Here is a 115,343-nt window from a genome sequence, read left to right on the forward strand (position 1 = left end):
CCTGGAAAAAGCGATCCCCACCGGCCATAGACCCTACGGCGTCATCTTCGATGCCAGGCGGCAGTGGTTCTGGGTCACGCTGTTCGAAGCAGGCCGCCTGCAGGCTTATGACACCACGGGCAAGCTGCAGCTGGATGCAGAAACCGCCGAGACACCCCGCGGGCTGGCCCTGACCGACGACGATCGCCTGCTGCTCACCCACGCCATGACCGGCCAGCTCGCCATCTATGATCTCGCCAAGCTTGAGAAGGACGCTAAGGGGGCTACTCTGCCCAAGCCCAAGCTCATCACCCTGGCCGAGACCCACAGCGACACCCCAAGCGACTCCCAGGGCTTGCCGCGCCTGCTGGACGGCATCGCCCTCTCACCCGATGGCAGCGAAGCCTGGCTGCCCCACGTGCTGTGGAGCTTCGATCACCCCTTCCAGTTTCAGAGCACCGTCTTCCCGGCAGTCTCCATCATCGATCTCGATGAAGAGAAAGAGCGGGTCGATGAAAGAAAGCAGCTCTTCTTGCAGATCAACCTGCCCAGCGTCGGCAACCGCAGCCAGATCGTCTCCAACCCATTCGCGGCGCGCTTCGCCGCCGATGGCAAGCGGGTCTACCTGACCCTGGCGGGCTCGGAGGACCTGCTGGTGTTCGACCTGTCGCGCAGCGGCAAGCAGAACAGCAACCGCCACAGACGCAAGAAGTTTCAGGGCGGCGCCAAGGCGACCCAGCTCCTTCGCCACCTGCCGGGCCAGAATCCGCGCGATCTTTTGATCGACGGTGACCATATCCTGGTACACAACGTCATGGGGCAGGATCTCACCCGCCTCAACACCGGCGGCAGCGGCCCGTTTGCCCGGGTCACGGTGGATGTCCCCCACTTCGCCAAGCTGGTCGAGACGGATCCTCGCCCCGAAGCGCTTCAACGCGGCGAGCGGCTGTTCCATCTTGGTAACACGCTCGGCAACAACGGCGCCAACAGCCGCTTCCCCATGGCGGGGGACAACTGGATGAGCTGCAACTCCTGCCATCTGGACGGGTTCAACTTCACCAACCGCTATCTGATGGCGGCCCACCGCCAGCAGAGCGGCGACAACGCCATCAACGGCCACGCCAACCTCGTCAACATGGTGGCGGGTGACTTTATCGGCGAATACCTGCGCATGACCCAGCAGACCCAGGGCGGCATGGGCCATGATACCCGCGATGGCGCCGAAGCGGTCGACCCCGCCAGGCCCCAGCCGGAAGTGAAAGCGATGATGGAGGATCTGCACGCCTTCGTGACCAGTGATGGCAACCTCCCCTATCTTGCCAACTGGCTCAGGCTCGATGCCCCGCGCACGGATCCCGCCAAGGCGCCGACCACTCACCCGAAAGAGTGGCTCAACTCCGCCTCCTGCCAGAACTGCCACCAACAGGCGTTCCAGGACTGGAGCGAGAGCAACCACAGGCTGATGGGCAACTCCCACCCCTACTACAAGGTGGTGCAGGCGCTGGCCCGCGAAACCGAAGGGGAAGCCTTCGGTCAGTGGTGCCAGGGCTGCCACATGCCTCAGCAGGTGTTGAACGGCCAGCAGGATCTGCCCAAGGGTTCGAATATGTTCGAGCAGGGCGGCGCCTCGCTCATTGCCGCCCACCAGAAAGGCGAACCCGTGGTGGAGGAAGGCACCGGCTGTGTGCTCTGCCATCGCATCACCAAAGTGGAAGATGCCGGCGGCAACAGCGCCTTTACCGTAAATCTGAAAGACCGCGAGAGCTATGTGTTCGAGGATGCCCCGGGCGGCAGCCTCAAGCACTGGCTGGCCGAGCGGCAGATCAACGCCCGCCCCGCCATGCACAAGGCCTCCTACCAGAAGGATTTCTACCGCGACGCGGCCCTGTGCAAGTCCTGCCACAACGAGTTTGCCCCCGGCACCGGCGCCAACATCGTCAACACCTGGGACGAGTGGGAAAGCTCCAGCTTCGCCAAGGCGGAGGATCCCGCCAAGCGGCGCACCTGCATCGACTGCCACATGAACCCAACTCCGGGTAATGGTGGAGATGCGGTGGCGGGCCAGTCCACCGAAAACGGCACAGTGAAAGAACGGCTCTATCGCCACAACTTTACCGGCGCCCAGCACCAGCTGGTGGGGCTGCGCAATCCCGCGCTCGAGCAGGAGAGCCTGGCGCTGCTGCGCTCAAGCGCCACCCTCTCTGCCCGCATTGAAAACCAGAGCGGCCAGCCCGAGCTGGTGGTGCGGGTCGCCAATACCGGCGCCGGCCACGCCCTGCCCACCGGGGTCGCCGATTTCCGCGAACTCTGGCTGGAGCTGACCGTCACCGACGCCAGCGGCAAGCTGCTGCTTGCCAGCGGTCAGCCGGCGGATGGCGCCGTCCCTGAAGATGCGCGACTGTTCAGAAAAGTGTTCGGCGATGCCGAGGGCAAGCCGGTGGGGCTCAAGTTCTGGCGCTACGCCAAGCTCCTTGAAGATACCCGCATTCCGGCCGATGGCTGGCGCGATGAAGCCTGGCCGCTGCCAGCGGATGCCCAAGGGCCCTTCAAGGCCGATATCAAACTCAATTTCCGCACCTACCCCAAGTGGGTCAATGATGCGGTGCGCGCCGCCGAGCCGAGCTTGCCGGAGCCACCCATAGTGCTACTCAATCGGCTGCAACTCACCCTGCGGCCTCTCCCCGTCACGCCCGCTACGGAGCCTCACACCTGATGTTTGCAAGTTTTCTCATTACCCTGCGCGAGGGGCTGGAAGCCTTCCTGCTGGTCGGCATCTGCCTCTCCTACCTCGCCAAGCTGGGAGCGAGCCGCTACAACAAGTTCGTCTATCTGGGGGTGAGGCTCGGCCTGCTTGCCTCTCTCGTGGTCGCCTTCCTGTTCCAGGTGGTGGTGAGCCAGTTCGAGAGCGAGCGCTACAACCATTTGCTGATGGCGGGGATCCTGATTTTTGCCACCCTGGTGCTCACCTACATGGCGGTCTGGATGCAGAAGCAGGCCAAATCCCAGGTGGGGGCCATGACGGCGCGCATTGATGCCGCCATCGACGGCGGCAACCTGTTCGGTCTGGTGCTGCTCGCCTTCCTGGCGGTGATGCGCGAGGGCTTTGAAACCGTGCTCTTCTTCTCGGCCCTGGTCTACTCCGGGCAAGGGGTGGATCTGCACGAGGGGCTGATGGGGGCGCTGGGCGGCCTGCTGCTGTCGGTGGTGCTGGTGTGGGGGCTGCTGCGCTCCACCCGCAAGGTGGCGCTGGCCCCCTTCTTCCGCTGGACCGGTCTGCTTATCATCATCATCGCCGCCGGCCTGCTGTCGTCCGCCGTCAACATGTTGCAGGCGGCCGGGCTCATCACCTTCTGGACGACGCCTGTCTTCAACATCAGTCACATTCTCGACGATCAGGGGGTATTTGGTACCTTCCTGCGCGCCCTGTTTGGCTACAATGCCTCACCGGCCGGCCTGCAGTTGCTGACTTGGGCCAGCTACTTGGTGATCTTCGTCACCGTCTGGCATCGCAACTATCGTCCCCAGCGCTGATCGCCCAGCGCGGCGCAGCAGCGGATGACAAGGCGGCTCAGCGGGGCCGCCTTTTCCACTTCTTAATCTTTTGGTCAGCGTTTCGGATAAAGAGTCATGAGCGACAACAACACACAACACATCGCGGTACTGGGTGCCGGCCCTGCCGGTCTGATGGCCGCCTGGCGCCTGCGCCAGGCCGGTTTTGCGGTCACCCTGTTCGAGCAGGAGAGCGTGGTGGGCGGCATGTGCGCCACCCAGACCTTCAAGGGGCGCGACGGTGAGTATCGCTTCGACTACGGCGGCCACCGCTTCATCACCAAGAACCCCGAGCTGCTCGCCTTTATCGACGAATTGATGGGGGACGATCTGCTCCACGCGATGCGCAAGAGCGTGATCCGCTTTGGCGGGCGCACCTATGACTACCCCTTGAACCTGCCCAACCTCCTCAAGACGGCGCCGCTGGCCCTCATGGCCGGGGCGATGAAAGACTTGCTGCTGTTGCCCTTTGCCAGGAAGCCCACCGATTTTGCCAAGGCGAGCTTTGCCGAGTGGATCCAGAGCCACTTCGGTCGCACCCTCTATCGCCAGTTCTTCGAGGGCTACACCGGCAAGCTGTGGGGCATCAACCCGGACCAGCTCTCCGCCGACTGGGCCGGCCAGCGCATCAGCCTGATCGATCTCAAAGACGTGGCGCGCCGCCTGCTGCCAAGACGCAACGGCAGCATCTCGGTGCGCACCTATGCCCGCAAGTACCGCTACCCCAAATATGGCTTCGGCCAGATCTTCACCACCCTGGGGGAGCGGCTGGTAGCCGAAGGGGTTGAGCTGAAAACCGGCGCCACCATCACCCGCCTTGAGCAGGCTGATGGCCGTATCGAACGGGTCTATTGGCAACAGGAGGGGATTGAGCAGAGCGAGCGATTTGATCAGGTCATCTCCACCCTGCCGCTGCCGCTCACTTGCCAGCATCTGGGCTTGCCGTGCGATCTCCACTACCGGTCGCTGCGCTTCGTCAATATGCCGCTCAAACAGGAGAACCTGTCGGACAACACCTGGCAGTACCTCTCCGACCCCCATATTCTAGCCACCCGCTTGCAGGAGCCGCGCCGGCGCAGCCCCTTTATGGCGCCCCAGGGCCAGACCTCGGTGATGCTGGAGATCCCCTGCAATCCGGGCGATGCCACCTGGCGGGCACCGCTCTCTGATCTGCGTGGCCGGGTCACCGCCGATCTCGCGAGCCTCGGCGTCGATACAGCCAAGCTTGGCGATGAGACCTTCGAAGCCCGCAGCGAGTACGCCTATCCGCTGATGGACCTCGGTTATCAGGCCCGCCGCAACGAGGCCATCAAGGCGCTGATGCCCATCACCAACCTCATCATGACCGGCCGTCAGGGGACATTTCGCTACATCTTCACCGACACCGCCATGGAGATGGGGATGATGGCCGCTGACATGGTGATCGACGGGGTAGACAGACGTCACGCCATCTTCAACCATCGCAATGAAAATACCGTGATCGAGACCCAGAGCGTGGCCTAAGAGCGATGGCAGGTGCTTAACCGGCAAACAGACGCCGCAACACCTTCAACCATCGCAACGAAAATACCGTGATTGAGACCCAGAGCGTGGCCTGAGTGCCGCGCCATGGGCATAACCTCTTGGCAAATGTAAGGAGAACAGGATGACCATACGCCCGGGTTTACTTGCCCTCACCCTGCTGCTGACCCTGAGCGGGCAGGCGCAGGCTTACTCCTACGCCGCCGCCGGCAAGGAGCCGCTGATCGATGCCCGCGAGGCGCTGCTGGGCGCCGCCACTGACGGCAAGGATGCCAGCACCACCTTGAGCGAGATCGCCGAGGAGCTGACCTATCTGGAACAGCACCACAAGGTCGAGCTGCAAGCACCGCTCGCAGCCGCCATCAAGGCCAAAGACGCCGCCGCTACCGCGGCCCTGCTCAACCGGGCCTACAAGGCGGAGATCGAGCGCCGCCTCGAGGGGGCCAGCCAGAACCTTGGCGACTACCAGACCGCCAAGGTGCTGGTGGTCAAGAGCAAGCGCTTCCTCGATTTGATCCTCCCCTCCCTCAGTGAAGGGGATCGCAAGGCCGCCGAGCAGGCGCTGGCCAAGGTACTGGATGCCATCGGTAACCCGGGGGTGTTCGGGGTGGGCGCCAAGCCCGCCGATGCAGCCGCCTTTAGCGATGCAGAAAAAGCGCTGATGGCCGTGTTGGCACCGCTCTGATGGCTACCTGCCCATCACTGCGCCACCTCGCTGTGACAAGCGGTGGGTTTCGCTGCGCGCTACCCACCCTACGCACTTTGATGACCTCTCATTGATGACGACGGCCCCCCTCATCCCCGACCCTTCTCCCGCAAGGGGAGAAGGGGGGCGTCACCACGGCCGATTACGCTTCGCCAATCGACCCTACTTGCTGATCCTTCTACAACTGGTCTGGCTTGGCTGGCTGCTGGCCTTCCCGGTGGCCCTCGATTCCGACGATGCCCTCAACTTTGCCCACGGGGTGGTGCGTTTCAGCGTGCTGGAGTTTTCCCCCCACTTTCCGGGCTACCCCGCCTTTATCTGGCTGGCGCGGCTGATCAATCTGGCGGTGGACGAACCGGCCCGCGCGGTGCAGTGGGCAAGCCTGTTGGGGAGCAGTTTGCTGGCGCCGCTCGCCACCTCGCTGGCGGTCAAGTTGTGGCAACGGCCCAGCCTGCTGGCGCCGCTCTGGCTGCTGGTGCTGGCCCTGCCGCTCACCCCGACTCTGGCGCTCTCCGGCCTCTCTGACGGGCCGGCGCTGGCCGCCTGGCTCGGAGCTCTCCTGGCCTTGCAACAGCGCAAAATCGCGCTGGCGGGTCTGCTGCTGGGCCTGATGCTGGCGCTGCGCCCCTCCTACTTCGTGCTGGCCCTGCTGCCCCTTTGGCTCGGGATGGCGCAAAAGGGAACGCGCATCAGGTTTCTTCTCCCCATCACGCTGGTGGGGCTAGCCTGCCTGCTGTTTGTCTGGCAGGCCGATGGCTGGACCTATTTCAGCGAGGGGCGGCGCTTTACCGACGGTCACTTTACCCTGTGGGGCAACACGGCGGCGGCTCACGGCGATCGGCTGATGAGCTGGGCGAATACCTTCAACGAGCAGCTCACCCCGCTCTGGCCCTTGGCTGTCGGGGGACTGCTGGCGCAGCCGCTGTGGCAACGATGCAAGGGCCATGGCACCGCCCTCTCCCCCTGCTGGTCCCTCTACTGGCTTGCCCTGCTGCTCTGGACCCTGTTTGGTCAGAACCCGGACAATCCCCGCCATCTGGCCCCCATCACCCTGCTTGGCATCATCTTGCTGGCGGGCTGGTTGCCACGCCGGGGCGAGCTGGCGGCCATGCTGGGAGCCCTCGTGCTGCTGCTCTGCACCCTCACCCCGCCGGCGGCGCCAGCCATGACCCGGGCAGCCAGGCTGGCCGAGCAAGCGTGCCCGGCGCTGGTGACCCAGTGGGGTGTGAGGCTGCTGCGCGAAACCACGGCCCTGCCCGTCACCGACGGCTGGTATCAGGGGGATGCCCGCCTTGCATTGTCGCAAGGGGCCTGCCGGCTCAGCCGGCGCCCCCTCGGCCTGGAGGATCTGCCCGCCGGCGGCCGGCGAGTCTGGTTTGCCCCCCGCTTTCACGCCGAGCCCGGCCTCTGGCTCGGCATACAGGATCACCCCCGTCACCAAAACTGGTAGACTGGATGTTTGTCACTCCCTGACTTCGCACTCATCAAGACTGGATAGCCTATGCCCCACGCCCCCCTCTCCCCCCGTTTCCTGTTCATCCTGCTCGGCGCCCTGGCAGGCCTGACGCCGCTCGCGGTCGACATGTACCTGCCCGCCATTCCGGCCATCGCCCGGGATCTGGCTACCAGCATCGATGGCGCCCAGCTCACCATCAGCGCCTTCCTCGGCGGCTTTGCCATCGGCCAGCTGTTCTATGGCCCGCTCGCCGACAGCTATGGCCGCAAACCGGTGATCCTGGCGGGGCTGGTGATGTTTGCCATCGCCTCGGTGGGCTGCTCCATGGCGGATTCCCTGCCGGAGCTGCTGGCATACCGGATGTTGCAGGCAGCCGGCGGGGCGGCCGGCTCTGTGGTGGTCAATGCGCTGCTGCGCGACCTGTTCGAGAAGGAGGCCTTCTCCCGCGCCATGTCGTTCGTGATCCTGGTGATGACGCTCGCGCCGCTGGTGGCCCCCGTGGTGGGTGGCTACATCAGTGCCCACAGCGACTGGCGAGTGATCTTCTGGCTGCTGATGGGCATCAGCCTGCTCATCTGCCTGGTGATGCAGTGGAAAATTCAGGAAACCCTGAAGCCTGAGCACAAGCAGCCCCTCAACCTCGGCCAGGTGCTGCGCAACTACTGGGGCGTGCTATCCCATCGCGGCGCCATGGGTTACGTGCTGTGCGGCGCCCTGTCGAGCTCGGGCATGTTCGCCTTTATCAGCGCCTCCCCCTATGTCTACATCGAGTACTTCAAGGTGCCGACCGAGCACTACGGCTGGCTGTTCGGCCTCAACATCCTGCTGATGATGGTGGTCACCTTCGTCAACAGCCGCCTGGTGAAGGGAGTGGGCGCCGAGCGCATGCTGCAATACGGCCTGCTGGTGCTGCCGCTGGCCGGGGCCCTGCTCATCTACAACGCCTGGAGCCAGACCGGCGGCCTGTGGGGCATCGTCATTCCGGTGGTGCTGTTCGTCGGCCACATCAGCCTGGTGGGGGCCAACGCCATGACCGGCCTGATGGGCCACTTCCCACAGTCCGCAGGCACCGCCTCGGCGCTGGCGGGCACCTTGCGCTTTGGCATCGGCGCCCTGGTGGGGGTGCTGGTCAACCTCAATCCCCCCGAATCGCCGCTGCCCATGGCCATCGCCATCGCCGGCTGCGGGTTCGGCTCGGCGCTCTGCTACTGGCTGCTGACCGGCAAGCGCGCCTGAGGGCCCCAAGAATGACCAAGCCCTGTCCATGGACAGGGCTTTTTTGTGTTCGCTTGCGTGTACGTGGCTCCTCAGGGGTCCGGCGAGAGTCCGCTTCGCACCAGGATCTCGCTCTCCAGCCCATCCAGGCTCAGCTGATTCTTCTTGCGCCAGTAGGCTTCAATCCCCTCCCGGCCCTGACGCTCGGACCAGTTGGCAAGATCTTCCCTGTCCCCCTGGTACTCATACAGAGGCACCGACATGCCGCAGGAGGCCTGGACGCGCGCTATGTCCAGCAGGAAGATCTGGCGGGCCGCGACGCTTTGGGGGAAACGTGCCAGGAACGACGACCACTCAGGATCACTCCGGTGCAGCACCCGCGCCCGGCCATAGGCCCGCAGGATCAGCGGCGCCCCTTCGAAGGCGCAGAACATCACCGTCATGCGCGGGTGTTGCAGCACATGGGCCGCCGACTCGTTGCCACTGCCGGTCAGGTTGAGCCAGGCCAGGGTGTGGGCATCGATGACCCTCAGCGAGTCCCCACCCTTGGGGGAGAGATTGACCGTCCCCTCTGCGGCCGCCGTGCCGACGAAGAAGATCTTCTGTGCCTCGATGAAGGCCACATGGCGCGGCGAGAGCGCCTCGAACAGTTGTCCCATCTTGTCTGTCTCTCCATGATCACGCTCAAAACAGGGCGCTGTTGAGCCACAGGTGCGCCCCTATGCCGACCATATAGCCAAGCAAAATGGCGGGCAACCACTTGAGGTGGCCTACGAAGGTATACATGCCCCTCGCCTGCCCCATCAGGGCCACCCCTGCCGCCGAGCCGATGGAGAGCAAACTGCCCCCCACGCCGGTGGTCAGGGTCACCAGCAGCCACTGCCCCGCGCTCATCTGCGGCTCCATGGAGAGGACCCCATACATCACGGGGATGTTGTCGATAAGGGCGGAGAGCAGGCCGATGGCCACGTTGGCCAGGGTCGGATCCCCCTGGTAGAGCAGTTGGGAGGCGAGCGCCAGATAGCCCATGAAGCCGAGCCCGCCGACACACATCACCACTCCGTAGAAGAAGAGCAGGGTGTCCCACTCCGCCTTGGCTATCTTGTTGAACACATCGAACGGCACCATGGAGCCCAGGCGCAGCAACCGGGCCTCGTCGCCGGTGCGCGCGTACAGCGCCCGCTCACGAGCCAGGGTGACGGGCTGCGTCTTGCGCAGGTAAAAGCCGAAGAACTGCAAATAGCCGAGCCCCATCATCATGCCGAGCACGGGGGGCAGCGCCAGGAAGTGATGGCAGGCGACCGCGGTCACTATGGTGAGCAGGAAGAGCAGCACTATGGTGAAGGCCCCGCGTCTGAGCACCACCCGCTCGTGGCTCATGGTGGGGGCATGGCGCGGCACCATCAGGCTCATCAGGGTGGCCGGCACCAGGAAGTTGAGCAGGGCCGGCACGAACAGCAGCAGAAACTGCTCGAAGGGCACCTGGCCCGCCTGCCACACCATCAGGGTGGTGATGTCGCCAAAGGGGCTGAAGGCGCCGCCCGCATTGGCCGCCACCACTATGTTGATGCAGGCCAGGTTGATGAAGCGGCGCTCCCCGTTGGCCACATGGAGCACGACGGTGCACATCAAGAGCGCCGTGGTGAGGTTGTCCACCACCGGGGAGATGAAGAAGGCGAGGATCCCCGTCAGCCAGAACAGGGATCGCAGGCTGAGCCTGGTGCGTACCAGGCGGGCACGCAGGGCATCGAACAGCAGCCGGTCCTCCATGGCGTTGACATAGGTCATGGCCACCAGCAGGAAGAGCATCAGCTCGGCGTACTCCAGCAGCGTCTGGCGAAATCCCGCCACCGCCAGCGGGCTCTGCCCCTGCCCGGCATAGACGATGCCGATGACGATCCAGATGATGCCGGCCGCCACCAGCACGGGCTTGGACTTGCGCAGCTTCAGGTACTCCTCCGCCATCACCAGGACATAGGCCAGGGCGAAGATGGCCAGAGCAAAGAGGCCGGCGCCGGTGTGCGTCATGGGCAGTGGGCCGCCGTCGGCGAGCGCGGGGGCGCAGAAGAGGCCGAGGATGGCCGAAGAAAACAGACGTGCAGATCCAGACATGGGGCCCCTCTCTTGGAAACCGTCTGGTTTTAAGGCTGACAGTGGACAGGGACGCCCCCCTGCCTTCTCCCTGCTCGCGCCAGGCCCGGGTGGGCGAACGCTTGCATCAGGGGCGCGAGATCAGGCGGCGCTCCTTGCCCCTGCCATCAGGGTTATTTCTTGCCAAACCCCGAGCGTTTGAGGGTGTAGCCGGCACTGTTTTGCCAGGCGTCCAGCCCGCTTCGGTTGTTGCCCGCCACCAGGCTGGCGGCCAGGCTCGGGCTGTTGAACAGCTGATCGGCGGTAAAGACGAAACCCCCTTCGCTGCGCGGGGCCAGGATCCCCTTGCCCAACAGCTCCTGGCGCAGTTCGATCACCGCCTCGCGCAGGGAAGCCGCATCCTCGCCGTTGGCGGTGGAACCCGCCAGCACCATGAAGCCGGGGTTCTGCCGCTTGCCCACCGGATAACCGTGCGCCTCGGCCCCCTTGCCGTTGAAGTGGTAGAGCTCGCGCTCGCCCGGCTTGTTGTCGGAGAGCGCCTTTTGCAGGGTCATCAGCTCGTTGTAAATCTCGATGGGGACCACGGCAGCCTGCTTGGCGCCCTTGCTGTCGACGATAAAACTGACTTGCTTGTGTAACATCCTTGCGCATCCTGTGACCCATGGAGGCCCCTATTCTAACCACCACAGGCGAGCGGGATCCAGCCAGGATCCTCACCTCTTTTGCAGCCTTGATCACTAACTGGCATAGTGGCACTCATCCTGAGGCGAGCCGAGGGCACGTAATGAAAGCCATTGGCCATCAACCGGTTATCCCATGCTGAATCTGCGCAATCTCGGCAAGAGCTTCGATAACGGCAGCGAACGGCTGCCGCTGTTTCACCACCTTGATCTGACCCTGGCGGCCGGCGAGATCACCCTGCTGCTGGGGCAGAGCGGCTGCGGCAAGTCGACCCTGCTGAACCTCATCGCCGGCCTGCTCCCCCCGGATGAGGGGGAGATCTGGCTGGGGGAGACCCGCCTCGACAACCAGTCGCCGGACGAGCAGGCCCGCCTGCGCGGCCGCCATTTCGGCATCGTCTATCAGGATTTCAACCTGCTGCCGACGTTGACTGTGGCCGAGAACCTCGCCCTGCCCCTTGCCATCAACCAGCTTGCCCGCGATGAGACACGCATTGACGGTCTGCTGGAGCGCCTCGATCTGGCCCACAAACGCCATGCCTGGCCGGAGCAGCTCTCCGGCGGCCAGCGCCAACGGGTGGCGCTGGCCCGCGCCCTCATTCACCAGCCGAAGTGGCTGCTCGCCGACGAGCCCACCGGCAGCCTCGATGAACACAACGCCGAGCAGGTGATGGCGCTGATGATGACGGCGGTGCGGGGCACCGGCGCCGGCCTCTTGCTGGTGAGCCACAACCCCGCCTATGGCGCCCTGGCGGATCGGGTGCTGCGCCTTGAAGGGGGCCAGCTGGTCGAGCTCAAGGGGCGCCGCCATGACTGACGCCCACCACGGAGGGCTGTGATGTTGCCGCTGCCGCTCAAGGCGCTGCTGCGCCTCTATCGCGCTCATCCCTGGCTGCTGTTGATGAGCCTGGTCGGGCTCACCCTGGGGGTCTCTTTGGTGGTGGCCATCGAGCTCTTGAACCACAGCGCCCGCACCAACTTCGTCGCCGCCCGCAGCCAGCTGGCGGGGGAAGCGAACTACCGGCTGGCGCCGGACGGCGGGCTGGACGAGCAGCTCTATGTGATGCTGGTGCGAAGCCAGCCGAACCTCGACGCCATGCCCCAGCTGCACGGCTGGCTGCAAGATGAACAGGGGCGCAGTTTTCAGCTGCTGGGGATGGATCTGTTCAACCCCGGCCCCTTGCACCGGCTGTTTGGCGCCGCGCCGGACAATAAGCCCACCTTCTCCCTCACCCGCGCCGACAGCGTCTGGCTGGCTGCCCCCGAGGCCAAGCGCCTTGGCTGGCAAACGGGCCAGAGCCGGCGCTTCGTGCTGGGTGGCGCTGAAGGGGCACCGCCCCGCCCGCTGACCCTCACCCTGGCCGGCACCTTCGAGCCTGGCGCCGTGCCCATGGAGCGGCTGTTGGTGACCGACATCGGCCTCGCCCAGCCCCTGCTTGGCAAGGAAGGGCGGCTCGATCGCATCGTCTTCAAGCTCAGCGAGGGCGAGGCCAATACCTTGCAAAGAGCCTTGCAGGCGGCCCTGCAATCCAATGCCCCTCATCAACCCCTCTGGCTTGAGCCCATCAGCCCGGCCCTCGATGCCAGCCAGCTCGGCGATGCGCTGGCTCTGAACCTCACTGCGCTCTCCCTGCTCGCCATGGCGGTGGGATTGTTTTTGGTGTTCAACGCCCAGCGCTTCGTGCAGAGCGTGCGCCGCCCCCAACTGGCCCAGCTCATTATCCTCGGCATGCCACCGCGCCGGCTGCTGCGCTGGCTGACCCTGGAGATCCTGATCCTCGCCAGCATCGGCACCCTGCTCGGGCTGCTGCTGGGAAGCCTCCTGGCCCTCGCCCTGATGGGGCAGCTCACCCATGCGCTGGCCGATCTCTATGGCCCCAACCCCATCGATCTGCTGCGCCTCTCCCCCGCCAGTCTTGGCAAGGCGCTGGTCATTGGCCTTCTGGGGATGCTGGCCGCCAACCTGCCCGGCTGGTGGCAACTGCTGCGCCAATCCCCCCTAGAGCTGCGAGAAGGCAACAGCCGCCCGCCGGCTCACCCCTGGCAACGTCGGGGGCTCGCCATCGCCATCTTGCTGCTCTGCGCCCTGTGTCTGTGGCGGCCAGAAACCGGGCTGGGCGGCGCCCTCTTCGTGGCCGGCGGCTGGCTGCTAGCCATGGCGCTCGCCCTGCCCGATGTGCTGCGCGCCGTGCTGGGCCGGCTGCGCCGACGCGAGTGCGGCTCCCTCAGCGCCCGACTCGGGGTGGCTGAAACCCTCTATCACCTGGATCGCACCGCCATCGCGGTGATGGCGCTGCAACTGGCCATCGCGGCGGCCATCGGCATCGGGGTCATGGTGTCGAGCTTTCGCTCGAGCGTAGAGATCTGGCTTGGCCAGCGCCTGGCCGCCGATCTCTACGTCACCGCCCCCAGGGGGGTGGCCGGCAGCAAGGGCGCCCTGAGCGAGCAGACCCTCACCACCATCCTCGCCGCGCCGGACGTGCGCGCCGCCTCGCGCCGCTCGGTGCACCCGGCCCGCTGGCAGGGGCAGCCCATCGAGTGGGCGCAGATGGACTTCATTCCCGAGCTCAAAGCCGCCTATCCGCTGCTGGCCGGACGCTGGCCCGCCACCCCCGCCGAGGTGCTGGCGAGCGAACCGCTGACGGTGCGCCTCGGGGTCAGGGTGGGGCAGACACTCGAAGTCACCGGCGAGCAGGGCCCAAGGACACTCACCGTCACCGGCGTCTATCAGGATTACGGCAGCGACAAGGGGCAGATACTGCACGCCTTCGAAGGGGGCAAGGTGCAATCCCTGGCTCTCTTCAGCCAGCACGTTGATCGCCTCGCCGATCGCCTGCGGGCCCAGTTTGGCGAGCGGGTGAACCTGTTGCCCGCCCCCGCCATCCACGCCGCCGCCCTCAGGGTGTTCGACCAGACCTTCGTGGTGACCGAGCTATTGAAGTTGCTCATTCTGGGGATCGCCTTCATCGGCATCGGCTCGGCCTTTATGGTGCTGGGGCTGGCCCGGCGCAGCGAGTTGCAGACCCTGCAGAGCCTTGGCTTGAGCCCGCGCCACTGCCGCCGGTTGCTGGTGTGGCAGGGGGCGGGTCTCGGGCTGCTCACCGCGCTGCTGGCCCTGCCGGTGGGCTATGGCCTTGCCTGGGTGCTGATTGAGGTGGTCAACCCCCGCGCCTTCGGCTGGCGGCTGGCCTTCGAGGCCGCCCCCCTGCACGCCGTCACGGCGCTCCTGCTCGCCCCCGTCTGTGGTGCGCTCGCCTCCTGGTACGCCGTAAGGAGAGTGGTATGAAATATTGGTTAGCGCACTGGCTCAGCCATGACTTGACGTTCCCATTGACCAGATCCCTGTCACCGCCCCTGATTCAACGCAGAGAAGCGCACAGAGCTGCCGCGAACCATCCCCTCCCCCTTCGGGAGAGGGCCAGGGTGAGGGGAATCTTGTCCTCTTTACGGACCCTGTGGCTTGCAGCCCGCTTGATCCCGCTTGTTGCCATAAGCGGCCACGCGCAGGCCAGCGATCTGGGGAGCATCCTTGGCGGCGGCAACGATCACTTCAAAAGAGCCCTGCCGGGCCACTCCATCAACCTGCCCATGGATCACGCTGCCCACCCCGACTACCGCTCCGAGTGGTGGTATCTCACCGGCAACCTGAAAGACGAACAGGGGCGCGGCTACGGCATGCAGTGGACCCTGTTTCGCCAAGGCATTGAACAGGAGATCAAATCGGAGAACCCCTGGCTCACCCCCCAGCTCTGGCTGGCCCAGTTCGCCATCACAGATGTGAGCAAAGGCAGCCATCAGCAGGACGAGCGCACCAGCCGCCAGGGGCCCGGGCTCGCCGGTGCCAGCGGCGGTCAGTATTGGCTGAAAGAGTGGGTGCTGGCCTCTCAGGGAGAAGCGCTCTTTCCCGCCACCCTCAAGGTGCAAAGCAAGGCGGGGGATCTTGATGTGAAGGTGAGTGCCGCCAAGCCAGCGGTGCTGCAGGGCAAACAGGGTTACAGCGAGAAGAGCCCGGGCAACGCCTCCTTCTACTACTCCTACCCGCGCCTGACCATCAGCGGCACCTTGACCCTGGATGGCGAGACCCGCAACGTCAGCGGTGAGGGCTGGTTTGATCACGAGTGGAGCAGCTCGGTATTGGCCGAGTGGCAATCGGGCTGGGACTGGTTTTCGCTCCAGTTTGAAGATGGCCGCGAGCTGATGCTGTTTCGCCTGCGCACCAAGGCAGGACGATCTGAGCCGGAGAACCGCTACGGCATCTTGATCGAACGGGACGGCAGCAGCCGGGTGCTGAGCCCTGAGCAGATCCGCCTCACCCCCGGCAAGACCTGGCGCGGCCCCAAGGGGCAGCCCTACCCCGTCGAGTGGCAGCTGGAAGCCGGCGATATGAGGCTCACCATCCGAGCCCGCCAGCCCAATCAGGCCATGACGGGACGCTTTGACTACTGGGAAGGGGCAGTATCCATCTCGGGAGGCGCAAAAGGCGTTGGCTATCTGGAGATGACGGGGTATTGAGCTGTTCAGATATTCGGAAATGAGTTTGTTCACCTGATTTCTGAATGGCTTTCTCTTACCATATTCAATAGATTGAAAATAAAGGGTTTTTATTCTCAGACAAAATAGCAGAGATCCACAACATGCAAAGTGTCAGATCTTGCAGTTGATACTTATATAGAGAGTGTTGAATATCTATCGGCAATCAGAAAAGTCTTCATCACTTTAATTTCATCAGTGTCCTTGATGGCAAGTTAAGTCGTCCATCCGGCCTCTTCGAAATTAAAATCAGAATCATTACTACAAATTATAGGATGATAATATGGGAAGTTTAACCATAGTGAATGCTCTGGGTGTTGATGTAGAGATTATCGAAGCAAGCCCTTACCAATTCATGGCGCTGACCATCAAAAATGGCCAGTCAGCAGTGGCAAAGGTTTCAAGCGATTTTGAACAATTCAAATTAAAAATAGGAGTGCTGAAAAATGTATACTCCTATGACCTTAATAAAGGTCATTGGTATGGTGGTGATGGTAATGAACACTACCCTAATCCAAACAGTAAAGTGAATATCATTTTGACTGGCGATCGTGGCAGTTATATTGAGACCAGCTATAACTATGCCCCTGATAATACCGACACCATGTGCAAGTATGCGTCAGATACCAAAGCATTGGATAAAGTCTAAATCCTCCCCTGACGTATTTTAAGATTGTGCCAATCAGACCCTAGGCAACCCCAGGGTCTGATTGATAACACAAGATGGTCAGTATTTCTCGCCCACCATCATCAGACCATGCTGTTCGGGGAAGCCCACCACCAGGGTCGTCTTGCGGGTGTCCGGCATCTCGAATGCGGCGACGTAGGCCGTTGCCCCCTCTTTGGCCTTGGCCAGACCCAGCATCCACTTGTTCTCAAGCGGGCTGAGATCGCTTGACGCCTTGAAGCTGCACTTGCCAAACCCGCTCAGGTTAAGCTTGCTGAGCCCCTTGCCAGACTCTGCATTGCCCTTGCCGGTCAGGGTACAGCCCGCCTTGGGAAATTCGATCTCCAGGGTCAGGGAGCCGCCATTGTTGGTGCTGCGGATCAGCCCCACCATGGCATCGCCAAAACCGGCGTCCTCTGCCACCCGCCAGCTGTCGCTGGTGATCGTCCGGGTGGCGAGCTTGCTCACGGCAAGGTGGCCGCTCCAGTCGCGATAAAGGGCGGTGCTCTGATCCGGATCCCGGAACTGGGTGCCGGTACGGCTGAAGTCAAAGGTCCAGCGCTTGACCTCCTTGCCAGCCAGATCGGTTACCGCTTTGTCTTGAAAACTGATGAGGTTGTGGTCGTTGCTCTGGGCATCGAGCCGCTTGCCCCGCACCGAAGTGCGCTCCAGCAGCACCGGATAGATACCATCCTTGTTCTCCTTCTGGGCCGCCAGCCCCATCCATTGCGAAGAGGTAATCGACTTGCCGTCGTTCTCGACCCAGACGCCCCAGCGCTGCTCGCCATCCCCCTTGGGGTAGACCAGTGCCAACCCTTCCAGCCCCTTGATCATCTTCAGCGGCCCCTGATCGCCATCGCGGCTGAGCAGGTTCGCCTCATAGACGCCGGCATCGGGCAAGGGCAGCGGCGCGCGCTTGGCGATGCTGTTGGCCGCCTTCTCGCTGTCACAGGCGGACAGGGCGGCGGTGCAGGCGATGGCCAGCATGGCTTTGTGGTGCATTCTCATGACTCTTGTTCCTTGCAATTGCTTTGTTATGTGAGGTGCATTCAATCGCCGCTGAATTTACTGGAGGAAGGGTTCGCCGGTCGACGCAAGATCTGTAACCAGCTGTTACAAGGCATTGATGAGCAAGAGATAACACATGACTTGGTTGGCCGGGCGGTGCAGCAACAAGAAGAGAAGCCATCTCCCCTCTCCCCATTTCTCTCGACCTTTCCGCGTCAAAATCTGACCACCATCAAGATTTCATTTAAATCTCTTGGATTGGCCGTGCTTTTACTCAACTAAAGAAACCCGTGTTTGATAGGCTACTCATCCGGCCCTCAGAGCCACAAAGGCAACCCAGGAGTGGTGATGGCTCAATCTTCTTCAACTTGGTTAAAAAGAGCACTCGGAGAGCTGTAACCCCGTGCGGTAGCCATCTTTTTACTGATCAGAAGTCTAAGAAGAAAATATCTGTGCAGCTCATTACCAGGTAGCTAGAAAACTCACCTACATCTACAAATTTTGCCGCGTAGAATAGAGTAAATGATTTATATGTTAGTGATACACTAAATAAGTCTAAAACTTTATCTGGCCAGTAATTTTTAGACACTAAATTTTAAAGGAGTCGATATGTTCGAAGGTATAGACAGTTCAATTTTTGACGATCCTGAATTTAAAGAAGACTCTGTCAGGGAGATTATTATATCTCCAATAATTAAAAGATTAGGCTATCTACCTAGTGGTAATCATCGAATTACAAGAAGTAAATCTCTAAAAAACCCATTTATACGTGTAGGAACACGAAACCATCCAGTAACTACGATTCCAGACTACACATTTTATATAGATGAACGTCCAGTTTTTATACTTGACGCAAAAGGGCCATCCGAAAGTGTTTTGGATGACAATCACATTCAGCAAGCATATAGCTATGCAATTCACCCTGAGATTCGCTGTGATGAGTTTGGGCTTTGCAATGGTAGAGAACTGGTCATTTTTAGTTCTGCCAAGATAGAACCACTGCTTCATATTGATTTTGATAACTTTGAGTCTAACTGGAGTGAAATCGAACGGCAATTAGCACCAAAGTATCTTTCCTCTCCTATTCTGAGAAAATTTGCACCTGATTTTGGAATGGCTTTATTACGAATGGGATTAGATAAAGAGACAGAGTTTCACATGTTCCAAACTAGGCTTAATTTGTTTGCCAAAATTGATGACTCGCTAATGACAGCATCAGCAAATTGTAATTTCGGATCTGGTGACTTTTGTGTAAGCTTCGATTTTCATCCAGATCTCTTGCCTACCATTATCGCAGGACTTCCCAAGCAGTTAGGGGATCGGTTCACTTATGCATTAATGCGAGCACCATTTCAAGCAGCCGCTGGCTTAGCAATAGAACTCGATATCAGGGCAAATCTTGGTCAGATAACTCAGGCGCAGTCGGAAACATTCGTACCTCTAATAATAAAAGAAGTTTATGAATCTAGGTTTACTCCATCTGAAATTCCAAATGGTCAAAATGATATACCTCCGAACATATTCAAACTTAGAGATCACTTTGTTATTAGAACTGGGCGTGATTGCTTATAAAACAACCAAGAAATTCGAAATACACCCACCACTAGAAGTAGTATATAATGATAGAAAACGTGGGGTTAGCTTCTGTTATGGATTATTTATCACACACATGTACGTCAATGAAAACTCAAAATTAAGGAAAGTACAGTTTGATAACTCGAGTACCAAACGAGCTTAAAGGAAAAATATGGCATAGCACTAGCAAAGAACTTGCTTTAGAGATATACAGCCACGGTTACATTATTTCTGATCCAAGCATTGATGAATCAAAACGCTGGGGAGGAAAATCAAAATCAACACATCCATTTGTTAGGAGCATCGGGGGAATAAGCTTATTTGATTTTAGACTACCAAGCTCGCACGTCAGTGAAATATTATATAGTTTTATTCCATGTAGAACTGGCTGGCCACAAACAGTTTGGCTCGAAATAAATCATTTCTATTTAGGCGATATGTTTTCCTCTGCTGAAGAAACTAGAATACGCTGGATAGAGGCCGGCATGAATCGTCAATACATGCCTAAATTGGAGGCTGCCAGTTTACGTCCCATACCGATAGAATATGTAAAATCCATTTACATTAGCAATAAAAAAGGCATCTTCAAACCGGTTAATATCAGTGACCTTATAAAAACTCCAAAAAAATCCGCACTATTATCTAGATATAAATAACAAGTGAAAATGTGAGGTTCCAACTGATTTAACCAACTAATAGCCCCGTCAGAACTTGTTCTGCCGGGGGTTATTTATCTCGCCGCCTGATCCACCAGATAGAGGATGCTGTGATAGGGAATGCCGGCGTGCTGGCTCAGTCCCATCTCGCAGGTACGGCTGTTGCTGAAACCCTGGCGGCAACCGGCGGGCACCTGGGCAGGCAGGCTGGCAAGCGCCGCGGCGTTGAGCTCCGGGGTCATCAGCCCCTTGTCGCCAGCAAAGCCGCAGCACTGGATATGCTCAGGCACGATCACCTCCCGGGCGCAGGCGCGGGCCACCGCCAGCATCTTATCCCCCAGCCCCATGCGCCGGCTGCTGCAGGTGATATGGAGCATGACGGTCTCATCGATGGGGGTCAGCTCAAGGTGGGGCAGCAGGTGTTCCAGCACAAAGGTAGCGGGTTCAAACACCCGAAGGTCCATGCCAAGCGCCCCCGAGAGCAGTCGCTGCACGCAGGGGCTGGTGTCGAGCAGCACGGGCCAGCGCCCCTGCTCGCTTGCCTGCCACAATGCCTCGGCCAGCTCCGTACGCTTGGCGGCAGCCACCTCGATCATCCCCTTGCTGTCATAGGGCATGCCGCAGCAGAGCCCCTCAACCCCAGTCGGCACTATGACCCGGCAGCCCGCCTTCTTGAGCAGGGATTGCACCACCTGTGGCAGTGACGGGGCCTCCTCCTGCTGGCCGAACACCCGGCTGGCGCAGGACGGCAGGTAGACCACGGCGCGATCCTCTCCAATGCCCTCGCTGGATCCGCCATGGCTCCCCTCCCCTTGCGGCCACCGGTAGCGGCTCGGCCCCGGCAGGGTGGGCAGCCAGGCGGGTGTGCGCTGGCCGCTCAGATGGCGAACCCCGTTCACCAACCCTGCCAGCGCCTTGTCTCCCAACACCTTGCCGGCAACGGCTTTGAGGCCCAGCGCACTGCGGGCGGTGCGGGTAACGCCAGCGAAGTGATCGGCGCTCCAGCGGGCGATGGGCACGAAGCGCCGGTACTTGTCAGTGCGCAGCTTCTTGATCAGGCTGCCGGTGTTGATGCCCACCGGGCAGCGATCGGCGCACAGCCCGGTGGCGGCGCAGGTGTCGATGCCCTGATAGTCAAACAGCCGGGCCAGCTGGTTGGAGGGCTCATCGGCACGATTGCGGCGGGCCAGTTCGCGGTAGAGCACGATGCGCTGGCGCGGCGAGAGCGACAGGGTGCGCGAGGGGCAGACCGCCTCGCAAAAGCCGCACTCGATGCACGGTTCGACGATGGCATCGCTCGCCGGCATGGGCTTGAGGTGGGCCAGGTGGGCGTTGGGATCATCGTTGATGATGACGCCGGGATTGAGCAGGCCAGCTGGGTCCAGCAGCGCCTTGATGCGCCGCATCAGCGCCATCCCCTCCGGCCCCCATTCCAGCTCCACATAGGGGGCCATGTTGCGGCCGGTGCCGTGTTCGGCCTTGAGCGACCCGCCAAAGCGCACCGCGACGAGTTCGGCCACCGCATCCATAAAGGCTCCGTAGCGGGCCACCTGCGCCGGAGCATCGAACCCCTGGGTAAAGACAAAGTGCAGGTTCCCCTCCAGCGCGTGGCCGAAGATGATGGCTTCACCGTACTCGAAGCGATCGAATAAGGCTTGCAGCCCTGCCACCCCTTCGGCCAGACGCTCGATGGGAAAGGCGACATCCTCGATGATGACGGTGGTGCCGGTAGTGCGCACCGCCCCCACCGCCGGGAAGAGCCCCTTGCGAATGGCCCACAGGCCAGCGCTGTCGTCGGTAAAGGGCACAGAGGCGACCTGGGCGAACTCGGCCGCCATGGCCGTCACCTGCTCGCAGCGATCCACCAGCTCCTCCTTCGACTCCCCATGCACCTCGACAAGCAGGGCGCAGGCAGCCAGATCCAGCGTCTTGATAAAGGCCGGCAGGCCGGGCTTGCCCGCGACCGAGCGAAGGGATCGTCCATCCATCAGCTCTACCGCCGCCACAGGCGCAGCTTTGAGCCGCGAGGTGGCCAGACAGGCCTGCTCGGCGTCCCGGAACACCAGCAGGGCCGAGGCCTTGTGGGGGTATTCGGGCACGGTGTCGAGCACCACCTCGGCGATAAAGCCGAGGGTCCCCTCCGAGCCAATCATCAGGTGGGTGAGAATATCGATGGGGTCCTCATGGTCGAGCAGGGCATTGATGGCGTAGCCGGTGGTGTTCTTGAGCCGGTACTTGTGGCGGATCTTGGCGGCAAGCTCGGCGTTTGCCAGCACCTCAGCGCGCAGGGCCGCGAGCCCCGTGAGCAGCTCCGGGCGCCTGGCCGCAAAGGCGGTGCGGCTGTGGGGATCGCCGCTGTCCAGCACGGTGCCATCGGCCAGCAACAAGGTCATGGCGTGCAGGGTGTGATAGCTGTTGTGGGCGGTGCCGCAGCACATGCCGCTCGCGTTGTTGGCGGCGATGCCGCCGAGCTTGCAGGCGTTGATGGAGGCGGGATCCGGCCCAATCTTGCGCCCCAGAGGCGCCAGATAGCGGTTGGCATCGGCGCCGATCACCCCGGGTTGCAGGGCAATGCGCGCGCCCTCGTCCAGAATGCGGTGGCCGCGCCAGCTGTCGGTCAGGGTGATGAGCACAGAATCGCTCAGGGCCTGGCCCGAGAGGCTGGTGCCGGCGGCGCGAAAGGTGCACGGCAGACCCAATTCGCGGCACACCCCGAGCACAAAGCGCACTTCATCGAGGGAGTCGAGGCGCACGATGCGCTCGGGCACCAGCCGGTAGAAGCTGGCGTCCGTGCCGTGGGCGAGGCGCAAGTCCGGGTCGCTCACCAGCCGCTCCGGCGGGATGCGCGAGAGCACGGCGGCATCAAACTGGTTCCAGCGCATCAGCAATCCTCCACCAGCACCACCAAGAGGCGACTCGGGCCGTGGGCGCCGTAGGCCAGGGTCTGCTGGATGTCGGCGGTCTTGGAGGGGCCGGAGACCAGCAGCAAATTGGTGGGCATGGCCTGCTGCCAGCGCCCGGCGTCCACCAGCCCCGCCAGGTTGTCGGCGATGGTGGAGGCCGCCAGCAGCGCGATATGACAGGGGGGCACCAGGGATAGGGTGCGCGGCTCGCCGCTATCGGGTAGCAACACCAGGGTGCCGGTGTCGGCGATGGCCCCCGCGCAGTGGGTGATGCCAACCTGACAAACGTCAAACAGCTCGTCTTTCCAGCTGGCAAACTCCCCCGCCGGGGTCAACACAGAGCGCCCGGCGCAGGCGGCCGCGACGTCGACTTGCCAGCGGCCCCCCTGGCCACAGGCCAGATGCGTCACGCCTTCCCCATCCAGCCAAGTGGCCAGATCCCGGGCAAGATTTGCCTCCTTGACGGTGAGGATCTCGGCGTGGCTGGCGCTGATCCCGGCAACAAAACGCTCGCGCCGCGCGCCGTCATCAGCCCCGCGCCAAGGCTGCCAGCCATGGGGGGCGTGGGCAATGGGGGTGGTGGCGCCGCGCAGGCGGTTCAAGATAGCCTCTTTGCTCGACATCTCAGGACTCCTTCTTCTTCTGGCGCAGCAGGGCGTGCAGGCTCTGGGGGGCGGGTTTGGGGGCTTCGCGGCACTGGGTCCAGGGGCCCAGGTGTTTGGGCATCAAGCCCCGCAGGCGACCGGCCACCCCGGTTGCGGCGTGGTAGAGGCGCGGGTGGGTGGCGGCAAAGGCAAAGCCCTGCATGGCGAGGGTCTCGAGCCGGCTTTTGGCCGCCCCCTGCCCCGCCAGCGGTTCGTGACCGGGCTGTGCGTCGTGCTTGGCCTCCCGGCGCAGGCGCTGCAACATGTCGGGAATGGGGATGCGCACCGGGCACACCTCGCCGCAGGCACCGCACAGGCTGGATGCGGTCACCAGATCGCTCGTGCTTTCCAGCCCCAGCAGGTGGGGGGAGATGATTTTGCCGATGGGGCCCGGGTAGATGGTGCCGTAGGCGTGGCCGCCGATGCGGGTGTAGACCGGGCAGTGGTTCATGCAGGCGCCGCAGCGGATGCACTGCAAGGTCTTGCGCAGCTCTTCGTCCCGGTAAGCCTGGCTGCGGCCGTTGTCCAGCAGCACCAGGTGCACCTCGTCCGGGCCGTCCAGCTCCCCTGCCCGGCGCGGGCCGCTGATGACGTTGAAGTAGGTGGTGATGGCCTGGCCGGTGGCCGAGCGGGTCAGGGCGCTGTAGAGGGGCGGCACATCGGATAAGCACTCCACCACCTTCTCGATGCCGGTGATGGCCACGTGGACCTTGGGCACAGTGGTGCACATGCGCCCGTTGCCCTCGTTCTCGACGAGGCACAGGCTGCCGGTCTCGGCCACCGCGAAGTTGACCCCCGAGAGCCCCATGCCGGCGCGGCGAAACTCTTCGCGAAGGGCCCGCCGCCCGGTCTGGATCAGGGCGTCCACGTCGGTGGTGGGGGTGAAGCCTTCCAGGTTATGGGCGAAGGTGTCGCTCACCTCCTGCTTGTTCTTGTGGATGGCGGGCATGATGATGTGGGACGGAGTATCGCCGTCGAGCTGGACGATAAACTCCCCCATGTCGCTCTCAAGACAGCGGATGCCGTGGCGCGCCATCTCGTGGTTGAAGCCCACCTCCTCGCTCACCATGGACTTGCCCTTGACGATGCTACTCACCCCGTGCTTTTGGGCGATGCCGAGAATGATGGCGTTGGCCTCGGCCGGCGTCTGGGCCCAGTGCACCCGGATGCCGTTGCGCTCGCAGTTGGTTTCGAGCTGCTCCAGCAGTTCCGGCAGGCGCGAGAGGCAGCGCTGGCGGATCTGCTCCGCCGCATCACGCACCGCCGCTTCTTCCTGCGGGTCGGCGAAGGCATCGCGACGCTTGCCGCGCAGGTAATCCATGGCGCCGCGAAAATTCTGGCGCAACACGGGGTCGGCCAGGGCCGCCTCGGCCTGGGGGTGGAAGCGGCGCGGCGAATACTTGGCGTGATCACTCATGATGGGCCTCCTGATTCTGCAGGGCATGAGCCCCTTGCTTGTCTGATACCGGCTCGCTATGGGCGAGCAGGAAGCTCGCCAGATGGGTGGCAGGCAAGATCCTGCCCTGATACGCCAGGGATCCCTTGATGTTCAAGAGGCACCCCCAGTCCGCGCTCACCAGGGTGTCGGCGCCGGTGGCAAGCAGGTGGCGGGTCTTGTCCTCCACCATGGCTTGGCTGATGTGGGGGTGGCGCACCGAGAAGGTGCCGCCAAAGCCGCAGCACTCGCTCTCGTAAGCCTGTTCGTTCAGGGTGACACCATCGAGCTGCCCCAGCAGGCTGCGGGCCGTGGTGTGCACCTGCATCTCGCGCCGGGCCGAGCAGGAGGTGTGCATGACGATGCTTGCCCTCCCCACCCCGTGCCAGCGCACCCGGCAGATCCGGACCAGAAACTCGGTGAGCTCGAACACCCGCTCGCAAAACGCCGCCACCTCGGGGCGCTCCGGGAAGAGGCGCGCATAGTGGTGGTGCATCATGCCGCCGCAGGAGCCAGACAGCACCACCACAGGCCAGGGCTCGGGGAAGAGCGCCATCTGGCTTTGCGCCACCTGGCGCGCCTCCTCCTCGTGACCCGAGGTGTAGGCCGGCTGGCCGCAGCAGGTCTGCTTCTCGACAAAGTGCACCCTTATCCCCTCCCGCTCGATCAGGGCGATGGCATCAAGCCCCGCCACCGGGTCGAACAGGTCCACCAGACAGGTGGCGTAGAGATAGACATCGGCCGGCTTGGCCGGATAGACCCGCATTACCTTCATCACTTGCTCTCCTTTACTTCAACAGCAGCAGTGCGTCCGAGACGTGGAAGCTGTACATGAGCGCCAACCCGATAAGGCCGGTGGCCAGCAGGTAGTAGAGGGTCGGCAACGCGGTCTTGCGCAGCGTCGCCCCCTCGCGGCCCAAGAGGCCCACGGTGGCCGAGGCCGCCACCACGTTGTGGATGGCAATCATGTTGCCGGCGGCCGCGCCCACGGCCTGCAGCGCCAGCATGGCGGCGGTAGAGACGCCGAGGGTCTGGGCCACCTCAAACTGGAACTGGCTGAACATCATGTTCGACACCGTGTTGGAGCCGGCGATAAAGGCCCCCAGCGCGCCTATGGTGGCGCTGAGCGCCGGGAAGAACTCCCCCACCAGCCCTGCAGCAAAATTGGCGGTGGTCACCGGCATGCTGGCGAGATCCGCCCCGTTGACGCCGGAATTGATGAAGATGCGCACCATGGGCACGGTGAAGATCAGCACGAAGCCGGCGCCGATCAGGGTGCGGCTCGACTCGCTCACGGCGCGGCCGAGGGGGGCCAGGGCGCGGGCCTGAATGAGGGTGGCGAGCAGGGCGCAGAACACCAGCAGGCCCCCCGGCAGGTAGAGCGGCTCAATGGAGGCGCTGACCCCCTTCTCCCCCAAGAGGTCTGTGAAAGCGAGGCTCACCGACAACAGGCTTGCCTTGAACTCCGGGCTCACCCGACTCGCCACCAGCAGGAGCGCCAGCGCCACATAGGGGAGCCAGGCCAGCAGCAGGGACATGGGGCGGCCGGCGGCCTCTTTGAGATCGAGCTTGAGGGATCCCAGCCACTCGGCGGGCCACTCTTTCTCCGGAGCGAAATCCCAGGAGTTCTTGGGCACCAGGAAACCGCGTCGCGCCGCCGTTACCACCAGGGCCAGTCCCACCAGGCCGCCGATAAGGGACGGGAACTCGGGGCCGAGCAGCATGCCGGTGAGGGCATAGGGCACGGTGAAGGCGAGCCCGGCGAAAATCGCAAACGGCAGGATGGAGAGCCCCTCGGTCCAGCTGCGGTTGCGGCCGAAGAAGCGGGTCAGCATCATCACCATCAGCACCGGCATCAGGGTGCCGACGGTGGCGTGAATGAGGGCCACGTTGGTGGTCACCTGCTGCAGGTAGATGTCCCAGCTGCTGCCACCGGCGCTCAGGGTGTGGCCGATGGCCTGGTTATCCAGCCCCTTGTTGATGCCCACCAGGATGGGGGTGCCCACCGCGCCGAACGAGACCGGGGTGGACTGGATCATCATGCCGAGCAGCACGGCGGCGAGCGCCGGGAAGCCGATGGCCACCAGCAGCGGGGCGGCGATGGCGGCCGGGGTGCCAAACCCTGAGGCTCCCTCGATAAAGGCGCCGAAGCACCAGGCGATGATGATGGCCTGGATGCGCCGGTCCGGCGAGATGTTGGTGAAACCGCCGCGAATGGCGGTGATGGCACCTGTGTGTTTGAGGGTGTTGAGCATCAGGATGGCGCCGAACACGATCCAGAGCACGGTCACCGTGATGATGAGCCCCTGCAGGCTGGAGGCGAGCACCCGGGTCGGGCTCATCTGCCAGCCCCACAGGGCGATGAATACGGTCAGGATAAAGGCGATGGGCATGGCGCGCTTGGCGGGCCAATTAAGGCCGACCAGCAGCACGGCGGCCACCACGATCGGCGAGAAGGCCACCAGGGCCAACAGGGTGTCTGTCATCATTGCGTCCTTGTCCGAGCGGTGCAGAGGCGCACCTTGTTGTTGTTTTGTTAAGCGGACGTGACCTTACCCTGTTCTTTTTTCGCGATATATGGAAATAATGAACAACATTCGTTCCAAAAATCGATAAATATGGCCAGTACCGACGACCTCATTCTCTTCGCCCAGGTGGTGGAGGCCGGCTCCTTCAGCAAGGTGGCCGAGCAAAATTCCCTGACAAATTCAGTGGTTAGCAAGCGGATCGGGCGCCTGGAGGAAGAGCTCGGGGTGCAGCTGCTCTACCGCACCACCCGCCGGCTCACCTTGAGCGAGGCGGGCAAGGAGCTCTATCAGGGTGCCAAAAATGTGAAGGCCGCCGCACTGGATGCCTTCGATGCGGTGGCGGGGTTTGGTGAAAAGGTGAGCGGTCATGTGCGGATGTCGGTGCCCACCATCTCCGGCGAGCTGCTGCTCGCCGATGCGGTGGCCGATTTTTGCCAGCAACACCCCGGGCTCACGGTGGAAATGTCGCTCGACAACCGCTTCGTCAACCTGGTGGAAGAGGGGTTCGACCTGGTCATTCGCACCGGCTATCTGGATGATTCGAGCCTGATTGCCCGCCACATTCTCGACTCCCAGTGGGTGATCTGCGCTGCCCCCGCCTACGTGCGCCGCTTCGGGGCGCCGCGCGAGCCGTCGGCTTTGCTCACCCACAACTGCCTGCGCTACGCCTATCAGAGCACGGGGGCCTCGGAGTGGGCCTTCAAGGGGGAAGAGGGCAACTATCTGCTGTCGGTGTCGGGCAGTTTTTGCACCGACAACGCGGGGGCCCTGCGCAAGGCGGCGCTGGGGGGGCGCGGCATCGTCTATGTGCCGCGCTGCCTGGTCTATCACGATCTGATGAATGGCGAGCTGGTGGATTTGTTTCCGGATCAGGTGGGCAAGAAGCTCGGGATCTACGCCGTCTACCCCTTCACCCGCCAGCCGCCGCGCAAGATAAGGCTGCTGATCGAGCACATCCGCCAGCGCTACCTCGATATCGCTCACTACTTCGGCTGACGGGGGATGGCGGTCATCCCGTGTCTACGGGGGGCTTTTTTGACCCGGGCGGCAGCGTTACCTAACATGGCCCTCCCCTTCAGCGCGCTGGCTCAAGCCACCAGGGTCGCCTCAAGCAGGCGGTTGGCGCCGGCTCAGCCGGGTTGGGCAGTGAGGAAGGCCAGCGACTGGCGGTTGAAGTGCTCGGGCCGCTCCACATTGCAGACATGGCCGCAGCCGTCGATGATCTCGAGCCGGCTGTAAGGGTCGCGCGCCACCTGCTCGCGCACCGGCGCCAGGAACATGTGATCCTCCTCCCCCATCACATAGAGGGTGGGAATGGGCAGGGCCCGCTCACGGAAGTAGCGCATCAGGGGATTCACCTCGGTGGCGAGGCGAAACCAGCGCTTGAACTCTTGTTGGCACAATTTGCGCGCCTCGCGCACGAACAGGTTGCGTGACTCCTGATGGTGCTGGCGCGGCATGATGATGAAGGCAAACAGCCGGTAGAGCCACATGTAGGGCAGGATGTGCTGACCGAGGCGACCAAGCTGCACCAGCACCCGCGAGCGGATGTCGAGCCGCAAAATGGCGCCGCCCAGCACCATGCTCTTGACCCGCTCAGGACAAAGCTCCGCCAGATGGCGAATGAGGATGGTGCCAAGGGAGATGCCGACGAAGTGGGCGCGGCGAATGTTGAGGTGATCGAGCAGTTGCAGGATATCCTCGGTCACCGCCCGAAAGCTGTAGTGGCCCTTGATCACCTGCTGCAGCTTGTGGGACTGGCCGTGGCCGCGTAAGTCCAGCAGCAGCACGTTGAAGTGTTCGCGATAGGCGCGCAGCTGCTTGAACCAGATGGAGGAGCTGCCGCCTGCCCCGTGTACGAAGACTACCCAATCCCGCTCGGGACCCAGCTCGAAGGTCTTGTGATACAGCATCTTGCGACTCCCTCATCAACGGCATTGGGGTATAGTAGGCGCGCATCTTAGCAGATTTTTTCACCCGACTAATACGTTTGCACCGCAAGCGGCCAGGAGCATGACCATGGAGTTGACCCGTTTGAGATCCTTTCTGCTGACCCTGCCGGGCGCCCAGGAGGATACCCCCTTCGGCCCTGAGATCCTGGTCTATCGCATCGCCGGCAAGATGTTTGCCCTGCTGGACTGGCAGGCCGAGCCGCTGCGGCTGAACCTCAAGTGCGAACCCGAGCTGGCCCTGCTGCTGCGCGAACTGCACCCCGAGGTCAAACCGGGCTGGCACATGAACAAGCAACACTGGAACACGGTCACCTTCAGCGACGACCTGGCCGACGATCTCTGGCAGGGCTGGGTGCATCACTCCTATGAGCGGGTGGTGGCCGGTCTGCCCAAGGCCAAGCGCCCGCAGGCACCCCAGCGATGAGCCCCGCCATGGCGGCAGAGCCCAGGCTCGTCCAGCTGAACGAGCAGCACATCCCCGCCCTTTGCACCCTGTTCGAGCAGTCGGTGCGAAGGATAGGCCCGCAGCACTACAGCCCGGAGCAGGTGGAGCAGTGGGCCCTCGGCGCCCGTCATCCCGGCTTTGTCGGCCAGCTGCGCGAGCACCACGGCTGGGTGCTGGAGCAAAACGGTGAGCCGCTCGGTTTCGTCACCCTGAGCCAGGATGGTCACCTCAGCCTGCTCTATGTGAGCGCCGATCACCCGCGCCTTGGCTATGGCGGCCTGCTGCTGGCCGCAGCCCTCGCCGAGGCGCAACGACTCGGACTCAAACAGCTGACGACAGAGGCCAGCGCCTTCAGCTATGGGCTATTTTTACGGTATGGCTTTGAGCTGACCGGATTGGAGAGCGTGGAGCGCGGCGGCGTCGGTTTTATCCGCTATCGCCTGCACTGTCGCTTGCCAAGCTAGGTCCAGCCACTAAAATACGCACAGTTTTTCCGTATTGTTGAGGATTGAGGCCGCCATGGTTGTAGAAAGCGAAGGCTATATCGCCCTGATTGAGTATCTGGTGGAGAGTCTGGGACTGTTTGAAACCCAGCAACAGAGCAGTGGTGAACAGACCATCGAAGATCTGGTGAGCAGCCGGGTGGCCGGCAACCTGATGGCCATCTGCGAGCAGAATCCGCAGCTCGATCCCAAGTTGCGCTTCGTGATCATGCAGGAAGCCGATGCGGTGGTGGCCGATCTGGAAGAGGTGCTCTCCGCCGTCTGGCTGCGCGCCCCGACCCCGGAGCAGAAAGCCTTCCTCGAAGAGTTCATCGATCTCATCAAGAACCTGTTTGACGGCGCCATCAGCTGAGCGCCGTGGCGAACGCCGGCGTCGTCACTCCCCCACCATTTTTCGCACCGCAGAAATGAAAAGGGCCGCCTTCATTGGCAGCCCTGCTTGCTAGCATTTCAACTCATCAAGTTTTTCAATGACTTTTATGAATTTCGAGGCAAGAAATGTGTCTGGTCTTGGCCGCCGTCCATGGTGGCTACCAAGTTGGGCAAGCCTGGTTCGAATAAGTTCCTATCCATGACACATTTTTTTATGATTTTTTTCACTCTCCTGACAAAGCCCGATAAAAAGACCGCAAAAGCGGCCTTTTTCTTTTCACCATCAATGACGAGTCACAGATACCCGTCATCTTGCCCTAACGGTTGAGGCTCGGCGGCAGGCAGACGCCGATGCCACCCAGGCCGCAATACCCGTCCGGATTCTTCTCCAGATATTGCTGATGGTAATCCTCGGCGTAATAGAAGGGCGCCAGCGGCAGAATGCGGGTGGTGATGGGGCGGCCGTCGCCGCTGGCCAGCATCGCCTGCTGATAGGCGGCCAGACTCTGCTGGGCAATCGCCTCCTGGGTGTCATCCCCGAAGAAGATGACGGAGCGGTACTGGGTGCCTATGTCGCCGCCCTGGCGCATCCCCTGGGCCGGATCGTGCTGCTCCCAGAACAGCTTGAGCAGATCGCCATAGCTGATCACCTTGGGATCGAACACCACCTGCACCGTCTCGGCATGACCGGTCAATCCGCTGCACACCTCCTTGTAGGTGGGATTCTGGGTCACCCCCCCCTGATAGCCAGCGGCGGTGGAGTAGACCCCTGGCTGCTGCCAGAACAGGCGCTCCACACCCCAGAAGCAGCCCATGCCAAACCAGGCCACCGCCATCCCTTCAGGCCAGGGGCCCTGAGTCGGGTGACCATTGACCGCATGCTGCTGGCCAATCACCATCGCCTCGCGGCGTCCCGGCAGCGCATCTGCCGGCGAAATAATCTGTTCCATGCACCCTGTCCTTGTATAAAAACCTGTGCGATCGCACAGCTGACGAAAAGGAATATCGAAGATAACAGTTTATGGGCCGGGATCAACCTGGGGCGCACCGCCACACCGCTGACGCCCCTGCCCTGCCTGGTATCACCACCGTTCGACCTGCCTGACCATCACGATGACAAAATCACGCCAAATCAATATTTAATCTTGATTTGTGCATTTATTTTCATATATTGAGCCCATTGCTGTTTTTTTATGGAAGAAGCCTCAAGTGCGTGAACGCGAACCCAGCCTGGTCTATGCCTTTCGGCAGTCAACCCCCTACGTCAATGTGCACAGAGGTGCAACCTTCGTGCTGATGATGGGGGGGGAAGCCCTCTGCCACTCCAATTTTGCCAACATCGTCAGCGATATCGCCCTGCTGCAGACCTTGGGAATTCGCCTGGTACTGGTTTTCGGCTCCCGCCCGCAAAACGACGAGGCGCTGGCCCGCGCCGGCATCGAGGCCCAGTACCACAAGCGGATCCGGGTCACCGATGACGCGAGCTTCGCCATCATCAAGCAGGTGTGCGGCGGCTTGCAGTACGACATCACGGCCCAGCTCTCCATGGGGCTCGCCAACACCCCCATGCAGGGGGCCCGCATCAGCGTGGTGAGCGGCAACTTCGTCACCGCCCAGCCGCTCGGGGTGGATGACGGCATCGATTTTTGCCACAGCGGCCGGGTGCGCCGCATCGACGTGGAGGGGATCACCCGTCAGCTCGATCAGAAGAGCCTGGTGCTCATCTCCCCCATCGGCTGCTCGGTCACCGGCGAGAGCTTCAACCTGAGCTCGGAAGAGGTGGCCCGCCGGGTGGCGGTGGATTTGAAAGCGGACAAGCTCATCTGTTTCAGCAGCACCCAGGGGGTGATGGACCGCCACGGCGAAGCCATCTCCGAGCTCTTCCCCGAACAGGCCGAAGAGTTGCTGGTGGAGCTGGAGCAGGCGGGGGAAGAGATGTCCGGCACCGCCCGCTACCTGCGCGCGGCCATCGCCTCCTGCCGCGGCGGCGTGCCCCGCTCCCACCTGGTGAGTTATCAGGATGACGGCGCCATGCTGCAGGAGCTGTTCAGCCGTGACGGCCTCGGCACCCAGATCGTGCGGGAAAGCGCCGAGCAGGCGCGCGCCGCCACCATCGAGGACATCGGCGGCATCCTGGATCTCATCCGCCCGCTGGAGGAGGAAGGGATCCTGGTGCGCCGCTCCCGCGAGCAGTTGGAGATGGAAATAGACAAGTTCACCATCATAGAGCGCGACGGCCTCATCATCGGCTGCGCGGCGCTCTACTGCTTCATGGAAGAGGCGATGGCGGAGATGGCCTGCGTCGCCATCCACCCCGACTACCGCAACTCCAACCGGGGGGATCAGCTGGTGGCCAAGGTGGCCGAGCGGGCCAAACGGCTCGGCATCCGTCGCCTGTTCGTGCTCACCACCCGCTCCATCCACTGGTTCCGGGAGCGGGGCTTCGATCCGCTGGAGGTGGAAGATCTGCCGGTTGAACGCCAGCGCCTCTACAACTGGCAGCGTCGCTCCAAGGTTTTGTCAAAGACCATTGTGTAACTCATTGATTCTGTGTTGAGTTGGCTGACTTTTTGAACTTTTTCACAAACTCGATTGACAGTGCAATCCAACGCAAGGTATTTCTAAATGCACTCCACCGCCCTGGTGGAGCCAGAAGAGGAGCGCTGCCCAGGCAGCCCGAGGGAGGACACCAGTGTCCGGTGAACTTGGGTCAGGGGGAGCAGCGCCGAGACATCTGAGGCAACTGGATACCTCAGTGTCGGCTGCGGGGGCTGAATCCCCCGGGTTGTCATCGGTAGTGGTCATCCCCCACCGTGCCCCGTCAGGGGCGGGTACGGGATGGGCTCTGCGGGTGGAGTGCTTCTGGCCGGGATAGCTTCGATCATTCCTGCCATTTTCAGCCTCCTCCTCTCTTTTTGCCCGATGGAACCGGATTTTCATATTAAGACAGGAGTAAGCAATGAGCCCGATCAATGTCGCCAAGTTTGGCGGAACCAGCGTCGCCAACGCGGCAGCCATGAACAACTGTGCCGATGTGGTGCTGGCCAACCCGGCCACCCGGGTGGTGGTGCTGAGCGCCAGCGCCGGCGTCACCAACCTGCTGGTGGCACTGGCCCAGGGCGATCTGGACGAGGCGGGCCAGGAGGCGCAGCTGACCAGACTGGCCGAGATCCAGCAGGCCATTCTGGCCGACCTTGGCCACCCGGGCGACGTGAGTGCCCAGATCCACGACCAGCTCGACGAGATCCGCACCATGGCGCGCCAGGCCCATCTGCGTCCCGATGCCGAGCTGGCCGACAGGCTCATCGCCTGCGGCGAGCTGATGTCTACCCGCCTCTTTACCGAGCTGCTGCGCCAGCGCGGCGTCAAGGCCCGCTGGCAAGATGTGCGCCAGCTGCTGCGCACCGACAGCCGCTTTGGCAAGGCCAGCGTGGATCTGGCCGCCACCCGTGACCTCTGCCAGCAGACGCTGGGCCCCCAGCTTGGCGACAGCCTCATCATCACCCAGGGCTTTATCGGTGCCGACGGCGATGGCCGCACCACCACCCTGGGCCGCGGCGGCTCCGACTACAGCGCAGCCCTCTTGGCTGAGGCGCTCGATGCCGGCTCCATCGAGATCTGGACCGACGTGCCCGGCATCTACACCACGGATCCGCGCCTGGTCACCCGCGCCCGCCCCATCCCCGAAATCAGCTTCGTCGAGGCGGCCGAGATGGCCACCTTCGGCGCCAAGGTGCTGCACCCGGCCACCTTGCAGCCGGCGGTACGCCGCGACATTCCGGTGTTTGTCGGCTCCGCCAAGGATCCGGCCGCCGGCGGCACCTGGATCCGCGCCAGCACCCGCACCAATCCGCTGTTTCGCGCCGTGGCCCTACGCCGCAACCAGGTGCTGGTGACCCTGCACAGCCTCAACATGTTCCACGCCTACGGTTTCCTGGCCGAGGTGTTCGGCATCCTGGCCCGCCACCGCATCTCGGTGGATCTCATCACCACCTCCGAGGTGAGCGTGTCGCTGACCCTGGATCACACCGGCAGCCAGAGCAACGGCGAACCCATCCTCAATGACAAGGTGCTGGCGGAGCTCGGCCAGCTGTGCAAGGTGCAGGTGGAGACAGGGCTGGCGCTGGTGGCGCTTATCGGCAACCGGATGAGCGAGGCGGTCGGGGTGGGCAGTCAGGTCTTTGACGCCATTCGCGAGCACAACATTCGCATGATCTGTTACGGCGCCAGCGCCCACAACCTCTGCTTTTTGGTCAAGGAAGACGAGGCGGGCCACATCGTCAACCGCCTCCATCAGGAGCTGCTCGACTAAGGGGCCGTCAGCTCGCCAGCATCAACAGAGGGGCCGCCGGGCCCCTCTTTCTATATAGGGTGATTTTGAGATGAGAGAGTCGAGCGCCCCTAGCCCGCCGTAGTCAGCGCCGGCAGCAGGTTGGCCCGGATCTCCTCGCGCAGCCCTTCCAGCCGGCGCAGCAGCGCCCCCTGATCCAGTCCCGCCTCGTCGGGGCCCAGGTTGTCCGTCAGCTCGGCGTAATGTTCGGTCACCGCCTGCTCCAGCCAGTCGAGCCGGCGCAGGGTGAGCGGGCCACAGCTCTTGCCGCTGAGATCGTCGGCAATGTCGAGCCGGTGGCTGCGATACATGTCGCGCCACCAGTTGGCGGCGAGCGCCTCTTCGCTGGCCAGCGCCGATCGCCACTCGCCCAAGAGCCCTTGCAAACGGGCCAGCACCGGCGCACTCGCCCCTTCCCGGGTCAAGTGCTGCAGCTCCCGCTGCGCCCAATTGACGCACAGGCCGCGCCAGTAGCGAAACTGCGGCAGCGGATCCGGCTCGTCTAGCCAGAGGCCCGAGAGGGTGCGGGTCTCCAACCGTTCCGGTACGTGAAAACCGGGATCGGTGAGGCCGTTGGAGTTGAATTCATGGCGGGGATCGAAGGGCCACATGTAGCCAAAGTCGAACACGCTGATCTGCTGACCGTCGTCCAGCAGGTTGCCGGGGCTCGGATCCCAGTCGAACCAGCCCCAGTGGGCCAGCTCCGCCTGCACTGCCAGCATCTGCGCCAGGTTGCGCTCGTTGAGCTCATGCACCGGCACGCCTCGCAGCCAGGGGGAGACCAGCACCCCGGCCCGGGCCGAGCCAAAGCTGGTGCAGACCACGTTGGCCAGGATGGTGGGGTGCAACTCCCGCAGGGCCTCTATCTCCCGGCGGCGCTCCAGCTCGGTCAGGAAGGCGGTTCTGCCGTCCACGTTGGCCACCAGGGAGTCGTGCCGGCGCCGCTTCAGGCACCAGTGATGTCCCTCCACCTTGAGGTGGAACACCTCGGCGGTGAGGCCGTGACGGTAGACCTTGAGCACGGCCGGATGATCCTCCTTGAGACGCACCAGCTGGGCCACCGAGAGGGGACAGTCCTGCTCGCGCCCGATCCGGATCTCCTCCTTGCTCTTCAGCATGCGGAGCAACCTTGCCTGACGTGCCGCTACTTTGGGATTCATACATGTACCTCCATCCATATTGAGAGACTAAGCAGCAAGGCTGGAGCAGACCAGCGGCAAAGCGTCATGATGACGCTTTCATCACAGAATGAGTGTGCCCCCCGGATCGGGATCACAGTTTGCATGGATCCACTGTCACGCAACCTTCATTGTTTGGTCATTAAATTGACAACAAGGAACAAGCCCATCACCATCGGGTCAAATTAAATGCAGCAGCCATGCATCACCGTCACTCGCTCAAAGGATGAGCCCATATGAAAGCCCCCACTTCAGCGCGCTTGCCAGCCAGGATCTCCGGTCTCCCCGCCCTGCTGCTGGGCATGCTGGCCGCGCTGCTGCTGCTGACCCTGTTGCTGCCGCAGATCAATCCCGCCAGTTGGCTCGGCCGGGCCCAGCCGCTGGTGCTGGGGCCGGCGGACAACCCCATCGCCACCCTCACCCGCCATGCCCTGCTCTACAAGAGCGACAGCCGCGGTCTCTATCTGGTGGTTCGCAGCCAGTGGCAGCTGCGGGGGCCGCTGCAGGAGGGGGACAAGGTCAGGGTGGAGCTGCTCAACGACAGGGGTGAGCGCATCGATCAGCTGAGCCAGCCGGTGGACAAGCGCCAACAGTGCCGCAAGGGACGCTGCACCCTGGATCTCAACAGCACCCTGCGCGCCCCCGACGACGCCCTGGCCAGCCGCTATCAGCTGCGGATCGGCCTGCTGCTCAAGGAGAGGCCGGATAGCGGCGAGTTCAGCCAGATCCTGCAGACCCTGCCGGAGCGAGGCTTCAACCTCACCTATCTCTGTACCAGTCTGCTGCTGGTGCTGGCCCTGAGCGCCGCCGTGCTGAAGGTGGTGCTGCCCACCCTCAGGCGCAATCTGCGCTGGCGCATCGCCGGCAGTCTGCTGCTCGGCAACCTCACCTTCGTGCTGCTGCACGGCTTCGTGGTGTTCAAGCTGGGGGAGTTTCTGCTCTGGTCAGGCTTTCGTCCCGAGCACTACTACCTCGCCTGGGGCAGCATGGTGCTGGGCTGGAGCCTCTGTGCGCTGGCGGGGTTCAACCTCTATATGGGGCTGGTGTTTACCGCCCTCTCCGGCATCGGTCTGTTGGCGAATTTCATGAAGATCGCCATCTACGGGGTACCGCTCGGGGGGGACGATCTCGGCAACCTGATGGCGCTGCTGCGCATCCTGCTGGAGCAGCACCCTGTGCTGCCGCTGCTGGGCGGTGCGATCGCCCTCTTTCTCTGCTGGCGCTTCGCCCTGTCGCGCTGGGTGCTGCGTACCGCCGCCGCCACCGCCGCCTTCTTTGCGCTGTGCGTGTTTGCCACCCAGACCGGCAACAAGCTGCTGGGGCCCAACATTCGCTACGTGGACAGAGCGGTCAACTACCACAGGGACATCATCCGCTCGGGGCCCGGTCTCTATCTGTTCAACCTGGTGGACGAGATGCTGCAAAGCGGCAGCGTGTTTCGCTATCCCTTGCAGATCAACGAGTTCACCCCCCAGCTCAGCCACGTCAGCCTGAACCAGCCGCCCCGTTTCGATCTGGTGATCGTGCTGCAATATGAATCCCTCTGGCTCGGCTGGCAGGGCAAGATCTGCGCGCCGCCCCCTACCCTGAGCCTGCCGGCCAGCGTGCAGCAGTGGCACAAGACCATCCACTCCCCCACCACCGGCGGCATGACGGTGCTGGCGGAGTTCGAGATGAACACCGGCCTGCCGGTGGGGCTGCTCAAGCAGGGGGTGGTGCCCTACTACTACCTCTCGGAGCAGGTGCCGGGTCTGGCGCAGAGTGCCAAACAAAGTGGCTACCGGACCCTGTTTGCCCACCCCTATGTGGAGAAGTTCTGGGGCCGCGCCAAGGCGATCCCGGCCCTTGGCTATGAGGAGCGCTGGTTCGACAACCGTTTCACCACGCTCGAACACAAGGGGCTCTATATCTCGGATGATGCGTTGATCGACCACCTGCTCAAGCGCAGCGAACAGGATGAGCAGCCGCTGTTTGCCTACGCGGTCACCATGCAGGGGCACGGTCCCTTCGACGGGGATCGCTACCAGGCCCAGCAGCTCGACAAGGCCTGCCCCGATCAGAGCGAGGCCGACCGCCAGCTGCTCAACACCTACTACACCGGCGTGGTGGATGCCATGGCGTCGCTGGAGCACCTGCTGACCAGCCTGGATCGCTCAGGCAAACGCTACCTGGTGGTGGCTTTTGGCGATCACCAGCCGTTCCTGATGTCGGCCGGCAAGGGCATCCACGGTGACAAGCCGCCCCGCGATGCCAGCTACCAGATCCCCATGATGGCCTTTGCCCGCGCCGATGACGCCCTCAATCTGGCGACCCAGTTCGACCCGGTGCGCCAGCTCTATCAGATGGGCCAGGCCACCCGTCAGCTGCTGGCGGGTGACATGACCCCTCTCCCGGATCAGGCCCTGCTTCATCCCGTGCTGGGAGAGGAGAAGGGATTCGACGTCTCACCCCTGGTGCCGCAGATCCGCGCCAGCTTCCGGCCCGACGCCCTGCCTTGAGCCCCGTAGCAATGGGATAGATGACAAAGAGGTCGCCCAGGCGACCTCTTTGTCTATGTGCCGATGCGACTATGGCAGCCGGTGCGAACTCACTCGCCCAGCCAGGACTCGCACAGGGTGAGACGCTGGGCCTCGAGATCCAGTTCGGCCTCGATGCCAAGGGGCAGCGTCAGCATGGGGTGGGTGTGGGCGCAGTCATACTCCGCCAGAATGGGGAAGGTCGGCTCCCCCACCACCTCCAGCAGGATGTCGAGCGGCCGCCGGCCGCTGCCCTGACTGTCGAACAGCTCGTGTTTGCCGAGCACCAGGGCGCCGATGCGATCAAACACCCCGCACAGCTTGAGGTGGGCAAACGAGCGCTCCACCGTCTCTGCCAGATGAAGGCTGTCTTCCAGCAGCAGAATGTCCCCCCGCTCGATGGCCGGCATATAGGGGGAGCCCCAGATCCCCGCCAGGGTGTTGAGGTTGCCGCCAATGAGCCGGCCCCGCACCCGACCAGTGCCCACCGAGATCAGCCGGTTTGGCCGGCACTGCTTGGCCCGGCTCTGCTGCTCCCAGTCAAGCCGCTCCTCGGTCCATTGCGCCGGGGTCGGCACTCTGTGGGGCACGGCGGCGCCACCGGCCTGGCAGATCTGGCGAAAGCCCGCCAGGGTCTCGTCCACCAGCGGCGAGAGCTCGCCAAAAGAGGCCACCAGCGCCGGTCCGTAGAAGGTGACGAGGCCGGTGCGGGCATGAATGCCGAGCAGCAGGGCCGTCACGTCGGAGTAGCCAATGATGATTTTGGGGTCGCGCATGAGCGCATCAAAATCGAGATAGGGCAGCAGGGAGTTGGAGTTGCTGCCGCCAATCACCGACATGATGCAGCGCACCTCTGGATCGCGAATGAGGGCATTGAGTTCGGCAGCCCGGGCGGCGATGGAGCCGGAGCGCCAGTGATCGCGCTGGCCGGTGAGGCTGCCCGCCTTGAGTCTGAAGCCCTGCCCTTCCAGAAACGCCCCGGCACGGGCAAAGCGGTTTGGCGCCCAGGCGGTGGCCGCACTGGAGGGGGAGAAAAAGCCGATGGTATCGCCGGGCTTGAGCCCCGGCGGCTTGAGTATTGTCATCGCAAACGGTCCTGTTCCAGATCTGGCCATCCAGGGCATGGCAGCCACAAGAAAGGACTCATAATAGCCATTAGATGGCTATCAAGGCACCAAGAAAAGATGGCAGATCAGGTAGTAACCGACGCCACCCGGCTGGTGAGCACGAAGTCGAGACCCGCATGGGAGATAGCGCGGCTCACTTTCCCGCCGGCTGAACCCAGAAGCGACGCCCCCATGCCTGGCTTATCTCGTCAAAGGAGCCATCGCGGTGCATCTGCTCCAGCGCCGCCTGCAGGCCTTCGATAATGGCGGCATCCGTATTGCGGCTGAAGGCAAAATAGAACGACTTGGTCTCCTGAAACTCAAACATGGGGACAAACTCCGAGTAGTGATGGCCCAAGGTCTCTATGTGGTAGGCGGCCCCCATCTGCATGGCTGGCGCGACGTCGGCCCTGCCGTGCAGCAGCATGCGAAACTTGTCGTCCTCGTCGTGCACCAGCACCAGATTGAGCCCTTTCTCCGCCAGCTCGATGGCCAGCGCCGAGTCGCGTACCACCGCGATCCGCCAGGGGGCCAGATCAGCCAGCTGATGGCCCACCACATCGTCGCGTTTTGCCAGGCGATACACCCAGGTGACGCGAGGCCCGATAGGGCCGACCCAATGAAAGAGCGCCTCGCGCTCGGGCAGCCTTATCATGCTGAAGATGACGGTATTGGGGTCATATTGCGCCATCTGATAGGCCCGCGCCCAGGGTAGGAGCTGGATGCCCTTGCGGTCGAGCTCGATGCCGCTGACCTCCAGCATTCGCTTGAGCAGATCCACCGACAGCCCCGTCACCTGGCCGTCCTTGTCCCGATAGTTGTATGGGGGGAGCTCCTCCGTCACCGCCTGAATGGTGGCCCCCATGGCGCTCCCCAGCCAGCACCACAACAATACCCAGCGCAGAATATGGAGCATGATTGCACCCTCGAGCTGACTCTCTTGTCATGAGTATGATGGACGCGAGCAACACAATACAGGCAGGCGGACAGGTGCATGTCAGGGCGCTGGCATCCCCCATCCGCTGGGAAGAGCGCAATAAAAAACCGGCAGCAGGTTGCCGGTTTTTTCATGGCATCAAGGCGTCAGACCAACACGGCGGTCCCGCTGATGCTGACCATCAGCATGCTGCCGCTTTGCCCCACCACCTCGTAGTCGATGTCGATGCCGACCACCGCATTGGCCCCCAGTGCCGCGGCACGCTCCTTGAGCTCGTCGAAGGCGATTTCCCGGGCCCGGGCCAGCTCTTTTTCATAGGCGCCGGAGCGGCCGCCGATGATGTCGCGGATGCCGGCGAACAGATCCTTGAACACGTTGGCGCCGAGAATGGCTTCGCCCACGACGATGCCGCGGTACTCGCGAATGGTCTTGCCTTCCAGGGTGGGGGTAGTTGAGAGGATCATCTGGGTTTCCTTGTGGATTGAACTGGGGGACAGCCTAAAGCAGCGAAGGGGGCGCAGGCAAGCAGGGAGACCCGGTTTGCCCCTGGCGGAGCATGGCGGCGCGGGCCTGCCAGCACGGATCCCGTGCGCGTCGACGACGTGGCACCTGTCCATATTCAACGACGAAAGGCGACATCGAGCCGTCGCATGGCCTGCTCCGACAGCCCCTTTCATTAGCCGATCCGGCTCAAACATCAAGTGATAAAAGTGTCAGTTGTGGCCCATTTTGCCTTTCCCTAGGGTGAGTCTGTCCCGGCCATGGACCGGAGACAGACCCACTTCTCACGAGGAGAGCAGCATGATGCAGCAGGATACCCGACTACCTCACCCCACCCTCGCACCGGGGGTATGTTCCCCCGCCAGCCCGCTCGCCGACACCGCCATGGAGACCATGTCATGACCACGATCGCCACCCTGGATCTGGGGGATCAGGGTCTGCTGGCAGCCTACCTGTCGGCGACCTCGCCCGCCCTGCTCAACCAGACCTATGCGAACTTGTTGTTGATGCAGCAGTCATTGGCCAACAGCGAGATCGACTCCACCCTCGCGGTCAAAATCGAGGCCTACCAGGCCCAGATGATGAGTCAGGCACGCTACTACCAGCAGACCAACCTGTCCGGCCTCATCCACCTGCTGAGCAACGGCTCCAACTTCTACGCCCTGGTCGCCGCGTTCAATCGCCTGCTTGGCCAGGAAGAAGACGCCGCCGTGCTCGCGGGTCGCGCCCGGCTGGCCGAGCAGCTGACGTCCCTCGCCGATCAGGCCCTGAGCTATCGGCTCAATGCCCAGGCGCTCAATACCCGCGTGCAGGTGGCCTGGGGATCCCTGCGCCCCCTGATGGAGCAGTTCAATGGCGTCATCACCCAGCTCGAGCAGGATCTGATGGCCGACGCCAAGCGCCAGACCGAGATCATTGATGCCCTCAACCAGGCGATTGCCGCCAATATCCAGGCGATCGTCGATGAGGGTGGCAAGGCCGGTGAAGGGGTCAACCAGCTGGGGCGGGCCATCGTCACCTCGCTGACGCTGGAACAGAAACCGGCCGACAAGGAGGCCAAACCCGCCACTTCGCAGGAGATAGCCAAACAGACAGACCAGCAGACCCAGTACATGGTCTCCGGTCTCAAGGCGATCTCATCGGGCATTGCCGGCTCCAGCCTGGCGGCCCGCGAGCTCAAGACCAACACCGACAAACTGGCCGAGGCCTACCAGGCGCTGGCCGCCACCAACACCCTGCTGACCGTGGCCAAGTCGGTGCAGGCGCAAAACCAGCTGTTTGTCGACACCTACAGCCGGGTTGCCGATGCCGTCACCCAGCTGCCTGCTGGCTGGCAGAAGGTGGCCGATGCCTACCAAGGGGCGGTGCCCGTGGTCTCCGACCTCAACAGCCCCGACGACGTACGCCAGCTGCGACGCACCGTGGCGCTCAACACCCAGTCCTGGCTGCTGCTCGCGGGCCAGGTTGACGACATCAAGGCAGCCTACGCCGGCAACGGCATCCTGCCCGACGCTTAATCCCACCACGCAAGGACACGCAAAATGACCAACGCAACAACCATCACCATGGACCAGGGTATGGCCAACCAGGCTTCCCAGGCCCTGCAAATCCAGACCTACTGCAACAGCGTCAAGCAGCAGGTGCCGGTGGACTTCAGCCAGTTCCCGAACCTCAAGGACAACCAGACCCAGATCAACCAGGGGCTCGATCTGGCGAAGGGGCACGCCGACCTCTATCTCAATACCGTCCAGCCGCAGATCATCACCAACATCAGCAACATCTCCAACTACTTTGCCCTGCAAAACGCCATTCCGGCCGTGCTGCCGCCCGGCTCCACCAAGGCGCAATGGCTCAGGCAGCTGAGCGTCATCAAGGAGCAAGCCACCGAGTATCAACGGCTCTCCGCCGACACCCGGCTGGTGATCGTCAATCTCAACAACAACCTCATCACCGACTCCAGCAACTTCCAGGGCATAGTGGTGAACCTCAACAGCAAGGTGCAGGGGGACAACGGGGTACTCGCCCAGCTCAACGGTGACATCGACAAGGTGAACGCGGCCATCGACGGCGCCATCGCCGGCATCGTCGCCGGGGGGCTGCTGGTGATTGGCGGCGCCTTCGTCACCGCCATCGGCGCCGTGGCGGACTTCGTCACCGCCGGCACCTCGACCCCGGTGGTCATCGGCGGGGTCGCCATGATGGTGGCCGGGGCCGGCGGCATCACGGCTGGCGCCATCGTGCTGCACAACTCCCTCGGTACCCGCCAGGACCTGTACCAGAAACGCAGCAACCTCAACAGCGAGGTACTGATCGCCACCCAGATCGGCAACGGCTACAAGGGGCTGCAGGTGCAGGCGCAAAACGCCGTCACCGCGGCCACCCAGATGAGCAATGCCTGGGACGCCCTCACCTCCGATCTGGGCAGCCTGATCACCGATCTGGACAAGGGGATCACCAGCGGCGACGACATCCGCCAGCTCTGGCTGACCGCCGCCGACACCACGGTCAAGACGGTGCTCACCGACGTGACCACCATCAAGGCCCAGATGGCCGGCGTGAGCCCGCTGCAAGTGCCGCAGACCGACACCATCGCCAACTTCGTCGCGCGCTTGGCCGCCTAACCCACGGGAGGGCGGCCTGGCCGCCCTCTTTCATAAGGAGACCCCATGAGCAACGGCATTCTTTCCCAATCCATTGCCAACATGCAGCAGGCCGAAGCGACCATTCAGTCCTTCAGCGGGTTGCCACAAAACGCCGTCAACATCCAGCAGAACGTCGGTGAGGTGGTCGCGGCCCTGCTGCCCCAGGTGCAAACCATGCAGCAGCAGGTGCTGGCATTTGCTGCCCGCCTGGAAACGCAACTGACCCAGCAGCTGGCCAATAGCGGCCCCTTCAACCCAGACGCCCTCAAGGCATTTGTCGATCAGGTCCAGCAGGAGATAACCCCCATCCAGACCCTGACCGCCCAGACCCTGGCTGCCAGCCAGGCGGCCAACGATCGCATCACGCAGGACAACATAGCGTTGCAGCGGATCGGCGTGGAGCTGCAGGCCACCATCGCCGGGCTGCAGTCCAACCTGGCCGGCGCCCGGCAGGAGCTGGACTCCCTCAACAAGAAGAAGCTCTACCTGCTGGGGCTGGGACTGCTGGGGCTGCCTGGCCTCATCGCCCTGGCCGTCACCCTGACGCAGACCCAGAACAAGGTGAGCAGCCTGGAGGGACAGGTGAACCAGATTGAGGGGCAGATCCAGCGTCAGCAAGGCTTCCTCGGCCAGACGACGGCGTTTTCCCAGCAATTTGGCTCTCTCATCGATCGAGTGAGCAAGGTGGGCAACACCATCACCCTGCTCGGCGGCGACATTGCCAACGTCGCCCGCGATGCCGGGCAAGGGGATCCGGAACTGGCGCGGCTCTTCTTCACCGCCGCCCTCACCGAGGTGCGCACCCTGCAGGTGGACGCCTCCTGATACGACCGCAATAAAAAAGGAGAGGCCAAGGCCTCTCCTTTTTCATGGTGCGCGGGACCGTTGTCGCCCCGCCACGTTTGCCCCAGGCTGCTTAGTGCAGCTTCAGGGTCGGGCGCAGCACCCGGTTGATGCGGCCCACCAGCATGATGAGGCCGGTCTTGATGTAGCCGTGCAGGGCGATCTGGTGCATCCGGTAGAGCGAGATGTAGACCAGACGGGCGATATAGCCCTCTACCATCATGGAACCGCGCATCAGGTTGCCCATCAGGCTGCCCACGGTGGAGAAGCGGCTCAAGGATACCAGCGAACCGTGATCGTGGTAGAGGTAGGGCTTGAGCTCGCCACCGTTCATCTTGGCCAGGATGTTCTTGAACGCCTGGGTCGCCATCTGGTGGGCGGACTGGGCGCGCGGCGGCACGAACTTGCCATCCGGCTGCGGGCAGGCGGCGCAGTCACCGATGACAAAGATGTTCTCGTCGCGGGTGGTCTGCAGGGTCTCTTTCACCACCAGCTGGTTGATGCGGTTGGTCTCAAGACCGGCGATATCCTTCATGAAGTCCGGCGCCTTGATACCGGCCGCCCACACCATCAGGTCCGCTTCAATCAGCTCGCCATCCTTGGTGTGCAGACCATCGGCGGTCGCTTCGGTGATCATGGTGGCGGTACGCACGTCCACGCCGAGCTTGACCAGCTCCTGATGGGCGGCGCCGCTGATGCGCTCCGGCAGAGCCGGCAGGATGCGGGGGCCCGCTTCCACCAGGGTCACCTTCAGGCTGTCGGTGGTGAGGTTCTTGAAGCCGTAGGCGTAGAGCTGCTCCACCGCGTTGTAGAGCTCGGCAGAGAGCTCGACGCCAGTGGCGCCACCGCCGACGATGGCAATCTTCACCTTGTCACCCGGCTGGTATTCGGTGGCGAACTGCAGGAAGCGGTTCATCATGCTGTTGTGGAAGCGGTGCGCCTGGGAGGGGCTGTCCAGGAAGATGCAGTGATCCTTGATGCCCTTGGTGTTGAAGTCGTTGGAGACGGAACCGATGGCCATCACCAGGTAGTCGTAGGGCAGCTCGCGCTCGTTGACCACGATGTCGCCGTTCTCGTCGACGATCTTCGCCAGCACGATGCGTTTCTCGTCGCGCTTGATGTCGGTGAGGGTACCCAGCTGGAAGTCGAAACCGTGGTTCTTGGCGTGGGACTGGTAGCTCAGGGCGTCGATGCCCGCGTCCATGGAGCCGGTGGCCACTTCATGCAACAGGGGTTTCCACAGGTGGGTACGGTTGCGATCAACCAGGGTGATCTTGGCCTTGTTCTTCTTGCCCAGCTTGCGGCCCAGGCTGGTAGCCAGCTCCAGACCGCCGGCACCGCCGCCGACGACAACAATATTGGTCATGGTTAATTACCTCGGTTCCATTAAAGCGAAGGGAGCCATCGGCTCCCTTGATAGTTGAATCCATGACGTGACGATCAATCAGGCCTCTTTGAAAGCCTTCATCTGCTGCAGGTGATGAGAGATGTTCTTGAACTTGTGCGTCTCTCGTTCATCCCACACGATGTTGTAATAATTCTTCAATTCACGCTCAGTTTCGCCATTATCGCGCACTTCATCCTGAACGGAAAGGATGCAGAGGCAATTTCCTGAATTTTTACTACGAAACTCAGACACACATTTGGTGCCGATATCTTCGTACTCTTCCGGCCGGTCGATCTTACCCTGCATGTTGATCTCGGGGTGCAGGTTGGGGTTGAAGATCACCTGCTTGATGCCGCACAGAAAGCCGATGCGCTCGCTCCAGTAGCCACCCAGTCCCACCCCGCAGATGAGAGGCTTGGGATCGGTACTCATGTCGAGCTGCTTCTTCACTTCCTTGAGCAGATGGCTCATGTCATGACGGGGGTGAACCGTGCTGTAGTGCACAAAACGTACATCATCATCGATAAACTGCAACTGCAGCACTTTCTCGTGATTGCCGGGGCTGGTGGCATCGAAGCCATGCAGATAGATGATCATGGATAAGACCTCAGGATCTGTGTCGGTTTTATCGAAACTACCCCAGCGGCAGGGCCCTGCGCCACCAAAACATCCAACTTTCTTGCTTTGGATCACGCCCTCTGTTGCGGATGAAACCAGAGCGGTGGGGCCGGCACCGCGCCGACTATCAATCTGAGAGCCAGACCGACCGAAATGATAACCGGGCTACCAATCTGACAGCCCTCCCCTGCCGGCAGGAAAACGATTGGCAGCCATCAATGCTGTCAAGCGTGATCCCGCCTGCAAAAATACGCCCAGGCAGGGCCAACAGGCCCCATGCATGCCAACCGAGCACGGTTCCTGCACTCCCCCTGTGATGCAGCACGAAGGCGACCTTCGTCTGCGTGGCCGGATCCTGGGCGACCCGGTCCCCATCCATGAACGGGACAGCCAGCCTGCCCCATCTTGCCCGGCCCTTGCCGCCGGGTCGCAAGGAGTGATCTGTTCATGCACCAGACCCAGCCCCCTGGGGCGGCCAAGGGCCGCGCCATCGACGAAGTGGAGCGCCTGCTCCCCCCCGGCCAGCTCTTTACCCTCGGCCTGCAGCATGTGCTGGTGATGTATGCCGGCGCCGTGGCGGTGCCGCTGGTCATCGGCGGCAGCCTGGGGCTGCCCAAGGATCAAATATCGTATCTCATCAGTTCGGATCTCTTCTGCTGTGGCATCGTCACCCTGCTGCAGTGTCTTGGCATCGGCCGCTTCGCCGGGATCCGCCTGCCGGTCATCATGTCGGTCACCTTCGCCGCCGTCATGCCCATGCTGGCCATCGGCGCCAACCCGGCGCTGGGGCTCACCGGCATCTTTGGCGCCACCATCGCCGCCGGCATCCTCTCCACCCTGCTGGTGCCGCTCATCGGCCGCTTGATGCCGCTCTTTCCCACAGTGGTGACCGGGGTGGTGATCACCTCCATCGGCATCAGCATCATGCAGGTGGGCATCGACTGGATGGCGGGGGGCAAGGGCAACCCCGAGTACGGCAGCCTGCGCTACATCGGCACCAGTTTTCTGGTGCTGGCCTTTATCCTGCTGGTGACCCGCTTCACCAAGGGCTTTTTCAGCAACATCTCTGTGCTGCTCGGCATCCTGTTCGGCTTCGGGGTGGCCATCACCATGGGGGAAGTGAGTCTGGACGGGCTTGGCGAGGCGGCCTGGTTCGCCCCCATAGTGCCGTTCGCCTTCGGCTGGCCCACCTTCGATCCCATCTCCATCGCCACCCTCACCGTCATCATGCTGATCACCTTCATCGAGTCGATGGGGATGTTTCTGGCGCTCGGCGACATCGTCGGCCACCCGGCCAGCCGGGGCGACATAGTACGCGGCCTGCGGGTGGATGGCATCGGCACCATCATCGGCGGCATCTTCAACAGCTTCCCCCACACCTCCTTCTCCCAGAACATCGGGCTGGTGAGCGTGACCGGGGTGTCGAGCCGCTGGGTCTGCGTCATGTCGGGGGGGATCCTGCTCGCCTTCGGCCTGGTGCCCAAGATGTCGGTGCTGGTCGCCTCCATCCCCCCCTTCGTGCTGGGGGGCGCCGGCATAGTCATGTTCGGCATGGTGCTGGCCACCGGCATCCGCATCCTGGCCAGGGCCGACTACAACAGCAATCGCCACAACCTCTACATCGTCGCCATCAGCTTAGGCATCGGCATGATCCCCACCGTCTCCGGCGCCTTCTTCCAGCACTTTCCCGCCGCCCTGCAGCCGCTGTTTCACAGCGGCATCCTCTTGGCCACCCTCAGCTCGGTGCTGCTCAACCTCTTTTTCAACGGCTATCAGCCGGACCTGCGCCACCAGCCGAGGCCCCTGCTGGTGGGGCCGGAGCGCCCGCCCGCTCAGCCGCAGCCAGGCAAACCCGCCCCATAAAAAACCGCCGGGCAGCGTGGCTGCCCGGCGGTTTCATTCAGCAAGCCTGCGCTAGCCGCGAGTCTGGGCGAAGCGCTCCACCGCCGCTTCCACCAGCGCCAGGCTCCCCTGCCAGAAGGCGCTCTGGCGAATGTCCTCCCCCAGGTGCTTGGCCACCAGATCTTCTACGCTCATGCGGCCGGTATCGCGCAGCAGGTCGCGGTAGGCCTGGGCCACATTCTGTTCTCCCGCCTTCTGGCGATGCATCAGCTGCTGATAGACGCCGAGGCTGAACAGATAACCGAACAGATAGGGGTAGTTGTAAAAGCCAAACCCGGCGATGGAGAAATGCGCCTTGGCCGCCCAGAACAGGGGGTGATAGCGGCACAGACTCTGCTCGTACCAGCGACCCCAGGCCTCGTCAGTCAGCACCTTGAGCCGGGCCGGCGAGACATAGCCCGACGCCCGCTCCGCCACCAGGGCGCGCTCGAAATCGAAACGAGCCGGGATATTGACCAGGAAGGTGGCGGCGCCGTCGGCTTCCGCCCAGGCGATGGCCTGCTGCTCTTCGGGAGTCTGCGCCTGCTCGAACAGGGCGCTGCGCACCAGGGTCTCGGCGAAGATGGAGGCGGTCTCCGCCAGCGTCATGGGGTAACGACGCTGGCTCATGGGCAGATCGCGAATGAGCCAGTTGTGCCAGGCGTGGCCCAGCTCGTGGGCGAGCGTGATGACGTTGTCCATGGTGCCGGCATAGGTGATGAAGACCCGCGGCTCCACCGGCTCGGCAAACTTGGTGCAGTAGGCCCCGGTGCGCCGGTTGGGGGTGGGCGCAGCATCGATCCACCCCTTTTCGGCCATCATGCGGGCAAACTCGCCCATCTCGGGATCAAAACGAGAGAACGCCTCGGCGATGATCTCGATCGCCTCCTCGAACGGGATCTCGCGGCTCACCGCGGCCGGCGGCGGGGCAAACAAATCCTCCGGCCCCAGCTCCTCGATGCCGAGGCGCTCGGCCATCAGCCCCAGCGCCCGCTGACCCAGCCCCCGTGCGCGCCAGGTCTCCTGCATCAGGGTATCCAGGGTCGCCCGCTCGATGTGGCTCTGGTGACAGGAGAGATCGAGCGCATCGAGCTGGCGGCTGCGGCCGCGTTGGCGCGCGAGCTCAAGCCGCCAGCCGTTGAGGGCGTTCAAGATGGCGGCCACCGTCTCCTGCTCCCCCTCCCAGCCGGCGCTGATGGCATCGAACGCTTCCCGGCGCAGGGCACGCAGCGGACTGGAGAGCAGGTTGCTCGCCTCGGCCAGCCCCATCTCGCGGCCATCGATCACCAGCCGGATCTTGCCCACCAGATCGTTATAGAGATTGCCCCAGGCGTGCAGGCCGTCGGTACCAAGGCCGATCACCAGCTGCTCAGCCTCCACCGGCAGGCGCTGATCCTGCAAGAGGCGCTCGTGGCGCAGCCTGTACGCCTCCTCCCCCAGCAGGGAGTCAGCCATCAGCTGTTCAAATTCGGGTTCCGGCAGGGCCAGCATCAGATCCTCGACCGGGGCCAGGGTCTTGAACAGATCGGCATTGAGGGCGCGGGCACGGGAGGCCAGCTGCTTGGCCAGCTCGTCGCGGGCATCCTGACTGCCACGGCAGGCCGCCAGCACGGCCAGGTTCCAGCCAATGTTGTGAATGTCCCGAGTCCGCAGCCGCACCTCGCGCAGGAAATCCTGCAGCGCCTGCGCATTAGCCCGGGCGGCGCCAAGCCCCTCGATAAACTGGCCGAGCTCGTCCAGACTGGCGCGCGCCAGGGCGAGATCCGCGCTAACCTGCGGGCAGTCGAGGGCGGGATAGATATGCTGGTTTTGCCACTGTTGTGGATAGATTCGTTGCTGCATCAAACACTCGTCATCAGGTTGCGGGGCCGGGCCCCGTTGAATGCGCGTGGCGAGCCACAGGGCCCGCCACCAGGATAAAAACGGCCGGGCTACCTACACCAGCCGCTCGAGGCGGGCGACCGCCTCTTCCACATAATCGAGGCTCTCCTGCCAGAAGGCGGGCTCACGAATGTCGACCCCCAGGTGCTTCTCCACCAGCTCTTCTGCGCTCATGCGACCGGTGTCGCGCAGCAGCTCCCGATAGGCGTGGACGAACTCGCGGCCCGCCCGCGCCTGCTGGGCATAGAGCCCCAGGCTGAACAGGTAGCCAAACAGATAGGGGTAGTTGTAGAACCCGAGCTCGGCGATGGAGAAGTGGCCTTTGCTGGCCCAGAACAGCTCGTCATATTGACTCAGGGTGTCACCATACCACTGCTGCTGCGCCGATTTCATCATCTGCCGCAGCTGCCCTGCCCCCACGTAACCCTCCTCCCGCGCCGCCACCAGGGCCCGCTCGAAGGTAAAACGGGCCGGCACGTCGAGCAGCAGGCTGGCGGCCCGCTCCCCGTCCAGCCAGGCGATAGCCCGGCGCTGCTCCATGTTGTCGGTGGCCGCCAGCAGGGCATCGCGCACCAGCGCCTCGGCAAACAGGGAAGCTGTCTCCGCCAGCGTCTTGGGGTAGTCACGCTGCTCCAGCGGCAACTCCCGCATCAGCCAGCTGTGCCAGGCGTGCCCCAACTCATGAGCGAGCGTGATGACGTTGTCCAGGGTCCCCTCGAAGGTGAGAAACACCCTTGGCTCGGGCGGCTCGGCATACTCGGTGCTGTAGGCGCCGCTGCGCCTCTGTTCGCTCGGGGCGGCGTCGATCCAGCCATTGGCCGCCATCATGCGGGCAAAGGCCCCCATCTCGGGATCAAACCCGGCGAAGGCATCGGCCACCAGGGTCAGCGCCTGCTCGAAGCTGATGAGGCTGCTCGCCCCGACAGGCGCCGGGGCATAGAGATCCCAGGGGGCGAAGTCGTTGATCTGCTGGGCGCAGGCCATGGCACGCAGGGCGCGCCGCCCCAGCTCCTTGTGCTCGCCGGCCGCCGTCATCAGGGTCTCCAGGGTGGCCCGCTCCAGGTGCCCCTGATGGCAGGAGAGATCGAGCGCGTCCCACTTGCGTTCCTTGCCGCGCTGGCGAGCCAGCTCGTTGCGCCAGCCGTTGATGGCGTTGAGGATGGCGGCCACCGTCTCCTGCTCCGCCCCCCAGGCCGCCTGGATGGCGTGCCAGGCCGCGGCGCGCCGAGACCGCTGCGGGTGGGCCAGCAGGTTGTCCGCCTGGGCCAGCCCCATGGGCTGCCCCTCCACCACCGGCCTGAGCCTTCCGACCAGGCTACCGTAGAGATCCCCCCACCCCTGCAGGCCATCCACGCTCAGCCCCGCGATCAACTGCTCGCTCTCGAGCGACAACCACTGATCTCGCTGGCGCCGGTCGTGGCGAATGGCGTAGGCGAGCTCGAACAGCTCGGGATCCTGCAGCAGGGCGCGCACCTGCTCCTCGGGGGCTCGCACCCAGAACAGGGCCACCGGTTTGCAGAGCTGGGCCAGGCTTGCCTGCAACTGCTGGCCGCGGGAAAGCAGCAGCCGGGCCGCCTCGTCGCGCCCGTCCCGGCTGAGCCGGTTGTAGCCGTAGGTCTGCCAGTTCCACTCCAACAGGCGTACCTCGCGCCAGCAGGCACGGATGGCCCGCAGCAGATGGCGCAAAGCATTGGTGTCGTTGGTCTTGGGGAGTTCATCCAACAGGGGTTGCAGGCGCTTCATGGCCTCACGGGCACGCTGGAAGTCGGCGTCGATCGCCGGGCAGTCAGGGGCGGCATAGATGTGATCATCCTGCCAAACGGGTGGTTTCATGACGTTCCTTGTCTGTTTGCATCCATGTGGGTTGACCCCGCCTCTGTGAGCGGGTGTCAACCGGATAGTACGAAAGGAGGCCGGCCCTTGCCTAGCCCCCATCCGAGGCAACAGACGAGACAGAATCTGACGGGATGACCCGCTATCGCGGAAATGCCTACCGACAGTCAGGTCACTGGCACTATTTGGCGGGCTTGAGCTTGCTCACCAGGGTCATGGCCAGCACCAGCACCAGCCCGGCCACCACGCCGGCCACGGCGTTGAGCAGGGTCGGCGTCACCAGTGCGAGAGCGGCGCCGACCGCAGGCAGGGTGGCCACGGCAGCGGCAGCCCCTTCAATCAGGTGGTGCACAAAAGGCCAGCCGTGCACCAGGATGCCGCCCCCCACCATGAACATGGCGATGGTGCCGACCAGCGCCAGCAGGTGCATCAACCGCGGCGCCGTCACCAGCAGCCCCTGCCCCACCGCCCGGCGCAGGGCGCCACCATCGGGCTTTTGCAGCAGGTGCAGGCCGATGTCGTCGAGCTTGACGATGAGCCCCACCAGGCCGTAAACCCCCACCGTCATCAATACGGCAATGCCCGCCACCACCGACAGTTGCAGTGCCAGGCTGGCTCCCTGCACGGTGCCGAGGGCGATGACGATGATCTCGGCCGAGAGGATGAAATCGGTGCGAATGGCCCCCTTCACCTTCTGCTGCTCGAAGGCGACCAAATCATCGGGAATGGATGCGGTATGCGCCTCCCCCTCGCTCGCCTCATGGGGCAGAAACTTGTGGGCCAGCTTCTCGGCCCCCTCGAAACAGAGGTAGGCGCCCCCCAGCATCAGGAGCGGGGTGATGAGCCAGGGCACCAGGGCGCTGATGGCGATGGCGGCAGGCACCAGAATCAGCTTGTTGCGAAACGACCCCTTGGCCACCGCCCACACCACCGGCAGCTCCCGCTCGGCACGCACCCCGGAGACCTGCTCGGCGTTGAGAGCCAGATCGTCCCCCAGCACCCCGGCCGTCTTCTTCGCCGCCACCTTGGTCATCAGCGCCACGTCGTCAAGTACGCTGGCTATATCGTCGAGCAGGGCCAACAAACTGGTTCCGGCCATATCAGAGAATCCTTATGTCAGTAGAAGAGAGCTTCCCGCGGCACACCACGCCCTTGTTGGCCACGACGTTGGTCATCAACGCCACGTCGTCGAGTACGCTGGCAATATCGTCAATCAGGGCCAACAAACTGGTTCCGGCCATATCAGAAAATCCTCATCAGGGTAGTCAGGGTCCCACGGTTCACCGGCGGCAACTGCCGATGTCGAGAGCGATGCCGGCCGAAGGGGGATCCCTATTGCGGGAAAAGATGGCACAGTGTAACCAGAAGCCGCCCGTTCGGCAGCAACCACATCAGGGTCATTTGGCCTTGTTTCATCCGGTGCCCGCAGGCCCAAGGAGTGTTCCATGCAACCCTGGCAACCGCTGCTCACATTCTGGTTTGGCGAAGAGAGTGACGACGTCACCCGCGCCAAACGCCAAGCCCCCCTCTGGTGGGGCAAAAACAGCGCCACCGACGCCCTGCTCGCCAGCCGCTTCGGTGACCAGGCCGCAGCAGCAGCCGCCGGCGAGCTCGCCCACTGGGCAGAGGCGGCCGAGGGCCGGCTGGCCCTGATCCTGCTGCTGGACCAGCTGCCGCGCAACATCCACCGCGGCACCCCGGCCGCCTTTGCCCAGGATGCCAAGGCGCGGGATCTCTGCCTCAAGGGGCTCTCGCTGGGAGCGGATCTGGCGCTGCCACCGCTGGGGCGGGTCTTTTTCTACCTGCCGCTGGAACACGCCGAATCCCGCGAGCAGCAGGCCAGAAGCGTGACCCTGTTCGAGGGACTGGCGGCCGAACAGGCTGAGGGCCCGGCGCGGGAGACCTTCGCCGGCTTTGCCGACTTTGCCCGCCGCCATCAGGTGATCGTCGAGCGTTTTGGCCGCTTCCCCCACCGCAACGCCATCCTGGGCCGTGCGAGCACAGAGGAAGAGGCAGCCTTCCTGCTGCAACCGGGGTCAGGTTTCTGACCCATAAAAAAATCCCCGCCATGTGGCGGGGAGCTGGCACCCATAGTGATCACTGGATGCGATAGCGAGAGATCTGCTGGTGAATATTCTCGGTGGTCACATTCAACTCTTCCGCCGCAGCCGATGTCTCTTCCGCCGTGCTGCTGGTCTGCTGGACCACCTGGGCAATCTGCTCCACCTGATGGGCAATGGACTCCGCCGCCGAGCTCTGTTCGCGAATCGCGATGGTGATCTCACCGACCTGATCCATGACGCGATGGGAAGCATGACGGATCTGGGTAATGATCTCCCCGCTTTCAGTGGCCATGGCCACCCCCTGCGCCACTTTCTCTTCCACCTGAACCATCTTGGTCACCGTGAGCTGGGAGCCCTGTTGAATCGCCTCCACCGTCTCCGAGATCTCCCTGGTCGATTGGGCCGTCCGCTCCGCCAGTTTACGCACCTCGTCAGCTACCACGGCAAAACCTCGACCCTGTTCACCCGCTCGCGCGGCTTCAATGGCCGCATTCAACGCCAGCAAGTTGGTCTGCCCCGCCACATCGCTGATCACGTTCACCACACCACCGATCCGGGAAATGCCATCACCCAATGCCGACACTTCACTGGAAGCCTGACGAATGGCCTCTGCGATCTCGTTGATGGCTTTCACCGTTCTGTCTATCGTGGTCCCCCCATCGCTGGCGAGCTTGCCGGATTCATTGGTGATGCGGCTGGCCTCCTGGGTTCGCTGGGAAATATCCGTGATGCTCACCGTCATCTCTTCCACCCCGGCGGCAATGAGACTGGTGGCATCGTTGGCCTGGCTCGCCGACGAGGCAAGGTGATGAGCCGCCTGGGAGAGCGACTCGGCCGTGCTCTTTATCTGCAGGCTGCCCACTGAAAACTCGGTAAAGGTTTGCTGCAAGGTGTCCAGCAGACGGTTAACGGCCGAGAGGGTCAGGCCAATCTCATCTTGCTGGGCCACCTTGGCCCGCAAGGTAAAGTTCAAATTGTGCTGAATATCGGAGAGCGTCGCCATTGCCAGCCGCAGTGGATTGGCGACCTGTCTGAACAACCAGATAAACAGCACCAGGGTCAATATTCCGGTACCACAAGAAATAAACAGCATGGTCTGGAGGCTATTGTCGTAGTTCTTTTCACCCTGCAGTTTGACTGCAGCCCCCAAATCAATGTTGAATTTCACATGCTTATCTATGGCCTTGGAAAACTGTTCGAACAGTGGCATGACATTGCTGGCGATAAAGTCTCTGGCCTCGGTGTTTTTATTATCGCGAGACAATATCAGGACCTTTTCTATCTCCTGATAATATTGCTCAATGATGCGCTGATCATCCGTCGTCAGTTGCCGATCCTCTTCATTGGAGAGCATCTCTGCTTGGTATTTTTGCAACAGAGAGCGGATTTCAGTACGCAGATCTGCAATGCCCGTCTCAATCTGATTCATCTTGCTGTTGTCGGTATTGAGCACATGGGTCTGGAGCAAGGCGTGCAATGCGTAAAAATCGGCTTGTACCTGTTTGATGAGGGAGATGCTGGGCACCGTATTGTCGGTGACATAACCGAGATCAGTGTCGGCAGCAGAGAGTCGGTTGATGCTGAACCAGCTGAGAAAGGTCAGGGCCAGCATAACCAGCAGGGCAATGAGTTGAAGCCGGCGAGCAATGTTCATAAAGGCATACTCCGTTAATAAACTCCATTGCAGTGTAGACGATGGGCAACCTCCGGATGGCCCGTAAAATGTGCGCTTCCTTGCACATCTGTCACTGCTGCCAGCCCTCGCGCTTCACCCGCTGCCGATGGTCAGATCCAGGCCCGAAAATAACCTCGCTGGCTGAATGTGAATGCGAAAAAGACCCGGCTACGACTGCGCCGGCCAGCCAATAAAAAAGAAGGAAGACATGTCGTCTTCCTTCTCGCTACTTATATCCACTCGGGATGACCCGGCCGGCCCACGGTGTGACGGCCGTCGATGAAGGTCACGCCGCCTCCGCCAGCTCCTCTTCTTTTTTCTGGTAAGCCTGCGGCGTGAGCCCCAGCAGCTCCTGCACGGTGGAGGCCACGGTGATGGAGGAGATGGTGCCCACCAGGATGCCGGCAAACAGGGTGAAGGAGAAACCGTAGAGAGCGTCGCCGCCGAACAGCAGCAGAGCCCCCACCGTGAACAGGGTGGTGCCCGAGGTGATCATGGTGCGGCTGAAGGTGGCCTTGATAGCCACGTCAGAGCAGTCGTGGATCCCCATCTGGGTGCGCGAGCTGAGCAGGTCCCGCAAGCGGTCGGAGATGACGATGCTGTCGTTGAGGGAGTAGCCGATCACCGCCATCAGGCCGGCGATGACGTTGAGATCGAACTCGATGTTGAACAGCGCCAGCAGCCCCAGCGCCACCAGACCGTCGTGCAGCACCGACACCAGGATGCCGATGGCTTGGCGCCACTCGAAGCGCACCGCCAGGTAGGCGGAGATGGCAAGCGAGGCCACCAGCACCGCCAGCATCCCCTGCTGGAACAGCTCGGCGCCCACCTGGGGGCCGACGATGGTGGTGCGCAGCAGCTCTACCGGCAGGTTGAGCTGCTGACCCAGCATCACCGCCAGCTCTTCGGCCGGCCAGGGCAGCTCGTGGGGCGGCAGCTTGATCAGCCACTCGCCGGGCACGCCGGCGCCATGCAGCTCGACTACGCCCGCCAGGGGGGCCGTCAACAGGGCGTTGAGCTCATGGGCCTCCTTCAGGGTCTGGATGCGAAACTCCAGCAGGATGCCGCCGGTGAAGTCGAGACCGAGGGAGAGGCCGTTGATGGCGAGCACCGCGATGCTCGCCACGGTCAGCAGCACGGAGGCCCACAGGCCGATGTAACGCCAGCGGGTCAGCCCCATGGCAATGATCATTCTCAGCATTCTTGTTCCCTCGACAGCAGATGGCTCTGGCTTCCCGCAGGGAAGCGCGTGACGCGGGCGCGGAGCAGGCTCGAACGCGCGGCGTGATGACACAGGTGGTGGTTAGTCATGGTCACACCCTCAGCAGCTTGGCGCTGCTCTTGCCCCACAGGGGGTTGATGATGGCGCGCGTGCCCCAGATGCCGGTCACCATGCTGGAGATGAGGCCCAGGATCAGGGTGATGGAGAAGCCCTGCAGCGGCCCGGAGCCGATGGCATAGAGCACCACGGCGCAGATAAGGGTAGTGATGTTGGCATCGAAGATGGTACGAAACGCCGAGCGGTAACCAAAGTCGATGGCGTTGGCCAGCGAGCCCCCTTCCCGCAACCGGTCCTTGATCCGCTCAAAAATCAGCACGTGGGTATCCACCGCCATGCCGACGGTGAGCACCAGGCCGGCGATCCCCGGCAGGGTCAGCACGGCCCCCGGCAGCACCGCCAGCATGCCCACCTGCATCAAGAGGTTGGCAATGAGCGCCGTGATGGCGACCCAGCCGAACTTGCGATACCAGGCCATCATGAACAGCATCATGCCGGCCATGCCAAACGCCAGCGCGGTGAAGCCCGCCTCGATGTTCTGCAGACCCAGGGTCGGGCCTATGCTGCGCTCTTCCAGGATCTTGAGGGGCGCGGTGAGGGCGCCGGCCCGCAGCAGCATGGCCAGCTCCTGGGCTTCCGGTACGCTGCCAATCCCGGTGATGCGGAACTGGTTGCCAAGGGCGGTCTGGATGGTGGCGACGTTGATCACCTCGCTCTGGGCCCGCAGCTTGCCCTGGGCATTGGTCTTGTACTCGGTGAAGACGGTGGCCATCGGCTTGCCCACGTGCTGGCGGCTGAACTGGTTCATCTTGCTGCCACCCAGGCTGTCGAGCACGATGTTGACCTGGGGTTGCCCCATCTCACCCATGTTGGCGCGGGCATCGACGATGTGCTCACCGGTCAGCACCGGCTTGCGAGCCAAGCCAATCGCCTGGCCGCTGCGATCCGCCATGAAGAAGCGGCTGTCGGCCTGGGCTTCGTAGAAGGCCAGCGAGGCGGTGGCCCCGATCACCTCTTTCGCCTGCTTGGGATTGTGCACCCCCGGCAGCTCGATGCGAATGCCGTCCTGCCCCTGGCGCTGGACCGAGGCCTCGACGATGCCGAGCTCGTTGATCCGCTTTTTCAGGATCGACAGGTTCTGGGTCACCGCGTTGTTGGCCAGCAGGGTGCGCTCGGCCTCGCTCATCACCAGCCGCAGCTCGTTGCCGCTGCGCTTGAGGGTCCACTGATCCTGCCGGGTGCCGGCGGAATCCTTGATGATGGTGAGCCAGGGCGCCTGATCGGCCACCTCAGGCAGGGTCACCCTCACCTCCCCTTCGCTCACCCGGGCTACGTTGGCGCCGCGCAGGCGCGCCTCGCGAAACTGGGTGCGCAGCATGTCCACCAGGTTCTTGGTCTGGTTGTCGATAACGAAGCTCAGATCGACCCCGATCAGCAGCTGGGAGCCACCGCGCAAGTCCAGTCCGAGCTTGATGGGGGCGGCGCCGAGCTGGCTGATCCAGCCCGGGGCGTTGGAGTAGAACTCCAGGGTCAGCGCCGAGCTGTCATAGCCCTGCTGCTCAAGCAACTGCTTGGCGCGCTGCTGCTCGGCCTGGTTGGCAAACACCAGCTCGACCCGCTCGCCCTGCTGCACCAGCTTGAGCGGCTCGATGCGGTTGTCGGCCAGCAGGGTACGCTGCGCCTCAGTCAGGCTGGTCTGGCCGTGCAGACCGAGGGAGGGCTGCTCACCGAAGAAGGTGGGCAGGGAGTAAAAGGTAAAAGTGAGCAGCATGAGCAGCAGCAGGGCGTACTGCCACATATTCATGCGGTTCAAAGTGATACGACTCTTTTTTCTCATGAAATCAGCCTCTGTCAGGAGAAGGCGGCGCACTCGCCACGCTGGCGGCACGCAAAAAAACAGGAATGAGACAGTGGCCCGTTCACGCACGGTGAGCAGGCATCAGGCGGCGATGAGGTGGTACGAAAGGACCTGACCCCATCGGGATCAGGCGAGGTAACTCTGACAGAAGCGGTATTGCAGGTGCTGGCGCTGCAACCGGTGCCGATGGATGGTGGCAAACCGATCGCGGAAACTGTGCTTGCGATAGAAGAGGGCGGCATAGAACAGCAGGCCGCACAGCAGCAGCAGGATCGCCTGCTGGGACCAGCTGGTGACAAGCTCGTACACCACGCTGCCGGGCTGGTTATCGCTGCGCAGGGAGTGCTCGAGCCGCAGCAGATGATTCTGGTGGGAGCTGACAAACTTGACGATACCGTCGTCGCTGTCGCTGGCACTGTGGCTCACCTGGCCTGCGTCGGACGGCGCCGCGGCGTCATCCATCAACTGACCATGCTGGGCGTGATGCTGGGATACGGGCAGGGAAAACCCCTCCACCGAGAGAGTGGAGAACAACAGAGCGAGGGAGATGAGCAGGCTCATCAGCACCAGTTTCACTTTGTCGATCAGGTTCAAAAAGTTAATTCCCGCATAACAGAAAGGGCAAACTACCACAGGGGGCTCGTTGGAACAAGGATGAAGGGGGTCGCCAACCCCCTTCCCCACAGGCTGGCCGCAACCATTACCCCTCAGACATCTGCCTGAAATCGCGGGCATAGCCCTTGAGCAGGCTGTAGAGGTGGGCCCGCTGGGAGATGTCCAGCGACTGGCTGAGATCGCTCAGCCAGTTGACGGTGCGCTGGCGCGACTGGTCGGTGTAGCCGGTGAAGCGGCCATCCATCAGACCGTCCCCCTGTTGCAGCAGAGCGGTGAGCTGGGCGCCGAAGTCCTGGCTCTGGCGCTGCTTCATCAGCCGATCCAGCTCCTTGGTCCAGGCGGTCTGAAACTCAAGCCAGGGGGCCTGCAGCTCGTACTGCCACTGGGCCCACTGGGCCACCAGCGGGGCCTGGGCCGGCTTAACCTCGCCAATCCAGAACACCAGCCGCTCGTTCATCTTGTCGCGAAACTCCTTGAGCATCTCCTCCCTGGGCTTGTCGGCAAACTCCTTTTCCCGCTCGGCCTGACGGGTGAGCCTGTCCTTCATGAACATGGCCACCTGCGCCTCGGTCAGGGTGCGCGCCAGCCGCACGGCCCGCGGCACCGTGTCCTCCAGGGTACGGGTCAGGCTCTGCTGGGCCGCATCCAGATGGCGGGAGACCTGGGCCGGGGTCATGGGGCTCGCCACCGCCTTGGCCAGCGCATCGAGATCCTTGGCGTAGCGCGGTACCTCATACTGGCGGTGCCAGGCCATCAACCCCTTCACTTCGTTGTCCAGCAGCCGCTTCTGGCTGCGATCCAGCGAGAAGTAGTCGTCCAGCTGCCAGACGATGGCCACGTCGAGCCAGTAATAGACGACCCGGGTGGAGCAGCCGGCCAGCAGCAGACAGAGCAGCAGCAGACTCCAGCTACTGGGCTTGCGCCAGGAAAAGGTGGTCACCATGCAGGGCTCCAATGTTGATGAAACAGGGTTGTCGATACGGATGATTCACAATGCCTGACCCTCTACTCCAGCCGCTGCCGGTTGAGATCGATCAGCGCCTGGTAGTCAGGCCCCGGCTGCTGCTCGGCCATCAGCAGTGCCCACAGCAACCCTATGTAGTCGACCCAGGGCAAAAAGGCCCGGCTCTGAAAGCCGCGCGGGCCGACCTGCGCCCCAGCCTGCTCGCAGTAGGCCTGCTCCAGCGCCTCGCGCTGGGTCTCCTGCCAGTTGTGGGTGCGCTGGATGCTGGCCACCTCGAAACCGGGATGCCCGGCGGCGCCATACTCCCAGTCGATGACCCAGGGCCGGCTCCCCAACAAATTAGCCGGATTGAGATCATGATGGCAAGGGAGCCAGCAATCGACGGGCTCGCAGCTGGCCAGCAGCCCCCGCTCCAGCGCCGGCAGCCAGGTCGGCACCCGGGCCAGCCGGCCACGATAACCGGCGCTGTGAGCCCGCACCGCCATCACCACGGTCGGCACCGGCAGCCGGTGCAGCCGCGTCAGCACCCCGGCCAGCAGCGCGGGCTGCACCTCGGCCGGGGGCGGCGCCGCCAGCCAGTTCGGCTCGTCGCACCACTCCAGCAGCATCAGGCCAGTGGCGGGATCGCTGTGATGGCAGGGCAAGGCCAGCCCCTGCCCCACGGCCCCCTGATAGAGCTGCCATTCGGTGGCCCGGTCGATGCCAAGGCGCACCGGATCGGGGTGGCCCTGGCGCAAAAAGTGACTGCGCCCCGAGGGGAGGCGCAGTCGATAGTTGCAGTTGGTCAGGCCGCTGGCCAATGGCTCCAGCCGGCCCGAGCGCCAGGGTGGCGGCAGGCGGGCCAGCAGGGCGCGCTCGGTGGCCTCCAGAGAGCCCTCGCTCGACTTACCAGCCAAAGGTGGACTTCTTGGCCTGCTTGCGGATCTCTTTCTGATCGGCCCACAGCAGTTCGCCGTTTTGCAGATCCATCAGGTTCATGGTCATCTGGTAGTAGACATCCTTCACCTTGCCGTTGTCCTTGACGATGCTGGCGAGGTTGCCATAGACCATGTAGCGAGCGCCGGTCTGCTTGCCCAGGCGCACCATGGAGGCGGGATCCACCATGCCGCTGCTCTGCTGGTATTCGAGCTGCTGCTTGACCGCCGCCACCTTGCTCATGTCGACGAAGCGGAACTTGCCGGCCCGCAGCAGCTTGGTACGGATGGTGTCGGTGATGGCCTCGGTGTCGATGTGCTCGGAGGTCTTGTTGCGGATGGAGTCCATGAACATCACCGGACGGCCGCCGGCGGTGATCTCGCTGGTGGCTGGCGACGCCAGCATGGAATCCGCCATCTTGTCGGCGATGGCCTGCAGATCGCTTGAACCGTAATCGACGGTCACCGTCTCGGTTTCGGTCGGATCGCCATAGCTGACGGTGGTGCTGGAGCAGCCGCCCAGCAGCAGGGCGCCAGTCAATATCAGCAGGGCATGATTCATTTTCATCAGTAGGATTCCTCAATCACTTCGCGTACGTAAATCCGGTAGCCCCGGGCGGCCGGGCTCGGCGCCAGGGCAGACAGGGTGCGGGTCTGATAGCCGTGCAGCTTGAGCGGCGTCCAGCCGCGGCCATCGCTGGCCACCTCCTGCCCCGCCTCATCATACCAATAGAACAGGTATTGCAGCTTGTTGTCACCGCGCTGGGTGCTGGCCGCCGCCACATTGACCTGCAGCAGGCCGTTCTGTTCGCGCCGGCTGAGCTCGGTCAGGGTGACATTGACGTTTTGATGCTGCTCCGCCACTGGCGCGGCGCCCGCCGCCCCATAGAGCGCCACGCCGGAGGTATTGGTGGCGCAGCCTGCCAGCAGCAGAACCAGGCCCAGAGCCAACCCGTGTGCTTTCATCTTGCTCTCCTTGCCGGCGACCCCGAGGGGCCCGACCGGTCACTCATGTGTATTGCCATCGTTCGCCGTCACAGCGGCATCACCCGCGTTGTCAGCCCGGCACCGAGCCGCTGCACCCACACCAGGGTGGTGCGTCCCTGGTGAATGGTGAGCGGCAATTGCCGCTGGGCTGCCCCGACGCCTATACCAGTACTGAGGGTGAGGTTCACGTCGCCCGCCGGCAGCATCCCCTGCCAGCTCGATGCCTGCGCCGGCAGCGTCAACCAGCTGCGGGTGTCAGCCCGCTCCGAGAGGGTATTGAAGATCCCCACCAGAATGTTGCCCACATCGCCCCCTTCCTTGGCCGCGGTGCGCCGCACCTGCTCCTTGGCCACCAGCCGCAGCGCCTGGCGGGTCAGCATGCCGGGCAGCCGCTCCTGCAGATCTTTGGCCGCCAGCGCCTCCAGCCTGACCAGCTCGCTGGTCTGCTCGACCCGCTTGCCCACCGAGACCGTGAGCGGCCCGGTGTCGCTGGCCCGATTATCGTAATAGGGGATGGCGACGGTAAAGGTGCGAAAATCACCGCCGAAGGTGGCAATGGGCAGCGGCAGGAACAGCTCGCGCCGCGCCGGGATCAGCCCATCTTCAAACAGCACCACCAGCTGGCCCTGACTCTTGGCCAGGGGCGGCGCCTTGCGGCCCACCTTTTTCTCGGTCTCACGGATCTCGTCCGCGGCGCCCCGCAGCACAGCCAGGCGCAACAAGGCATCCTGCAGGCTGCGGTTGTCCGGTGCTATCTGGTAGCCACGCTGATAGTCGACCCAGGCATCGTTGAGATCGCCGGCCGCCTCATAGAGCACGCCGGAGAAATAGAAGGTGTAGGCGTTCTGGAAACCGTTCTTGACCCGCCCGATCAGCCGGTCGAGCTCGGGGGCGCCGCGCGACATCAGCTGGCGCATCTCCCCTTCAGTCGCGATATCCGCCTCGGCCTCTTCGCTCTTTTGCTTTGCCTTGCGCACCTCGTCGGCCCGCCGTTTGAGGGCCTGCTCCTGCACCTGGTTGGCGCGGCGCACCTCCACCAGCGCCCCCTCGGCATCTCCGCGCTGCAGGTAGTTGAGAGCCAGATAGTGGTGCAGCATGGTGCGCTCGTAATCGGGCGCACGGTAAACCATGGTCTGGTCATTGGTGAGCAGGCTGCCCGCCTGGGCCAGCCCCTGGCTGACCCGGTACTCGGCCTGATTGTCTTCCCACGCCAGCCGGCTGTCGGCGGCGGCAAAGGCCTGCTTGCTGGCGGCATCCTGACTCGCCAGCCAGGCGATGCGCCCCTGCTCGAGCCGGTCCAGCACATAGGTATCGTCCCCCGGCGTGGAGTCGCGCACCTCGGGCAACGCCTCGGCGGCATGGCCCAGCAGCAGCTGGTTGCGCAGCGGCACCATCTGATCGGAATAGGAGACGAACATGTCTTGCCAGTGGGAGGCGCAGCCCCCCAGCAGGGAACCGGCCAGCAGCAGACCGGCCAGTGGCAGGCGCGGCATCACAGGCTGAGCAGGGGTCCCAGCGGCTGGCCGCCGACCAGATGCAGATGGATGTGGTAGACCTCCTGCCCGCCGTGGCGGTTGCAGTTCATGATGAGGCGATAGCCATCCTCGGCAATGCCCGCCTCGCTTGCCAGCTTGCGGGCCACGGTGAACATCCGGCCCAGCGCCAGCTCGTGATCCGGCTCCACATCGTTGACGGTGGGGATCAGTACGTTGGGGATGATCAGGATATGGGTCTTGGCCTTGGGCTGGATGTCACGAAAGGCGGTCACCAGGTCGTCTTGATAAAGGATGTCGGCGGGGATCTCTTTGCGGATGATTTTGCTGAAAATGGTTTCTTGCGCCATGGATAACTCCTTTATATGAAAAAGAAAATTCAATGCCTGTCTCAAGCGGTTCCAACGCCCGTCATCGAGGCCCGGCAAGTGTGACACAAGCCGACATTTGACACAGCCGTTGTCCCATTCTCTTCAGTTATTGTTAAAAATACCGATAGCCGGAAGACGTCTGCCGACGTTGCTCGCCCACAGTGGTAGCAGGGTATCAAATGGACGGGGTATTCAGGCAAGGGACTTTTGCATATACAGCGGGACAATAATGAAACAAACAATGTCAGACCTCTCCATCTTGCAGAGGGTCTATCTTGGCTTTGCCATCCTGGTGGCCGTGATGGCGGCCACCTCGGTACTCACCTTCCGCAGCCAGAGCGAGCTCAATCAGGCGCTGGATCAGGTTACCCGGCAGACCATGCCGCTGGTGATCGCCAGCAGCCAGACCCAGATCAGCCTGCTCAGCGCCAACAAGTGGCTCACCGACGTGCTGACCGAGCAGGATCTCAAGCAGATCCCGGCCGAAGTGGCCGAGCTGCAGCAGGCCAAGGCGCAGGTCGACAAGACTCTCGCCACCCTTGCCCAACAGGCGGCGGAACACCCGGAGCTGCAGGGGGAGCTCGGCGCGCTCAACCAGCTGGTCAAGGACTACCTGCAACTGACCGACACCCTGCCCACCGAACACCAGGCCCTGCTCAGCCGGCTCTACAAGGTGAATCAGGCCAAGGGCCAGTTCCAGGTCAGCCTGCCCCAGTTCAAGAAGAACCTCGGCGACATGATGATCACCATCGACGACAGCTTCATCAAGATGCTCTCCGAGACCCTGACCACCAAGCTCTCCGCCATTGAACTCTCCACCATGGATGCCCTCAACCAGAGCATCCCCGCCCCCATCGAGGCGGCGCTCAAGCGCAACAAGATGCAGATCGAGGGCTTCAACAGCACCATCAAGGATCTGCAGGGGGAGCTCAAGGAGTTCGACAACAACATGGGCCACTACGTGCACGGCTTCGTGCGCGACACCACCGCCAGCGACGGCGTGCTGGCCCAGTACCTGGCGCTGATGCAGCAGCAGGAGCGGATGCGCGAGCAGAGCAAGCAGGCCAGCAAGCTCATCGTCAACATCCAGAGCAAGCTCGAGCAGATCACCGCCCAGAGCCAGCAGCTGATGAACAACAGCATTCGCGCCTCCGGCAAGGTACAGACCCAGAGCACCCTCACCCAGGGGGTGGCGCTGGTCATCGCCATCACCATCGCCATCCTGGTGGCCTACACCCTCGGCAAAGCCATCCGCCGTCCGCTCAAGGAGCTGCTGCGGGTGCTGACCGAGGTGACCCAGGGCGACATGACCCAGCGCATCGGTTTTCGCAGCAACAACGAATTCGGCCGGCTCGGCAGCCAGGTCAACCTGCTGATCGAGCAGATGGGCGAGGTGCTGAGCCAGCTCTCCCAAGCCTCCAACCAGCTCAACAACGCCGCCCATGACAACCGCCACACCACCGAGTCGGTGCGGGCGGATCTGGAGAAACAGCGCCAGGAGACCGCCTCGGTCGCCGCCGCCATGACCCAGATGGAGGCCTCGGTGCGCGAGGTGGCCCAGGCCGCCAACCAGACCCTGGAGCGGGTGATGGACGTGGAGAAAGCCTCCGAGACCGGCCGCAAGGTGATGGCCGGCAACATCACCACCACCCACCAGCTGGCGGGCAAGCTGCAGCAGACCGGCAAGGTGATTGGCGACGTGAGTGCCATGAGCGGCCAGATCGGCAACATCCTCGACGTCATTCGCGGCATCGCCGAGCAGACCAACCTGCTGGCCCTCAATGCCGCCATCGAAGCGGCCCGGGCCGGCGAGCAGGGACGCGGCTTTGCGGTGGTGGCCGACGAGGTGCGCAGCCTGGCCGGGCGCACCGCCCAGTCCACCAGCGAAATCCAGACCATGATCGAGAACCTGCAGCAGGGGGTCGCCAAGGCGGTCACCGTGATGCAGGAGTGCTCCCGCGAGATGGACAGCTGCATGGATCAGAGCTCCCACGCCAACAACGCCATGGAGGAGGTACAGGGCATAGTGGTGCTCATCAGCGACATGTCGAGCCAGATAGCCTCCGCCGCCGAGCAGCAGCAGGCCACCAGCGCCGACATCGCCACCAACCTCAACCGCATCTCCGACATCTCGGATCTCAACTATCAGGGGATCGAGCGGGTGGCCGAGACCAGCCAGCAGCTCGACTCGCTGGCCGAGCAGCAGGAGAGCCTGGTCAAGCGCTTTAGGCTCAGCGCCTGACGCCCACGCCAACCCCAGCAACGACAAGGCCCCGCAGATGCGGGGCCTTGTTTTTTACTGGCAAGCGGCGCGGGATCAGGCGTAGGCGATGGCGCCCTTGCCCACCCCTTCATAGGCCACGATCTTGACGAACTTGTCGCCCACGATCTTCTTCACTTCGCGGGCGATATAGTGGGCCAGCAGCTCGATGGTGGTGTCGGTGTCGATCATCTCCACCTCCGCCGCCGGCATGGCCAGCTGGAACAGCCCTTGCGGCGCCACATACTTGAAGCCGATGTAGTGTTCGCCAGCCTCTTGCAGGATGGCCTTGGCCTGCTCGCTCAACGCGAGATCGCCGAGGGCCACCCGATCCTCGTCGGTCCCAAGATAGATGTCGGCCCAGCACTCGGCCCAGTTGAGCTCAAGCTCCTGGTCGCGCTCGCCGTCCACGTGGATCTCGATGGGAGAGCGGTGGCCGTGGGCGATGCGCTGGCAGTTGCCGTCGTGCTTCTTGAGGCCGTGGCTGTAGTGGTAGAAGGCGCCGTCGATGGCCTCCTGGCGCAGGGTCAGCGACAGATCCTTGATGTTGCCAGGCAGCCGCTTGGCCAGCACCGCCAGCAGATAGCGGGTGACGGACTCCTTGTCCACCTGAGGGGCCGGAATGAAGGCAAAGCCCTGGCTCGGGCAGCGCAGGTGAATGGAGCGACCCGGGCGCAGCAGATCGACGGTGCTCTCGTCACCGTCCAGCTGGGCTACCTGCACTAGGGGGCACTCGATCGGCACCAGCAGCTTGTGATCCACCTCGTCGTCGATGATCGACTTGATCAGTTTCTTGACCCGGCCGAAGTCCAGCAACATGCTCATCTCGTTGAGCTCGCCGCTCATTTCGATGTCCACCAGCCAGCTCTCCCCCACCATACCGCGGCGTTCGCACAGGTAGCTGGAGTCGATCACGGTCAAATCTTTTACAAATAACTTCATCAGTCAGGCCTTGCTACAGAGAAAGGGCGGTTTGCGCTATTATGACCCGCGATTATCGGCAAAGGAACTGGAACCCCCCATGAACAAATTGCTTATCAAGAATGCCACCCTGGTCAACGAAGGCCGCATCTATGCCTCCGACGTGCTGATCGAGGGGGAACGGATCGCCCGCATCGCCCCGGATATCAGCGCCCCCGATGCAGTGGTGATCGATGCCGCGGGCCGTCACCTCATCCCCGGAATGATCGATGATCAGGTCCATTTCCGGGAGCCGGGGCTGACCCACAAGGGGACCATCGCCAGTGAATCCCGGGCCGCCGTGGCCGGTGGCACCACCAGCTTCATGGAAATGCCCAACGTCAATCCCCAGACCACCACCCTCGACGCCCTCGAAGCCAAATACCAGATAGCCGCCAACTCCTCCGCCGCCAACTACAGCTTCTACCTCGGCGCCACCAACGACAATCTGGAAGAGATCAAGAAGCTCGATCCGAAACAGTCCTGCGGCATCAAGATCTTCATGGGTGCCTCTACCGGCAACATGCTGGTGGACAACCAGGAGACCCTGGCCGCCATCTTCCGCGAAAGCCCGGTGATGATCGTCACCCACTGCGAGGACACCCCCACCATCAAGGTGCTGGAAGACGAAGCCCGCGCCAAGTGGGGCGAGGATGTGCCGATGCGCGAGCACGGCCGCATCCGCAGCGCCGATGCCTGCTACAAATCCTCCAGCCTGGCGGTCTCCCTGGCCAAGCAGTACGGCGCCAAGCTGCACGTGCTGCACCTGACCACGGCGAAAGAGCTGTCGCTCTTCACCGCCACCCCGGATCTGAAGGATCTCAAGGACAAGAACATCACCGCCGAGGTGTGCGTTCACCATCTGTTCTTCAACGAGGCGGACTACGACACCCTGGGCAGCCAGATCAAGTGCAACCCGGCGGTGAAGAGCGCCGCCGACCAGCACGCCCTGCTGGATGCGGTGCGCAATGACGTGCTCGACATCATCGCCACCGACCACGCCCCCCACACCTGGGAAGAGAAGCAGAACAGCTACTTCAAGGCGCCGTCCGGCGTGCCGCTGGTGCAGCACTCCCTGCTGGCCCTGCTGGAGCTCTACCACAACGGGGTATTCTCGCTGGAGACCATCGTCAAGAAAACCTCCCACGCGGTAGCCGAGCGCTTCCAGGTGCAGGATCGCGGCTACATCCGCGAGGGTTACTTCGCCGACCTGGTGCTGCTGGATCTGGGCAAGCCCTACGTGATCAACGACAGCAACCTGCTCTACCTGTGCGGCTGGTCGCCCTTCAACGGCTACCGTTTCCACAGCACGGTGGAGATGACCCTGGTCAACGGCCAGATCGCCTGGCAAAACGGTCAGGTCACCAACGAGGTGCTGGGCAAGCGGCTCACCTTCAACCGCTGATCCCTCTCAATCGGTGCCACCGTCACCGTCACAGGCCGCCCACCCGGGCGGCCTGCTTGTTTTAAGGGGTTCTCAACCCCGCGATGGGCGGTTTTTGGGCAAGTGGCGGCACTTTAAGCGCCGATTGTTCGCAAAGCAGGCGAACGCACCGCCGCCGCGGTTTCCTTGTTGACAGGTCGGGTCCATCTCCATAAACTCAGCCCCCGTCAGCTCAGACTGACTTCGTCGGCGTGTAGCGCAGCCAGGTAGCGCACTGTCATGGGGTGTCAGGGGTCGGAGGTTCAAATCCTCTCACGCCGACCATCATTCCCCGAGAAAGGCCTTGTCAAACGACAAGGCCTTTTTTCTTTCAGGCGCGCCATCGTAGGAAGCGGCCCCCCGATTGTGCCCCCCATGGCTTTGTGCTGTAGTGAAGCCCTCTGCTGCCAACCGGTGATCGAGATGCCCTCTCCCCGTCCCTCTGTGCCCGTCCTGCTGCTGGCCTGCCTCTGCGCCGCCCTGCTGCTCGGCTGTGCCACCCCCTATCACAGCAAGCCCTCGTTCTGGAACGGCCAGACCGGCTTCTCCCAGACCCGGCTCGGGCCGGACAAGTGGCAGCTGGAGTTTGTCGGCAACGATCTGGTGAGCCGGGAAACCGCCCGCAAGTACGTGCTGAAACGGGCGGGCGAAGTGGCACAAGCCGAAGGTTATCAGTGGCTTGAAGTCAATGAGTTGACTCTGCAGCGGGACGCGGTCAGGGTGACGCCCAGTCGCCCCCTGTTCGGGTTCGATGACGACGAGCCAGATCCCTTTCTGGATCAGCGCACCGTGGAGCACCGCATCTCGGCGTTGCTCATCTTCACCCTCACTCGCAGCGCGAAAAACGACCAAACCATGAAAGCCGATTATCTTGCAAACATTAAAATAAGCAGCGATTAATATAGCTAAATTGCAAGATCTATATCACATACAACTAATGACAAGATAAAATTCTGCCACAAGGCGCTGGATTTACCCCCCCGGATTAGGCATGCTGCCAGCACACCGGCTGTCAGGAATCTACGGCTCGGATCACAAAAACGGACTGAAGCGGCACCCTTGCCGCTTGAAACGCTCTGCACTTATCAAAACTGGGACCCACCCCATGAAAATGAACAAATTGACGGTTGCCATCCTCATCGCGATGCTGGTTGGTATCCTGACTGGCCAGGGCTATCGGATGTTTGCCCCTGATCAGGCCGCCGGCTTTGCCAGCGACATCACCCTGTTGACCGATATCTTCCTGCGTCTGATCAAGATGATCATCGCCCCCCTGGTGTTCACCACCCTGGTGGTCGGCATCGCCAAGATGGGCGATACCCGCACCGTGGGCCGCATCGGCGTCAAGACCCTCGGCTGGTTCATGCTGGCCTCCCTGCTGTCGCTGACCCTGGGTCTGGTGATGGTCACCCTGATGCAACCGGGCGTGGGGCTCTCCCTCTCCCTGCCTGACGACACCGCCAGCTCCGGCGTGGTTGCCAGCGCCATCTCTCTCAAGGATTTCGTCACCCACGCCATTCCAAAAAGCGTGATCGAGGCGATGGCCACCAACGAGATCCTGCAGATCGTGGTGTTCTCCCTCTTTTTCGGACTGGCTGCCGCCGCGCTGGGTGATGCCGCCAAACCGGTGGTGATGCTGATGGCCAGCGCCGCCGAGATCATGCTCAAAGTGACCGGCTACGTGATGAACTTCGCCCCGTTCGCGGTGTTTGGTGCAATCGCCGCCATGGTCGCCAAGGAAGGGCTCGGCATCCTTGCCACCTATGGCACCTTCATGGCGCAGTTCTACCTGGCACTGGGTTGCCTCTGGCTGCTGCTGATCGCCATGGGTAGCCTGTTTATCCGCCGCCGCATCGTGACCCTGCTGGCGATGATCCGCGAGCCGATCCTGCTGGCCTTCTCCACCGCCAGCTCCGAAGCTGCCTACCCGAAGACCCTGGATCGTCTGGAGAAGTTCGGTTGTGACAAACGCATCGCCAGCTTCGTGCTGCCGATGGGCTACTCCTTCAACCTGGATGGCTCCATGATGTACTGCACCTTCGCGGTGATGTTTATCGCCCAGGCCTACGGCATCGAGCTCTCCATGGCCCAGCAGATCACCATGCTGCTGCTGCTGATGGTCACCTCCAAGGGGATGGCCGGCGTACCGCGCGCCTCCCTAGTGGTGATTGCCGCCACCCTCAATCAGTTCCACATTCCGGAAGCGGGAATCCTGCTGCTGCTCGGCATCGACCACTTCCTCGACATGGGTCGCTCCGCCACCAACGTGCTAGGCAACGCCATCGCCGCCAGCGTGGTGGCCAAGAGCGAGGACAGCCTGGGTGAAACCGAACCTCTGGGGGAGGTGGACACCGCCAAGGCGTGATCCCCGCATCACCTCCATCAAAACGGCCCGCAGACGCGGGCCGTTTTTTTATGTCTCATGGCGACACGGCAAGGCTCAGCACCAACGCCTCACCCGCCGGCAATAATCGGCATAGCCATCGCCAAAGCGGGCCCGCAGAGCCCGCTCCTCCGGCACTATCTGCCAGCGGCTGAGCCAGCCCCACAGCAGCAGCGGACCGAGCCACACCAGCAGCCCGCCCAGATAACAGGCCAGCGCCATCGTCCAGCAGAGCAGCCCCAGGTACATGGGATTGCGGCTGAGGCGATAGAGCCCGCCCGTTACCAGCGCACTGGCCTGCTCCGGGTGCAGCGGCGTCACCGTGGTACCCTGGCGGCGAAAGCGCAGTACGCCCCCCAAGCCAAACACAGTGCCCAGCACCGCTAGCAACAGAGCGGCCAGCCGCCAACCGGCGCCAGAATTGCTCTCTGCTACGCCCCCCCATCCCAGCATGGCCGCCACGATCAGGCCAAACAGCAGCAGCGGTGGCACTCGACACTCAAGACTCATCATCTATTGACTCCTGGAGGGTGCCACGATCGGCACCTTGCGTTACACTTCCCGACGGGAATAGCGCCCTGGAAAATTGTCAAAGTTCATAACAATAACAATGCCTTGGCTACACTTTATCCCATCTGCGTGAAAACGGCCCCTAGCGGCCGTCATGCACCTCAACCCAAACAATAAAAAAGGAACCACCCCATGCACAAGAAGACACTGCTGGCCACGCTGATCCTGGGCCTGCTGGCCGGTCAGGCTGTCGCGGCCCCTTACCTGCCGCTCGCCAGCGATCATCGCAACGGCGAAGTGCAGACCGCCAGCAATGCCTGGCTGGAAGTCGATCTCGGCGCCTTCGAGCACAACATCCAGACCCTCAAGGATCGCCTCGGTGACAAGGGGCCGAAGATCTGCGCCATCATGAAGGCCGACGCCTACGGTCACGGCATCGACCTGCTGGTGCCCTCGGTGGTCAAGGCCGGCATCCCCTGCATCGGCATCGCCAGCAACGAAGAGGCCCGTGTCGCCCGCGAGAAGGGCTTCACCGGCCGCCTGATGCGGGTACGTGCCGCCACCCCGGCCGAAGTGGAACAGGCCCTGCCCTACAAGATGGAAGAGCTTATCGGCAGCCTGGTGAGTGCCCAGGGCATCGCCGACATCGCCCAGCGCCACCACACCAATATCCCGGTGCACATCGCGCTCAACTCCGCCGGCATGAGCCGCAACGGCATCGATCTGCGCCTGGCTGACTCCAAGGAAGATGCGCTGGCCATGCTCAAGCTCAAGGGGATCACCCCGGTCGGCATCATGACCCACTTCCCGGTGGAGGAGAAAGAGGACGTCAAGATGGGGCTGGCCCAGTTCAAGCTGGACTCCCAGTGGCTGCTGGAAGCGGGCAAGCTGGATCGCAGCAAGATCACCATCCACGCAGCCAACTCCTTCGCCACCCTGGAAGTGCCGGACGCCTACTTCGACATGGTACGCCCGGGCGGCCTGCTGTACGGTGACTCCATCCCCTCCTACACCGAGTACAAGCGGGTGATGGCGTTCAAGACCCAAGTTGCCTCCGTCAACCACTACCCGGCCGGCAACACAGTCGGTTATGACCGCACCTTCACCCTCAAGCGCGACTCCTGGCTCGCCAACCTGCCGCTGGGCTACTCCGACGGCTATCGCCGGGCGCTGAGCAACAAGGCCTATGTGCTGATCCAGGGCCAGAAGGTGCCGGTCGTCGGCAAGACCTCCATGAACACCATCATGGTGGACGTGACTGACCTCAAGGGGGTCAAACCCGGTGACGAGGTGGTGCTGTTTGGCCGCCAGGGTGAAGCCGAGGTGAAACAGGCGGATCTGGAGGAGTACAACGGTGCCCTCTTGGCGGACATGTACACCATCTGGGGCTACACCAACCCCAAGAAGATCAAGCGCTAAGTCACTCTTTGCCATAAAAAAAGGGCTCCCGCGGGAGCCCTTTTGCTTGTTTGCCAATTATGCCGTTTTCTTGCGGGTCACCCAGAGGCTCAGCCCCATGGAGGCCAGCAGGATCAATGCTACAACCCCGAGCGCGATGCCGGTGGGGATCTTGAAGATATCCAGCAGCAGCATCTTGACCCCGATAAACATCAGGATCAGTGCCAGGCCGTATTTGAGCAGGGCGAAGCGCTCGGCCACCCCGGCCAGCAGGAAGTACATGGCACGCAGACCCATGATGGCGAAGATGTTGGAGGTCAGCACGATGAAGGGATCCGTGGTCACCGCGAAGATGGCCGGGATGCTGTCCACCGCGAAGATGAGATCGCTCACCTCCACCAGCACCAAAATAAGCAGCAGCGGCGTGGCGTAGCGCACCCCATCGCGCCAGACGAAGAAGTTCTCCCCCTCCAGGGTCTCGGTCACCTTGAAGCGGCGACGCATCCAGCCCAGTAGCGGGTTGTTGGCCAGATCCGGCTCCTTGTCGGCCGCCCACAGCATCTTGACCCCGGTCAACAGCAGGAAGGCGCCGAACAGGTAGAGGATCCAGTGGAACTGCTCGATGAGCCAGCTGCCGGCGAATACCATGCCGGCCCGCATCACGATGGCACCCAGTACCCCGTACAGCAGCACCCGGCGCTGCAGCTCGGCCGGAATGGCAAAGTAGCCGAACAGCATCAACCAGACGAAGACGTTGTCCACCGCCAGCGCCTTCTCGATGAGGTAGCCGGTGAGGAACTCCAGCCCCTTCTGGTTGGCAATTTCACGGCCGGCGCTGTGATCCAGCCAGAGCCAGATGGCCAGGTTGAAGAGGAGCGCCACGCTGACCCAGATGAGGGACCAGACACCTGCCTCTTTAAGCGACACCTTGTGCGCCTTGCCGCCACCGACAAAGCGGATATCAATCCATAACAGGACCAGCACTATGCTGAAGAAACCGGCCCACATCCACCATTCACCCATTTTAACTTCTCCCAAAAACGACAAAACCCACGGCCGGGAGGCAGTGGGTTCGCGTCTGGAGCAGATACACCTTGCCTCTCGGCAAGGTCTCACTTACAGCCGATTTTCATCGACTGCCCGGCTGCCGGGTGCACTGCAGGATATGGGTGCACCGTAATGACGACAAACCGGCGAGAAGTTACTCCCCTTGTGCGGCGGATAGTAACAGCGGCAAAAGCGAACGCCAAGGGGCATCTTCATCTCTCTCGCAAAAAAAACGGGGCGCCACCTGGGCGCCCCGTTTTTTCGTTGCGACTCATCCATCAGAGCGGATCGGCCTTGAGGCAAGAGACCGCATGGTCAAAGTTGCCCTCAAGCTGGGGCCGGGTCTTGGCGCACTCCGGACCGGCCACCGGGCAGCGGGTACGAAACACGCAGCCTGAGGGCGGATTCATCGGCGATGGCAGCTCCCCTTCCAGGATCTGGATGGTCTTGCTGCGCTCCAGATCCGGATCCGGAATGGGCACCGCCGACATCAGCGCCTTGGTATAGGGGTGCAAGGGGTTGGCGAAGATCTCCTTGCCGGTCCCCAGCTCCACCGCATTGCCCAGATACATCACCAGCACCCGGTCGGAGATATGCTTGACCACCGACAGGTCGTGGGCGATGAAGATGAGCGACAGCCCCATCTCCTTCTGGATGGATTTGAGCAAGTTGACCACCTGGGCCTGGATCGACACATCCAGCGCCGACACCGGCTCGTCACAGATGATCATCTTGGGCTCGAGGATCAGCGCCCGGGCGATGCCGATGCGCTGGCACTGGCCACCGGAGAACTCGTGTGGGTAGCGGTTGACCAGGTTGGGCAAGAGCCCCACCTTGCTCATCATGGCGCGCACCTTCTCTTTCACCTCCTCCTTCGGCAGGGCCGGGTAGAAAGTGATGAGGGGCTCGGCGATGATGTCACCTATGGTCATGCGCGGGTTGAGGGAGGCCAGCGGATCCTGGAAGATCATCTGGATCTCCTTGCGTTTTTCGCGCAGCGCCTTCTGGTCGAGCTTGGTCAGATCGTTGCCAAGCCACACCACCTTGCCGTCGGTGGCCGGCACCAGGCCGATCAGCGCCCGGGCAAAGGTGGACTTGCCGCAACCCGACTCCCCCACCACGCCCAGGGTCTCCCCTTCGTAAAGGCGCAGAGTCACCCCGTCCACCGCCTTCAGGGCGGAGGGTTTGGCCCAGGGCCAGGCCTTGTCACTCTTGATGCTGAAGTGGACCTTGAGGTCGGACACTTCCAGCAGCAGTTTCTTGTCAGTCCCCATTTAGTTCACTCCCTTGATCATGGCATCCGATACCCAGTGGCAGGCCCGCTCCCGGCCGTCGTTGAACGGCGTCAGAACTGGGGATTGCCGGCCGCAAATCTCGCTCACCCGGTGGCAGCGCTCCTGGAAGGGGCAGCCGGTGGGCAGACGCAGCAGGTTGGGCGGATTGCCCGGGATGGTGGGCAGCACTTCCCCTTCGGTATCGAGGCGGGGAATGGCGCGCAGCAAGCCTTCGGTATAGGGGTGGCTCGGGCGATAGAAGATGTCGTTGACCTTGCCGTACTCCATGGTACGGCCGGCGTACATCACCAGCACCTTGTCGCAGATGCCGGCCACCACGCCAAGGTCATGGGTGATCATGATGATGGCGGTGTTGAACTCGCGCTTGAGCTCGTTCATCAGAGTCATGATCTGGGCCTGTACCGTCACGTCCAGCGCCGTGGTCGGTTCATCGGCGATGAGCAGTTGCGGCCGGCACAACAGCGCCATGGCGATCATCACCCGCTGGCGCATGCCGCCGGAGAACTCGTGCGGATACATCCCCATCCGCTTGCGCGCCTCGGGGATCTTCACCGCATCCAGCATGCGCACCGACTCCTCGAACGCCTCGGCCTTGCTGACCCCCTTGTGCAGCATCAGCACTTCCATCAGCTGATCCTTCACCTTCATGTAGGGATTGAGCGAGGTCATGGGGTCCTGGAAGATCATGGCGATCTTCTCGGAGCGGATCTTGTTGAGCTTGTGCTCCGGCAGATTGAGGATCTCGTCGCCCTGAAACTTGGCAGACCCTGTGATGATGCCGTTCTTGGCCAGCAGCCCCATGATGGCGAACGCGGTCTGGGACTTGCCCGAACCGGATTCCCCGACGATACCCAGGGTCTCGCCGGCAGAGAGAGAGAAGTTGAGGTCGTTGACCGCTACCACATTGCCGTCCGGGGTCTTGAACTCGACCCGCAGATCTTTTACATCCAGTAACTTCATAAAAACTCCTTATCGATCTTTCGTGACGTTTTCCTGTCGATCCGATGCGCTGTCCGCCCGATTGAGCCGCACTGTGCGGCCCTTCGGCGCGTTGTTCCAACGCTCTTTCGCCGCTTTCTCAGCGATCCTTCGGATCGAGGGCGTCACGCAGACCATCCCCGAGGAAGTTGAAGCAAAACAGGGTCACCACCATGAAACCGGCGGGGAACAGGAGTTGCCAGATGGCCACTTCCATCGACTTGGAGCCTTCATCCAGCAGGGCGCCCCAGCTGGTCATGGGCTCTTGCACCCCCAGCCCCAGGAAGCTCAGGAAGGATTCGAACATGATCATGCCCGGCACCAGCAGGGTGGCGTAGACCGCCACTATCCCCAGCACGTTAGGCACGATATGACGGGTGATGATCTTCCACTTGGAGACGCCGCAGACGTGAGCCGCCTCGATGAACTCCTTGCTCTTGAGGCTCAGGGTCTGGCCACGGACGATCCGCGCCATGTCGAGCCAGCTCACCGCACCGATGGCGATGAAGATGAGCGCCAGGTTGCGGCCGAAGAAGGTCACCAGCATGATCACGAAGAACATGAAGGGGAAGGCGTTGAGGATCTCCAGTACCCGCATCATCAGGCTGTCGACCCGACCGCCGATGAAACCGGATGCCGCGCCGTACAGGGTGCCGATGATGACGGCCACCATGGCCCCCATGATGCCGACCATCAGCGAGATGCGCCCGCCAAGCAGGGTGCGCACGAACAGATCGCGCCCCAGGCTGTCGGTACCGAACCAGTGGCCGGTCTCCATGTCGGGGCCGGTCTGCATGGCGCCCCAGTCAGGATCGTCAAAGGTGTACTGGGACAGATGGGGCCCCACTATTACCGCCAAGCCGATGATGGAGAGAATGATAAGGCTGGTCAGGGCCGCCTTGTTGCGCAGGAAACGGCGACGGGCATCCTTCCACAGGGAGCGTCCTTCCACCACTTCCACTTTCTGGGCGAACGCCTCGATGGCTTCGCGTTTTTCAGTTGTGACAACCATGATGTACTCCCGGCTTAGTAACGGATCTTGGGATCGATAAAGGCATAGAGAATATCGACCACGGCGTTAAAGGTGATGGTGAGGGCACCGACCAGAATGGTCAGACCGAGCACCATGGAGTAATCACGGTTGAGAGCACCGTTGACGAACAGCTGGCCAATCCCCGGCAGACCGAAGATGGTCTCGATCACCACGGAACCCGTGATGATGCCGACGAAGGCAGGGCCCAAGTAGGAGACCACCGGCAGCATGGCCGGGCGCAGCGCGTGTTTCAGGATGATGTGGCGCAGCGGCAGTCCCTTGGCGCGGGCGGTACGGATGAAGTTGGAGTTCATTGTCTCGATCATGCTGCCCCGCATGATCCGCGAGATGGCGGAGATGTAATACATCATCATGCCGAACACCGGCAGCACCATGAACTGCACGCCACCACCCTGCCAGCCACCGGCCGGGAACCAGCCCAGATGGATACTGAAGAACAGCACCAGCAGGGGCGCCAGCACAAAGCCTGGGATCACCACCCCGGCCATGGCCGACGACATCAACAGGTAGTCGATGACGGTATTCTGTTTGAGGGCGGCAATGGTGCCGAAGGTGACCCCCAGCGTCACCGCAAACAGAAAGGCGAAGGAGCCTATCTTGGCGGAAACCGGCAGTGCCTGGCTCACCAGATCATTGACGGTGAAGTCCTTGTACTTGAAGGAAGGACCGAGATCCCCCTGCACCAGGTTGCCCAGATAGGTGAGATATTGCACCCCGATCGGCTTGTCGAGGCCATATTTGGCTTCGATGTTGGCCATCACTTCGGGTGGCAGGGTGCGTTCGCTGCTGAAGGGGTTACCCGGCGCGAAACGCATCATGAAGAAGGAGACGGTGATCAAGACCAGCAGAGTCGGGATCGCTTCCAGTAGACGTTTAAAAATGAATTTCAACATAGACAATTCCTGTCCTGTACTGCTTCCAAAGGGTCGCGGTTGTAATAAAGGCCCGCCGTCTGGCGGGCCCTGCTTGTTATGCGACTTGTAACGAAAATCAGTGGGCGATGATGTACATGTCTTTGCTGTACAGGTTGTCCAGCGGGTTGGCCGGATAGCCGCCCACGTAGGGCTTGACCATACGGGAAGTCACGTACTGATAGATGGGGGCGATCGGCATATCCTTGGCCAGGATCTCTTCAGCCTGGACGTAGAGCTTGTTGCGCGCCTCGGCATCCACCTGATTGCGCGACTCGTTCATCAGCTTGTCGAACGCCAGGTTGGAGTATTTGCCGTCGTTGTTGCCGTGGGTGGTCTGCATCAGATCCAGCATGGAGGAGGCTTCGTTGTAGTCGGCGATCCAGCCAGCACGGCCCACGTCAAACTGACCCTGTTTCTTGGTCTCCAGGTAGGTTTTCCACTCCTGGTTGACCAGGCTCACCTGCACGCCCAGCTTCTTCCACATGGAGGCCACGGCAACCGCCACCTTCTTGTGGTTGTCGTCGGTGTTGTAGAGCAGCTCGAACTTGAGCGGTTTGCCCGGGCCGAAACCGGCTTCGGTCAGCAGCTCTTTAGCCTTGGCATCGCGCTCTGCCTGGGTCAGCTTGGACCAGGCCGGCGCCACCGGCTTGAAGCCATCCACAAAATCAGGGACCAGGGTGTAGCCCGGGGTTTCCCCCTTGCCCATCACCTTGTCGGCGATCACGTTGCGGTCGATGGCATAGGAGAGCGCGGTACGCACCCGTACGTCATCAAACGGCTTCTTCTTGAAGTTGTACTGGTAGTAGTAGGTACCGACGTAGCCGCTCACCTTCACCTCGTTCGGCAGATCCTTCTTCATCTGCTTGAAACGCTCGATGGGCATGTTGTAAGTGAGATCCACTTCGCCGGCCAGGTAGCGGTTCAGCTCGGCGTTGGTGGACTGGATCGGCAGATAGGTCACCTTGTTGATGACGGTCTTGGCATCGTTCCAGTAGTTTTTGTTGCGCTCGACGTCGACGCGCTCGTTGACCACCCAATCCTTCAGCACATAGGCGCCGTTGGATACCATGTTGCCGGGCTGGGTCCACTTGTCACCGAACTTCTCGATCACCTTCTTCGGTACCGGGTAGGTGGTGGTGTGGGAGAGCATGCTGACGAAGTAAGGCACCGCCTTCTCCAGCTGCACCTCGAAGGTGTAGTCGTCCACCGCCTTCACACCCAGCGTATCTGACGGCTTCTTGCCGGCAATGATGTCGGAGGCGTTGACGATGGTCGGGATCTCCAGATACCAGGAGTAGGGAGAGGCGGTTTTCGGATCGACGGCCCGTTTGAAGGCATATTCGAAGTCGTGGGCAGTGACCGGATCACCGTTGGACCACTTGGCGTTTTTACGCAGGTGGAAGACGAAGTGTTTGTTGTCCTTGGTTTCCCAGGACTCGGCCATGGCAGGGAGCACTTCACCCTTGGGGCCGGAGGAGACGAGACCTTCGAACAGGTCACGCAGAATATTGGATTCAACCGTTCCTTCGGTTTTATGCGGGTCGAGAGTTGCGGGCTCGGAGCCGTTGCCTTTCACCAGCTGCTGAACCTCAGCCAGCTTGGTACCTGCGGGCACATCGGCGGCTTGTGCCGCGTTGACACCGCCAAACAGAGCTGCCACCAATAGGGTATTAATCATTGTTTTTTTATGAGTCATTTCCATACTCCACAAGAACATTCCATGCATTTTTCCATCAACGAGATAAGTACCCCGCTGCCAGCATAATTCCCTGACATTTCTGATAATGCAATAGATATCGTCAGGCAGGACTGGACTTCATGGTCAAAAAAGCAGCTTTTGACCAATTATTCAGAATTTAAATATCCCGTGATGGACGTTTTTTATACAAACCCGCTCGATTCTAGGAAATGACCAACAAAAAAGAAACAATAAAAAGCCGGTCACAAGGACCGGCTCCAACAAAACAGACCTGAATCACATCAATCCGGGGAAGACCCCCTTGATCCCCGCCACCATGATCTCGATACCTAGCGACATCATGATGAGACCCATGATCCGGGTCACCACGTTGATGCCGGTGTTGCCCATCACCTTGAACAGCAGGGGGGCGGCGCGGAATATCAACCAGGAGCAGAAGGCAAACACCATCACCACCAGCGACATGCCCAGCATCTGGGACCAGGTGCTCTGGCTGGCGTAGACGATGGAAGAGGAGATGGCACCGGGGCCCGCCATCAACGGCAGCGCCAGCGGCACCACAGCGACAGATTCCCGCGCGGCCAGTTCCCCTTTCTCCTGTTTGTTGTGCTTCACCTCCCCCAGCTTGCCCTGCAGCATGGACCAGGCGATCAGGGTGATGAGCGAGCCGCCGGCGATGCGAAAGGAGGCCAGCGAGATGCCGAAGCCGTCCAGGATCAGTTGCCCCATGGACATGGAGACCAGCAGGATGATCATCACCGCAATGTTGGCGGTGGTGTTGGTCTTCATCCGCTCTTCCGGCGTCTGATGACTGGTCAGGCTGACGAACACCGGCAGCAAGCCGAGCGGGTTGATGATCGCAAACAAACCGATGAAAAACTTCAGATATAAAGAGACGTCAATCGCTGCCATAGGCGCCATCCAGAAGTAGTACGAGGCCCTGTGGGCCACCCCGATAAACTGAGCGTAAATTTACATCATGCCCGAAACCTTCACCAATCAAATAATCTCACCCTTTCCGTGGCTTTTCAGTTAGTTCCTCTAATGCATCGACAAAATTCGACAGATTGAGTTGTTAATAAAGATTGTCGCGATTTAACACTCTGATAAAATCGCTTCGAGTTTTATCTGGCCATGGAGTTTGGCCGCAACATTTCATCTCAGCAAACAAGGATTTCGTGATGATTGATACGGACATCAAGTTGCAGTGGCACCTGGATGCACTGCCCGCAGGCACCCTGAACCCATTGCAGGGCTTCTTCGGGCGGCTGCCGGTTGATCCCTACATTCAGGGCAGCTTTCGCCAGCGCCGCTACGGCCGGGTGGAGAAGGAGGGCTCCCGCTTTCAGCCCCTCGACAACGGCGTCTTCTTTCAGGCGGCCGCCATCAACAAGTTTCTGGGGGATGTGCCCAGAACCTATGCCGAGCTGGAGCCTGCCTTCGTCGCTCATCCCTCCTTTATACAGCTGCTGAAACTGTTCGCCCGCCACACCCGGCTGGAAGACGGTCAGGCCATCGGCATTCACCAGATGCGCATCGTCACCGGCGAAGGAGAGAGCGTCCCGCCCGCGCCGGAGGGGGTGCACCAGGATGGCTTTGACTTCATCGGGGTCTTCTTCTGTGGCAGTGAAGGGGTCAGCGGCGGCGCCTTGCAGCTCTATCATGGATTAAAAGAACAACCATTTTTCCAACAACAATTAAACGTCGGTGAGTATCTGATCCTGGATGATCGCCGTTTCTATCACAATGCCGCCCCCATTCTGCCCCTGGGCACGGACCGGGGACATTGGGACGTGATCGTGCTAACTGCTTGAAAAATGGTGCGTGAGCCCCTGTTCACGCACCATTCATCCCGCCTCTGGCTCACTAAACAACTGCGCAACATCTGGCAAACATGTATTGTGAAACAAAATTTCTTTTGTTCTTTTGTTACACATGATCCAGATCAAGTTTTTCTGAGTCAGCCCCGCTCTATAATCGACTCAGAAAGCGATTTAGTAAGGCATGTAAATACCCCGTTGTGGTGATTCTGTTCTTGACAAGGCATCTATAATTGCCGGGCATTGCCAAGGTCTTACTAAACAGTTTTCAAATCATCAGGAGATAAACATGGCAGTAACCAATTTGGCTGAACTGGATGCACTGGTTGCCCGCGTCAAAGAAGCGCAGCGTGAATTCGCCAGCTTCTCGCAAGAGCAGGTAGACAAGATCTTCCGTGCCGCCGCCCTGGCCGCCAACAACGCCCGTATCCCCCTGGCCCAGATGGCCGTGGAAGAGTCCGGTATGGGTATCATCGAAGACAAGGTTATCAAGAACCACTTCGCCTCCGAATATATCTACAACAAGTACAAAGAAGAGAAGACCTGCGGCATCCTCAGCGAAGATGACGAGATGGGTACCATCACCATCGCCGAGCCGGTAGGCATCATCTGCGGTATCGTACCGACCACCAACCCGACCTCCACCGCGATCTTCAAGTCTCTGATCTCTCTGAAGACCCGCAACGCCATCATCTTCTCCCCGCACCCCCGTGCCAAGAACTCCACCAATACCGCAGCCAAGCTGGTACTGGATGCAGCCATTGCCGCCGGTGCACCGAAAGACATCATCGGCTGGATTGACCAACCCTCTGTTGAGCTCTCCAACGCCCTGATGAAGCACAACGACATCAACCTGATCCTGGCCACCGGTGGCCCGGGCATGGTGAAGGCAGCCTATTCCTCCGGTAAACCCGCCATCGGCGTAGGTGCCGGTAACGTACCGGTCGTCATCGACGAAACCGCCGATGTGAAGCGTGCCGTCGCCTCCATCCTGATGTCCAAGACCTTCGACAACGGCGTGGTCTGTGCCTCCGAGCAAGCCGCCATCGTGGTCGACTCCGTCTACGACCAGGTGAAAGAGCGTTTCGCCACTCACAATGGTTATGTGCTGTCCAAGGAAGAAGCCGACAAGGTCCGCAAGGTCATCCTGATCAACGGCGCCATGAACGCCAACATCGTGGGTCAGCCTGCGGTCAAGATCGCCGAAATGTCTGGCGTCACCGTGCCTGCCAACACCAAGATCCTGATCGGTGAAGGCGTGAAGATCTGTGAAGAGGAAGAGTTCGCTCACGAGAAGCTCTCCCCGACCCTGGGTCTGTTCCGTGCCAAGAACTTCGAAGAAGCCGTCGAGATGGCCTGCGACATGGTCAACCTGGGTGGTATCGGCCACACCTCCGGTCTCTATACCGACCAGGATCGCAACGCCGACCGCATCAAGTACTTCGGCGACAAGATGAAGACTGCCCGTATTCTGATCAACACCCCGACTACCCAGGGTGGTATCGGTGACCTGTACAACTTCGCGATGGCACCGTCTCTGACGCTGGGCTGCGGCTCCTGGGGTGGCAACTCCATCTCCGAGAACGTGGGTCCCAAGCACCTGATCAACAAGAAGACAGTCGCAAAACGGGCAGAAAACATGCTGTGGCACAAACTTCCGAAATCCATCTACTTCCGTCGTGGCTCCCTGCCGATCGCCCTGGGCGACCTGGAAGGTAAGAAACGCGCCATGATCGTGACCGACCGCTTCCTGTTCAACAACGGCTACGCCGACGAAGTGGTTCGTCTGCTCAAGGGCCTGAAGATGGAAGTAGAAGTGTTCTACGAAGTCGAAGCCGACCCGACCCTGTCCGTGGTGCGCAAGGGTGCCGAAATGGCCAACTCCTTCAAGCCGGACGTGATCGTTGCTCTGGGCGGTGGTTCACCGATGGATGCGGCCAAGATCATGTGGGTAATGTACGAGCACCCGAACACCGCGTTTGAAGATCTGGCCATGCGCTTCATGGACATCCGCAAGCGTATCTACAAGTTCCCGAAAATGGGCGTGAAGGCCGAACTGGTCTGCATCACCACCACGTCCGGTACCGGTTCTGAAGTGACCCCGTTTGCGGTCGTGACCGACGACGCCACCGGCGTTAAATACCCGCTGGCCGACTACGAGCTGACTCCGAACATGGCCATCGTCGACGCCAACCTGGTGATGGGCATGCCCAAGTCCCTGTGCGCCTTCGGTGGTATCGACGCCGTGACCCACGCCATGGAAGCCTATGTTTCCGTGCTGGCCAACGAGTACTCCGACGGTCAGGCACTGCAAGCCCTGAAACTGCTGAAGGACTACCTGCCCTCCAGCTACCTGAACGGTGCCAACGACCCGATCGCTCGTGAGAAGGTACACAACGCGGCCACCATCGCCGGTATCGCGTTCGCCAACGCCTTCCTGGGTGTGTGCCACTCCATGGCCCACAAGCTGGGTGCCGAGTTCCACATCCCGCACGGCCTGGCCAACGCCCTGCTGATCAGCAACGTCATCCGCTACAACGCGAACGACAACCCGACCAAGCAGACCGCGTTCTCCCAGTACGACCGTCCGCAGGCTCGTCGTCGCTACGCCGAAGTGGCCGACCACCTGGGTCTGACCGCCGCCGGTGACCGTACCGCAGCCAAGATCGAGAAGCTGCTGGTATGGCTGGACGAGCTGAAGGCGACCCTGGGTATCCCGGCCTCCATCCGTGAAGCCGGCGTCGCCGAGGCCGACTTCCTGGCCAAGGTTGACCAGCTGGCCGTGGAAGCCTTCGATGACCAGTGCACCGGCGCCAACCCGCGCTACCCGCTGATCAGCGAGCTGAAAGCCATCCTGCTGGACACCTACTACGGCCGTCCGTTCACCGAGGAGGCCCAAGCTGCCGCCAAGGTTGATGCCAAAGTAGAAGGCAAGAAGAAGTCCAAAGCCTGATAAGCTGAGTCGACTCGAGAGCCCGCGCACATGCGCGGGCTTTTTTGTTTGTCTATCTGCTTAATTTTGCTAGCTTGTTCATAGGCATTCATGAAATGCGAGCGAGCGTATGGCGCTGATACAGGCATCCATAGAACAGTTGCGGGTCGGTCACTATATCCATCTTCCCACGGGATGGACCAATCACCCTTTTATGTTCAATGCCTTCAAGATCAAGGATCAACAGCAACTCGACATCATCCGCCACCTTGACCTCAATCTGCTGATGGTCGACCCCGACAAGAGCGACCTCCCTCTCGAGCCCCTGTTGCGTGGCGATATTCCGAGCCCAGGCCCCGATCTCTCCGTTGTCGAAGATCCGGAGGATAGCGGCCCTCCCCCGTTTGACGAGAAGGCATTTCGCCGCTCCCTGCGCGCCGCCGACAAGGCCTTCGGCCAATCCATGTCCGAGCTGCGCGATGCCCTGGGCGCCCTCAACCTCAAGCCGGACGAAGGGCTCGCCAACACGGCGCAGATAGTGCGCAATGCCGCCGCCCGCATCAGCGCCCACGAGGGTCCACTCGGGCTGCACCTCATTCGCAGCCCCCATACCGACATCCTGCTGCAACACAGCCTGAACGTGGCCTTCATCGCCATGTTGATGGCACGGGAACTGGGCATGACTCCCATCGAGATCGAGGAGACCGGCCTGGCCGGGCTGGTGCACGACATTGGCGAGCTGAAGATCCCGACCCAGATCACCCAGAAGCGGGGGGAACTCAACAAGTCGGAGCAGAACTTCCTCAAGATGCACCCCCAGTACGGACTGGAGATGCTGACCCAGTTGCAGGCCTTCGAGCCCAAGATCCGTCAGGTGGCCCACCTGCATCACGAGCGGCTCGACGGCAGCGGCTTTCCCCTTGGCATCAAGGGGGGCGAGATCCCGCCGCTGGCGCGGATCATCGGGTTGGTGGATTACTATGACGAGCTGCTGCACCCGCGCAACAGCGCGACACCGGCAGCGCCGAGCCAGGCCATCAGCCAGCTCTACAAGCTGTCGCAGAAGAAATTCGACCAGGATCTGGTCAAGCTGCTGATCAAGGTACTGGGGGTCTACCCGCCGGGCTCCCTGGTGCAGCTCTCCGACGACTCGGTAGCCCTGGTGCTCTCCACCGAACCCACCATGCCCCTCAAGCCCAAGGTGTTGCCCTACATCAAGGCACAACGACCGGAAGGGGTGGCCATGGTCGACCTGCGGGAGGATGAGCGCACCATCAAATCCTTTCTCAAGCAGGAAGATCTGGACGAAGGGCAGCGGCTGTTTTTCAACCTGACCCGACGCTTCTGTTACTATTTTGCATTCTGAGTTATCCCCAGAAGCTGGGGATAACTCATTGGACAAACCTGAATAATTGCCCGATTACCCTCAAAATGGTTTGCCACGTCCCCTGGATAAAAAACGCCCGACCTGCTGGTCGGGCGGAGCATGCCACCTCCGTGTGGCGTATCCAACGGATACATTCATGCTCAATTCAGCAATATCAATCCTTGGGCAATTACACAAATATCAATTTAACATGCTGATTTGATATGGTTTTATTCCGCGTTTCTGGCACACTTCGCCGGCGTTCTGGCCAGAATGGCCCACAGAACAAGATCCTGGTCACATTTATTCAAGACTGCCGCTTTTTTCGGCACGGACTCTGAGGAACATTTTTTATGCAGTTGGTCCTCTCCCTGCTTCAACAGATGAGCGTCAGTCTGGTCATCGCCTACCTCTTTTCCAAGAGTCCGCTGCTGCGCCCACTGACCAACTATTCGGTCAGGCTGCCCCACAAGGTGCTGATTTACCTCATCTTCTCCTGCTTCTGCATTCTGGGTACCTATGTGGGGCTGGATATCGACGATGCCATCGCCAACACCCGCGCCGTGGGCGCCGTGCTGGGGGGTCTGCTGGGAGGCCCGCTGGTGGGATTTCTGGTGGGACTGACCGGCGGGATACACCGTTATACCCTGGGGGGGTTCACCGATCTCGCCTGCGCCATCTCCACCACCTGCGAAGGCTTGCTGGGCGGACTGGTGCACTGGCGACTGATGCGGGCAGGCAAGATGGACGCGCTGTTCGAGCCACGCATCGCCTTCTTCACCACCCTCTACGCCGAGATCATGCAGATGGTGATCATCCTGCTGGTAGCCAGCCCGTTCGACAAATCCCTGCTGCTGGTGCGCACCATCGCCACCCCCATGATCCTCGCCAACTCCTGCGGTGCGGCCCTCTTCATCAGCATGATCCGCGACCAGCAGCGAATGTACGAGAAGTTCTCCCGGGTCTTCTCCGCCAAGGCGCTCACCATCGCCAACCGCACCGTGGGGATCATGAGCCAGGGGTTTACCCCCGAGGCCAGCACCCGCATCGCCCAGATAGTGCAGGAGGAGACCGGGGTCGGCGCAGTCGCCATCACGGATACCGACAAGATCCTCGCCTTCATCGGTATCGGCGAGGATCACCACAAGCCGGGTACCCCCATCACCTCCGCCATCACCATGCAGGCCATCGCCCAGAACAAGGTGCTGTTTGCCGACGGCAACAGCCAGCCCTACCGCTGCAGCATCTCGCCCCTGTGCCAGCTCGGCTCTGTGCTGGTGATCCCGCTGCACGGCGACGAGGGGGTGATCGGCACCATCAAGCTCTATGAACCCAAGAAGCGACTGTTTCTCAAGATCAACCACACCCTGGGGGAAGGGATCGCCAACCTGCTCTCCCAGCAGCTGCTGACCGGCCGGCTGGAGCAGCAGCAGCGGCTGCTGGTGCAGTCCGAGCTCAAGCTGGTGCAGGCCCAGATCAACCCCCATTTTCTGTTCAACACCCTCAACACCATCAGCGCCATCACCCGGCGCGAGCCCGAGCGGGCGCGTCAGCTGCTGCTCCACCTCTCCCTGTTCTTTCGCAAGAACCTCAAGCGCCAGAGCGGGCTGGCCACCCTGCAGGAGGAGCAGGAGCACTGCCAATCCTATCTGGAGATCGAGCTGGCCCGCTTTGGCGACCGGCTGACGGTGCAAAACGACATCCCGCCCGACCTCGCCGGCCTCAAGCTGCCGAGCTTCACCCTGCAGCCGCTGATTGAAAACGCCATCAAGCACGGCATCTCCACCCTGTTGGAGCAGGGGCGCATTCGCCTCTACACCGAGCAGACGGCGGATCGGGTCACCATTCACGTCGAAGACAATGCCGGCACCTGGCAGGAGAAACCGGCCGGTGACGGGCTCGGCATGACCCTGGTGGATCGGCGCCTCAAGAGCGCTTTTGGCAACCGCTACGGCCTGAGCGTCAGCTGCGAGCCCGACTGCTGGACCCGGGTCTCCGTCACCCTGCCCAGGGAGGCGCCATGATCCGGCCGTTGCACCACGCCAGTTTTGTCCCCCAGCCATGCAGGAGAACCCCATGATCCGCACCCTCATCGTCGATGACGAGCCGTATGCCCGCGAGGAGCTGATGCAGCAGCTGGCCGCCGAGCCCGATATCGAGCTGCTGGGGACGGCCGCCAACGCCATCGAGGCGCTGCCGCTCATTCAGCGGCTCAGACCCGACGTGGTGTTTCTCGACATCCAGATGCCAAAGCTGAGCGGCATGGAGCTGGTGGCCATGCTCGATCCCCTGCCCCGCATCGTGTTCGTGACCGCGTTTGACGACTACGCCATCCAGGCGTTCGAGGAGAACGCCTTCGACTACCTGCTCAAGCCGGTGGAGCCGGCCCGCCTCGCCAAGACGCTGGCGCGGCTGAGACAGGATCTCAGCCCGCAGCCCATGACGGCGATCGCCCCCGCCATTCGCCACATTCCGGGCTACCTGCACAACCGGGTGCGGCTGCTGCCCATCGAACAGGTGGAGTACGCCTTCTCCGATCTCGGCGGCGTGCACGTCGCCAGCCAGGGCGAGCTGTTTCACACCCAGCTCACCCTCAAATCGCTGGAAGAGAAGACCCCGCTGCTGCGCTGCCACCGCCAGTATCTGGTGGCCCCGACCGCCATCTTTGAAATCCGGCTGCTGGAGAATCAGCTGGCGGAGATAGTGACCCCGAGCGGTGCCCAGGTGCCGGTCAGCCGCCGCTACCTGAAGGAGTTGAAGGAGCAGCTCGGGCTGGAGTGAGCCGCGCGGTGTGAGCCGGATCACGGGCGCCAACCGCTCGGGTCGCCATACGGCCGCTCGCCCCTTTTTACCTGCCGTTAACAGTGCAAGCCCCTACACTGGCCGCGCACACCAAAAAATAACAAAGCAGGAGCGTAGCAATGATCTGGTTCTTCCTCTGTGTCGGCTTGTTGATAGCCGGCTACTTCGTATACGGCAAATTCATCGAGCGGATATTCGGGCCAAAACCCGAGCTGAAAACCCCCGCCATCACCATGGCGGACGGGGTGGACTATGTCCCCATGTCGGACAAGAAGGTCTACCTGGTGCAGCTGCTCAACATCGCCGGCGTCGGCCCCATCTTCGGCCCCATCCTGGGTGCCCTCTACGGCCCGGTCGCCATGCTGTGGATCGTGTTTGGCTGCATCTTCGCCGGCGCGGTTCACGACTACTTCTCCGGCATGCTGTCGGTGCGCGCCAAGGGTGCCTCTGTGCCGACCGTGGTCGGCGAGCACCTGGGCACCGCCGCCAAGCACTTCATGAACCTCTTTGCCGTGGTGCTGTTGATGCTGGTGGGCGTGGTGTTCGTGCTGAGCCCGGCGGGCCTCTTGGCCAACCTCACCTCCACCGACCTGGTCTACTGGATTGTGGCCATCTTCGCCTACTACATCCTGGCGACCATAGTCCCCATCGACAAGATCATCGGCCGCTTCTACCCCATCTTCGGCGCCCTGCTGGTGTTCATGTCGGTCGGCCTCATCATCGGCCTCATCGTCTCCGGCAAAGGCTTCTACAACACCGGGATGGACTTCTCCAACCTGCACCCGACCGAACTGCCGCTCTGGCCGCTGCTGTTCATCACCATCGCCTGCGGCGCCGTGTCCGGTTTTCACGCCACCCAGTCCCCGCTGATGGCGCGCTGCATGCAGAACGAGAAATCCGGCCGCTTCATCTTCTACGGAGCAATGATCGGTGAAGGCATCATCGCCCTCATCTGGTGCACCCTGGGGCTCTCCTTCTACGACAGCACAGAAGCGCTCAACGCCACCCTGGCAAGCGGCGGCCCCTCTGCCGTGGTGCACGAGGTCTCCACCAGCCTGCTCGGCACCGTCGGCGGCATCCTGGCCATCCTAGGCGTAGTGATCCTGCCCATCACCTCCGGTGACACGGCGTTTCGCAGCGCCCGTCTCATCGTGGCGGACTTCCTCAACCTGACCCAGAAGCCGATGGCCAAGCGACTGCTCATCGCCATCCCCATGTTCATCCTCGGTTTCATCATCTCCAAGGCCGAATTCGGGGTGATCTGGCGCTACTTCGGCTGGGCCAACCAGACCACCGCCGTGATGATGCTGTGGGCCGCCGCCGCCTACCTCGCCAAAGAGGGCAAGCTGCACTGGGTCTGCACCCTGCCGGCCATGTTCATGACCGCCGTGGTGTTCACCTATCTGGCCAACGCCCCCATCGGGTTCGGACTGGAGATGGGCGTCTCCACCCTCATAGGTCTGGCCAGCACTCTGGTGGTGACCGTCGCCTTCCTGATGAAGTTCAGACCCGCCCTGATCGGCAAGGCCAGCGAAAGCTGATCCACGCCAAACATGTCAGAAAAGGAGCCATAAAGGCTCCTTTTTTTGCTGCTAATTTCCCCTCACTGATGCCATACTCCCTGCGTAAGTCCTTGTCATGGATACGACTTTATGGACTCGCCCCAATAATACCGTCATCTATCTTGACGATTTCGAAGCCACTTAAGCTTCAGTACAACAAGATTGCTTAAGATTTCGGGCCCAACAGGATGGAAACCCGGTTGCTGGTTGTGTTGCAGAACCCGGGCTCCAATGACAATGCTGTGCGTCACGCCGGTGGAGGCATAAATGACACTCGATTATTTTGCTCTTGGTCTGCTTTTTTTTGTGGGTTTGGTCATCTTTTACGGGGTCATCGTCATTCACGACATTCCCTATGAAATAGCCAAGCATCGTCAGCATCCCCATCAGGATGCCATTCACGTGGCCGGCTGGGTCAGCCTGTTTACCCTGCACGTGCTGTGGCCCTTCCTCTGGATCTGGGCGACCCTCTACCGGGAGGATCGGGGCTGGGGCTTTACCCAGCGTATCGAGCGCGACGAGAAGCATCTCGCCGAGCTCAAGGATGAGGTCGCCGCCCTGCGCAGCCGCCTCGATCAGCTGACCCAAGAGAAGGAGTGATCATGGATCTCTTGCTGGTACTCACCTACACCGCCATCTGTGTAGCTGTCTTCAAAATCTTCCGCATCCCGCTCAACAAGTGGACCGTGCCCACCGCCGTGCTCGGCGGCGTGCTGCTCATCGGCACCCTCATCATGCTGATGAACTACAACCACCCCTACTCCGAGATGGCGCGCAACTACTACGTCTCCACCCCCATCGTTCCCCTGGTCAAGGGCCGGGTCAGCGAGGTCGCGGTCAAGCCGGACCAGAAGGTGAAGAAGGGTGACGTGCTGTTTCGTATCGACGACGAGCCGTTCCGCCAGCGCGCCGCGAGCCTGGAGGCCAGGGTCAGCTCCAACGAGGAGCACCTCAAATCCATCGAGGCGCGCATGCGCTCAGCCAAGCTCGACCGGGATCGCGCCGCCGAGCTGATGCGCCGCGGCATCGGCAAGCAGCGCGATCTGGACGTGACCCAGGCCAACGTCGACGATCTGGTCGCCCAGCTCGATCAGCAACAAGCCACCCTGGACGATGTACGGGCCCAACTGCGCGAAGCCAAGTACCAGCTCGACCAGACCGTGGTCTATGCCCCGAGCGACGGCCATGTGGTACAGCTGGCCCTGCGCCCGGGCATGATCGCCACTCCCTTCATGTATCGCCCTGTGATGACCTTCATCCACGAGGACGACAACGCCTACGTCGGCTGGTTCTGGCAAAACAGCATGCAGCGCCTGGCGGTAGGGGACGAGGCCGAAGTAGTCATCGACGGCATCCCCGGCAAGATCTTCAAGGGTGAAGTAGAAGCAGTGATCCCCGCCATCGCCTCGGGCAACGTGCAGGCCAATGCGGCGCTGATCGACCAGAGCTCGGCGGTGATCCCCGGCCGCCTGCCGGTGCGCATCAAGATCACCGACCCACGCTGGCAGGAGTATCAGGTGATAGCCGGCTCCAGCGGTCAGGCTGCCATCTACACCAAGCATTTCCATCACGTGGCCATCATGCGCAAGGTACTGCTGCGCATGGCCAGCTGGATGAACTACATCTTCCCCTTCCACTAAGCCGCAACGACGCAGCCAGCGGGCCGGCACCATGCCGGCCCGCTGTTTTTTGGCGCCAAGTTCCCTATAATGGCGCCACCCTGCTCCGCCCCTCGTCGACGTACCCAGCCTGCATGTTCGTTCTCAGACCCTACCAGACCGACGCCGTCAACGCCGTCATCAGCCACTTTCGCAAGCACCCGGATCCCGCCGTGGTGGTGCTGCCCACCGGGGCTGGCAAGAGTCTGGTGATCGCCGAGCTAGCCCGCAAGGCGCGTGGTCGGGTGCTGGTGCTGGCTCACGTCAAGGAGCTGGTGGAGCAGAACCACGCCAAGTACGAAGCCTGGGGGCTCAAGGCCGACATCTTCGCCGCCGGGCTCAATCGCAAGGAGGCCAGCGCCCAGGTGGTGTTCGGCTCGGTGCAGTCGGTGGCGCGCAATCTGGACGCCTTCGACGGCGCGTTTTCGCTGCTCATCATCGACGAGTGCCACCGGGTCTCGCTCGATGATGACAGCCAGTACCATCAGGTGTTAGGCCACCTCAAGGCCGCCAATCCGGCCCTCAAGATCCTCGGTCTCACCGCCACCCCCTATCGGCTCGGGCTGGGCTGGATCTACCGGCGCCACTACCACGGCATGGTCAAGAGCCACGGCGAGCGGCTGTTCGGCGACTGCGTGTTCGAGCTGCCGCTGCGCTTCATGGTCAAGAACGGCTACCTGACGCCGCCGCGCATGGTGGATGCCCCCATCGTTCACTACGACTTCAGCCGGCTGGTACCGCGGGAGAATGGCCTCTTCAGCGAGGCGGATCTCAACGGCGAGCTCAAGCGTCAGGAGCGGGTCACCCCCCATATCCTGAGCCAGGTACTGGAGTATGCCCGCGAGCGGCAGGGGGTGATGATCTTCGCCGCCACCGTCGAGCATGCCCGGGAAATTCACGGCCTGCTGGGTGCCAGAGGGGAGCTGGCGGCCCTCATCACAGGTGACACTCCGGGGCCGGAGCGCGACGCCCTCATCAGCGCCTTCAAGGCGCGCGAGCTCAAGTTTCTGGTCAACGTGGCGGTGCTCACCACCGGCTTCGATGCCCCCCACGTCGACCTCATCGTGATGCTGCGCCCCACCGAGTCGGTCTCCCTCTACCAGCAGATCGTGGGCAGGGGCTTGCGCCTGTCGCCCGGCAAGACCGATTGTCTGGTGCTCGACTACGCCGGCAACAACTTCAACCTGTTTGCCCCCGAAGTGGGGGAGCCCAGGCCCCATGCCGGCACCGAGCCGGTGCAGGTGCCCTGCCCCGCCTGCGGCTTTGCCAACACCTTCTGGGGCAAGACCGACGAGGATGGCAAGGTGATCGAGCACTACGGCCGCCGCTGTCAGGGGCTGTTTGAAGATGACGAGGGCAACCGCGAGGAGTGCGACTACCGCTTTCGCGCCAAGATCTGCCCCGCCTGCGGCAGTGAAAACGACATCGCCGCCCGCCGCTGCCAGAGCTGCGATCAACTGCTGGTGGACCCTGACGACAAGCTCAAGGAGGCGCTCAATCTCAAGGACTGCATGGTGATCCGCTGCGCGGGGCTGACCTTGACGGCCGGGCGCGGCAAACAGGGGGAGCGGCTGGAGGTGGTCTATCACGACGAGGATGGCCTCACCCTCAATGAGTACTTCGGATTTCACTCGGCAGGCGCACGGCGCTTGTTTCAACAGCACTTTGTGCGTCATCATTGGCCCGCCCCGGGGCTGGAGCCCGAATTTGCCACCCTGGCGAGCGTGCTGGCGGTAGAACACCAGTTTCGCCACCCCGATTTTGTCATCGCCCGCAAGTCAGGGCGCTTCTGGCAGATCAAAGAGAAGATTTTTGATTATGACGGCCGCTATCGCACCGCCAATTCACTGGCGTGATGGCGACCGGCATAAGGCGTATGAATTGCGTTGCCACGGCCGAACAGGCATCGGCGGGTACAACAAGGTTTGAGTTATCAGGGCCGGCCCACTGCCGGGCCCCTTCGTCACGTTAGAGGATGTTATGCAGCGGCTGTTGATTGGTTTTTGTGCTCTCTTTTCCCTGGCGGCCCAGGCCGCCCCGCTGACGCCCCCCCAGGGGGGCCAGTACGCCATCGTGGTGCAGGGCAACAACGGCATCGAGTTTGCCCGCCATGCGGATCAGATGATTGCCCCCGCCTCCACCATGAAGGTGCTCACCGCGCTGGCGGCCCGTCTCGAGCTCGGCGCCGACTTCCGCTTCGCCACCGACATCCAGGCCCAGCCTGGCGCCAAGCAGGGCAATGTCATCAACGGTGATATCTGGATCAACTTCGTCGGTGACCCCACCCTGTCACGGATGGACCTGCTGGCCCTGTTCAAGCAGCTTGGGGTCAACCAGATCAAGGGCAACGTCTACGTCAACACCGGCGCCTACAACGGCTACGAGCGCGGCAACGGCTGGTCCTGGGGAGATCAGACCCTCTGCTTCGCCGCGCCCGTCTCCTCGGTCATCATCGACAAGAACTGCGCCTACGCCACCATCACCGCCACCCAGATCGGCAAGCCGGCGGTGGGCAACGTGGCCACCGGGGTCCCCATTGGGGTTGGTGCCGACAACGTGGAGGTGATGAGCTATGGCGACATGGCGCGCCAGTTCTGTGCGCTGGAAGTGGACATGGCCAAGGGCAACTTCTACGAGCTCAAGGGCTGCATCACCCCGAACAAGGAGCCCCAGGGGCTGCGTTTCGCCATCCACGACGTGGAAGCCTGGGGCTGGGACAACATCCGCTGGGCCATGGACCGGGCCGGCATCAAGCATGACGGCCTGCTGCGCGTTACCCACAAGTCGCCGGACAATGCCGAAACCCTGGGTACCCACTACTCGGTCTCATTGCCGGTGATGCTGTCCAAGATGTTGAAGAAATCGGACAACCTCTACGCCGATACCTTCCTCAAGACCGTTGGCCGCCACTACTACAACAAGCCGGGCAGCTATCGCAGCGGCACCATGGCGGTGCGCGCCATCCTGACCAAGAACGGCATCGATCTGGGCAACGCCACCCTGGCCGACGGCTCGGGCCTCTCCGCCCACAACCTCATCAGCGCCCGCCAGATGCTGTCGGTGCTCAACTTTATCCAGAAAAATGACGCCGAACTCGGTCTCATCAAGCTGCTGCCAAGCTCCCAGGTGGACGGCACCCTGGCCTGGCGGCGCAGCGTCACCGCCCCCATGATGAAGAACAAGGTGCACGCCAAGACCGGCACCATCACCGGCACTTCCAACCTGGTGGGCTTCATCGACACCGCCGGCGGCCAGCGCAAGGCGTTTGTGATGTTCCAGCGCGGCCTGTCACAGGATCCGGCCACCCACGAGCGCTACCGCGCCAGCAAGGCCCCCTGGCCCTGGACCGTGTTCGAGAAAGGGGTGCTGGAGAGCATCTACCAGCAGCAGCCGATCCAGATCGCCGATGAGGGTTGATCCGCTGCGAGGTGAGTGACGATGACGGCCGGCGCAGTGCGCCTTATCGAAGATGGCGAACGGCCGTATCGACAATTTCCACTTTGACTAGCCACGAGGCGGGGCTATCCTGTGCCCAGCCTCAAATGAATGGAGAGAGAACATGTTTGCAGTGATTTTTGGTCGTCCCGGTTGCCCCTATTGTGTCCGTGCCAAGCAGATTGCCGAGCAGCTGGTTGAACAGCGTGACGATTTCAAATTCCGCTACGTGGACATCCACGCCGAGGGCATCACCAAGGAAGATCTGGCCAAGAGCGCCGGCAAGCCGGTCAATACCGTGCCGCAAATCTTCCTGGACGAACAGCACATCGGTGGCTGCACCGATTTCGAAGCCTATGCCAAAGAGAACCTGGGTCTCTACCAGTAAGCTCACGTTGTAAAAAAGGCGCCATCAGGCGCCTTTTTTCATGGTCGTTCCCCAGCGTCACTCCGCCACCGGGCTGAAGCGGCTCACCACCTGACCCTGATGCTCGATCCACTCCATGAACATGACCATGGGACGGGCATAGACGGCGCCATCCTGCTCCGATTGATAGACCACCAACTGCTCCCCGGTCTCGGTGTGCAGGGCCAGGGTCAGCACCTGATAATAACCACCCTTGAAGTGACGATAACGACCGGCAGCGGGGGCTTGCATGATGACTTCTCCATGGTGTGGGTACGGGGTCCGGACAGGCCTGGCAGCGCGCGTCAGCTCCTGTTTTTGGCCGCCGTGGGCAAAAAGAACGGCATTTTTCACGCAAGCCAATCGTGCCAGCGAGCGTGAATATTTCAACACAGTCGGGTAGCTTTGTTAATGAGCCCCTCATCTTTCACTGGATAACCTTGGTTAACACAAACGATCGTGCTGAATTTAACGTTTTAGCAACCCTGTTTCAGGGCTAAAAATCAGGGAATTCTACTAAAAAGAGGATTGTTCTAGCATTCAATTCTGTGAAGAATAGGGGAAAAGAAATTTGATACTAAAAACCGCCTTTTTCGCCAACGCGTCCCCATGGGGAAGGAATCACAGTCACCATGTTCACAATCGACAAGTCGCACAAGCTCGACGATGTCTGCTATGACATCCGCGGCCCGGTGCATAAAGAAGCTCGCCGTCTCGAAGACGAAGGCCACCGCATCATCAAGCTCAACATCGGCAACCCGGCCCCGTTCGGCTTCGAGGCACCGGAAGAGATCATCAAGGATGTGATCCTCAACATGCCCCAGAGCCAGGGCTACTGCGACTCCAAGGGGCTCTTCTCCGCCCGCAAGGCGGTGATGCAGTACTACCAGCAGAAAGGGATGCGCAAGGTCGACATCGACGACATCTACATCGGCAACGGCGCCAGCGAGCTCATCGTGATGGCGATGCAGGCGCTGCTCAACAACGGCGACGAGATGCTGGTGCCCTCCCCTGACTACCCGCTCTGGACCGCGGCAGTGACCCTCTCCGGCGGCCATGCGGTGCACTACCGCTGCGACGAAGGGGCCGACTGGTATCCGGATCTCGACGACATCCGCGCCCGCATCACCCCGCGCACCCGCGGCCTGGTGCTGATCAACCCCAACAACCCGACCGGCGCCGTCTACGGCAGCGAGTTCCTGCTGGAGGTGATCGAGATCGCCCGCCAGCACAACCTCATCATCTTCGCCGACGAGATTTACGACAAGATCCTCTACGACGACATCTCCCACACCAGCGTCTGTACCCTGTGCGACGATGTGATGGTGGTGACCTTCAACGGCCTCTCCAAGGCTTACCGTGCCTGCGGCTTCCGTCAGGGCTGGATGGTCATCACCGGGCCCAAGGGCCGTGCCAAGGGCTACATAGAGGGGCTGGAGATGCTGGCCTCCATGCGGCTGTGTGCCAACGTGCCGATGCAGCACGCCATCCAGACCGCCCTTGGCGGCTACCAGAGCATCAACGAGCTGATCCTGCCGGGCGGGCGCCTGCGCCGCCAGCGTGACAAGGCCTGGGAGCTTTTGAACGAGATCCCCGGGGTCTCCTGCGTCAAGCCCAAGGGAGCGCTCTACATGTTCCCGCGCCTCGATCCCAAGGTGTATGACATTCGCGACGACCAGAAGATGGTGTTTGACCTGCTGCAGCAGGAGAAGCTCTTGCTGGTGCAAGGCACCGGCTTCAACTGGCCGGCCCCGGATCACTTCCGGCTGGTGTTCCTGCCCCGGGAAGAGGAGCTGGAAGAGGCCATCGGCCGCCTCGCCCGCTTCCTCAAAGGCTACAAGCAGTAACCGCAACGCGACGTCTGCCCTGGCCTGTGGCTCGCCAGCAGCAGGCCGACCATAAAAAATCCGAAGCGGTCTGCACCGCTTCGGATTTTTTTATGGCGAGAGAGTCCCGTCGCAAGGCCCGCGTTGTGGGCTATTTCTCCCCGGTGGCCACTTCGGCAGGCGGCACGGCGGGGGCCTGATACCACTGCTCGCGGGGCACCAGCACCGCCTGCTCCGGCTGAGCCACGAAATTGGGGGACATGATCTGCACCCCGAACTCGTTGAACACATCCTGGATGTGGCCGTGCAGTTCGGTTCTGACCGGACCGGGCAACAGCCCCTCTTTCATCCGTACCTGCAGCTCGTACTCCACGTACCAGTCCTGCAGATTGAGCTGACGCACCAGCGGGGCCTGCCCCTGATTGATCAGCTGGCAGCGCCTGGCCGCCAGCTCCAACATGGCGTGCACCTGACGCCATGGGGTGTCATAGCCGATGGTGACCTTGGTGAGCAGGGCAATGCCCTTGTCGCTTGCCAGTCGGCTCAGGTTGGTCACCTTGCCCCCCACCACCACGGCGTTGGGCAGGGTCACCTCGTGATCGTGACGCGTCACCAGCTTGGTCGAGAGGGCGCTCAGTTCGGTGACGACCCCCTCCACCTCCCCAATCTGCACCAGATCCCCCGGCCGCAGGGCCCGCGAGTAGATCAGCACCAGGCCGCTCATGGCATGGTTCATGATCCCGGCCGAGCCCAGGGTCACCATCAGACCGAAGAAGACGCTCACCCCCTTGAAGGCGTCCGAATCGGCCCCCGGCAGATAGGGATAGGCGACGGTCAGGGCAAACAGCCAGATCACCACCGAGAGCAGACGGCGGGTCGCCCCTATCGTCTCGGAGTGCAGCCCCTGTACCCGGAAATGGCCGCGCTCGATGCGCGCGAAGATGACCGCCAGCATACGGATGAACAGCTTGGTCAGCACGAAGATGACCAGCACGGTCGCCAGTCCTGGCATGGCGGCGATGATCCCGCCCAGGATGTTGCTGCACAGCTCCAGCAGGGAGGAGCCCAGCTGATCGCTCCAGATCCGGGTATGCGGGAACAGCCCCAGCACATAGGTGAGCCAGCCATAGGTAAGCAGCAAAATCACCAGCCAGGTGAGCACGCCGATGACGCGGATCTCCAGGTTGCCGAGCACCTGGCGCCATTGATGGGGGATCAGCCCCTTCTGTTGCAGCAGGTTGTTGGCGAACCAGCGACGTGCCCGCTGGAGCCCCCGTCGCAGCAGTTGCACCACCATCAGAAACAGCAGGGTCACCAGCAGCGTCTTGCCTGCCGCCTTGAGCAGGTAGGTGTTGGAGTGCAGCTCCAGCACCTTGACCCGCACATTTTCCAGCCGCAGCCGCACCCGCTCTGCGGCCTGATCCAGGGTCAGCTCATCGAGCCACTCCAGATCTTTTTCCAGCAACACCAGCAGGTGCTTGTCATTGAGCCTGAACTCCCTGGCCTCCTGACCGAGGCGGGTCGAGCTGACCACGGTCACCGGATGGGTCAGATCCTCGGGCTGCAGCTGCCTTACCCGCTCCTTGACGATCCGCACCCGGGCCGCCCCGTCCAGGCGACCGAATTTCGCCTGCAGCATCACTATGGGTTCGTGAAACAGGGTCAGGGTCTGAGCCTGCTCCTGCTCGGTCGGCTCCAGTCTCGGTTCCGCGGCCCACCCGCTATCGACCATGAGCAGGGCCAGCAGCATCCCTGCCAGCCTGATGATCCTTCTGTGCCCCATAACCTCTCCCTCGTGACCGTCAGGTTTCATCATGATGACCACGTTTGGCAACGGACGGGGCAACGGCCCCCTATCCCTCTCCTGGCGTCATCCATGACACATAGGGCTCATCGCCCTCGCTTGCAAAAAGTCGAGTCATAACAAAGATCACCAGCAGTAATAGCACTGCAGTCGAGGCGGCGAAAGGGGCGACATCGCATTCTGCCACTGTGCTCACTTCGCCGGTCTGGCGCCTCAGTCAGGACTCATATTGATATGCTGCCAGAGGCACGCATAAAAATGAACGCCATGGCGTTCCCTTCCTGAACCATCGCGCGTCAAGGTGGCGAGCCAGCGGCGGCCTTTCACCCTGCTCTGCGCGACATGAGTAAACAACAGGGCCGCTCACCCCCGGCTGAGCGGCCCTGTTTCATCGAAATGGCGTTCTGCTTATCACCCCTGTAGCAGGGCCCCGGCCACCAGCACCGCCATGGTGATGAGGGCCACCCCTATGATGAAGGGCAACACCCAGCGCACGAAGCGGTCGTAGGGGATCCTGGCGAGCGCCAGCCCCGCCACCAGGTGGGCGGCGGTGGGGGCGAACAGGTTGATCCAGCCGGAGGCGGACTGGTAGGCGGTGATCACCAGATCCCGCGAAATGCCGGAGAAGTCAGCCAGCGGCCCCATCAGCGGCATGGAGACAGTCGCCAGCCCCGAGGTGGAGGGGATGAAGAAGCTCAGGATGATGTGCACCAGATAGGCCATCAGGATGAACACCGACGAGGAGAGCCCGCTCACCAGCCCCTCGGCCCAGTGCAGTATGGTGTCGATGATGACCCCATGCTCCATCACCACATAGATGCCGCGCGCCACCGCTACCACCAGCGCCACCCCGATGAGATCCCGCGCCCCGTTCAGAAAGGTTGCCACATAGTTGGACTCCGGCATCCGGTTGATCAACGCAATCAGGATGGAGGCGCTGAAGAAGAGGGTGGAGAGCTCGTCGAACCACCAGCCCAGGGTAGGCAGCAGGTCGATCCCCAAATCCGACCAGGGCACCACCGCATAGATCATCAGCAGGAAGGTGCCGAAGAAGACCAGCATGGTGAGCTTCTGCTTGCCGCTAAAAGCGAGGTTGCCGCTCTTCATCTGGGAGAACTCGTCGTCATAGGCGATGTCGGCCAGCACGGAGCGGGACTTGTCCTGCTGCACCTGCCTGGCGTAGCGCATCACGAACCAGGAGGCGAAGATCACCAGCAGCAGCCATTGCACGACCCGCAGGCCAATCCCCTCACCGATGGGCATGCCGGCAAAACCGGAGGCGATGCCGGTGGCAAACGGGTTGACGGTGGAGGCGAGCACCCCGACCCCGGAGCCGAGCAAAATGATGCCCGCCGCCACCATGCGATCGAAGCCCGCCGCCATCATCACCGGCACGATCAGCGCCCAGAAGGCCACCGTCTCCTCCGCCATGCCAAAGGTGGAGCCGCCAAGGGCAAACAGGGCGATCAGCACCGGAATGAGCAGCCGCTCGCGCCCGGCAAAGGCACGGACGATGGCCCCCACCCCGGCATCAAGCGCCCCGCTCTGCATGGTCACCGCCAGAAAGCCGCCGATGATGAGCACGAACAGCGCCACGTCGGCCGCCTTGTGAAAGCCCTGAATGGGGGCCTTGAGCACATCGAATACCCCCTGCGGCTGGGAGGGAAGCTCGGTGTAGCTGCCTGGCACCGGCAACAGCCGCTCGTCGCCGCTGTAATCGGCCACGGCCGCCGCCGCCACCGGCTGCTGGCTCTTGGCGGTCACATAGTTGTATTTGCCCGCCGGCAGCACCCAGGTGAGGGCCGCCATCAGGGCGATGATGATGAAAAGCAGGGTGTAAACCGTGGGGAGTTGGCGCTTCTTGGGCGCCTCGTTTGGAGTGGTCATAGCTTCCGTACCTCGGCAATGCCGTCATGTGATCCGATCACCGCCAGACTAGCGGGTTTGATATGGGAAAAAGGTGATCGCGGATAATAAAATTTCGCAACCTGGCGGGATTTTTGCCAAAAAAACAGGGCCCCGCGGGGCCCCGTTTTCACTTGGGTCAGACTCAGAGTTCGACCACGTCGAACTGCACGTCCGGATTCACGTCCGCGTCGTAATCCACCTCGTCCAGCCCGAAACCGAACAGGCGCAGGAACTCCTGCTTGTAGCCGGTGTAGTCGGTCAGATCCGAGAGGTTCTCGCTGGTGATGGACGGCCACAGGTCGCGGCAGGTCTGCTGTACGTCTTCGCGCAGCTCCCAGTCATCCATGCGGATGCGGGCCTGCTCGTCCAGCGTCAGATCGGCGCCGTACAGACGGGTGCGCATCATGCGATCCACCTGCTCCATGCAGCCCTCGTGAATGCCCTTCTCCTTCATGATCTTGAAGGCCATGGAGATGTAGAGCGGCATCACCGGAATGGCGCTTGATGCCTGGGTCACCACGGATTTGAGCACGGCCACGTGGGCGGTGCCGCCCTTGGCAGCCAGATCGCCACGGATGGCGGCGGCGGCGCGGTCCAGATCTTCCTTGGCGCGGCCCAGGGTGCCATGCCAGTAGATGGGCCAGGTCAAGTCGGTACCGATGTAGGAGTAGGCCACGGACTTGGCGCCGTCGGCCAGCACGCCCGCATCGCGCAGGGCGGCCATCCACAGCTCCCAATCCTGACCGCCCATGACGGTGATGGTGTTCTGGATCTCTTCCTCGTTCGCCGGCTCGACGGTGGCGGTGATGATCTGATCCTTGTTGGTGTCGATGGCGGTGGTGGTGTAGACCTCGCCGATGGGCTTGAGGGCAGAGCGCACCACTTCACCGGTTTCCGGCATCTTGCGCACCGGCGAGGCCAGGGAGTAGACCACCAGATCAATCTGACCCAGATCCTGCTTGATGAGCTCGATCACTTTGGCGCGGCATTCGTTGGAGAAGGCATCGCCGTTGACGCTTTTCGCGTACAGGCCTGCCTCTTTGGCGGCCTTGTCGAAGGCGGCGGAGTTGTACCAGCCGGCGGTACCGGTCTTGGTTTCGCTGCCCGCTTTTTCAAAGAAGACGCCGAGGGTGGCGGCGCCGGAGCCGAAGGCGGCGGCAATGCGAGACGCCAGGCCATAACCTGTGGAGGCACCGATCACCAGCACCTTCTTGGGACCATTCTCGATGGTGCCCTTGGCCTGGGTATAGGCAATCTGACGACGAACATTGGCTTCGCAACCGACCGGGTGAGTGGTGGTGCAGATAAAGCCGCGAACCTTGGGTTTGATGATCATGTGTTGTCTCTTATCCGTTTGATGGATGAAATCGGGGCATAAGATACCTCATCTTGCCGCGATAAGGTGCTCTGATGTGTTGAATCGCAGGGAAAATGAGCAAATGGAGGGATAAAAACCGCCGCCGCCCCTCCTACCGTCACGCCCTCAGGCGGACTTGCCCCGTTCCCCCTGTTGCCGCTCACCCGCATGGAACAATAAATAATGACAAAACAAGCAGTTCCCCCCAATGGCCAAGGCGATGGCCAAAGAACCTGTACTAGTATTCAGACGGTCGGTTATTGTCATGAAGAGCCTCACAAGGGTCTTAACAAGGAGCTCCGCCATGTTTTGGAATCGCACGGGAAATCACGACAAGAGTGAACAAGCGGCAAAGATCGCAGCACTCGGCGCCTTTGAGCAGGCTATCCAGTCACGGCTGCCCTATATCGAATTCACCCCGGAGGGGGTCATCACCTTCGTCAACGATCGCTTTCTCGCCATCGTGGGCTACGGCCGGGAGGAGGTGATCGGCAAGCACCACAGCTCCCTCTGCTTCCCCGACGATGTCAACACCCGGGAATACGAGCAGCTATGGCAGGAGCTGCGGCGGGGAGAGTCGCGCAGCGGCCGCTTCATCCGTCAGGCCAAATCGGGCAAGGCGGTCTGGCTCGAAGCCAGTTACTTCCCGATCCTCCTCGATGGCAAGGTGAGCAAGGTGGCCAAGGTGGCCTCCAACGTCAGCGAGCAACAATCCACCCTGGAGCGCACCCAGGCGCTGCTGACGGCACTGGACAAGTCCCTGGCCGTCATCGACTTCCAGCCCGATGGCACCGTCATCACCGCCAACCAGAACTTCCTGCACTGTTTTGGCTACCGGCTGGACGAGGTGGTGGGTCAGCCCCACCGCATGTTCTGCGACGAGGAGTTTTATCAGCAGAATCCCAACTTCTGGCGGGATCTCGGATCCGGCGCAATCCAGTCCGGGCTCTTCATGCGCCGCGGCCGCCACGGCGAGAAGATCTGGCTGGAGGCCACCTACAACCCCATCTTCAACCACGAGCGCAAGGTGGTGAAGATCATCAAGCTGGCGAGCGACATCAGCGAGCGGGTGGAGAAATCCATCTCGGTGCGCGAGGCGGCCCAGAAAGCCTGCGCCATCGCCGGTGAGACCGTCTCGAGCGCCGCCAAAGGGCGGGAGGTGATCGACAAGGTGCTGGAAACCTCGGCCCACATCAATAGTTCGGTCAGCGAGGTCACCCGGCAGATAGAGAACCTCAACCAGCAGTCGAGAAGCATAGAGTCCATCATCTCCACCATCAGCAGCATCGCGGATCAGACCAACCTGCTGGCGCTCAATGCGGCCATCGAGGCGGCCCGCGCCGGCGAGCAGGGCCGCGGATTTGCGGTGGTGGCAGACGAAGTGCGCCAGCTGGCGGCCAGAACCTCCACCTCCACCGGCGAGATCGTCTCCGTCATCCGGCTTAACTCCGACATCACCTCCAGGATCACCCAGACCGTCTCTGTGGTATCGGAAAAGGCGATGGCAGGTCAGGCCCAGGCCGACATCATCGCCGGCGTCATTCAGGAGATCATCGAGGACGCCAACTCCGTCTCGGAGACGGTCAAAGGGCTCTCCATCTAGCCATTTCGTCCACGACAGACAGGCGACGCTGGTGCGTCGCCTGTTTGCTTTGTCTCCTGTGTTACCCGCCTGCATTCGATGGGGAGCCCCGCCCGTTACCCCTCGGCGGTGACGGCCTGCGCCCCCTTGCGCCTGGCCGGCAGTTGCCCCAGCGCGATGCCCAGCAGCACGGCGCCACAGGCCACCCATTGCAGGGCATTGAGGGTCTCCCCCAACAGCAGGTAGGCCAGCAGCAGGGTAAACACCGGGATGAGATTGACGTAGGCTGCCGCCAGCGTCACCTTCACCTGGGTCACCGACCAGTTGTAGAGCAGGTAGGCCCCGAGCGTCACGCAGGCACCGAGAAAGACGATGACCGCCATGTCCTGCCAGGCCCAGTCTGCAGGCCAGGGCTCGCTGAAGGCGAAGGGGGCGAAGAAGAGGGTGCCGACAAAGGCCTGCAGGGCGGTCAGGGTCAGCACGCTGTAGCGGCTGCAGAGCTTCTTGAACACCACCGAGTAGGTGGCGGCGCAGAACATGGCCGCCATCTCCAGGCTGTTGCCAAGCAGGGCGTTGGGGGCAGACTCATCGGCTCCGCTGCCAAAACCGAGCAGGGCGATGCCGAAGATGGCCACGGCAAAGCCGAGCAGCTGGCGGCGACTCACCCGCTCCCCGATCAGCAAAAAGGCGACCAGGGCCACCACCAGCGGCAGCAGGGCGCAGACCATGCCCGCCTGGCCGGCGCTGGTGTAGCGCAGGGCGTTGACCTCCAGCAGAAAATAGAGACAGGGCTCCAGCGCCCCCATCAAGGCCAGCCAGCGCCAATCCCCTGGCTGGTAGCGAAAATTGCCGAGATAGCGGTAGCAGCACAGCCAGCAGAGCGCCGCCACGCTCATGCGCATGAAGAGCACCTGGCCGAAGCCCCAGACCCCCAGCACGTGCTTGAGCGCGATGAAGGAGCTGGACCAGAGCAGCATCGCCAGAGTCAGGGTAAAAATGGGTAAAGGGCGCACGTTTCCTCCATGAAATTGGCTATTTGAATAATAACCATGCGGCCTTGCGGTTGTTAAAAGGCACCTAAAATCAGATAATACCGCCGCCTTCAAACCGGATAACCAACCTGCAATGACTGAGTACCTGCTTTTACTGGTCGGCACCGTGCTGATCAACAACTTCGTGCTGGTGAAGTTCCTCGGCCTGTGCCCCTTCATGGGCGTCTCCGGCAAGCTGGAAACCGCCATCGGCATGGGGTTGGCGACCACCTTCGTGATGACCCTGGCCAGCGCCTGTTCCTATCTGATGGAACACTATATCCTGATCCCGCTGAACATCGCCTACCTGCGCACGCTCGCCTTCATTCTTGTGATCGCCGTCGTGGTTCAGTTTACCGAGATGGTTATCCGCAAGAGCAGCCCCACCCTCTACCGTCTGCTTGGCATCTTCCTGCCGCTCATCACCACCAACTGTGCCGTGCTGGGGGTGGCGCTGCTCAGCATCAACGAGCACCACAACTTCATCCAGAGCATCATCTACGGCTTTGGTGCCGCCACCGGCTTCTCGCTGGTTCTGATCCTGTTTGCCGCCATGCGTGAGCGCCTGGTGGCCGCCGATGTTCCCACCCCGTTTCGCGGCGTCTCCATCGCCATGATCACCGCCGGCCTGATGTCGCTGGCCTTTATGGGCTTTACCGGCCTCATCAAGATATAGCGCTATGACTCACATACTCTTTGCCGTTCTGGTGTTGGCTCTGCTGGCTCTGGCCTTCGGCATCATCCTGGGCTTTGCTGCCGTCAAATTTCATGTGGAAGCCGATCCCATCGTCGATCAGCTCGACGCCCTGCTGCCGCAAACCCAGTGCGGCCAGTGCGGCTACCCGGGCTGCAAGCCCTACGCCGAGGCACTGGCCAATGGCGACCAGATCAACAAGTGCGTGCCAGGTGGCGATGCCACCATGCGCAAGATTGCCGACCTGATGGGGGTCGAACCCCAGCCGCTGGGCGGCGCCGAGGCCGCCGCCCCCATCAAGAAAGTCGCCTTCATTCATGAAGATCAATGCATCGGCTGCACCAAGTGCATCCAGGCCTGCCCGGTCGACGCCATCGTCGGCGCCACCAAGGCGATGCACACCGTCATTGCCGACGAGTGCACCGGCTGCGATCTCTGTGTCGATCCCTGCCCGACCGACTGTATCGAAATGATCCCGGTGCCGACCACGGTCGACAACTGGAAGTGGGATCTGGCCAACGTCGCCATTCCGGTCAAGATAGTGGAATAAGTAACCATGCAGTCCTTACTCGAACGCATCAAAGCCGGCACTCTGTGGGATTTTCACGGCGGCATTCACCCTCCCGAAAACAAAGACCAATCCAGTCTCACCCCGGTGGTGGACGCCGGTCTGCCACCCCAGCTCATCATCCCGGTGCGCCAGCACGCGGGCCCGGCCGGCGACCTGCTGGTACGGGTCGGCGACAAGGTCAAGAAAGGCCAGCCGCTCACTCGCCATGACAAGGGGCGTTTCGTGCCGGTGCACGCCTCCACCTCCGGCACCATCACCGCCATCGGTCACCACACGGTGGCTCACCCCTCGGGTCTCGACGATCTCTGCATCACCCTCACCCCGGATGGCGAAGATGCCTGGGGTGAACGTCAGGGTCGCAGCGACTACTGGAATCTGGAGCGGGGCGAGCTGCTCGAGCGCATCCAGCAGGCCGGCATCGCGGGCCTCGGCGGTGCCGTGTTCCCGACCCACAGCAAGCTTGATGGCCGCGGTCAGCTGACCGAGATCCTGATCGTCAACGGGCTGGAGTGCGAGCCCTACATCACCACCGATGACCGGCTGATGCAGGAGTATGCCGACGAGATCATGGACGGCATCCGGGTGCTCAAGCACCTGCTCAAGCCCAAACTGACCCTGATCGGGGTGGAAGACAACAAGCCGGCCGCCATCGGTGAGCTGACCCGTCATGCCACGGACGAAGACGTACTGGTCAAGACGGTGCCCACCAAGTATCCCTCGGGCGGAGCCAAGCAGACCATCGAGCTGCTCACCGGCCGCCAGGTTCCCAAGGGGGGCCGCGCCGTGGACATGGGCATCATGGTGCTCAACGTGGCCACCGTGTTTGCCATCAAGCGCGCCATCATCGACGGCGAGCCGCTCATCTCCCGCATCGTCACCCTCACCGGCGACGCCTTCAAGAAACCGGGCAACGCCTGGGTGCTGCTGGGCACCCCGGTGCGCTGGTTGCTGCAGCGTTTCGAGCTGCAGCCCGAGGCGGATCAGCGGGTGATCATGGGCGGCCCCATGATGGGCTTCACCCTGCCCCATGCCATGGTGCCGGTAGTCAAGGCCACCAACTGCCTGCTCTCCCCCACCCGGGCCGAGCTGCCGCCGCCCGGTCCGGAGCAGGCCTGCATTCGCTGCAGCGCCTGTGCCGATGCCTGTCCGGCCAACCTGCTGCCCCAAGAGCTCTACTGGTACAGCCGGGCCAAGGAGTACGACAAGGCCGAGGGGCTCAACTTGTTCGACTGCATCGAGTGCGGCGCCTGTGCCTGGGTCTGCCCAAGCGAGATCCCGCTGGTGCAGTACTACAAGATTGCCAAGGATGACATCCGCGAGGCGCGTGCCGAAGCCGAGAAGGCCGAGCGCGCCAAGCAGCGCTTCGAGGCCAAGCAGGCCCGCTTCGAACGGGAAAAAGCCGCCCGCGAAGCCCGCCATGCCGAGGCTGCCGCCCAGCGACGCCAGGCCATGACGGCGGCCGGCGGAGACGATCCGGTGGCCGCCGCACTGGCCCGCATCAAGGCCAAGCAGGACGCAGCACCCGTTGGTGCCAGCGAACTCGCGCCGGACAACAGCGCCATGATTGCCGCCCGCGAGGCGCGCAAGCAAGAGGCCATCGCCCGCCGCGCCGCCAAGGCGGCCGCCAGCGAGCCCGACTCGGCCCAGGCCGATGCACCGGCAACGGACGGGCAGGATGCCAAGAAAGCGGCGATTGCGGCAGCACTGGCACGTGCCAAGGCCAAAAAAGCAGCTCAGGAGCTAGGCGAAGCAGCGGCTGTGGATAGCCCTGCTGCAGCGCCGCAGCCTAACTCAGCTGCCGATACGGATCCCAAAAAGGCCGCCATTGCTGCCGCCATCGCCCGTGCCAAAGCCAAAAAAGCCGCCAGCACGCAAGGTGATGAAGCGGCTGCGGATATTCCTGCAGCAGCGCCCCAGTCTGACCCCGCTGCCGATACGGATCCCAAGAAGGCCGCCATTGCGGCTGCCATTGCCCGCACCAAGGCCAAGAAGGCCGCTCAGGCGCAAGGGGACGCAGCCGTGGCCGAAAGTGAAGAGGCTGCCGTGGCAGCCCCTGCAGCAGCGCCGCAGCCTGACTCAGTCGCCGATGCTGATCCCAAGAAGGCGGCTATCGCTGCTGCCATCGCCCGCGCCAAGGCAAAGAAGGCTGCTCAGGTGCAAGGGAACATAGCCGAGACCGAAGGTGAAGAGGCCGCCGTGGCAGTCCCTGCCGCAGCGCCGCAGCCTGACTCAGCCGCCGAGGTCGACCCCAAGAAGGCGGCCATTGCTGCCGCCATCGCCCGTGCAAAGGCCAAGAAGGCCGCTCAGGCACAAGGTGAGGAGGCCGTTGCCAAGCCCGCAGAGGTGCAAGACGAGGAGGCCACTGCCAAGCCCGAGGTGACCACCGTAGCTGCACCGGCTGCCGATGCACCGCAACCAGCCGCCGATGCGGATCCCAAGAAAGCGGCCATTGCCGCCGCCGTGGCCCGTGCCAAGGCCCGCAAACTGGCGGCCGAAGCAGCAGCCCAGGCCTCTCCTTCTCCATCGACCGACAAGAGCCACTGATCCATGTTCAATATTGCGAGTGCGCCGTTTGCCCACAACCGCAAACAGACCCAAACCTTGATGTTGCTGGTGATCCTGGCCTGCCTGCCCGGTTTTCTGGCGCAGAGCTGGTTCTTTGGTTGGGGCACCCTGATCCAGATCCTGCTGGCGCTGGTCACAGCGCTGGGTTCGGAGGCGCTGGTGCTGCGCTTGCGCGGACGCCCTGTCAAACCGGCCCTGCTGGATGGCAGCGCGGCCCTGACCGCCGTGCTGATCGGTCTCTCCCTGCCGCCGCTGCTGCCTTGGTGGATGCTGGTGCTGGGCACGGCGTTTGCAATCATCATCGCCAAGCACCTCTATGGCGGGCTGGGTCAAAACCTGTTCAACCCCGCCATGGTGGCCTATGTGCTGCTGTTGGTCTCCTTCCCGGTGCAGATGACCAGCTGGTTGCCGCCCTCCAGCATCGCCGCCTATGACATCGGCTTTGGCGATGCGGCCTCGGTGATCTTCACCGGCTTCAGCCTCGACGGTTACAGCATGGCGCAGCTCAAGCAGGGGGTGGATGGGCTGACCATGGCCACGCCGCTCGACACCCTGAAAACCGGGTTGACTCAGGGCCTCACCGCCGGCGAGGTGATGACCCACACCGTCTTCGAAGGCTGGGGCGGCATCGGTTGGAGCTGGGTCAACCTCGGTTACCTGCTGGGCGGCCTGTTCCTGCTACAGCAGAAGGTGATCAACTGGCGCATTCCGACTGCCGTGCTGGGCTCATTGCTGCTGGCCGCCACCCTGGGCTATCTGGCAACCCCGGATGCCACTGCCACTCCCATGCTGCACCTGTTCAGCGGTGCCACCATGCTCGGGGCTTTCTTCATTGCCACCGACCCGGTGAGTGCCAGTACCACCCCACGCGGCCGCCTAGTCTATGGTGTGCTCATCGGCGTGCTGGTCTATGTCATCCGTCGTTTTGGCGGCTATCCGGATGCCTTCGCCTTTGCCGTGCTGCTGGCCAACCTGTGCGTACCGCTGATCGACAGCCTGACCCGCCCGAAAGTCTACGGAGCCCGTCGCAAATGACCCTCGCGCACACCTCACCCTCAGGAATGATGCAATGTTAAAGAGCATGCGCAAAAACGGCGTCACTCTCGCCCTGTTTGCCCTCGCCTGCACCGCCGTGGTGGTGCTGACCAACGAGCTGACCCAGGGGCGGATCGCCCACCAGCAGCAGCTGGAGAAGCTGCGCACCCTCTCCGCCCTGCTGCCGGAGGGGAGCTATGACAACGATCTGGTCGCCAGCTGCAAGCTGGTACAGAGCAGACGCTATCTGGGCAGCGACCAAGCCATGCCGCTCTACACCGCGACCAAGCAGGGCGAAATCACCGGCTACGCGCTGGAAACCGTGGCTCCCGACGGCTACAGTGGGGCCATTCGCCTCATCGTGGGCACCGATGCCAAGGGCGCCGTGAGCGCGGTGCGGGTGTTGGTCCACAAGGAAACCCCCGGCCTTGGCGACAAGATCGAGCTGAAGAAATCGGACTGGATCAACAGCTTCGTCGGCAAGTTTCTCAGCCACGACAACGAAGCCAGCTGGGCCGTGAAGAAAGACGGCGGCGAGTTCGACGCCTTCACCGGCGCCACCATCACCCCCCGGGCGGTGGTCAAGGCGGTGAAGAACCTGTTGCTGCTGCAACAGGAGCACCCAGAGTTGCTGCGCGACGCCCCCGCCTGTGACGCCACCCCCTAACGCCGGAGCACAAGCTATGGAACAAGTCGATGTGATTGACGGGCAGAGCCCGCTCAGCGAGAGCAATGGCCGCCGCGAAGAGCTCAAGGAGCTGATGCTGCAGGGGCTGTGGAAGAACAACCCCTCCCTGGTTCAGGTGCTGGGTCTGTGCCCCACCCTGGCGGTCTCCTCCACCTTCACCAATGCGCTGGGGCTCGGCCTTGCCACCATGGCGGTGCTGGTCAGCTCCAACCTCGCCATCTCGCTGGTGCGCAACCTGGTGCCCAAGGATATTCGCATCCCGGTCTACGTGATGATCATCGCGGCGCTGGTGACCAGCGTGCAGTTGCTGATGAACGCCTACACCTACGGCCTCTATCAGGCGCTCGGTATCTTCATCGCCCTCATCGTCACCAACTGCGTCATCATCGGCCGGGCCGAGGCGTATGCCTCCAAGAACCCGCCGCTGCTGGCTGCCCTCGACGGCTTCATGATGGGGCTCGGCTTTACTCTGGTGCTGCTGGTGCTGGGTGGGCTGCGCGAAATCATCGGCATGGGCACCCTGTTTGACGGTGCCGACCTGCTGCTGGGAGAGTGGGCCAAGTCATTGCGCATCGAGCTGTTCCACGCCGATGCCAGCCTGCTGCTGGCAATCCTGCCCCCTGGCGGCTTCATCGGTCTCGGCCTGATGATCGCCGGCAAGAACGCCATCAACGACTGGATGGGTCGCAAGCAGAGCGCCGAGAAGGCCCACTGCAGCGTGCCTGCCGCGGGTGCCAGCGCGACCCAGCTCTGAGCCAAGAGAGAGCCATGAACAATCAGAAACGTAGGCAGATACTGGAGCGACTGCGGGACGACAACCCCCACCCCACCACCGAGCTCAACTTCAAGACGCCGTTCGAGCTGCTGATCGCCGTGCTGCTGTCGGCCCAGGCCACCGATGTCAGCGTCAACAAGGCCACCGACAAGCTCTACCCGGTGGCCAACACCCCCCAGGCCATGCTGGAACTGGGGGTGGACGGGGTCAAGGAGTACATCAAGACCATTGGCCTGTTCAACACCAAGGCCGAGAACGTCATCAAGACCTGCGCCATCCTGCTGGAGCGCCACGGTGGTGAAGTGCCGGAGAACCGCGAAGCCCTCGAGGCCCTGCCCGGTGTCGGCCGCAAGACCGCCAACGTGGTGCTCAACACCGCCTTCGGCTGGCCCACCATCGCCGTCGATACCCATATTTTCCGGGTTTCCAACCGCACCGGCTTTGCGGTGGGCAAGAACGTCGATCAGGTGGAGGAGAAGCTGCTCAAGGTGGTCCCCGCCGAATTCAAGCTGGACGTGCACCACTGGCTGATCCTGCACGGACGCTACACCTGTCTGGCTCGCAAACCGCGCTGCGGTTCCTGTATCATCGAGGACTTGTGCGAGTACAAGGAAAAGGTCTACCCGGAGAGCTGAACACGGCTACCGGCTCGCAAGCGGCGTAGCCATGGCACCGCTCCTGGCGAGCACGGGCTTGAGCCAAGCGCCGGTATCCGCTCCCCTGGGCGGCACCAATACCACAAGAACCACTACCCGGAGAATTGAGCAATGAGAATTCTGCATACCATGTTGCGCGTCGGCGATCTGCAACGTTCCATCGACTTCTACACCCGTGTGCTGGGCATGAAACTGCTGCGCAAGAGCGAGAACAGCGAGTACAAGTACACCCTGGCCTTCGTCGGCTACGGCGACGAGAAGGATGAGGCCGTCATCGAGCTCACCTACAACTGGGGCGTGAGCGAGTACGAGCTGGGCTCGGCCTACGGCCACATCGCGCTGGAAGCGGACGACATCTATGCCACCTGCGACGCGCTGCGCGCCGCCGGTGCCAAGATCACCCGCGAGCCGGGTCCGGTCAAGGGCGGTACCACCGTCATCGCCTTCGTCGAGGATCCGGACGGTTACAAGATTGAACTGATCGCCAAGAAAGATGCCGGCAGCGGCCTTGGCGAGAGCTTCTGATCCAGGCTTGTCCCCGAAAAACCAAAAAGAGCGCCAAGGCGCTCTTTTTTTATGGCGGAGATATCGCTCAGATGGCGCCGTTGCGGCCCATGTTGATCACCACCCGCCGGTTCTTGGCACGGCCACCCTCGGTCTCGTTGGAGGCGACGTGCTGCTTCTCGCCGTGCCCTTCCACCGAGATCTTGCCGGGATCGATGCCCAGATCGACAAACACCTTCTTGATGGCATCGGCCCGCTTCTCCGAGAGCTTCTGGTTCGGCCAGCGGCCGCCGTAGCTATCGCTGTAGGCGTCGATCACCACCACGTCGATGCTCTTGTCCACCTTCACGTACTCGCCGATCATCGCCAGCCGCCGCTTGGAGGCCAGCGACAGCTGATCGCTGTTCTTATCATAGGTGAGCACGCTGAAGGCGATGTCGTTGAAACTGTAGGGCAGCAGGCCATTGAGGCAATCCATGAAGGCCTGGTACTTGACCCGGAAATTGACCGAGGAGAGGGAGACCCGCACCGGCCGGTTCTGGCGATACCAGTCGCGATACTGGAAGGTCGGCATGCGCCCCCCCTCCAGCTCGTCCAGCATGGTCCAGGCGGTCTGCCCCTCCACCAGGCCATCAAACTGCTGGTAAAAACGCAGCTGGCTTATCTCCCGACCGGCCAGGCCAGGGCGCCAGATGGGCGGCATGATGCCCAGACTCACCGTCTGGGTCTGGGCCTGCTGGCGCAGCCCCTTGAGTTCGAAGTCCAGATTGATCTTGCGACCGGCGCGGCTGACGAAGGCCCCCGTGCCCCAGCTGGGGATCGGATGCTCGAGCCGGCACTCCACCTGGGTATCAGAGGTCAACCGCCAGACGGATTGATCCAGGCCGGCACCGAATTCGGTGACTCCCGCCTGCAACTGCATACTCACTGATATGCTGACCAACCCCAACACCCAAGCGTTCAACTGCCTGCCCTCCACACGATCTCTGGTTAGGTATCGGCAGGGGCAGGACAAGCTTTAGGTCAAAGCGCTCAATGGGGTGAAGATCCGCCCATCAGCTTGAAGCTGGCGATGCGGCCTGCCAGCTCTCGTGCCAGCTGATCCAGCTCAACGCTGTTCTGCTGCAGGGTCTCAGAGTGCTGGCGATGCGCCTCGTATACCTCGCGGATGGTCATCACGTTGTGCTGGATGTCGTCGGTGACGTAGCGCTGCTCCTCGGTGGCAGTGGCCACCTGGGCCGTCATGTCGCTCACCTTGCGCACCTCGTTGACGATGTCGGTCAGCTCACTGCCCGCCCGCTTGGCTTCGGTCACGCTCAGCCCCGCCTGCTCGGTTCCCAGGTGCATGGCCGTCACCGCCTGATTGGCCCCCTGGCGCAGACGCGCCAGCATCCGCTCGATGTCGTCGGCGGCCTGCTGGGTGCGCGATGCCAGCGCCCGCACCTCTTCCGCCACCACCGCAAAGCCGCGACCGGATTCACCGGCACGGGCCGCCTCGATGGCCGCGTTGAGGGCCAGCAGGTTGGTGCGATCCGAGATCTGCTTGATGAGGTTGAGGGCTTCCCCCACCGACTCGGTATCCTGATGCAGGCTGTCCACCAGTTGCTGGGTATCGCTCAGGGTACCCGCCACCAGCTGGATGGCGTCTATGGTCTGATCCACCTCCTTGTCTCCCTGCCGGGCCCGGCCGATGGCCTGCTGGGTCGCCAGCGAGGTCTGGGTCGCGTTGCGCGCGATCTCTGCCACCGTCGAGGCCATCTCGGTGGCGGCGGTCGCCACCAGGTCCACCTGACCAAAGCCCCTGGCCACCCCGGCGTTCACCTCGGAGATGACGTTGGCCGAGGCGGCGGCGCTGCGGGTCAACACCTCGCAGGAGCGGCGTACCGCCAGCAGCAAGCCTTCCAGGTGTTCGAGGAAGTGGTTCAGATCCCGCGCCAGCGCCCCCAGCTCGTCGCCGGATTGCCAGTTGACCCGTACCGTCAGGTCGTTCTCCTTCACCAGCCGCTTGAAGGTCTGGTGCAGCGCCGTGAAGCCCAGGTGCAGATCCCGCACCACCCGCCAGCAGACGAAGGTGGTCAGTGCCACGCACAGCAAGACCCCGATGGCAGCCCACCAGAAGTCGCTGGCACTCTGGGCCCGCATCTGGTCAACCCGCTCG

97 protein-coding genes, 1 tRNA gene and 1 riboswitch (2 of these 99 cut by a window edge) are annotated in these 115,343 nt (G+C 62.3%); of the genes, 51 read left to right on the forward strand and 47 right to left on the reverse strand.

Annotated features, from left to right (window positions below):
* The 6 genes from G5134_RS04125 to G5134_RS04150 form a co-directional block, all read left to right on the forward strand.
* Positions 1–2,692, forward strand: partial view of a YncE family protein gene (locus G5134_RS04125; RefSeq protein ID WP_065018025.1) — the 3' portion only. 290 nt of this gene lie to the left of the window's left edge; 2,692 of the gene's 2,982 nt are visible here — the last part of the coding sequence; the start codon falls outside the window, past its left edge; it ends in the stop codon at positions 2,690–2,692.
* Positions 2,692–3,510 (forward strand): FTR1 family iron permease, encoded by an 819-nt coding sequence (locus G5134_RS04130; RefSeq protein ID WP_421231890.1) that lies wholly within the window; start codon positions 2,692–2,694, stop codon positions 3,508–3,510. The genes G5134_RS04125 and G5134_RS04130 overlap by 1 nt, the downstream gene beginning before the upstream one ends.
* A 96-nt stretch (positions 3,511–3,606) precedes the next feature.
* Positions 3,607–5,031: an FAD-dependent oxidoreductase gene (locus tag G5134_RS04135; protein WP_421231891.1), complete on the forward strand. Its 1,425-nt coding sequence runs from the start codon at positions 3,607–3,609 to the stop codon at positions 5,029–5,031.
* Positions 5,032–5,173: 142 nt separating this feature from the next.
* Positions 5,174–5,734 (forward strand): hypothetical protein, encoded by a 561-nt coding sequence (locus G5134_RS04140; RefSeq protein ID WP_017786806.1) that lies wholly within the window; start codon positions 5,174–5,176, stop codon positions 5,732–5,734.
* Positions 5,735–5,921: 187 nt separating this feature from the next.
* On the forward strand, positions 5,922–7,205 hold the full coding sequence (locus tag G5134_RS04145) for a hypothetical protein (RefSeq protein WP_421231892.1): 1,284 nt from the start codon (positions 5,922–5,924) through the stop codon (positions 7,203–7,205).
* 51 nt (positions 7,206–7,256) lie between these two features.
* Entirely contained in the window at positions 7,257–8,447 is a 1,191-nt protein-coding gene (locus G5134_RS04150; RefSeq protein ID WP_408784367.1) for a Bcr/CflA family multidrug efflux MFS transporter, read from the forward strand.
* A gap of 71 nt (positions 8,448–8,518) precedes the next feature.
* Here the strand turns inward: G5134_RS04150 and G5134_RS04155 are convergent, their stop codons facing one another.
* The 3 genes from G5134_RS04155 to G5134_RS04165 form a co-directional block, all read right to left on the reverse strand.
* A complete protein-coding gene (locus G5134_RS04155) occupies positions 8,519–9,085 on the reverse strand; it encodes a pyridoxamine 5'-phosphate oxidase family protein (RefSeq protein WP_408784365.1) in 567 nt (188 codons plus the stop codon).
* A 25-nt stretch (positions 9,086–9,110) separates the two neighbouring features.
* On the reverse strand, positions 9,111–10,538 hold the full coding sequence (gene nhaD / locus G5134_RS04160; protein WP_421231893.1) for a sodium:proton antiporter NhaD: 1,428 nt from the start codon (positions 10,536–10,538) through the stop codon (positions 9,111–9,113).
* A 152-nt stretch (positions 10,539–10,690) separates the two neighbouring features.
* Positions 10,691–11,158 (reverse strand): DUF4357 domain-containing protein, encoded by a 468-nt coding sequence (locus G5134_RS04165; RefSeq protein ID WP_005302024.1) that lies wholly within the window; start codon positions 11,156–11,158, stop codon positions 10,691–10,693.
* 175 nt (positions 11,159–11,333) lie between these two features.
* Between G5134_RS04165 and G5134_RS04170 the strand changes: the two genes are divergently transcribed.
* The 4 genes from G5134_RS04170 (at position 11,334) to G5134_RS04185 (ending at position 16,376) form a co-directional block, all read left to right on the forward strand.
* Complete coding sequence (locus G5134_RS04170; RefSeq protein WP_378002639.1) at positions 11,334–12,014, forward strand: ABC transporter ATP-binding protein; 681 nt, start codon at positions 11,334–11,336, stop codon at positions 12,012–12,014.
* A 21-nt stretch (positions 12,015–12,035) separates the two neighbouring features.
* Complete coding sequence (locus G5134_RS04175) at positions 12,036–14,483, forward strand: FtsX-like permease family protein (protein WP_421231894.1); 2,448 nt, start codon at positions 12,036–12,038, stop codon at positions 14,481–14,483.
* Positions 14,484–14,668: 185 nt separating this feature from the next.
* Positions 14,669–15,709 (forward strand): lipocalin-like domain-containing protein, encoded by a 1,041-nt coding sequence (locus G5134_RS04180; RefSeq protein WP_421231895.1) that lies wholly within the window; start codon positions 14,669–14,671, stop codon positions 15,707–15,709.
* A gap of 301 nt (positions 15,710–16,010) precedes the next feature.
* Complete coding sequence (locus G5134_RS04185; RefSeq protein WP_135319568.1) at positions 16,011–16,376, forward strand: hypothetical protein; 366 nt, start codon at positions 16,011–16,013, stop codon at positions 16,374–16,376.
* 78 nt (positions 16,377–16,454) lie between these two features.
* Here the strand turns inward: G5134_RS04185 and G5134_RS04190 are convergent, their stop codons facing one another.
* Positions 16,455–17,396, reverse strand: coding sequence for a hypothetical protein (locus G5134_RS04190; protein ID WP_421231912.1), 942 nt, complete (start codon positions 17,394–17,396; stop codon positions 16,455–16,457).
* A 615-nt stretch (positions 17,397–18,011) separates the two neighbouring features.
* Between G5134_RS04190 and G5134_RS04195 the strand changes: the two genes are divergently transcribed.
* Together G5134_RS04195 and G5134_RS04200 are read left to right on the forward strand one after the other, a co-directional pair.
* Entirely contained in the window at positions 18,012–18,974 is a 963-nt protein-coding gene (locus G5134_RS04195; protein WP_421231896.1) for a hypothetical protein, read from the forward strand.
* A gap of 137 nt (positions 18,975–19,111) precedes the next feature.
* Complete coding sequence (locus G5134_RS04200; protein ID WP_330544263.1) at positions 19,112–19,633, forward strand: hypothetical protein; 522 nt, start codon at positions 19,112–19,114, stop codon at positions 19,631–19,633.
* Between the two features lie 74 nt (positions 19,634–19,707).
* On the opposite strand, the gene G5134_RS04205 is transcribed toward G5134_RS04200, so the two are convergent.
* From G5134_RS04205 to G5134_RS04225, 5 genes are read right to left on the reverse strand one after another with little or no spacing between them, the layout of a single operon-like run.
* Entirely contained in the window at positions 19,708–22,515 is a 2,808-nt protein-coding gene (locus G5134_RS04205; protein ID WP_421231897.1) for an FAD-binding and (Fe-S)-binding domain-containing protein, read from the reverse strand.
* Positions 22,515–23,159, reverse strand: coding sequence for a LutC/YkgG family protein (locus G5134_RS04210; protein ID WP_421231898.1), 645 nt, complete (start codon positions 23,157–23,159; stop codon positions 22,515–22,517). The genes G5134_RS04205 and G5134_RS04210 overlap by 1 nt, the downstream gene beginning before the upstream one ends.
* Position 23,160: 1 nt before the next feature.
* Positions 23,161–24,597 (reverse strand): LutB/LldF family L-lactate oxidation iron-sulfur protein, encoded by a 1,437-nt coding sequence (locus G5134_RS04215; protein WP_421231899.1) that lies wholly within the window; start codon positions 24,595–24,597, stop codon positions 23,161–23,163.
* Positions 24,590–25,390, reverse strand: coding sequence for a (Fe-S)-binding protein (locus G5134_RS04220; RefSeq protein ID WP_082970086.1), 801 nt, complete (start codon positions 25,388–25,390; stop codon positions 24,590–24,592). The genes G5134_RS04215 and G5134_RS04220 overlap by 8 nt, the downstream gene beginning before the upstream one ends.
* Before the next feature lie 13 nt (positions 25,391–25,403).
* On the reverse strand, positions 25,404–27,101 hold the full coding sequence (locus G5134_RS04225) for an L-lactate permease (RefSeq protein ID WP_065018011.1): 1,698 nt from the start codon (positions 27,099–27,101) through the stop codon (positions 25,404–25,406).
* A gap of 60 nt (positions 27,102–27,161) precedes the next feature.
* On the opposite strand from G5134_RS04225, the gene G5134_RS04230 reads away from it, so the two are divergent.
* Positions 27,162–28,139, forward strand: coding sequence for a LysR family transcriptional regulator (locus tag G5134_RS04230; RefSeq protein ID WP_082970085.1), 978 nt, complete (start codon positions 27,162–27,164; stop codon positions 28,137–28,139).
* Positions 28,140–28,273: 134 nt separating this feature from the next.
* On the opposite strand, the gene G5134_RS04235 is transcribed toward G5134_RS04230, so the two are convergent.
* Complete coding sequence (locus G5134_RS04235; RefSeq protein ID WP_065018009.1) at positions 28,274–29,056, reverse strand: alpha/beta fold hydrolase; 783 nt, start codon at positions 29,054–29,056, stop codon at positions 28,274–28,276.
* Between the two features lie 106 nt (positions 29,057–29,162).
* Between G5134_RS04235 and G5134_RS04240 the strand changes: the two genes are divergently transcribed.
* Genes G5134_RS04240 through G5134_RS04250 form a run of 3 tightly spaced genes read left to right on the forward strand, consistent with a single transcriptional unit; the run spans position 29,163 to position 30,395 of the window.
* Positions 29,163–29,519, forward strand: a complete 357-nt coding sequence (locus tag G5134_RS04240) for an MmcQ/YjbR family DNA-binding protein (RefSeq protein ID WP_005302071.1) — start codon at positions 29,163–29,165, stop codon at positions 29,517–29,519.
* Complete coding sequence (locus tag G5134_RS04245; protein ID WP_025201537.1) at positions 29,516–30,004, forward strand: GNAT family N-acetyltransferase; 489 nt, start codon at positions 29,516–29,518, stop codon at positions 30,002–30,004. Before G5134_RS04240 ends, G5134_RS04245 begins: the two co-directional genes overlap by 4 nt.
* 55 nt (positions 30,005–30,059) lie before the next feature.
* Positions 30,060–30,395, forward strand: a complete 336-nt coding sequence (locus G5134_RS04250) for a DUF3802 family protein (protein WP_005302076.1) — start codon at positions 30,060–30,062, stop codon at positions 30,393–30,395.
* 337 nt (positions 30,396–30,732) lie between these two features.
* Here the strand turns inward: G5134_RS04250 and msrA are convergent, their stop codons facing one another.
* A complete protein-coding gene (gene msrA, locus G5134_RS04255) occupies positions 30,733–31,365 on the reverse strand; it encodes a peptide-methionine (S)-S-oxide reductase MsrA (RefSeq protein ID WP_411590938.1) in 633 nt (210 codons plus the stop codon).
* Between the two features lie 259 nt (positions 31,366–31,624).
* On the opposite strand from msrA, the gene argA reads away from it, so the two are divergent.
* On the forward strand, positions 31,625–32,953 hold the full coding sequence (gene argA, locus G5134_RS04260) for an amino-acid N-acetyltransferase (RefSeq protein ID WP_211029913.1): 1,329 nt from the start codon (positions 31,625–31,627) through the stop codon (positions 32,951–32,953).
* Positions 32,954–33,060: 107 nt separating this feature from the next.
* Positions 33,061–33,285, forward strand: a riboswitch (Lysine riboswitch).
* Positions 33,286–33,374: 89 nt separating this feature from the next.
* Positions 33,375–34,727, forward strand: coding sequence for a lysine-sensitive aspartokinase 3 (lysC, locus tag G5134_RS04265; RefSeq protein WP_065018008.1), 1,353 nt, complete (start codon positions 33,375–33,377; stop codon positions 34,725–34,727).
* Positions 34,728–34,816: 89 nt separating this feature from the next.
* On the opposite strand, the gene G5134_RS04270 is transcribed toward lysC, so the two are convergent.
* Positions 34,817–35,905 carry a hypothetical protein gene (locus G5134_RS04270; protein WP_065018007.1) on the reverse strand — a complete coding sequence of 363 codons (1,089 nt, stop codon included), beginning with the start codon at positions 35,903–35,905 and terminating at the stop codon, positions 34,817–34,819.
* Between the two features lie 254 nt (positions 35,906–36,159).
* Here G5134_RS04270 and G5134_RS04275 point away from each other — a divergent pair, with 254 nt between their 5' ends.
* Positions 36,160–38,421, forward strand: coding sequence for an LTA synthase family protein (locus G5134_RS04275; RefSeq protein WP_065018006.1), 2,262 nt, complete (start codon positions 36,160–36,162; stop codon positions 38,419–38,421).
* Positions 38,422–38,510: 89 nt separating this feature from the next.
* Here the strand turns inward: G5134_RS04275 and G5134_RS04280 are convergent, their stop codons facing one another.
* The 3 genes from G5134_RS04280 to G5134_RS04290 all read right to left on the reverse strand — a co-directional run bounded on the left by G5134_RS04280 (position 38,511) and on the right by G5134_RS04290 (position 40,946).
* Positions 38,511–39,524, reverse strand: a complete 1,014-nt coding sequence (locus G5134_RS04280) for a S66 family peptidase (RefSeq protein WP_065018005.1) — start codon at positions 39,522–39,524, stop codon at positions 38,511–38,513.
* A 175-nt stretch (positions 39,525–39,699) separates the two neighbouring features.
* Entirely contained in the window at positions 39,700–40,461 is a 762-nt protein-coding gene (locus tag G5134_RS04285) for a substrate-binding periplasmic protein (protein ID WP_065018004.1), read from the reverse strand.
* 167 nt (positions 40,462–40,628) lie between these two features.
* Positions 40,629–40,946 (reverse strand): heavy metal-binding domain-containing protein, encoded by a 318-nt coding sequence (locus G5134_RS04290; protein WP_011706400.1) that lies wholly within the window; start codon positions 40,944–40,946, stop codon positions 40,629–40,631.
* A gap of 435 nt (positions 40,947–41,381) precedes the next feature.
* Here G5134_RS04290 and G5134_RS04295 point away from each other — a divergent pair, with 435 nt between their 5' ends.
* The 3 genes from G5134_RS04295 to G5134_RS04305 are packed head-to-tail and all read left to right on the forward strand — an operon-like array spanning position 41,382 to position 44,450.
* Complete coding sequence (locus G5134_RS04295) at positions 41,382–42,500, forward strand: HBL/NHE enterotoxin family protein (RefSeq protein WP_065018003.1); 1,119 nt, start codon at positions 41,382–41,384, stop codon at positions 42,498–42,500.
* 24 nt (positions 42,501–42,524) lie between these two features.
* On the forward strand, positions 42,525–43,604 hold the full coding sequence (locus tag G5134_RS04300) for an HBL/NHE enterotoxin family protein (RefSeq protein ID WP_005302109.1): 1,080 nt from the start codon (positions 42,525–42,527) through the stop codon (positions 43,602–43,604).
* Between the two features lie 45 nt (positions 43,605–43,649).
* Positions 43,650–44,450 carry a hypothetical protein gene (locus tag G5134_RS04305; protein ID WP_065018002.1) on the forward strand — a complete coding sequence of 267 codons (801 nt, stop codon included), beginning with the start codon at positions 43,650–43,652 and terminating at the stop codon, positions 44,448–44,450.
* A gap of 91 nt (positions 44,451–44,541) precedes the next feature.
* Here the strand turns inward: G5134_RS04305 and G5134_RS04310 are convergent, their stop codons facing one another.
* Together G5134_RS04310 and ycfP are read right to left on the reverse strand one after the other, a co-directional pair.
* Positions 44,542–45,834, reverse strand: a complete 1,293-nt coding sequence (locus G5134_RS04310) for an NAD(P)/FAD-dependent oxidoreductase (protein WP_010633673.1) — start codon at positions 45,832–45,834, stop codon at positions 44,542–44,544.
* 78 nt (positions 45,835–45,912) lie between these two features.
* Positions 45,913–46,452: an alpha/beta hydrolase YcfP gene (gene ycfP / locus G5134_RS04315; RefSeq protein ID WP_005302119.1), complete on the reverse strand. Its 540-nt coding sequence runs from the start codon at positions 46,450–46,452 to the stop codon at positions 45,913–45,915.
* 468 nt (positions 46,453–46,920) lie between these two features.
* On the opposite strand from ycfP, the gene G5134_RS04320 reads away from it, so the two are divergent.
* Positions 46,921–48,336 carry a nucleobase:cation symporter-2 family protein gene (locus G5134_RS04320; protein WP_065018001.1) on the forward strand — a complete coding sequence of 472 codons (1,416 nt, stop codon included), beginning with the start codon at positions 46,921–46,923 and terminating at the stop codon, positions 48,334–48,336.
* Positions 48,337–48,387: 51 nt separating this feature from the next.
* On the opposite strand, the gene G5134_RS04325 is transcribed toward G5134_RS04320, so the two are convergent.
* From G5134_RS04325 to G5134_RS04340, 4 genes are all read right to left on the reverse strand, one after another.
* On the reverse strand, positions 48,388–50,196 hold the full coding sequence (locus G5134_RS04325; protein WP_065018000.1) for a M3 family oligoendopeptidase: 1,809 nt from the start codon (positions 50,194–50,196) through the stop codon (positions 48,388–48,390).
* A gap of 93 nt (positions 50,197–50,289) precedes the next feature.
* Positions 50,290–52,068 (reverse strand): M3 family oligoendopeptidase, encoded by a 1,779-nt coding sequence (locus tag G5134_RS04330; protein ID WP_065017999.1) that lies wholly within the window; start codon positions 52,066–52,068, stop codon positions 50,290–50,292.
* 181 nt (positions 52,069–52,249) lie between these two features.
* Entirely contained in the window at positions 52,250–53,167 is a 918-nt protein-coding gene (locus tag G5134_RS04335; RefSeq protein WP_017782955.1) for a DUF808 domain-containing protein, read from the reverse strand.
* Position 53,168: 1 nt separating this feature from the next.
* A complete protein-coding gene (locus G5134_RS04340) occupies positions 53,169–53,309 on the reverse strand; it encodes a hypothetical protein (RefSeq protein WP_017764238.1) in 141 nt (46 codons plus the stop codon).
* Positions 53,310–53,513: 204 nt separating this feature from the next.
* On the opposite strand from G5134_RS04340, the gene G5134_RS04345 reads away from it, so the two are divergent.
* Entirely contained in the window at positions 53,514–54,116 is a 603-nt protein-coding gene (locus G5134_RS04345) for a DUF924 family protein (RefSeq protein WP_065017998.1), read from the forward strand.
* A gap of 49 nt (positions 54,117–54,165) precedes the next feature.
* On the opposite strand, the gene G5134_RS04350 is transcribed toward G5134_RS04345, so the two are convergent.
* The 10 genes from G5134_RS04350 to hinT form a co-directional block, all read right to left on the reverse strand.
* Positions 54,166–55,785 carry a methyl-accepting chemotaxis protein gene (locus tag G5134_RS04350; RefSeq protein ID WP_065017997.1) on the reverse strand — a complete coding sequence of 540 codons (1,620 nt, stop codon included), beginning with the start codon at positions 55,783–55,785 and terminating at the stop codon, positions 54,166–54,168.
* Positions 55,786–56,092: 307 nt separating this feature from the next.
* Positions 56,093–57,007: a protein translocase subunit SecF gene (gene secF / locus G5134_RS04355; RefSeq protein WP_005302136.1), complete on the reverse strand. Its 915-nt coding sequence runs from the start codon at positions 57,005–57,007 to the stop codon at positions 56,093–56,095.
* 112 nt (positions 57,008–57,119) lie between these two features.
* Complete coding sequence (secD, locus tag G5134_RS04360) at positions 57,120–58,922, reverse strand: protein translocase subunit SecD (protein WP_050560555.1); 1,803 nt, start codon at positions 58,920–58,922, stop codon at positions 57,120–57,122.
* Between the two features lie 147 nt (positions 58,923–59,069).
* Positions 59,070–59,576 carry a hypothetical protein gene (locus tag G5134_RS04365; protein ID WP_082970083.1) on the reverse strand — a complete coding sequence of 169 codons (507 nt, stop codon included), beginning with the start codon at positions 59,574–59,576 and terminating at the stop codon, positions 59,070–59,072.
* 67 nt (positions 59,577–59,643) lie between these two features.
* Positions 59,644–60,501 (reverse strand): DUF6279 family lipoprotein, encoded by an 858-nt coding sequence (locus G5134_RS04370; RefSeq protein WP_017764232.1) that lies wholly within the window; start codon positions 60,499–60,501, stop codon positions 59,644–59,646.
* 62 nt (positions 60,502–60,563) lie between these two features.
* Complete coding sequence (locus tag G5134_RS04375; RefSeq protein WP_065017996.1) at positions 60,564–61,418, reverse strand: phosphotransferase; 855 nt, start codon at positions 61,416–61,418, stop codon at positions 60,564–60,566.
* A complete protein-coding gene (gene lpoB, locus G5134_RS04380; RefSeq protein WP_005302153.1) occupies positions 61,408–62,004 on the reverse strand; it encodes a penicillin-binding protein activator LpoB in 597 nt (198 codons plus the stop codon). The genes G5134_RS04375 and lpoB overlap by 11 nt, the downstream gene beginning before the upstream one ends.
* Complete coding sequence (locus tag G5134_RS04385; RefSeq protein WP_010633660.1) at positions 62,004–62,402, reverse strand: YcfL family protein; 399 nt, start codon at positions 62,400–62,402, stop codon at positions 62,004–62,006. Before G5134_RS04385 ends, lpoB begins: the two co-directional genes overlap by 1 nt.
* Positions 62,403–62,470: 68 nt before the next feature.
* Positions 62,471–63,916: a COG3014 family protein gene (locus G5134_RS04390; RefSeq protein WP_421231900.1), complete on the reverse strand. Its 1,446-nt coding sequence runs from the start codon at positions 63,914–63,916 to the stop codon at positions 62,471–62,473.
* On the reverse strand, positions 63,916–64,266 hold the full coding sequence (hinT, locus tag G5134_RS04395; RefSeq protein WP_010633658.1) for a purine nucleoside phosphoramidase: 351 nt from the start codon (positions 64,264–64,266) through the stop codon (positions 63,916–63,918). Before hinT ends, G5134_RS04390 begins: the two co-directional genes overlap by 1 nt.
* A 262-nt stretch (positions 64,267–64,528) precedes the next feature.
* Between hinT and G5134_RS04400 the strand changes: the two genes are divergently transcribed.
* Positions 64,529–66,529, forward strand: a complete 2,001-nt coding sequence (locus tag G5134_RS04400; protein WP_421231901.1) for a methyl-accepting chemotaxis protein — start codon at positions 64,529–64,531, stop codon at positions 66,527–66,529.
* Between the two features lie 75 nt (positions 66,530–66,604).
* Here the strand turns inward: G5134_RS04400 and G5134_RS04405 are convergent, their stop codons facing one another.
* Positions 66,605–67,489 (reverse strand): 6-carboxytetrahydropterin synthase, encoded by an 885-nt coding sequence (locus G5134_RS04405; RefSeq protein WP_421231902.1) that lies wholly within the window; start codon positions 67,487–67,489, stop codon positions 66,605–66,607.
* 79 nt (positions 67,490–67,568) lie between these two features.
* On the opposite strand from G5134_RS04405, the gene G5134_RS04410 reads away from it, so the two are divergent.
* The 4 genes from G5134_RS04410 to G5134_RS04425 all read left to right on the forward strand — a co-directional run bounded on the left by G5134_RS04410 (position 67,569) and on the right by G5134_RS04425 (position 71,295).
* The gene (locus G5134_RS04410; RefSeq protein ID WP_421231903.1) at positions 67,569–68,912 is read left to right on the forward strand and encodes a dihydroorotase; all 1,344 of its coding nucleotides are present in this window, start codon (positions 67,569–67,571) and stop codon (positions 68,910–68,912) included.
* A 226-nt stretch (positions 68,913–69,138) separates the two neighbouring features.
* Positions 69,139–69,215, forward strand: a tRNA-Pro gene (locus G5134_RS04415).
* Between the two features lie 138 nt (positions 69,216–69,353).
* Positions 69,354–69,830, forward strand: a complete 477-nt coding sequence (locus tag G5134_RS04420; RefSeq protein ID WP_050598724.1) for a CC0125/CC1285 family lipoprotein — start codon at positions 69,354–69,356, stop codon at positions 69,828–69,830.
* Between the two features lie 205 nt (positions 69,831–70,035).
* Positions 70,036–71,295, forward strand: a complete 1,260-nt coding sequence (locus G5134_RS04425) for a dicarboxylate/amino acid:cation symporter (protein ID WP_421231904.1) — start codon at positions 70,036–70,038, stop codon at positions 71,293–71,295.
* A gap of 75 nt (positions 71,296–71,370) precedes the next feature.
* On the opposite strand, the gene G5134_RS04430 is transcribed toward G5134_RS04425, so the two are convergent.
* Positions 71,371–71,826, reverse strand: coding sequence for a methyltransferase family protein (locus G5134_RS04430; RefSeq protein ID WP_421231905.1), 456 nt, complete (start codon positions 71,824–71,826; stop codon positions 71,371–71,373).
* Between the two features lie 189 nt (positions 71,827–72,015).
* On the opposite strand from G5134_RS04430, the gene alr reads away from it, so the two are divergent.
* Positions 72,016–73,242 (forward strand): alanine racemase, encoded by a 1,227-nt coding sequence (gene alr / locus G5134_RS04435; protein ID WP_011706424.1) that lies wholly within the window; start codon positions 72,016–72,018, stop codon positions 73,240–73,242.
* Positions 73,243–73,299: 57 nt separating this feature from the next.
* Here alr and G5134_RS04440 read toward each other — a convergent pair whose 3' ends face one another.
* The 7 genes from G5134_RS04440 to G5134_RS04470 form a co-directional block, all read right to left on the reverse strand.
* A complete protein-coding gene (locus tag G5134_RS04440) occupies positions 73,300–74,244 on the reverse strand; it encodes a TerC family protein (RefSeq protein WP_421231906.1) in 945 nt (314 codons plus the stop codon).
* Positions 74,245–74,546: 302 nt separating this feature from the next.
* On the reverse strand, positions 74,547–75,542 hold the full coding sequence (oppF, locus tag G5134_RS04445; protein WP_005302185.1) for a murein tripeptide/oligopeptide ABC transporter ATP binding protein OppF: 996 nt from the start codon (positions 75,540–75,542) through the stop codon (positions 74,547–74,549).
* Positions 75,543–76,523, reverse strand: coding sequence for an ABC transporter ATP-binding protein (locus tag G5134_RS04450; RefSeq protein WP_195879238.1), 981 nt, complete (start codon positions 76,521–76,523; stop codon positions 75,543–75,545). It abuts the gene before it with no gap.
* 118 nt (positions 76,524–76,641) lie between these two features.
* Positions 76,642–77,553 (reverse strand): oligopeptide ABC transporter permease OppC, encoded by a 912-nt coding sequence (gene oppC / locus G5134_RS04455; protein WP_005302192.1) that lies wholly within the window; start codon positions 77,551–77,553, stop codon positions 76,642–76,644.
* A 14-nt stretch (positions 77,554–77,567) separates the two neighbouring features.
* Positions 77,568–78,488 (reverse strand): oligopeptide ABC transporter permease OppB, encoded by a 921-nt coding sequence (oppB, locus tag G5134_RS04460; protein ID WP_005302198.1) that lies wholly within the window; start codon positions 78,486–78,488, stop codon positions 77,568–77,570.
* Positions 78,489–78,585: 97 nt separating this feature from the next.
* Complete coding sequence (locus G5134_RS04465) at positions 78,586–80,205, reverse strand: ABC transporter substrate-binding protein (RefSeq protein WP_017764221.1); 1,620 nt, start codon at positions 80,203–80,205, stop codon at positions 78,586–78,588.
* Between the two features lie 279 nt (positions 80,206–80,484).
* Positions 80,485–81,120, reverse strand: a complete 636-nt coding sequence (locus tag G5134_RS04470) for a YchE family NAAT transporter (protein ID WP_005302204.1) — start codon at positions 81,118–81,120, stop codon at positions 80,485–80,487.
* A gap of 269 nt (positions 81,121–81,389) precedes the next feature.
* Here G5134_RS04470 and G5134_RS04475 point away from each other — a divergent pair, with 269 nt between their 5' ends.
* From G5134_RS04475 to G5134_RS04525, 11 genes are all read left to right on the forward strand, one after another.
* Positions 81,390–82,022, forward strand: a complete 633-nt coding sequence (locus G5134_RS04475) for a 2OG-Fe dioxygenase family protein (protein ID WP_025201517.1) — start codon at positions 81,390–81,392, stop codon at positions 82,020–82,022.
* Positions 82,023–82,317: 295 nt separating this feature from the next.
* A complete protein-coding gene (gene adhE, locus G5134_RS04480; RefSeq protein WP_017784052.1) occupies positions 82,318–84,981 on the forward strand; it encodes a bifunctional acetaldehyde-CoA/alcohol dehydrogenase in 2,664 nt (887 codons plus the stop codon).
* A gap of 109 nt (positions 84,982–85,090) precedes the next feature.
* The gene (locus G5134_RS04485) at positions 85,091–86,326 is read left to right on the forward strand and encodes an HD-GYP domain-containing protein (RefSeq protein ID WP_065017988.1); all 1,236 of its coding nucleotides are present in this window, start codon (positions 85,091–85,093) and stop codon (positions 86,324–86,326) included.
* A gap of 353 nt (positions 86,327–86,679) precedes the next feature.
* The gene (locus G5134_RS04490) at positions 86,680–88,350 is read left to right on the forward strand and encodes a sensor histidine kinase (protein WP_065017987.1); all 1,671 of its coding nucleotides are present in this window, start codon (positions 86,680–86,682) and stop codon (positions 88,348–88,350) included.
* A gap of 52 nt (positions 88,351–88,402) precedes the next feature.
* Positions 88,403–89,107, forward strand: coding sequence for a two-component system response regulator BtsR (gene btsR, locus G5134_RS04495; RefSeq protein WP_010633645.1), 705 nt, complete (start codon positions 88,403–88,405; stop codon positions 89,105–89,107).
* 140 nt (positions 89,108–89,247) lie between these two features.
* Positions 89,248–90,669, forward strand: a complete 1,422-nt coding sequence (locus tag G5134_RS04500; RefSeq protein ID WP_010633644.1) for a carbon starvation protein A — start codon at positions 89,248–89,250, stop codon at positions 90,667–90,669.
* Between the two features lie 288 nt (positions 90,670–90,957).
* Positions 90,958–91,290: a DUF3302 domain-containing protein gene (locus G5134_RS04505; RefSeq protein WP_005302225.1), complete on the forward strand. Its 333-nt coding sequence runs from the start codon at positions 90,958–90,960 to the stop codon at positions 91,288–91,290.
* 2 nt (positions 91,291–91,292) lie between these two features.
* The gene (locus tag G5134_RS04510; protein ID WP_005302227.1) at positions 91,293–92,330 is read left to right on the forward strand and encodes an HlyD family secretion protein; all 1,038 of its coding nucleotides are present in this window, start codon (positions 91,293–91,295) and stop codon (positions 92,328–92,330) included.
* A gap of 113 nt (positions 92,331–92,443) precedes the next feature.
* Positions 92,444–94,204: a DEAD/DEAH box helicase gene (locus G5134_RS04515; protein ID WP_065017986.1), complete on the forward strand. Its 1,761-nt coding sequence runs from the start codon at positions 92,444–92,446 to the stop codon at positions 94,202–94,204.
* 124 nt (positions 94,205–94,328) lie between these two features.
* A complete protein-coding gene (dacB, locus tag G5134_RS04520; RefSeq protein WP_065017985.1) occupies positions 94,329–95,765 on the forward strand; it encodes a D-alanyl-D-alanine carboxypeptidase/D-alanyl-D-alanine endopeptidase in 1,437 nt (478 codons plus the stop codon).
* 142 nt (positions 95,766–95,907) lie between these two features.
* Positions 95,908–96,171, forward strand: a complete 264-nt coding sequence (locus G5134_RS04525; protein WP_010633640.1) for a GrxA family glutaredoxin — start codon at positions 95,908–95,910, stop codon at positions 96,169–96,171.
* A 57-nt stretch (positions 96,172–96,228) separates the two neighbouring features.
* Here the strand turns inward: G5134_RS04525 and G5134_RS04530 are convergent, their stop codons facing one another.
* Complete coding sequence (locus tag G5134_RS04530; RefSeq protein ID WP_065017984.1) at positions 96,229–96,441, reverse strand: DUF1653 domain-containing protein; 213 nt, start codon at positions 96,439–96,441, stop codon at positions 96,229–96,231.
* 380 nt (positions 96,442–96,821) lie between these two features.
* On the opposite strand from G5134_RS04530, the gene G5134_RS04535 reads away from it, so the two are divergent.
* A complete protein-coding gene (locus tag G5134_RS04535) occupies positions 96,822–98,036 on the forward strand; it encodes a pyridoxal phosphate-dependent aminotransferase (RefSeq protein ID WP_005302243.1) in 1,215 nt (404 codons plus the stop codon).
* Between the two features lie 130 nt (positions 98,037–98,166).
* Here the strand turns inward: G5134_RS04535 and G5134_RS04540 are convergent, their stop codons facing one another.
* The 3 genes from G5134_RS04540 to fabV all read right to left on the reverse strand — a co-directional run bounded on the left by G5134_RS04540 (position 98,167) and on the right by fabV (position 103,063).
* A complete protein-coding gene (locus tag G5134_RS04540; protein ID WP_065017983.1) occupies positions 98,167–99,798 on the reverse strand; it encodes a mechanosensitive ion channel family protein in 1,632 nt (543 codons plus the stop codon).
* 432 nt (positions 99,799–100,230) lie between these two features.
* The gene (locus G5134_RS04545) at positions 100,231–101,706 is read right to left on the reverse strand and encodes a YfcC family protein (RefSeq protein ID WP_065017982.1); all 1,476 of its coding nucleotides are present in this window, start codon (positions 101,704–101,706) and stop codon (positions 100,231–100,233) included.
* A 163-nt stretch (positions 101,707–101,869) separates the two neighbouring features.
* A complete protein-coding gene (gene fabV / locus G5134_RS04550; RefSeq protein ID WP_017782978.1) occupies positions 101,870–103,063 on the reverse strand; it encodes an enoyl-ACP reductase FabV in 1,194 nt (397 codons plus the stop codon).
* 325 nt (positions 103,064–103,388) lie between these two features.
* Here fabV and G5134_RS04555 point away from each other — a divergent pair, with 325 nt between their 5' ends.
* Positions 103,389–104,687 carry a methyl-accepting chemotaxis protein gene (locus G5134_RS04555; protein ID WP_019840423.1) on the forward strand — a complete coding sequence of 433 codons (1,299 nt, stop codon included), beginning with the start codon at positions 103,389–103,391 and terminating at the stop codon, positions 104,685–104,687.
* A gap of 95 nt (positions 104,688–104,782) precedes the next feature.
* Here the strand turns inward: G5134_RS04555 and G5134_RS04560 are convergent, their stop codons facing one another.
* Complete coding sequence (locus G5134_RS04560; protein ID WP_208200969.1) at positions 104,783–105,679, reverse strand: DMT family transporter; 897 nt, start codon at positions 105,677–105,679, stop codon at positions 104,783–104,785.
* 112 nt (positions 105,680–105,791) lie between these two features.
* Here G5134_RS04560 and rsxA point away from each other — a divergent pair, with 112 nt between their 5' ends.
* The 8 genes from rsxA (at position 105,792) to gloA (ending at position 113,206) form a co-directional block, all read left to right on the forward strand.
* Entirely contained in the window at positions 105,792–106,373 is a 582-nt protein-coding gene (gene rsxA / locus G5134_RS04565) for an electron transport complex subunit RsxA (RefSeq protein WP_005302262.1), read from the forward strand.
* 4 nt (positions 106,374–106,377) lie between these two features.
* Positions 106,378–106,941 (forward strand): electron transport complex subunit RsxB, encoded by a 564-nt coding sequence (gene rsxB, locus G5134_RS04570; protein ID WP_011706450.1) that lies wholly within the window; start codon positions 106,378–106,380, stop codon positions 106,939–106,941.
* Positions 106,942–106,947: 6 nt separating this feature from the next.
* Positions 106,948–109,506: an electron transport complex subunit RsxC gene (gene rsxC / locus G5134_RS04575; RefSeq protein ID WP_065017980.1), complete on the forward strand. Its 2,559-nt coding sequence runs from the start codon at positions 106,948–106,950 to the stop codon at positions 109,504–109,506.
* Between the two features lie 3 nt (positions 109,507–109,509).
* Positions 109,510–110,562 carry an electron transport complex subunit RsxD gene (gene rsxD, locus G5134_RS04580; protein WP_043162128.1) on the forward strand — a complete coding sequence of 351 codons (1,053 nt, stop codon included), beginning with the start codon at positions 109,510–109,512 and terminating at the stop codon, positions 110,560–110,562.
* A gap of 34 nt (positions 110,563–110,596) precedes the next feature.
* Entirely contained in the window at positions 110,597–111,229 is a 633-nt protein-coding gene (gene rsxG, locus G5134_RS04585) for an electron transport complex subunit RsxG (protein WP_065017979.1), read from the forward strand.
* A 16-nt stretch (positions 111,230–111,245) separates the two neighbouring features.
* Entirely contained in the window at positions 111,246–112,004 is a 759-nt protein-coding gene (locus G5134_RS04590) for an electron transport complex subunit E (protein WP_065017978.1), read from the forward strand.
* Positions 112,005–112,018: 14 nt separating this feature from the next.
* Positions 112,019–112,660: an endonuclease III gene (gene nth, locus G5134_RS04595; RefSeq protein WP_017408071.1), complete on the forward strand. Its 642-nt coding sequence runs from the start codon at positions 112,019–112,021 to the stop codon at positions 112,658–112,660.
* Positions 112,661–112,792: 132 nt separating this feature from the next.
* Positions 112,793–113,206, forward strand: a complete 414-nt coding sequence (gloA, locus tag G5134_RS04600; protein ID WP_021467004.1) for a lactoylglutathione lyase — start codon at positions 112,793–112,795, stop codon at positions 113,204–113,206.
* 67 nt (positions 113,207–113,273) lie between these two features.
* Here the strand turns inward: gloA and G5134_RS04605 are convergent, their stop codons facing one another.
* Both G5134_RS04605 and G5134_RS04610 read right to left on the reverse strand, forming a co-directional pair.
* Positions 113,274–114,149 (reverse strand): flagellar protein MotY, encoded by an 876-nt coding sequence (locus G5134_RS04605; RefSeq protein WP_197495615.1) that lies wholly within the window; start codon positions 114,147–114,149, stop codon positions 113,274–113,276.
* 68 nt (positions 114,150–114,217) lie between these two features.
* Positions 114,218–115,343: the 3' portion of a methyl-accepting chemotaxis protein gene (locus G5134_RS04610; protein WP_017778815.1), read on the reverse strand. It continues 848 nt past the right edge of the window; only the last 1,126 of its 1,974 coding nucleotides appear in the window; its start codon lies off the right edge, out of view — the gene reads right to left on this strand; its stop codon occupies positions 114,218–114,220.

This window comes from Aeromonas sp. 600276, from assembly GCF_049175815.1.
Lineage (GTDB): Bacteria > Pseudomonadota > Gammaproteobacteria > Enterobacterales > Aeromonadaceae > Aeromonas > Aeromonas dhakensis.

What these genes read in the sequence shown, in the direction of transcription:
- G5134_RS04430 (WP_421231905.1), bottom strand. Translation starts at nt 71,826, where the DNA reads ATGATGAGTCTTGAGTGTCGAGTGCCACCGCTGCTGCTGTTTGGCCTG.
- G5134_RS04165 (WP_005302024.1), bottom strand. Translation starts at nt 11,158, where the DNA reads ATGTTACACAAGCAAGTCAGTTTTATCGTCGACAGCAAGGGCGCCAAG.
- G5134_RS04220 (WP_082970086.1), bottom strand. Translation starts at nt 25,390, where the DNA reads ATGAAGGTAATGCGGGTCTATCCGGCCAAGCCGGCCGATGTCTATCTC.
- G5134_RS04515 (WP_065017986.1), top strand. Translation starts at nt 92,444, where the DNA reads ATGTTCGTTCTCAGACCCTACCAGACCGACGCCGTCAACGCCGTCATC.
- G5134_RS04400 (WP_421231901.1), top strand. Translation starts at nt 64,529, where the DNA reads ATGTCAGACCTCTCCATCTTGCAGAGGGTCTATCTTGGCTTTGCCATC.
- G5134_RS04450 (WP_195879238.1), bottom strand. Translation starts at nt 76,523, where the DNA reads ATGAAGTTACTGGATGTAAAAGATCTGCGGGTCGAGTTCAAGACCCCG.
- G5134_RS04175 (WP_421231894.1), top strand. Translation starts at nt 12,036, where the DNA reads ATGTTGCCGCTGCCGCTCAAGGCGCTGCTGCGCCTCTATCGCGCTCAT.
- G5134_RS04490 (WP_065017987.1), top strand. Translation starts at nt 86,680, where the DNA reads ATGCAGTTGGTCCTCTCCCTGCTTCAACAGATGAGCGTCAGTCTGGTC.
- G5134_RS04275 (WP_065018006.1), top strand. Translation starts at nt 36,160, where the DNA reads ATGAAAGCCCCCACTTCAGCGCGCTTGCCAGCCAGGATCTCCGGTCTC.
- lysC (WP_065018008.1), top strand. Translation starts at nt 33,375, where the DNA reads ATGAGCCCGATCAATGTCGCCAAGTTTGGCGGAACCAGCGTCGCCAAC.
- G5134_RS04135 (WP_421231891.1), top strand. Translation starts at nt 3,607, where the DNA reads ATGAGCGACAACAACACACAACACATCGCGGTACTGGGTGCCGGCCCT.
- G5134_RS04210 (WP_421231898.1), bottom strand. Translation starts at nt 23,159, where the DNA reads ATGTCGAGCAAAGAGGCTATCTTGAACCGCCTGCGCGGCGCCACCACC.
- G5134_RS04225 (WP_065018011.1), bottom strand. Translation starts at nt 27,101, where the DNA reads ATGACAGACACCCTGTTGGCCCTGGTGGCCTTCTCGCCGATCGTGGTG.
- fabV (WP_017782978.1), bottom strand. Translation starts at nt 103,063, where the DNA reads ATGATCATCAAACCCAAGGTTCGCGGCTTTATCTGCACCACCACTCAC.
- G5134_RS04525 (WP_010633640.1), top strand. Translation starts at nt 95,908, where the DNA reads ATGTTTGCAGTGATTTTTGGTCGTCCCGGTTGCCCCTATTGTGTCCGT.
- rsxC (WP_065017980.1), top strand. Translation starts at nt 106,948, where the DNA reads ATGCAGTCCTTACTCGAACGCATCAAAGCCGGCACTCTGTGGGATTTT.
- G5134_RS04215 (WP_421231899.1), bottom strand. Translation starts at nt 24,597, where the DNA reads ATGAGTGATCACGCCAAGTATTCGCCGCGCCGCTTCCACCCCCAGGCC.
- G5134_RS04240 (WP_005302071.1), top strand. Translation starts at nt 29,163, where the DNA reads ATGGAGTTGACCCGTTTGAGATCCTTTCTGCTGACCCTGCCGGGCGCC.
- G5134_RS04330 (WP_065017999.1), bottom strand. Translation starts at nt 52,068, where the DNA reads ATGAAACCACCCGTTTGGCAGGATGATCACATCTATGCCGCCCCTGAC.
- rsxB (WP_011706450.1), top strand. Translation starts at nt 106,378, where the DNA reads ATGACTCACATACTCTTTGCCGTTCTGGTGTTGGCTCTGCTGGCTCTG.
- G5134_RS04140 (WP_017786806.1), top strand. Translation starts at nt 5,174, where the DNA reads ATGACCATACGCCCGGGTTTACTTGCCCTCACCCTGCTGCTGACCCTG.
- G5134_RS04370 (WP_017764232.1), bottom strand. Translation starts at nt 60,501, where the DNA reads ATGGTGACCACCTTTTCCTGGCGCAAGCCCAGTAGCTGGAGTCTGCTG.
- G5134_RS04465 (WP_017764221.1), bottom strand. Translation starts at nt 80,205, where the DNA reads ATGACTCATAAAAAAACAATGATTAATACCCTATTGGTGGCAGCTCTG.
- adhE (WP_017784052.1), top strand. Translation starts at nt 82,318, where the DNA reads ATGGCAGTAACCAATTTGGCTGAACTGGATGCACTGGTTGCCCGCGTC.
- G5134_RS04245 (WP_025201537.1), top strand. Translation starts at nt 29,516, where the DNA reads ATGAGCCCCGCCATGGCGGCAGAGCCCAGGCTCGTCCAGCTGAACGAG.
- G5134_RS04335 (WP_017782955.1), bottom strand. Translation starts at nt 53,167, where the DNA reads ATGGCCGGAACCAGTTTGTTGGCCCTGCTCGACGATATAGCCAGCGTA.
- msrA (WP_411590938.1), bottom strand. Translation starts at nt 31,365, where the DNA reads ATGGAACAGATTATTTCGCCGGCAGATGCGCTGCCGGGACGCCGCGAG.
- rsxD (WP_043162128.1), top strand. Translation starts at nt 109,510, where the DNA reads ATGTTCAATATTGCGAGTGCGCCGTTTGCCCACAACCGCAAACAGACC.
- G5134_RS04170 (WP_378002639.1), top strand. Translation starts at nt 11,334, where the DNA reads ATGCTGAATCTGCGCAATCTCGGCAAGAGCTTCGATAACGGCAGCGAA.
- btsR (WP_010633645.1), top strand. Translation starts at nt 88,403, where the DNA reads ATGATCCGCACCCTCATCGTCGATGACGAGCCGTATGCCCGCGAGGAG.
- ycfP (WP_005302119.1), bottom strand. Translation starts at nt 46,452, where the DNA reads ATGATCATCTATCTGCATGGCTTCGATGCCACCAGCCCCGGCAATCAC.
- G5134_RS04325 (WP_065018000.1), bottom strand. Translation starts at nt 50,196, where the DNA reads ATGCAGCAACGAATCTATCCACAACAGTGGCAAAACCAGCATATCTAT.
- G5134_RS04350 (WP_065017997.1), bottom strand. Translation starts at nt 55,785, where the DNA reads ATGAACATTGCTCGCCGGCTTCAACTCATTGCCCTGCTGGTTATGCTG.
- G5134_RS04545 (WP_065017982.1), bottom strand. Translation starts at nt 101,706, where the DNA reads ATGACCACTCCAAACGAGGCGCCCAAGAAGCGCCAACTCCCCACGGTT.
- G5134_RS04250 (WP_005302076.1), top strand. Translation starts at nt 30,060, where the DNA reads ATGGTTGTAGAAAGCGAAGGCTATATCGCCCTGATTGAGTATCTGGTG.
- lpoB (WP_005302153.1), bottom strand. Translation starts at nt 62,004, where the DNA reads ATGAAAATGAATCATGCCCTGCTGATATTGACTGGCGCCCTGCTGCTG.
- hinT (WP_010633658.1), bottom strand. Translation starts at nt 64,266, where the DNA reads ATGGCGCAAGAAACCATTTTCAGCAAAATCATCCGCAAAGAGATCCCC.
- secF (WP_005302136.1), bottom strand. Translation starts at nt 57,007, where the DNA reads ATGCTGAGAATGATCATTGCCATGGGGCTGACCCGCTGGCGTTACATC.
- G5134_RS04295 (WP_065018003.1), top strand. Translation starts at nt 41,382, where the DNA reads ATGACCACGATCGCCACCCTGGATCTGGGGGATCAGGGTCTGCTGGCA.
- G5134_RS04190 (WP_421231912.1), bottom strand. Translation starts at nt 17,396, where the DNA reads ATGCACCACAAAGCCATGCTGGCCATCGCCTGCACCGCCGCCCTGTCC.
- oppC (WP_005302192.1), bottom strand. Translation starts at nt 77,553, where the DNA reads ATGGTTGTCACAACTGAAAAACGCGAAGCCATCGAGGCGTTCGCCCAG.
- oppB (WP_005302198.1), bottom strand. Translation starts at nt 78,488, where the DNA reads ATGTTGAAATTCATTTTTAAACGTCTACTGGAAGCGATCCCGACTCTG.
- G5134_RS04510 (WP_005302227.1), top strand. Translation starts at nt 91,293, where the DNA reads ATGGATCTCTTGCTGGTACTCACCTACACCGCCATCTGTGTAGCTGTC.
- nhaD (WP_421231893.1), bottom strand. Translation starts at nt 10,538, where the DNA reads ATGTCTGGATCTGCACGTCTGTTTTCTTCGGCCATCCTCGGCCTCTTC.
- G5134_RS04500 (WP_010633644.1), top strand. Translation starts at nt 89,248, where the DNA reads ATGATCTGGTTCTTCCTCTGTGTCGGCTTGTTGATAGCCGGCTACTTC.
- oppF (WP_005302185.1), bottom strand. Translation starts at nt 75,542, where the DNA reads ATGGGGACTGACAAGAAACTGCTGCTGGAAGTGTCCGACCTCAAGGTC.
- G5134_RS04150 (WP_408784367.1), top strand. Translation starts at nt 7,257, where the DNA reads ATGCCCCACGCCCCCCTCTCCCCCCGTTTCCTGTTCATCCTGCTCGGC.
- G5134_RS04485 (WP_065017988.1), top strand. Translation starts at nt 85,091, where the DNA reads ATGGCGCTGATACAGGCATCCATAGAACAGTTGCGGGTCGGTCACTAT.
- G5134_RS04290 (WP_011706400.1), bottom strand. Translation starts at nt 40,946, where the DNA reads ATGATCCTCTCAACTACCCCCACCCTGGAAGGCAAGACCATTCGCGAG.
- G5134_RS04505 (WP_005302225.1), top strand. Translation starts at nt 90,958, where the DNA reads ATGACACTCGATTATTTTGCTCTTGGTCTGCTTTTTTTTGTGGGTTTG.
- G5134_RS04270 (WP_065018007.1), bottom strand. Translation starts at nt 35,905, where the DNA reads ATGAATCCCAAAGTAGCGGCACGTCAGGCAAGGTTGCTCCGCATGCTG.
- G5134_RS04285 (WP_065018004.1), bottom strand. Translation starts at nt 40,461, where the DNA reads ATGCTCCATATTCTGCGCTGGGTATTGTTGTGGTGCTGGCTGGGGAGC.
- G5134_RS04310 (WP_010633673.1), bottom strand. Translation starts at nt 45,834, where the DNA reads ATGACCAATATTGTTGTCGTCGGCGGCGGTGCCGGCGGTCTGGAGCTG.
- G5134_RS04300 (WP_005302109.1), top strand. Translation starts at nt 42,525, where the DNA reads ATGACCAACGCAACAACCATCACCATGGACCAGGGTATGGCCAACCAG.
- gloA (WP_021467004.1), top strand. Translation starts at nt 112,793, where the DNA reads ATGAGAATTCTGCATACCATGTTGCGCGTCGGCGATCTGCAACGTTCC.
- G5134_RS04205 (WP_421231897.1), bottom strand. Translation starts at nt 22,515, where the DNA reads ATGCGCTGGAACCAGTTTGATGCCGCCGTGCTCTCGCGCATCCCGCCG.
- G5134_RS04320 (WP_065018001.1), top strand. Translation starts at nt 46,921, where the DNA reads ATGCACCAGACCCAGCCCCCTGGGGCGGCCAAGGGCCGCGCCATCGAC.
- G5134_RS04305 (WP_065018002.1), top strand. Translation starts at nt 43,650, where the DNA reads ATGAGCAACGGCATTCTTTCCCAATCCATTGCCAACATGCAGCAGGCC.
- G5134_RS04235 (WP_065018009.1), bottom strand. Translation starts at nt 29,056, where the DNA reads ATGCTGTATCACAAGACCTTCGAGCTGGGTCCCGAGCGGGATTGGGTA.
- G5134_RS04590 (WP_065017978.1), top strand. Translation starts at nt 111,246, where the DNA reads ATGGAACAAGTCGATGTGATTGACGGGCAGAGCCCGCTCAGCGAGAGC.
- G5134_RS04345 (WP_065017998.1), top strand. Translation starts at nt 53,514, where the DNA reads ATGCAACCCTGGCAACCGCTGCTCACATTCTGGTTTGGCGAAGAGAGT.
- G5134_RS04420 (WP_050598724.1), top strand. Translation starts at nt 69,354, where the DNA reads ATGCCCTCTCCCCGTCCCTCTGTGCCCGTCCTGCTGCTGGCCTGCCTC.
- G5134_RS04155 (WP_408784365.1), bottom strand. Translation starts at nt 9,085, where the DNA reads ATGGGACAACTGTTCGAGGCGCTCTCGCCGCGCCATGTGGCCTTCATC.
- G5134_RS04475 (WP_025201517.1), top strand. Translation starts at nt 81,390, where the DNA reads ATGATTGATACGGACATCAAGTTGCAGTGGCACCTGGATGCACTGCCC.
- G5134_RS04185 (WP_135319568.1), top strand. Translation starts at nt 16,011, where the DNA reads ATGGGAAGTTTAACCATAGTGAATGCTCTGGGTGTTGATGTAGAGATT.
- rsxA (WP_005302262.1), top strand. Translation starts at nt 105,792, where the DNA reads ATGACTGAGTACCTGCTTTTACTGGTCGGCACCGTGCTGATCAACAAC.
- G5134_RS04410 (WP_421231903.1), top strand. Translation starts at nt 67,569, where the DNA reads ATGAACAAATTGCTTATCAAGAATGCCACCCTGGTCAACGAAGGCCGC.
- alr (WP_011706424.1), top strand. Translation starts at nt 72,016, where the DNA reads ATGCACAAGAAGACACTGCTGGCCACGCTGATCCTGGGCCTGCTGGCC.
- G5134_RS04340 (WP_017764238.1), bottom strand. Translation starts at nt 53,309, where the DNA reads ATGGCCGGAACCAGTTTGTTGGCCCTGATTGACGATATTGCCAGCGTA.
- G5134_RS04390 (WP_421231900.1), bottom strand. Translation starts at nt 63,916, where the DNA reads ATGCCGCGCCTGCCACTGGCCGGTCTGCTGCTGGCCGGTTCCCTGCTG.
- G5134_RS04530 (WP_065017984.1), bottom strand. Translation starts at nt 96,441, where the DNA reads ATGCAAGCCCCCGCTGCCGGTCGTTATCGTCACTTCAAGGGTGGTTAT.
- nth (WP_017408071.1), top strand. Translation starts at nt 112,019, where the DNA reads ATGAACAATCAGAAACGTAGGCAGATACTGGAGCGACTGCGGGACGAC.
- dacB (WP_065017985.1), top strand. Translation starts at nt 94,329, where the DNA reads ATGCAGCGGCTGTTGATTGGTTTTTGTGCTCTCTTTTCCCTGGCGGCC.
- G5134_RS04535 (WP_005302243.1), top strand. Translation starts at nt 96,822, where the DNA reads ATGTTCACAATCGACAAGTCGCACAAGCTCGACGATGTCTGCTATGAC.
- G5134_RS04425 (WP_421231904.1), top strand. Translation starts at nt 70,036, where the DNA reads ATGAAAATGAACAAATTGACGGTTGCCATCCTCATCGCGATGCTGGTT.
- G5134_RS04470 (WP_005302204.1), bottom strand. Translation starts at nt 81,120, where the DNA reads ATGGCAGCGATTGACGTCTCTTTATATCTGAAGTTTTTCATCGGTTTG.
- G5134_RS04195 (WP_421231896.1), top strand. Translation starts at nt 18,012, where the DNA reads ATGTTCGAAGGTATAGACAGTTCAATTTTTGACGATCCTGAATTTAAA.
- rsxG (WP_065017979.1), top strand. Translation starts at nt 110,597, where the DNA reads ATGTTAAAGAGCATGCGCAAAAACGGCGTCACTCTCGCCCTGTTTGCC.
- G5134_RS04440 (WP_421231906.1), bottom strand. Translation starts at nt 74,244, where the DNA reads ATGGGTGAATGGTGGATGTGGGCCGGTTTCTTCAGCATAGTGCTGGTC.
- G5134_RS04540 (WP_065017983.1), bottom strand. Translation starts at nt 99,798, where the DNA reads ATGGGGCACAGAAGGATCATCAGGCTGGCAGGGATGCTGCTGGCCCTG.
- G5134_RS04385 (WP_010633660.1), bottom strand. Translation starts at nt 62,402, where the DNA reads ATGAAAGCACACGGGTTGGCTCTGGGCCTGGTTCTGCTGCTGGCAGGC.
- G5134_RS04405 (WP_421231902.1), bottom strand. Translation starts at nt 67,489, where the DNA reads ATGAAGTTATTTGTAAAAGATTTGACCGTGATCGACTCCAGCTACCTG.
- G5134_RS04280 (WP_065018005.1), bottom strand. Translation starts at nt 39,524, where the DNA reads ATGACAATACTCAAGCCGCCGGGGCTCAAGCCCGGCGATACCATCGGC.
- G5134_RS04130 (WP_421231890.1), top strand. Translation starts at nt 2,692, where the DNA reads ATGTTTGCAAGTTTTCTCATTACCCTGCGCGAGGGGCTGGAAGCCTTC.
- G5134_RS04555 (WP_019840423.1), top strand. Translation starts at nt 103,389, where the DNA reads ATGTTTTGGAATCGCACGGGAAATCACGACAAGAGTGAACAAGCGGCA.
- secD (WP_050560555.1), bottom strand. Translation starts at nt 58,922, where the DNA reads ATGAGAAAAAAGAGTCGTATCACTTTGAACCGCATGAATATGTGGCAG.